Source organism: Pseudomonas bharatica CSV86 (genome assembly GCF_000319305.2).
In the GTDB taxonomy this organism is placed as follows: Bacteria; Pseudomonadota; Gammaproteobacteria; order Pseudomonadales; family Pseudomonadaceae; genus Aquipseudomonas; species Aquipseudomonas bharatica.
This window is the reverse complement of the sequence record NZ_AMWJ02000001.1, coordinates 1-115,343: the sequence shown is the minus strand read 5'-3', so window position 1 is coordinate 115,343 and position 115,343 is coordinate 1. Positions and strand designations below refer to the sequence as shown.

At 62.6% G+C, this 115,343-nt stretch carries 96 protein-coding genes and 12 pseudogenes (1 of these 108 running past the window's edge); 48 read left to right on the top strand and 60 right to left on the bottom strand.

The features are described 5' to 3' along the window. On the bottom strand, positions 1–180 hold the 5' portion of the coding sequence (locus CSV86_RS00530) for an ArsR/SmtB family transcription factor (RefSeq protein WP_000349485.1). The gene continues 135 nt to the left of window position 1, outside the view; 180 of the gene's 315 nt are visible here — the first part of the coding sequence; the start codon lies at positions 178–180; its stop codon lies beyond the left edge, outside the window. 140 nt (positions 181–320) lie between these two features. Here CSV86_RS00530 and CSV86_RS00525 point away from each other — a divergent pair, with 140 nt between their 5' ends. From CSV86_RS00525 to CSV86_RS00505, 5 genes are all read left to right on the top strand, one after another. Continuing rightward, on the top strand, positions 321–1,325 hold the full coding sequence (locus tag CSV86_RS00525) for a permease (protein WP_040363373.1): 1,005 nt from the start codon (positions 321–323) through the stop codon (positions 1,323–1,325). A 12-nt stretch (positions 1,326–1,337) separates the two neighbouring features. Then, complete coding sequence (locus tag CSV86_RS00520; RefSeq protein ID WP_000610830.1) at positions 1,338–2,615, top strand: ISL3 family transposase; 1,278 nt, start codon at positions 1,338–1,340, stop codon at positions 2,613–2,615. Between the two features lie 75 nt (positions 2,616–2,690). Then, on the top strand, positions 2,691–3,437 hold the full coding sequence (locus tag CSV86_RS00515; protein WP_240160360.1) for a permease: 747 nt from the start codon (positions 2,691–2,693) through the stop codon (positions 3,435–3,437). A gap of 12 nt (positions 3,438–3,449) precedes the next feature. Beyond that, complete coding sequence (locus CSV86_RS00510) at positions 3,450–4,727, top strand: ISL3 family transposase (protein WP_000610830.1); 1,278 nt, start codon at positions 3,450–3,452, stop codon at positions 4,725–4,727. A 171-nt stretch (positions 4,728–4,898) separates the two neighbouring features. After that, positions 4,899–5,795 carry a GlxA family transcriptional regulator gene (locus CSV86_RS00505; RefSeq protein WP_167654031.1) on the top strand — a complete coding sequence of 299 codons (897 nt, stop codon included), beginning with the start codon at positions 4,899–4,901 and terminating at the stop codon, positions 5,793–5,795. A 134-nt stretch (positions 5,796–5,929) separates the two neighbouring features. Here CSV86_RS00505 and zapE read toward each other — a convergent pair whose 3' ends face one another. From zapE to CSV86_RS00485, 4 genes are all read right to left on the bottom strand, one after another. Next, positions 5,930–7,024, bottom strand: coding sequence for a cell division protein ZapE (zapE, locus tag CSV86_RS00500; protein ID WP_009408214.1), 1,095 nt, complete (start codon positions 7,022–7,024; stop codon positions 5,930–5,932). Positions 7,025–7,105: 81 nt separating this feature from the next. Further along, positions 7,106–8,455 carry a tryptophan--tRNA ligase gene (locus CSV86_RS00495; RefSeq protein ID WP_009408212.1) on the bottom strand — a complete coding sequence of 450 codons (1,350 nt, stop codon included), beginning with the start codon at positions 8,453–8,455 and terminating at the stop codon, positions 7,106–7,108. A 23-nt stretch (positions 8,456–8,478) separates the two neighbouring features. After that, positions 8,479–9,099 (bottom strand): alpha/beta hydrolase, encoded by a 621-nt coding sequence (locus tag CSV86_RS00490; protein WP_170394667.1) that lies wholly within the window; start codon positions 9,097–9,099, stop codon positions 8,479–8,481. Between the two features lie 429 nt (positions 9,100–9,528). Beyond that, complete coding sequence (locus CSV86_RS00485) at positions 9,529–9,843, bottom strand: ArsR/SmtB family transcription factor (RefSeq protein WP_000349485.1); 315 nt, start codon at positions 9,841–9,843, stop codon at positions 9,529–9,531. Between the two features lie 141 nt (positions 9,844–9,984). On the opposite strand from CSV86_RS00485, the gene CSV86_RS00480 reads away from it, so the two are divergent. Continuing rightward, positions 9,985–10,989, top strand: coding sequence for a permease (locus CSV86_RS00480; protein ID WP_040363373.1), 1,005 nt, complete (start codon positions 9,985–9,987; stop codon positions 10,987–10,989). A 12-nt stretch (positions 10,990–11,001) separates the two neighbouring features. Continuing rightward, complete coding sequence (locus CSV86_RS00475) at positions 11,002–12,279, top strand: ISL3 family transposase (protein ID WP_000610830.1); 1,278 nt, start codon at positions 11,002–11,004, stop codon at positions 12,277–12,279. A gap of 59 nt (positions 12,280–12,338) precedes the next feature. Here CSV86_RS00475 and CSV86_RS00470 read toward each other — a convergent pair. From CSV86_RS00470 to CSV86_RS00460, 3 genes and pseudogenes are all read right to left on the bottom strand, one after another. After that, positions 12,339–13,523, bottom strand: a pseudogene (locus CSV86_RS00470) (ISL3-like element ISPpu12 family transposase); the annotation flags it as partial. Between the two features lie 21 nt (positions 13,524–13,544). Beyond that, positions 13,545–14,057: a signal peptidase II gene (gene lspA / locus CSV86_RS00465; protein ID WP_003821921.1), complete on the bottom strand. Its 513-nt coding sequence runs from the start codon at positions 14,055–14,057 to the stop codon at positions 13,545–13,547. 3 nt (positions 14,058–14,060) lie between these two features. Beyond that, positions 14,061–14,956, bottom strand: a pseudogene (locus CSV86_RS00460) (cation efflux transmembrane domain-containing protein). Positions 14,957–15,051: 95 nt separating this feature from the next. Here CSV86_RS00460 and cadR point away from each other — a divergent pair. Further along, a complete protein-coding gene (gene cadR / locus CSV86_RS00455) occupies positions 15,052–15,459 on the top strand; it encodes a Cd(II)/Pb(II)-responsive transcriptional regulator (protein WP_009403731.1) in 408 nt (135 codons plus the stop codon). Between the two features lie 166 nt (positions 15,460–15,625). Beyond that, complete coding sequence (locus CSV86_RS00450; RefSeq protein ID WP_037062463.1) at positions 15,626–16,063, top strand: Z-ring associated ZapG family protein; 438 nt, start codon at positions 15,626–15,628, stop codon at positions 16,061–16,063. A 48-nt stretch (positions 16,064–16,111) separates the two neighbouring features. On the opposite strand, the gene CSV86_RS32960 is transcribed toward CSV86_RS00450, so the two are convergent. The 6 genes and pseudogenes from CSV86_RS32960 to CSV86_RS00425 all read right to left on the bottom strand — a co-directional run bounded on the left by CSV86_RS32960 (position 16,112) and on the right by CSV86_RS00425 (position 27,224). Further along, the gene (locus CSV86_RS32960) at positions 16,112–16,702 is read right to left on the bottom strand and encodes a hypothetical protein (RefSeq protein WP_311985779.1); all 591 of its coding nucleotides are present in this window, start codon (positions 16,700–16,702) and stop codon (positions 16,112–16,114) included. A 2-nt stretch (positions 16,703–16,704) separates the two neighbouring features. Beyond that, entirely contained in the window at positions 16,705–21,285 is a 4,581-nt protein-coding gene (locus CSV86_RS00445; protein WP_311985778.1) for an SPM autocatalytic domain-containing protein, read from the bottom strand. A gap of 230 nt (positions 21,286–21,515) precedes the next feature. Next, positions 21,516–22,304 (bottom strand): hypothetical protein, encoded by a 789-nt coding sequence (locus CSV86_RS00440; RefSeq protein WP_009408204.1) that lies wholly within the window; start codon positions 22,302–22,304, stop codon positions 21,516–21,518. A gap of 3 nt (positions 22,305–22,307) precedes the next feature. Beyond that, positions 22,308–23,722 (bottom strand): annotated as a pseudogene (locus CSV86_RS00435) (HlyD family type I secretion periplasmic adaptor subunit). Beyond that, the gene (locus tag CSV86_RS00430; protein WP_009408201.1) at positions 23,719–25,863 is read right to left on the bottom strand and encodes a type I secretion system permease/ATPase; all 2,145 of its coding nucleotides are present in this window, start codon (positions 25,861–25,863) and stop codon (positions 23,719–23,721) included. Before CSV86_RS00430 ends, CSV86_RS00435 begins: the two are co-directional and overlap by 4 nt. Positions 25,864–26,022: 159 nt before the next feature. Beyond that, a pseudogene (locus tag CSV86_RS00425) lies at positions 26,023–27,224 on the bottom strand (methionine gamma-lyase). A 128-nt stretch (positions 27,225–27,352) separates the two neighbouring features. Here CSV86_RS00425 and CSV86_RS00420 point away from each other — a divergent pair. Further along, a complete protein-coding gene (locus CSV86_RS00420) occupies positions 27,353–27,832 on the top strand; it encodes an Lrp/AsnC family transcriptional regulator (RefSeq protein WP_037062465.1) in 480 nt (159 codons plus the stop codon). 160 nt (positions 27,833–27,992) lie between these two features. Here the strand turns inward: CSV86_RS00420 and cysN are convergent, their stop codons facing one another. The 3 genes from cysN to CSV86_RS00405 form a co-directional block, all read right to left on the bottom strand. Further along, a complete protein-coding gene (gene cysN / locus CSV86_RS00415) occupies positions 27,993–29,894 on the bottom strand; it encodes a sulfate adenylyltransferase subunit CysN (protein ID WP_009408195.1) in 1,902 nt (633 codons plus the stop codon). Between the two features lie 15 nt (positions 29,895–29,909). After that, the gene (gene cysD / locus CSV86_RS00410; protein WP_009408193.1) at positions 29,910–30,827 is read right to left on the bottom strand and encodes a sulfate adenylyltransferase subunit CysD; all 918 of its coding nucleotides are present in this window, start codon (positions 30,825–30,827) and stop codon (positions 29,910–29,912) included. 137 nt (positions 30,828–30,964) lie between these two features. Then, positions 30,965–31,723 (bottom strand): Nif3-like dinuclear metal center hexameric protein, encoded by a 759-nt coding sequence (locus CSV86_RS00405; protein ID WP_009408191.1) that lies wholly within the window; start codon positions 31,721–31,723, stop codon positions 30,965–30,967. 241 nt (positions 31,724–31,964) lie between these two features. Between CSV86_RS00405 and algW the strand changes: the two genes are divergently transcribed. Next, a complete protein-coding gene (algW, locus tag CSV86_RS00400) occupies positions 31,965–33,125 on the top strand; it encodes a Do family serine endopeptidase AlgW (protein ID WP_009408189.1) in 1,161 nt (386 codons plus the stop codon). Between the two features lie 150 nt (positions 33,126–33,275). Here the strand turns inward: algW and CSV86_RS00395 are convergent, their stop codons facing one another. The 4 genes from CSV86_RS00395 to CSV86_RS00380 all read right to left on the bottom strand — a co-directional run bounded on the left by CSV86_RS00395 (position 33,276) and on the right by CSV86_RS00380 (position 37,422). Next, on the bottom strand, positions 33,276–34,040 hold the full coding sequence (locus CSV86_RS00395) for an amino acid ABC transporter ATP-binding protein (protein WP_009408188.1): 765 nt from the start codon (positions 34,038–34,040) through the stop codon (positions 33,276–33,278). A gap of 11 nt (positions 34,041–34,051) precedes the next feature. Beyond that, positions 34,052–35,146 (bottom strand): amino acid ABC transporter permease, encoded by a 1,095-nt coding sequence (locus CSV86_RS00390; protein WP_009408186.1) that lies wholly within the window; start codon positions 35,144–35,146, stop codon positions 34,052–34,054. Between the two features lie 10 nt (positions 35,147–35,156). Further along, the gene (locus tag CSV86_RS00385) at positions 35,157–36,326 is read right to left on the bottom strand and encodes an amino acid ABC transporter permease (RefSeq protein ID WP_037062460.1); all 1,170 of its coding nucleotides are present in this window, start codon (positions 36,324–36,326) and stop codon (positions 35,157–35,159) included. A gap of 67 nt (positions 36,327–36,393) precedes the next feature. Further along, positions 36,394–37,422 (bottom strand): amino acid ABC transporter substrate-binding protein, encoded by a 1,029-nt coding sequence (locus CSV86_RS00380; protein WP_009408182.1) that lies wholly within the window; start codon positions 37,420–37,422, stop codon positions 36,394–36,396. Between the two features lie 335 nt (positions 37,423–37,757). Here CSV86_RS00380 and CSV86_RS00375 point away from each other — a divergent pair, with 335 nt between their 5' ends. From CSV86_RS00375 to CSV86_RS00355, 5 genes are all read left to right on the top strand, one after another. Further along, complete coding sequence (locus CSV86_RS00375; protein ID WP_009408180.1) at positions 37,758–38,414, top strand: alpha/beta hydrolase; 657 nt, start codon at positions 37,758–37,760, stop codon at positions 38,412–38,414. Between the two features lie 102 nt (positions 38,415–38,516). Further along, complete coding sequence (rhlB, locus tag CSV86_RS00370) at positions 38,517–39,971, top strand: ATP-dependent RNA helicase RhlB (RefSeq protein WP_009408178.1); 1,455 nt, start codon at positions 38,517–38,519, stop codon at positions 39,969–39,971. A gap of 232 nt (positions 39,972–40,203) precedes the next feature. Continuing rightward, positions 40,204–41,154, top strand: a complete 951-nt coding sequence (locus CSV86_RS00365) for an ornithine cyclodeaminase family protein (RefSeq protein ID WP_009408176.1) — start codon at positions 40,204–40,206, stop codon at positions 41,152–41,154. A gap of 15 nt (positions 41,155–41,169) precedes the next feature. Further along, on the top strand, positions 41,170–42,300 hold the full coding sequence (locus tag CSV86_RS00360) for an NAD(P)/FAD-dependent oxidoreductase (RefSeq protein ID WP_009408174.1): 1,131 nt from the start codon (positions 41,170–41,172) through the stop codon (positions 42,298–42,300). Between the two features lie 74 nt (positions 42,301–42,374). Beyond that, entirely contained in the window at positions 42,375–42,995 is a 621-nt protein-coding gene (locus tag CSV86_RS00355; RefSeq protein ID WP_009408172.1) for a helix-turn-helix transcriptional regulator, read from the top strand. 31 nt (positions 42,996–43,026) lie between these two features. On the opposite strand, the gene aotJ is transcribed toward CSV86_RS00355, so the two are convergent. The 6 genes from aotJ to CSV86_RS00325 all read right to left on the bottom strand — a co-directional run bounded on the left by aotJ (position 43,027) and on the right by CSV86_RS00325 (position 48,110). Then, positions 43,027–43,806 (bottom strand): L-arginine-binding protein AotJ, encoded by a 780-nt coding sequence (gene aotJ, locus CSV86_RS00350; RefSeq protein WP_009408170.1) that lies wholly within the window; start codon positions 43,804–43,806, stop codon positions 43,027–43,029. Positions 43,807–44,018: 212 nt separating this feature from the next. Next, a complete protein-coding gene (moaE, locus tag CSV86_RS00345) occupies positions 44,019–44,465 on the bottom strand; it encodes a molybdopterin synthase catalytic subunit MoaE (protein WP_009408169.1) in 447 nt (148 codons plus the stop codon). A 1-nt stretch (position 44,466) separates the two neighbouring features. Further along, complete coding sequence (locus CSV86_RS00340) at positions 44,467–44,712, bottom strand: MoaD/ThiS family protein (RefSeq protein WP_009408167.1); 246 nt, start codon at positions 44,710–44,712, stop codon at positions 44,467–44,469. Then, positions 44,709–45,182 (bottom strand): cyclic pyranopterin monophosphate synthase MoaC, encoded by a 474-nt coding sequence (moaC, locus tag CSV86_RS00335; protein WP_009408165.1) that lies wholly within the window; start codon positions 45,180–45,182, stop codon positions 44,709–44,711. Before moaC ends, CSV86_RS00340 begins: the two co-directional genes overlap by 4 nt. 99 nt (positions 45,183–45,281) lie before the next feature. Continuing rightward, the gene (locus CSV86_RS00330) at positions 45,282–46,676 is read right to left on the bottom strand and encodes a PhoH family protein (protein WP_009408163.1); all 1,395 of its coding nucleotides are present in this window, start codon (positions 46,674–46,676) and stop codon (positions 45,282–45,284) included. A 309-nt stretch (positions 46,677–46,985) separates the two neighbouring features. Next, positions 46,986–48,110 carry a polysaccharide deacetylase family protein gene (locus CSV86_RS00325; RefSeq protein WP_037058667.1) on the bottom strand — a complete coding sequence of 375 codons (1,125 nt, stop codon included), beginning with the start codon at positions 48,108–48,110 and terminating at the stop codon, positions 46,986–46,988. A 121-nt stretch (positions 48,111–48,231) separates the two neighbouring features. Here CSV86_RS00325 and yaaA point away from each other — a divergent pair, with 121 nt between their 5' ends. From yaaA to CSV86_RS00245, 17 genes and pseudogenes are all read left to right on the top strand, one after another. Beyond that, positions 48,232–49,011: a peroxide stress protein YaaA gene (gene yaaA, locus CSV86_RS00320; RefSeq protein ID WP_009395029.1), complete on the top strand. Its 780-nt coding sequence runs from the start codon at positions 48,232–48,234 to the stop codon at positions 49,009–49,011. An 820-nt stretch (positions 49,012–49,831) separates the two neighbouring features. Then, positions 49,832–51,147, top strand: a pseudogene (locus tag CSV86_RS00315) (nucleotide sugar dehydrogenase). A 69-nt stretch (positions 51,148–51,216) separates the two neighbouring features. Beyond that, the gene (gene alg8 / locus CSV86_RS00310) at positions 51,217–52,698 is read left to right on the top strand and encodes a mannuronan synthase (protein WP_009395031.1); all 1,482 of its coding nucleotides are present in this window, start codon (positions 51,217–51,219) and stop codon (positions 52,696–52,698) included. Between the two features lie 39 nt (positions 52,699–52,737). Continuing rightward, the gene (locus CSV86_RS00305) at positions 52,738–53,904 is read left to right on the top strand and encodes an alginate biosynthesis protein Alg44 (protein ID WP_009395032.1); all 1,167 of its coding nucleotides are present in this window, start codon (positions 52,738–52,740) and stop codon (positions 53,902–53,904) included. A 127-nt stretch (positions 53,905–54,031) separates the two neighbouring features. Further along, positions 54,032–55,447, top strand: coding sequence for an alginate biosynthesis TPR repeat lipoprotein AlgK (algK, locus tag CSV86_RS00300; protein ID WP_009395033.1), 1,416 nt, complete (start codon positions 54,032–54,034; stop codon positions 55,445–55,447). Then, positions 55,444–56,931, top strand: a complete 1,488-nt coding sequence (locus tag CSV86_RS00295; protein WP_009395034.1) for an alginate export family protein — start codon at positions 55,444–55,446, stop codon at positions 56,929–56,931. Before algK ends, CSV86_RS00295 begins: the two co-directional genes overlap by 4 nt. Before the next feature lie 18 nt (positions 56,932–56,949). After that, on the top strand, positions 56,950–58,518 hold the full coding sequence (gene algG / locus CSV86_RS00290) for a mannuronan 5-epimerase AlgG (RefSeq protein WP_009395035.1): 1,569 nt from the start codon (positions 56,950–56,952) through the stop codon (positions 58,516–58,518). 12 nt (positions 58,519–58,530) lie between these two features. Next, a pseudogene (locus CSV86_RS33170) lies at positions 58,531–59,453 on the top strand (alginate O-acetyltransferase AlgX-related protein); the annotation flags it as partial. Further along, positions 59,445–59,972: an alginate biosynthesis protein AlgX gene (locus CSV86_RS33165; protein ID WP_376699739.1), complete on the top strand. Its 528-nt coding sequence runs from the start codon at positions 59,445–59,447 to the stop codon at positions 59,970–59,972. The pseudogene CSV86_RS33170 and the gene CSV86_RS33165, both read left to right, overlap by 9 nt. 7 nt (positions 59,973–59,979) lie before the next feature. Continuing rightward, the gene (locus CSV86_RS00280) at positions 59,980–61,071 is read left to right on the top strand and encodes a mannuronate-specific alginate lyase (protein ID WP_037058663.1); all 1,092 of its coding nucleotides are present in this window, start codon (positions 59,980–59,982) and stop codon (positions 61,069–61,071) included. 204 nt (positions 61,072–61,275) lie between these two features. Then, positions 61,276–62,733 carry an MBOAT family O-acyltransferase gene (locus CSV86_RS00275; RefSeq protein WP_009395039.1) on the top strand — a complete coding sequence of 486 codons (1,458 nt, stop codon included), beginning with the start codon at positions 61,276–61,278 and terminating at the stop codon, positions 62,731–62,733. 11 nt (positions 62,734–62,744) lie between these two features. Continuing rightward, a complete protein-coding gene (locus CSV86_RS00270) occupies positions 62,745–63,896 on the top strand; it encodes an alginate O-acetyltransferase (protein ID WP_009395040.1) in 1,152 nt (383 codons plus the stop codon). Positions 63,897–63,908: 12 nt separating this feature from the next. Next, positions 63,909–64,565, top strand: a complete 657-nt coding sequence (locus CSV86_RS00265) for an alginate O-acetyltransferase AlgF (protein ID WP_009395042.1) — start codon at positions 63,909–63,911, stop codon at positions 64,563–64,565. 36 nt (positions 64,566–64,601) lie between these two features. Then, positions 64,602–66,053: a mannose-1-phosphate guanylyltransferase/mannose-6-phosphate isomerase gene (locus tag CSV86_RS00260; protein WP_009395044.1), complete on the top strand. Its 1,452-nt coding sequence runs from the start codon at positions 64,602–64,604 to the stop codon at positions 66,051–66,053. A 93-nt stretch (positions 66,054–66,146) separates the two neighbouring features. Beyond that, positions 66,147–66,611, top strand: coding sequence for a hypothetical protein (locus CSV86_RS00255; protein ID WP_009395045.1), 465 nt, complete (start codon positions 66,147–66,149; stop codon positions 66,609–66,611). Between the two features lie 76 nt (positions 66,612–66,687). Beyond that, positions 66,688–67,041 carry a hypothetical protein gene (locus CSV86_RS00250; RefSeq protein WP_009395046.1) on the top strand — a complete coding sequence of 118 codons (354 nt, stop codon included), beginning with the start codon at positions 66,688–66,690 and terminating at the stop codon, positions 67,039–67,041. 64 nt (positions 67,042–67,105) lie between these two features. Next, complete coding sequence (locus CSV86_RS00245; protein ID WP_009395048.1) at positions 67,106–67,930, top strand: SDR family oxidoreductase; 825 nt, start codon at positions 67,106–67,108, stop codon at positions 67,928–67,930. Between the two features lie 100 nt (positions 67,931–68,030). On the opposite strand, the pseudogene CSV86_RS00240 reads toward CSV86_RS00245, so the two are convergent. The 5 genes and pseudogenes from CSV86_RS00240 to CSV86_RS00220 all read right to left on the bottom strand — a co-directional run bounded on the left by CSV86_RS00240 (position 68,031) and on the right by CSV86_RS00220 (position 74,016). Beyond that, positions 68,031–68,824 (bottom strand): annotated as a pseudogene (locus CSV86_RS00240) (SDR family NAD(P)-dependent oxidoreductase). Positions 68,825–68,916: 92 nt separating this feature from the next. Beyond that, complete coding sequence (locus CSV86_RS00235; RefSeq protein ID WP_009395050.1) at positions 68,917–70,380, bottom strand: efflux transporter outer membrane subunit; 1,464 nt, start codon at positions 70,378–70,380, stop codon at positions 68,917–68,919. Next, positions 70,377–71,459: an HlyD family secretion protein gene (locus CSV86_RS00230; protein WP_376699729.1), complete on the bottom strand. Its 1,083-nt coding sequence runs from the start codon at positions 71,457–71,459 to the stop codon at positions 70,377–70,379. Before CSV86_RS00230 ends, CSV86_RS00235 begins: the two co-directional genes overlap by 4 nt. A gap of 6 nt (positions 71,460–71,465) precedes the next feature. Further along, positions 71,466–73,004 carry an MFS transporter gene (locus CSV86_RS00225; protein ID WP_009395052.1) on the bottom strand — a complete coding sequence of 513 codons (1,539 nt, stop codon included), beginning with the start codon at positions 73,002–73,004 and terminating at the stop codon, positions 71,466–71,468. Positions 73,005–73,110: 106 nt separating this feature from the next. Further along, a complete protein-coding gene (locus CSV86_RS00220) occupies positions 73,111–74,016 on the bottom strand; it encodes a LysR family transcriptional regulator (protein ID WP_009395053.1) in 906 nt (301 codons plus the stop codon). A gap of 148 nt (positions 74,017–74,164) precedes the next feature. Between CSV86_RS00220 and CSV86_RS00215 the strand changes: the two genes are divergently transcribed. Continuing rightward, on the top strand, positions 74,165–74,620 hold the full coding sequence (locus CSV86_RS00215; RefSeq protein WP_009395057.1) for a universal stress protein: 456 nt from the start codon (positions 74,165–74,167) through the stop codon (positions 74,618–74,620). 87 nt (positions 74,621–74,707) lie between these two features. On the opposite strand, the gene CSV86_RS00210 is transcribed toward CSV86_RS00215, so the two are convergent. Beyond that, positions 74,708–76,074, bottom strand: a protein-coding gene (locus tag CSV86_RS00210; protein WP_085982835.1) for an IS3 family transposase whose coding sequence is annotated in 2 segments (ribosomal slippage) — positions 74,708–75,609 and positions 75,609–76,074 — 1,368 coding nt in all. Because the reading frame shifts where the segments join, the coding sequence is not laid out codon by codon here. Between the two features lie 165 nt (positions 76,075–76,239). Here CSV86_RS00210 and CSV86_RS00205 point away from each other — a divergent pair. Next, complete coding sequence (locus CSV86_RS00205; RefSeq protein WP_009395143.1) at positions 76,240–76,563, top strand: DUF3509 domain-containing protein; 324 nt, start codon at positions 76,240–76,242, stop codon at positions 76,561–76,563. A gap of 49 nt (positions 76,564–76,612) precedes the next feature. Here the strand turns inward: CSV86_RS00205 and CSV86_RS00200 are convergent, their stop codons facing one another. From CSV86_RS00200 to CSV86_RS00160, 9 genes are all read right to left on the bottom strand, one after another. Next, positions 76,613–78,022 carry an HAL/PAL/TAL family ammonia-lyase gene (locus CSV86_RS00200; protein WP_009395141.1) on the bottom strand — a complete coding sequence of 470 codons (1,410 nt, stop codon included), beginning with the start codon at positions 78,020–78,022 and terminating at the stop codon, positions 76,613–76,615. Beyond that, positions 78,019–79,035 (bottom strand): ornithine cyclodeaminase family protein, encoded by a 1,017-nt coding sequence (locus tag CSV86_RS00195; RefSeq protein ID WP_009395140.1) that lies wholly within the window; start codon positions 79,033–79,035, stop codon positions 78,019–78,021. Before CSV86_RS00195 ends, CSV86_RS00200 begins: the two co-directional genes overlap by 4 nt. Continuing rightward, positions 79,035–80,039: an ABC transporter substrate-binding protein gene (locus CSV86_RS00190; protein ID WP_009395138.1), complete on the bottom strand. Its 1,005-nt coding sequence runs from the start codon at positions 80,037–80,039 to the stop codon at positions 79,035–79,037. Before CSV86_RS00190 ends, CSV86_RS00195 begins: the two co-directional genes overlap by 1 nt. Positions 80,040–80,149: 110 nt before the next feature. Next, entirely contained in the window at positions 80,150–82,810 is a 2,661-nt protein-coding gene (locus tag CSV86_RS00185) for a TonB-dependent receptor domain-containing protein (RefSeq protein WP_311985777.1), read from the bottom strand. A gap of 105 nt (positions 82,811–82,915) precedes the next feature. Continuing rightward, positions 82,916–83,857, bottom strand: a complete 942-nt coding sequence (locus CSV86_RS00180) for a DUF4880 domain-containing protein (RefSeq protein ID WP_009395136.1) — start codon at positions 83,855–83,857, stop codon at positions 82,916–82,918. Between the two features lies 1 nt (position 83,858). Then, positions 83,859–84,365: a sigma-70 family RNA polymerase sigma factor gene (locus tag CSV86_RS00175; protein ID WP_009395135.1), complete on the bottom strand. Its 507-nt coding sequence runs from the start codon at positions 84,363–84,365 to the stop codon at positions 83,859–83,861. Positions 84,366–84,465: 100 nt separating this feature from the next. Continuing rightward, positions 84,466–85,233: a phosphate/phosphite/phosphonate ABC transporter substrate-binding protein gene (locus tag CSV86_RS00170; RefSeq protein WP_009395133.1), complete on the bottom strand. Its 768-nt coding sequence runs from the start codon at positions 85,231–85,233 to the stop codon at positions 84,466–84,468. 12 nt (positions 85,234–85,245) lie between these two features. Continuing rightward, positions 85,246–86,187: a fatty acid desaturase gene (locus tag CSV86_RS00165; RefSeq protein WP_009395131.1), complete on the bottom strand. Its 942-nt coding sequence runs from the start codon at positions 86,185–86,187 to the stop codon at positions 85,246–85,248. A gap of 214 nt (positions 86,188–86,401) precedes the next feature. Then, positions 86,402–86,872 carry a phosphate-starvation-inducible protein PsiE gene (locus tag CSV86_RS00160; RefSeq protein ID WP_009395129.1) on the bottom strand — a complete coding sequence of 157 codons (471 nt, stop codon included), beginning with the start codon at positions 86,870–86,872 and terminating at the stop codon, positions 86,402–86,404. A 246-nt stretch (positions 86,873–87,118) separates the two neighbouring features. Between CSV86_RS00160 and CSV86_RS00155 the strand changes: the two genes are divergently transcribed. Next, positions 87,119–87,385, top strand: a complete 267-nt coding sequence (locus CSV86_RS00155; protein WP_009395127.1) for a YebG family protein — start codon at positions 87,119–87,121, stop codon at positions 87,383–87,385. A gap of 3 nt (positions 87,386–87,388) precedes the next feature. Here CSV86_RS00155 and CSV86_RS00150 read toward each other — a convergent pair whose 3' ends face one another. Beyond that, entirely contained in the window at positions 87,389–88,414 is a 1,026-nt protein-coding gene (locus CSV86_RS00150) for a Leu/Phe/Val dehydrogenase (RefSeq protein ID WP_009395126.1), read from the bottom strand. Positions 88,415–88,530: 116 nt separating this feature from the next. Here CSV86_RS00150 and CSV86_RS00145 point away from each other — a divergent pair, with 116 nt between their 5' ends. After that, entirely contained in the window at positions 88,531–89,337 is an 807-nt protein-coding gene (locus CSV86_RS00145; RefSeq protein ID WP_009395125.1) for a transglutaminase family protein, read from the top strand. Between the two features lie 107 nt (positions 89,338–89,444). Here the strand turns inward: CSV86_RS00145 and maiA are convergent, their stop codons facing one another. From maiA to hmgA, 3 genes are read right to left on the bottom strand one after another with little or no spacing between them, the layout of a single operon-like run. Further along, entirely contained in the window at positions 89,445–90,080 is a 636-nt protein-coding gene (gene maiA, locus CSV86_RS00140) for a maleylacetoacetate isomerase (RefSeq protein ID WP_009395124.1), read from the bottom strand. A gap of 16 nt (positions 90,081–90,096) precedes the next feature. After that, positions 90,097–91,389, bottom strand: coding sequence for a fumarylacetoacetase (gene fahA / locus CSV86_RS00135; protein ID WP_009395123.1), 1,293 nt, complete (start codon positions 91,387–91,389; stop codon positions 90,097–90,099). 2 nt (positions 91,390–91,391) lie between these two features. Further along, positions 91,392–92,693, bottom strand: a complete 1,302-nt coding sequence (hmgA, locus tag CSV86_RS00130; protein ID WP_009395121.1) for a homogentisate 1,2-dioxygenase — start codon at positions 92,691–92,693, stop codon at positions 91,392–91,394. Between the two features lie 204 nt (positions 92,694–92,897). On the opposite strand from hmgA, the gene CSV86_RS00125 reads away from it, so the two are divergent. Then, positions 92,898–93,683, top strand: a complete 786-nt coding sequence (locus CSV86_RS00125) for an IclR family transcriptional regulator (RefSeq protein ID WP_009395116.1) — start codon at positions 92,898–92,900, stop codon at positions 93,681–93,683. Positions 93,684–94,058: 375 nt separating this feature from the next. On the opposite strand, the gene CSV86_RS00120 is transcribed toward CSV86_RS00125, so the two are convergent. From CSV86_RS00120 to CSV86_RS00100, 5 genes and pseudogenes are all read right to left on the bottom strand, one after another. Further along, positions 94,059–94,397, bottom strand: a complete 339-nt coding sequence (locus CSV86_RS00120) for a superinfection exclusion B family protein (RefSeq protein ID WP_009395113.1) — start codon at positions 94,395–94,397, stop codon at positions 94,059–94,061. Between the two features lie 66 nt (positions 94,398–94,463). Then, positions 94,464–95,377 (bottom strand): annotated as a pseudogene (locus CSV86_RS00115) (SDR family oxidoreductase). A 109-nt stretch (positions 95,378–95,486) separates the two neighbouring features. Continuing rightward, positions 95,487–96,392 (bottom strand): alpha/beta fold hydrolase, encoded by a 906-nt coding sequence (locus tag CSV86_RS00110; protein WP_037058698.1) that lies wholly within the window; start codon positions 96,390–96,392, stop codon positions 95,487–95,489. Between the two features lie 146 nt (positions 96,393–96,538). After that, positions 96,539–97,225, bottom strand: coding sequence for an LrgB family protein (locus tag CSV86_RS00105; RefSeq protein ID WP_037058696.1), 687 nt, complete (start codon positions 97,223–97,225; stop codon positions 96,539–96,541). Next, entirely contained in the window at positions 97,215–97,601 is a 387-nt protein-coding gene (locus CSV86_RS00100) for a CidA/LrgA family protein (RefSeq protein ID WP_009395108.1), read from the bottom strand. Before CSV86_RS00100 ends, CSV86_RS00105 begins: the two co-directional genes overlap by 11 nt. A gap of 99 nt (positions 97,602–97,700) precedes the next feature. Here CSV86_RS00100 and CSV86_RS00095 point away from each other — a divergent pair, with 99 nt between their 5' ends. Next, positions 97,701–98,588 carry a LysR family transcriptional regulator gene (locus tag CSV86_RS00095; RefSeq protein ID WP_037058705.1) on the top strand — a complete coding sequence of 296 codons (888 nt, stop codon included), beginning with the start codon at positions 97,701–97,703 and terminating at the stop codon, positions 98,586–98,588. Position 98,589: 1 nt separating this feature from the next. Here the strand turns inward: CSV86_RS00095 and CSV86_RS00090 are convergent, their stop codons facing one another. Then, a complete protein-coding gene (locus CSV86_RS00090; RefSeq protein WP_009395104.1) occupies positions 98,590–99,045 on the bottom strand; it encodes a flavodoxin in 456 nt (151 codons plus the stop codon). A 170-nt stretch (positions 99,046–99,215) separates the two neighbouring features. On the opposite strand from CSV86_RS00090, the gene CSV86_RS00085 reads away from it, so the two are divergent. Both CSV86_RS00085 and CSV86_RS00080 read left to right on the top strand, forming a co-directional pair. Next, entirely contained in the window at positions 99,216–99,677 is a 462-nt protein-coding gene (locus CSV86_RS00085; RefSeq protein ID WP_009395102.1) for a PAS domain S-box protein, read from the top strand. A gap of 57 nt (positions 99,678–99,734) precedes the next feature. Then, positions 99,735–100,342: pseudogene (locus CSV86_RS00080) on the top strand (hypothetical protein). Here the strand turns inward: CSV86_RS00080 and CSV86_RS00075 are convergent. Beyond that, positions 100,339–101,286 (bottom strand): MerR family transcriptional regulator, encoded by a 948-nt coding sequence (locus CSV86_RS00075; protein ID WP_009395100.1) that lies wholly within the window; start codon positions 101,284–101,286, stop codon positions 100,339–100,341. The pseudogene CSV86_RS00080 and the gene CSV86_RS00075 overlap by 4 nt on opposite strands. Before the next feature lie 215 nt (positions 101,287–101,501). Between CSV86_RS00075 and CSV86_RS00070 the strand changes: the two are divergent. From CSV86_RS00070 to CSV86_RS00055, 4 genes and pseudogenes are all read left to right on the top strand, one after another. Then, positions 101,502–102,082 (top strand): annotated as a pseudogene (locus CSV86_RS00070) (antibiotic biosynthesis monooxygenase). 82 nt (positions 102,083–102,164) lie between these two features. Continuing rightward, on the top strand, positions 102,165–102,854 hold the full coding sequence (gene folM / locus CSV86_RS00065; protein ID WP_009395096.1) for a dihydromonapterin reductase: 690 nt from the start codon (positions 102,165–102,167) through the stop codon (positions 102,852–102,854). A 14-nt stretch (positions 102,855–102,868) separates the two neighbouring features. Beyond that, positions 102,869–103,156 (top strand): annotated as a pseudogene (locus tag CSV86_RS00060) (DUF1244 domain-containing protein); the annotation flags it as partial. Further along, positions 103,157–103,498: a HopJ type III effector protein gene (locus CSV86_RS00055; RefSeq protein WP_009395092.1), complete on the top strand. Its 342-nt coding sequence runs from the start codon at positions 103,157–103,159 to the stop codon at positions 103,496–103,498. Positions 103,499–103,577: 79 nt separating this feature from the next. Here the strand turns inward: CSV86_RS00055 and CSV86_RS00050 are convergent, their stop codons facing one another. Beyond that, positions 103,578–104,141 carry a hypothetical protein gene (locus tag CSV86_RS00050; RefSeq protein WP_009395090.1) on the bottom strand — a complete coding sequence of 188 codons (564 nt, stop codon included), beginning with the start codon at positions 104,139–104,141 and terminating at the stop codon, positions 103,578–103,580. A gap of 136 nt (positions 104,142–104,277) precedes the next feature. Between CSV86_RS00050 and CSV86_RS00045 the strand changes: the two genes are divergently transcribed. Continuing rightward, a complete protein-coding gene (locus tag CSV86_RS00045) occupies positions 104,278–104,751 on the top strand; it encodes an acyltransferase family protein (RefSeq protein ID WP_170394280.1) in 474 nt (157 codons plus the stop codon). A 35-nt stretch (positions 104,752–104,786) separates the two neighbouring features. Here the strand turns inward: CSV86_RS00045 and CSV86_RS00040 are convergent, their stop codons facing one another. Continuing rightward, the gene (locus CSV86_RS00040) at positions 104,787–106,064 is read right to left on the bottom strand and encodes an ISL3 family transposase (protein ID WP_000610830.1); all 1,278 of its coding nucleotides are present in this window, start codon (positions 106,062–106,064) and stop codon (positions 104,787–104,789) included. Between the two features lie 12 nt (positions 106,065–106,076). Then, positions 106,077–107,081 carry a permease gene (locus CSV86_RS00035; RefSeq protein WP_040363373.1) on the bottom strand — a complete coding sequence of 335 codons (1,005 nt, stop codon included), beginning with the start codon at positions 107,079–107,081 and terminating at the stop codon, positions 106,077–106,079. A gap of 141 nt (positions 107,082–107,222) precedes the next feature. Here CSV86_RS00035 and CSV86_RS00030 point away from each other — a divergent pair, with 141 nt between their 5' ends. Further along, the gene (locus CSV86_RS00030) at positions 107,223–107,537 is read left to right on the top strand and encodes an ArsR/SmtB family transcription factor (protein ID WP_000349485.1); all 315 of its coding nucleotides are present in this window, start codon (positions 107,223–107,225) and stop codon (positions 107,535–107,537) included. Between the two features lie 388 nt (positions 107,538–107,925). Beyond that, complete coding sequence (locus CSV86_RS00025) at positions 107,926–108,630, top strand: acyltransferase family protein (protein WP_311985820.1); 705 nt, start codon at positions 107,926–107,928, stop codon at positions 108,628–108,630. Positions 108,631–108,727: 97 nt separating this feature from the next. On the opposite strand, the pseudogene CSV86_RS33160 reads toward CSV86_RS00025, so the two are convergent. The 4 genes and pseudogenes from CSV86_RS33160 to CSV86_RS00005 form a co-directional block, all read right to left on the bottom strand. Next, a pseudogene (locus CSV86_RS33160) lies at positions 108,728–114,387 on the bottom strand (autotransporter domain-containing protein); the annotation flags it as partial. Positions 114,388–114,444: 57 nt separating this feature from the next. After that, on the bottom strand, positions 114,445–114,678 hold the full coding sequence (locus tag CSV86_RS00015; protein WP_170394276.1) for a hypothetical protein: 234 nt from the start codon (positions 114,676–114,678) through the stop codon (positions 114,445–114,447). Next, positions 114,657–114,986 carry a hypothetical protein gene (locus tag CSV86_RS00010; protein WP_170394273.1) on the bottom strand — a complete coding sequence of 110 codons (330 nt, stop codon included), beginning with the start codon at positions 114,984–114,986 and terminating at the stop codon, positions 114,657–114,659. The genes CSV86_RS00015 and CSV86_RS00010 overlap by 22 nt, the downstream gene beginning before the upstream one ends. A gap of 79 nt (positions 114,987–115,065) precedes the next feature. Beyond that, a partial coding sequence (locus CSV86_RS00005; protein ID WP_170394270.1) for a hypothetical protein occupies positions 115,066–115,343 on the bottom strand: 278 nt, incomplete at its 5' end.

Genomic DNA, 115,343 nt, shown 5'->3' with positions numbered 1-115,343 from the left:
CCCTACCTTGGCCATGCGCGCAAGGTGATGTGATAGCGTCGAAGCAGGAATACCCAGCCCCTTCTGGATATCTCCGACCGAAGCCCCATCATGGCCAGCTTTGACCAGAAAGCGGAACACGGACAGTCGGTGACTATTCCCTAGCTCAGCTAAGCTGGCTGCAACCTTTTCGTGATCCATAGCACGCCCAATAATTCGATGTTTCTAGAATTATAGTTGACAGGTCGGATAAACGCAAGTAGGCTGCGTACATCATTTCGACAATACTAGAAATATAGGAGTAATATTGAATGTCATCTCAACTCCAAGACGCTCTAGGCATGTTCGCCTTTCTCGCTATCGAGCTATCGGTTTTATTCATTGGCATTAGCTTGCTGGTCGGAGTTCTTCAACGTCACATCCCACCATCCAAGGTGGAAGCGTTACTGACTTCCAGTGGGAAGCGAGGCTATTTTCTTGCTGCTGGTTTAGGAGCTATAACGCCCTTCTGTAGTTGCTCGACTATCCCCATGTTGAAAGGGTTGATTCGGGCACGGGCCGGTTTTGGGCCGATGATGGTGTTTCTTTTCTCATCTCCGTTGCTGAATCCTATCGTCGTCGGCCTGCTGGTTGCCACGTTTGGATGGACACTTACTGCTATCTATGTGCTCGCCGCTTTGGTGGTCGCGGTAGGTGCCGGATGGCTGCTTCACACGCTTGGCTTCGAGCGTTATGTGCGCCGGACGGCGACACAAGAGAGCAGTGGATGTAGTTCATCAGCAAGCCCGTGCAGTGCTACATCGACCGCATCGAGTTGCGGCACCAACAGCTGCGACACCACTCCGAAGACGGCTTCTTGCGGGGCTGATAGGAAGACAACAGTCTCTACGTCTAGCGAATGCTGTGACAGTCAACCCACTGTCACGGTTAAGAAAGAAGGGAAGTACAGTGGTGTGTGGCGGGAAGCTTGGTCGGACTTTATCGATGTGTTGCCTTACCTGCTCATCGGTATTGCGATTGGCAGCGTGATCTATGGTTTCATGCCCACTGACTTATTGGAGCAGTATGCAGGCCCAGATAATCCCTTTGCCATTCCAGTTGCCGCTGTCATCGGCGTGCCGTTGTATATTCGCGCTGAAGCCGTCATACCTCTGGCAGCGGCTCTGATGGCCAAAGGCGTGGGTGCCGGGACGGTGCTAGCGTTGATCATCGGCAGTGCCGGAGCCAGCCTGACTGAGCTCATTCTGTTGCGCTCTTTGTTCACGCTGAAGCTTTTAGCGGCGTTTTTAGCAGTCATTTTTGCTATGGCGATGATTGCCGGTTACGCCACCTACCTGTTTTTCTGATCAAGGCGGGAGATGATTAATTCGTTAAGCCTTCCTGGGTACCAGTTGGTGGATTCTGATGAGCAGAATGAAGACATACATTTTCGGCTTGAAGCACCTACACCAGTAGCCTGCGAGGGGTGCGGCGTGCAGGGTGAGTTCGTGCGGTTCGGCAAGCGTGACGTTCCCTATCGTGATCTGCCCATCCACGGCAAGCGGGTCACTCTCTGGGTGGTCCGCCGCCGATACACCTGCCGGGCCTGCAAGACAACATTCAGGCCCCAGCTACCGGAGATGGTGGACGGATTCCGTATGACACTGCGGCTGCATGAGTACGTGGAGAAGGAATCCTTCAACCACCCCTACACCTTTGTGGCGGCACAGACCGGCCTGGACGAGAAGACGGTGCGCGACATCTTCAACGCCCGCGCCGAGTTCCTGGGGCGCTGGCACCGCTTCGAGACGCCCCGCATCCTGGGCATTGACGAGCTATACCTGAACAAGCGCTACCGCTGCATTCTGACCAACATTGAGGAGCGAACCCTGCTCGACCTGCTGGCCACCCGCCGCCAGGACGTGGTGACCAACTACCTGATGAAGCTGAAAGACCGGCAGAAGGTCGAGATCGTCAGCATGGACATGTGGAACCCCTACCGGGCAGCGGTCAAGGCTGTGCTGCCCCAGGCCCGTATCGTGGTCGATAAGTTCCATGTGGTGCGCATGGCCAACGATGCCCTAGAGAGAGTGCGCAAGGGCCTCAGAAAGGAGCTGAAACCGTCCCAGAGCCGGACTCTCAAGGGAGACCGGAAAATCCTGCTGAAACGCGCTCACGAAGTCTCAGACCGGGAGCGCCTCATCATGGAGACCTGGACAGGCGCGTTCCCGCAACTGCTGGCCGCCTACGAGCACAAGGAGCGCTTCTACGGCATCTGGGACGCCACCACACGGCTCCAGGCAGAAGCCGCCCTGGACGAGTGGATAGCCACCATCCCGAAGGGCCAAAAGGAAGTCTGGAGCGATCTGGTCAGGGCAGTGGGAAACTGGCGCGAAGAGACCATGACCTACTTCGAGACGGACATGCCCGTCACCAACGCTTACACGGAGTCCATCAACCGACTGGCCAAGGACAAGAACCGTGAAGGGCGCGGTTACTCCTTCGAGGTGATGCGGGCACGAATGCTCTACACCACGAAGCACAAGAAGAAGGCACCGACTGCGAAGGTCTCTCCTTTCTACAAGAAAACCATCGGTTACGGACTGCCGGACTTCGCAGAGGAACTCAACTACGGAGTCGATCTATCAACCATCTGATAATGGTATCAGGTTGGTGGGGTAAAGGTGCCCATCAACCATTAAATCCGTATACCCTTTCTTTTCTCATCTCCGTTGCTGAATCCTATCGTCGTCGGCCTGCTGGTTGCCACGTTTGGATGGACACTTACTGCTATCTATGTGCTCGCCGCTTTGGTGGTCGCGGTAGGTGCCGGATGGCTGCTTCACACGCTTGGCTTCGAGCGTTATGTGCGCCGGACGGCGACACAAGAGAGCAGTGGATGTAGTTCATCAGCAAGCCCGTGCAGTGCTACATCGACCGCATCGAGTTGCGGCACCAACAGCTGCGACACCACTCCGAAGACGGCTTCTTGCGGGGCTGATAGGAAGACAACAGTCTCTACGTCTAGCGAATGCTGTGACAGTCAACCCACTGTCACGGTTAAGAAAGAAGGGAAGTACAGTGGTGTGTGGCGGGAAGCTTGGTCGGACTTTATCGATGTGTTGCCTTACCTGCTCATCGGTATTGCGATTGGCAGCGTGATCTATGGTTTCATGCCCACTGACTTATTGGAGCAGTATGCAGGCCCAGATAATCCCTTTGCCATTCCAGTTGCCGCTGTCATCGGCGTGCCGTTGTATATTCGCGCTGAAGCCGTCATACCTCTGGCAGCGGCTCTGATGGCCAAAGGCGTGGGTGCCGGGACGGTGCTAGCGTTGATCATCGGCAGTGCCGGAGCCAGCCTGACTGAGCTCATTCTGTTGCGCTCTTTGTTCACGCTGAAGCTTTTAGCGGCGTTTTTAGCAGTCATTTTTGCTATGGCGATGATTGCCGGTTACGCCACCTACCTGTTTTTCTGATCAAGGCGGGAGATGATTAATTCGTTAAGCCTTCCTGGGTACCAGTTGGTGGATTCTGATGAGCAGAATGAAGACATACATTTTCGGCTTGAAGCACCTACACCAGTAGCCTGCGAGGGGTGCGGCGTGCAGGGTGAGTTCGTGCGGTTCGGCAAGCGTGACGTTCCCTATCGTGATCTGCCCATCCACGGCAAGCGGGTCACTCTCTGGGTGGTCCGCCGCCGATACACCTGCCGGGCCTGCAAGACAACATTCAGGCCCCAGCTACCGGAGATGGTGGACGGATTCCGTATGACACTGCGGCTGCATGAGTACGTGGAGAAGGAATCCTTCAACCACCCCTACACCTTTGTGGCGGCACAGACCGGCCTGGACGAGAAGACGGTGCGCGACATCTTCAACGCCCGCGCCGAGTTCCTGGGGCGCTGGCACCGCTTCGAGACGCCCCGCATCCTGGGCATTGACGAGCTATACCTGAACAAGCGCTACCGCTGCATTCTGACCAACATTGAGGAGCGAACCCTGCTCGACCTGCTGGCCACCCGCCGCCAGGACGTGGTGACCAACTACCTGATGAAGCTGAAAGACCGGCAGAAGGTCGAGATCGTCAGCATGGACATGTGGAACCCCTACCGGGCAGCGGTCAAGGCTGTGCTGCCCCAGGCCCGTATCGTGGTCGATAAGTTCCATGTGGTGCGCATGGCCAACGATGCCCTAGAGAGAGTGCGCAAGGGCCTCAGAAAGGAGCTGAAACCGTCCCAGAGCCGGACTCTCAAGGGAGACCGGAAAATCCTGCTGAAACGCGCTCACGAAGTCTCAGACCGGGAGCGCCTCATCATGGAGACCTGGACAGGCGCGTTCCCGCAACTGCTGGCCGCCTACGAGCACAAGGAGCGCTTCTACGGCATCTGGGACGCCACCACACGGCTCCAGGCAGAAGCCGCCCTGGACGAGTGGATAGCCACCATCCCGAAGGGCCAAAAGGAAGTCTGGAGCGATCTGGTCAGGGCAGTGGGAAACTGGCGCGAAGAGACCATGACCTACTTCGAGACGGACATGCCCGTCACCAACGCTTACACGGAGTCCATCAACCGACTGGCCAAGGACAAGAACCGTGAAGGGCGCGGTTACTCCTTCGAGGTGATGCGGGCACGAATGCTCTACACCACGAAGCACAAGAAGAAGGCACCGACTGCGAAGGTCTCTCCTTTCTACAAGAAAACCATCGGTTACGGACTGCCGGACTTCGCAGAGGAACTCAACTACGGAGTCGATCTATCAACCATCTGATAATGGTATCAGGTTGGTGGGGTAAAGGTGCCCCATCAACCATTAAATCCGTATACCCGAATAAAGAAAATGATGTTTACCCAACCCAACGTGCCCCTGCGGCGCGTCAGCATCCTCGCGATCGACAAGGTGTTCGCCTCGACCCTGATGCAGGCCAAGGACTTTTTCCACCTGGCCAGCCTGCGCTATGCCAAGCAACTGGGCCTGAGTCTGCAACCGATGTTCGAAACCCGCCTGGTCAGCCCCGACGGCCAGCCGGTGCGCAGTTTCAGCGATGTCCAGGTGCCGGTCGACAGTGGCCTGGAAGAGGCCGACGTCATCGTGCTCCCGGCGTTCTGGGATGATTTCTCGACCTTGTGCGAACGCTATCCGCAGGTCCTGCCCTGGTTGCGCCAGCAGCACGCCCGCGGCGCAGTGCTGTGCGGCGAGGCCAGTGGTGTGTTCTGGCTGGCCGAGGCCGGCTTGCTCGATGGCAAGGAGGCGACCACCTACTGGCGCTTCTTCAATCAGTTCGCCGAGCGTTTCCCCAAGGTCCAGCTGAACCAGGACAAGCACCTGACCGACGCCGACAACCTGTTCTGTGCCGCCGGTACCACATCGGCCTGCGACCTCTACATCTATCTGATCGAGCGCTTTTGTGGCGCCAACGTCGCCCAGGCGGTGGCCCGCGACATCCTCTACGAAGTCCAGCGCAACTACACGCCGGGGCGCATGGGATTCGGCGGGCAGAAACTGCACCAGGATGTGATCATCCTGCAGATCCAGCACTGGCTCGAAGAGCACTTCGCCGACAAGTTCCGTTTCGAGGACGTCGCGCGCAACCACGGCATGAGCATCCGCAACTTCATGCGGCGATTCCAGACCGCCACCGGCGACAAGCCCCTGCACTACCTGCAGCGGTTGCGCATCGAAACGGCAAAGGGATTGCTCTCGGGCACGCGCAAGAGCATCAAGACCATCAGCTACGAAGTCGGCTACGACGACGCCAGCTTCTTCGCACGGCTGTTCCGGCAGCATACGGCGCTGTCGCCGAACCAGTATCGGCAGCAGTTCATGCAGGAAGCCTGAGCCTCGAGCACAAATCTCCCTGCCGATAAAAAACCTGTGGGAGCTGGCTTGCCAGCGATAGCGATGGTGAATTCACCATAGTCATCGCTGGCAAGCCAGCTCCCACAGGGTCGGTGTTGTGCTTTCGAGAGTGGTTAAGGCTTGTGCGCCCGCGCCAGGAACTCGTGGGACTGCATTTCCAGCAGGCGGCTGAGGGTCCGCTGGAATTCGAAGGTCAGGCGACCACCGGTATACAGGTCCTTCAGCTCCACCTCGGCGGAGATGATCAGCTTCACGTTACGGTCGTAGAACTCGTCGACCATGTTGATGAAGCGCCGCGCGATGTCGTCGGTCGCCACGCCCATCTGCTCCACGCCGCTGAGCAGTACGGCATGGAAGATCTTGCCCAGTTCGATGTAGTCGTTCTGGCTGCGCGGCCCATCGCACAACTCGCGGAAGTCGAACCAGGCCACGTCGTCACAGGTACGCAGGGCACGGATCTCGCGGTTCTCGATGATCAGTACATCATTTTCCACTGCCTGGGTGCATTCAGGAGTCAGCGCCCGGAAGCTCTTGCGCAGGCTTTCGTGGGCGGCTTCGTTCAGCGGGAAGTGGAAGAGTTCGGCCTGCTCCAGGTGGCGCAGGCGATAGTCGACGCCGCTGTCGACGTTGACGATCTCGGTGTTCTGCTTGATCAGGGCAATGGCCGGCAGGAAGCGCGCCCGCTGCAGGCCATCCTTGTACAGCCCGTCCGGTACGATGTTGGAGGTCGCCACCAGGGTCACGCCGTTCTTGAACAGCTCTTCCATCAGGGTACCGAGGATCATCGCGTCGGTGATGTCGGACACGAAGAACTCGTCGAAGCAGATCACCCGCGCCTCTTCCGAAAAACGCTTGGCGATGATGGTCAGGGGGTTCTTCTCGCCCTTCAGGCCCTTCATCTCCTCGTGCACACGCTTCATGAAACGGTGGAAGTGCGTGCGGGATTTTTCCTTGAACGGCAGCGCCTCGAAGAAGGTATCGACCAGATAGGTCTTGCCCCGCCCTACCCCGCCCCAGAAATACAGGCCCTTGACCGGCGCCTGCTCCTTCTTGCCGAACAGTTTGCCGAACACGCCCGGCTTATTGTTCTGCGCCGCGATCAGATCGTCGTACAGGCGCTGCAGATGGCGCACCGCAGTTTCCTGCGCCGCATCATGGAAGAAGTCGGGACGTTTCAGATCTGCTTGATATCGTTCTAGGGGCGTCATAATTCGTTAGCAAGGCAACAAAAGCGGGCCGTCACTGTAGCGACGGCCCCGGGTAATGGCAATCAGACTTCCGATAAGCCGTCAGTCCTGTTGGGGTGCCAGGGCGGCACGCAGGGCCTCGATGGCGGCATCACGAGCAGCGGCGTCGGCAAACTGCGCACCTTCGGCCACGGCCTCGCCGTCCAGCCACAGGCTGAAGCCCAGGCCTTCGGCGCGCACGTCCAGTTCCTGGCCCTGCTGCAATTGCTTGGTCACCGCACCAGCGGCCTTGCCGTCGGCGAAGCTGCGCGACAGCAACAGTTGCTCGCCGTCGGCGCCCAGCAGGCGGAAGCGGAAGCTGCCGTCTTCATCGCGGAAGCTGACGAAGCGTGCGGCTTTCGCGGCCTTTTTCTTCGTCTCGACCGGACCTTGGGCGATGGAACGGAAGGAACGCAGCCCCACGGCCTCGCGCAGTTGCTCGAGGAACGGCGTGGCGACCTTGCGGGCTTTCTGCGCGCCAGCCAGGAGAATGTCTTCCAGATCGGCCGGACGGGCAATCAGTTGCTGATAGTGCTCACGGGATTCGCTCAGTTGCCCGTCCAGCAACTGGAACAGCTTCTGCTTGGCTTCGCCCCAGCCCAGGCCCTGCAGGAGTTCGTCACGGAAGCCTGCGGACTGCTCGGCAGTAGCGAACGCCTGGTACAGGGTGAACAGGTGCGAATTGTCCGGATCCTTCGCCTCGCCCGGCGCGCGGGAGTCGGTGACGATGCGCGAGATCGCGTCCTTCATGTCCTTGGCACTGCTGAACAGCGGGATGGTGTTGTCATAGCTCTTGGACATCTTGCGACCGTCCAGGCCCGGCAGGGTCGCCACGCTTTCCTCGATCACCGCTTCCGGCAGAACGAAGAATTCCTTGCCGTTGCCGAACAGGTGATTGAAGCGCTGGCCGATATCACGCGCCATTTCCACGTGCTGGATCTGGTCGCGACCGACCGGCACCTTGTGGGCGTTGAACATCAGGATGTCCGCGGCCATCAGCACCGGATAGCTGTACAGGCCCATGGTCACGCCGGCGTCCGGGTCCTCGCCGTTTTCCAGGTTCTTGTCCACCGAGGCCTTGTAGGCGTGGGCGCGGTTGAGCAGGCCCTTGGCGCTGACACAGGTCAGCAGCCAGGTCAGCTCGGGGATTTCAGGAATATCGGACTGGCGATAGAACGTCACCTTCTCCGCATCCAGGCCGCCGGCCAGCCAGGTGGCGGCGATCTCGAGGCGCGAGCGCTGGATACGCTGCGGGTCGTCGCATTTGATCAGGGCGTGGTAATCGGCGAGGAAATAGAAGGAGTCGGCACCGGGCTGGCGGCTGGCGAGGATCGCCGGGCGGATGGCACCGGCGTAGTTGCCCAGATGCGGGGTGCCGGTGGTGGTGATGCCGGTGAGGATGCGCGTAGTCATGGGTATTCGCTTATCAGCTTGGCTCAGTTCGAAAGACGCGGCAGTACCAGATCCTTGAGGTCGGTCAGCTTGCCATGAAAAAAGTGTCCGCATTCTGCCACTTTCAGCAGCTCATGGGGGCGCGGGAACGCAGCGGACCAGGCGTAGACGATCTGCGGCTCGATCACTTCGTCGGCGTCCGGCTGGACGATGGTCAGTTGCACGTTCTGCGGCGCGGCCTCGCTGCCGGTCAGGCGCATGACGGCAGGAGCGACCATGAACAGATGCTTCAGCGCCACACCTTGCGCCTCAAGACGCCCGCCAAGGGCGGCAGCGACGAAACCGCCGAAGGAGAATCCGAGCAGTGTCAGGGGCAGTTGCGGATGCCGTTCACGCAGCCAGGCGGCAGCCGCCTCGGCATCGTCCACTTCCCCGCTGCCCATATCGTGGCTCCCGGCACTGGCGCCGACGCCGCGATAATTGAAACGCAGCGTGGTCAGGCCGGCATCCCGGGCGGTGCGCTGCAGGGTCGACACCACCTTGTTGAGCATGGTCCCGCCCTGTACCGGGTTGGGATGGCAGATCAGCACCAGGCCATGGGCGTCAGGCACCTCCTGGTACAGGGCTTCCAGTTGACCGACCGGGCCGTCGATGAGAACGGGGATTCGCGGGTAAGCAAGGAATAAACTCCGTGACCCCGGCAAGGGTCGACTCGTCTAGCTGAATGATTCTGTTCTGAAATATTTGCGGGTATACGGATTTAATGGTTGATGGGGCACCTTCACCCCATCAATCTGATACCACCCTCAGATGGTTGATAGATCGACTCCGTAGTTGAGTTCCTCTGCGAAGTCCGGCAGTCCGTAACCGATGGTTTTCTTGTAGAAAGGAGAGACCTTCGCAGTCGGTGCCTTCTTCGGGTATCCGGAATTTCTGGTTGATAAAATGCCAAAGATGTAAAGAAGAAAATCTTTCTCAGCGGATTATCTGATTGATCCTCTTCAGCCTACTCTACTGCCAATTTTCTGTTTCCACCTTCGCCTGAGTCTTCATAGCGATGCTGACTAGGGAGGACAGCGAGAGCTGGGCAAGCGTCAAAGCGGTTCTGGTTCATGCGCAATCCGGACACCTGCACAACATTCCTCTTGTAAGAAACCGATCAAATTCTCTAGGTGCCCATACTCGGGTATACAGACAATCGTGCGGCTATGTTTCTCCTGCCGGATCAGCCCTACCTTGGCCATGCGCGCAAGGTGATGTGATAGCGTCGAAGCAGGAATACCCAGCCCCTTCTGGATATCTCCGACCGAAGCCCCATCATGGCCAGCTTTGACCAGAAAGCGGAACACGGACAGTCGGTGACTATTCCCTAGCTCAGCTAAGCTGGCTGCAACCTTTTCGTGATCCATAGCACGCCCCAATAATTCGATGTTTCTAGAATTATAGTTGACAGGTCGGATAAACGCAAGTAGGCTGCGTACATCATTTCGACAATACTAGAAATATAGGAGTAATATTGAATGTCATCTCAACTCCAAGACGCTCTAGGCATGTTCGCCTTTCTCGCTATCGAGCTATCGGTTTTATTCATTGGCATTAGCTTGCTGGTCGGAGTTCTTCAACGTCACATCCCACCATCCAAGGTGGAAGCGTTACTGACTTCCAGTGGGAAGCGAGGCTATTTTCTTGCTGCTGGTTTAGGAGCTATAACGCCCTTCTGTAGTTGCTCGACTATCCCCATGTTGAAAGGGTTGATTCGGGCACGGGCCGGTTTTGGGCCGATGATGGTGTTTCTTTTCTCATCTCCGTTGCTGAATCCTATCGTCGTCGGCCTGCTGGTTGCCACGTTTGGATGGACACTTACTGCTATCTATGTGCTCGCCGCTTTGGTGGTCGCGGTAGGTGCCGGATGGCTGCTTCACACGCTTGGCTTCGAGCGTTATGTGCGCCGGACGGCGACACAAGAGAGCAGTGGATGTAGTTCATCAGCAAGCCCGTGCAGTGCTACATCGACCGCATCGAGTTGCGGCACCAACAGCTGCGACACCACTCCGAAGACGGCTTCTTGCGGGGCTGATAGGAAGACAACAGTCTCTACGTCTAGCGAATGCTGTGACAGTCAACCCACTGTCACGGTTAAGAAAGAAGGGAAGTACAGTGGTGTGTGGCGGGAAGCTTGGTCGGACTTTATCGATGTGTTGCCTTACCTGCTCATCGGTATTGCGATTGGCAGCGTGATCTATGGTTTCATGCCCACTGACTTATTGGAGCAGTATGCAGGCCCAGATAATCCCTTTGCCATTCCAGTTGCCGCTGTCATCGGCGTGCCGTTGTATATTCGCGCTGAAGCCGTCATACCTCTGGCAGCGGCTCTGATGGCCAAAGGCGTGGGTGCCGGGACGGTGCTAGCGTTGATCATCGGCAGTGCCGGAGCCAGCCTGACTGAGCTCATTCTGTTGCGCTCTTTGTTCACGCTGAAGCTTTTAGCGGCGTTTTTAGCAGTCATTTTTGCTATGGCGATGATTGCCGGTTACGCCACCTACCTGTTTTTCTGATCAAGGCGGGAGATGATTAATTCGTTAAGCCTTCCTGGGTACCAGTTGGTGGATTCTGATGAGCAGAATGAAGACATACATTTTCGGCTTGAAGCACCTACACCAGTAGCCTGCGAGGGGTGCGGCGTGCAGGGTGAGTTCGTGCGGTTCGGCAAGCGTGACGTTCCCTATCGTGATCTGCCCATCCACGGCAAGCGGGTCACTCTCTGGGTGGTCCGCCGCCGATACACCTGCCGGGCCTGCAAGACAACATTCAGGCCCCAGCTACCGGAGATGGTGGACGGATTCCGTATGACACTGCGGCTGCATGAGTACGTGGAGAAGGAATCCTTCAACCACCCCTACACCTTTGTGGCGGCACAGACCGGCCTGGACGAGAAGACGGTGCGCGACATCTTCAACGCCCGCGCCGAGTTCCTGGGGCGCTGGCACCGCTTCGAGACGCCCCGCATCCTGGGCATTGACGAGCTATACCTGAACAAGCGCTACCGCTGCATTCTGACCAACATTGAGGAGCGAACCCTGCTCGACCTGCTGGCCACCCGCCGCCAGGACGTGGTGACCAACTACCTGATGAAGCTGAAAGACCGGCAGAAGGTCGAGATCGTCAGCATGGACATGTGGAACCCCTACCGGGCAGCGGTCAAGGCTGTGCTGCCCCAGGCCCGTATCGTGGTCGATAAGTTCCATGTGGTGCGCATGGCCAACGATGCCCTAGAGAGAGTGCGCAAGGGCCTCAGAAAGGAGCTGAAACCGTCCCAGAGCCGGACTCTCAAGGGAGACCGGAAAATCCTGCTGAAACGCGCTCACGAAGTCTCAGACCGGGAGCGCCTCATCATGGAGACCTGGACAGGCGCGTTCCCGCAACTGCTGGCCGCCTACGAGCACAAGGAGCGCTTCTACGGCATCTGGGACGCCACCACACGGCTCCAGGCAGAAGCCGCCCTGGACGAGTGGATAGCCACCATCCCGAAGGGCCAAAAGGAAGTCTGGAGCGATCTGGTCAGGGCAGTGGGAAACTGGCGCGAAGAGACCATGACCTACTTCGAGACGGACATGCCCGTCACCAACGCTTACACGGAGTCCATCAACCGACTGGCCAAGGACAAGAACCGTGAAGGGCGCGGTTACTCCTTCGAGGTGATGCGGGCACGAATGCTCTACACCACGAAGCACAAGAAGAAGGCACCGACTGCGAAGGTCTCTCCTTTCTACAAGAAAACCATCGGTTACGGACTGCCGGACTTCGCAGAGGAACTCAACTACGGAGTCGATCTATCAACCATCTGATAATGGTATCAGGTTGGTGGGGTAAAGGTGCCCCATCAACCATTAAATCCGTATACCCCTTCCTTCTTGTGCTTCGTGGTGTAGAGCATTCGTGCCCGCATCACCTCGAAGGAGTAACCGCGCCCTTCACGGTTCTTGTCCTTGGCCAGTCGGTTGATGGACTCCGTGTAAGCGTTGGTGACGGGCATGTCCGTCTCGAAGTAGGTCATGGTCTCTTCGCGCCAGTTTCCCACTGCCCTGACCAGATCGCTCCAGACTTCCTTTTGGCCCTTCGGGATGGTGGCTATCCACTCGTCCAGGGCGGCTTCTGCCTGGAGCCGTGTGGTGGCGTCCCAGATGCCGTAGAAGCGCTCCTTGTGCTCGTAGGCGGCCAGCAGTTGCGGGAACGCGCCTGTCCAGGTCTCCATGATGAGGCGCTCCCGGTCTGAGACTTCGTGAGCGCGTTTCAGCAGGATTTTCCGGTCTCCCTTGAGAGTCCGGCTCTGGGACGGTTTCAGCTCCTTTCTGAGGCCCTTGCGCACTCTCTCTAGGGCATCGTTGGCCATGCGCACCACATGGAACTTATCGACCACGATACGGGCCTGGGGCAGCACAGCCTTGACCGCTGCCCGGTAGGGGTTCCACATGTCCATGCTGACGATCTCGACCTTCTGCCGGTCTTTCAGCTTCATCAGGTAGTTGGTCACCACGTCCTGGCGGCGGGTGGCCAGCAGGTCGAGCAGGGTTCGCTCCTCAATGTTGGTCAGAATGCAGCGGTAGCGCTTGTTCAGGTATAGCTCGTCAATGCCCAGGATGCGGGGCGTCTCGAAGCGGTGCCAGCGCCCCAGGAACTCGGCGCGGGCGTTGAAGATGTCGCGCACCGTCTTCTCGTCCAGGCCGGTCTGTGCCGCCACAAAGGTGTAGGGGTGGTTGAAGGATTCCTTCTCCACGTACTCATGCAGCCGCAGTGTCATACGGAATCCGTCCACCATCTCCGGTAGCTGGGGCCTGAATGTTGTCTTGCAGGCCCGGCAGGTGTATCGGCGGCGGACCACCCAGAGAGTGACCCGCTTGCCGTGGATGGGCAGATCACGATAGGGAACGTCACGCTTGCCGAACCGTACGAACTCACCCTGCACGCCGCATTCCTCGCAGGCGATGGGATCGGGCACGTCCACCTGGAAGTGCATTTCGTCGTCGGTTGATTTGCAGCCCAGTACTTGGTATTGCGGCAGGTGAAGGATGTTGTCGGGAAGTTCGGTCATGGTGTTGTATAGGCGTAGGTGTCAGTCAGATCCATCCGACTCGGCATTGGTGTTTGCTTTTTTACCCAACAAGCTGCTGGAAACGAAAAGTAAGGCACCGAGGACAATTGCAATATCAGCCAGGTTGAAGGCCGGCCAATGCCAGTCTCGCCAATAGAAATCAAAGGAATCCACAACATAGCCGCGAAAGACCCGGTCAATCAGGTTGCCCATGGCGCCACCGAGGATAAGACTGTAAGCGATGGCTTCTCCTTTATGACGATTTTCAAGGATCAGCTTGATCAGAAAAATCGAGACCACTACCGCGATTCCGATAAAAAAGTAGCGCTGCCAGCCTCCACCATTCGCAAAAAGACTGAATGCGGCACCGGTGTTCCATAGGTGCACCCAGTTAAAGAACGGGGTCACCGAAACATACTCGCCATAGGCCATTGATTGCTGCACCAGCCACTTTACAGCCTGATCAGACGCTGCCAGCAGGCCCGATATGGACAATAGGGCATACGGCGAGAGCTTTTTGCCAATAATGAGCATTATTTAACCCTTCAACGCCAAAATGCGTCTGGCACCGTTAAGTACAATGCCCCCGCGATGGTGCCGATAATCAGATCCGGATAATTGGAACCGGTCCACGCGACCAGGGCGCCGGCGGTGATGACCCCCAGGTTGATCACCACGTCGTTGGCCGAGAATATCCAGCTTGCCTTCATGTGCGCCCCGCCTTCCCGATGTTTGGATATGAGCAGCAGACAACTGGTATTGGCAATCAATGCGACGAATGCGATAGCCATCATCACCAGCGATTCAGGCTCACTACCGAATACAAAGCGTCTCACCACCTCTACGAGCACGCCCACAGCCAAGATCAGTTGCAGTACACCAGCAAGATGCGCGGCACGTACCTGCATTTTCACGCTATGTCCAACCGCATAAAGGGCAAGCCCGTACACCGCCGCATCGGCAAAATTGTCCAGGGATTCTCCAATCAGGCCGGTGGACCGGGCGATCAGACCGGCAGTCATTTCCACCACGAACAGAAGTGCATTGATGCCGAGCAACCAGCGCAGGGTCCCGGATTCTTGCTTAGCAGAAGCTGCCGAAAACTCGGCGGCCTTGATGGTCTCCGGATTTGCAGCGACGGTTTCCTGAAGCGAGGCGCCTAGCCCCAAGGTCTTCAGTTTCGAGGTGACGGGCTCGACCTCGCCGTCATGCACGACCTTCAGCCGGCGGTTCGACAAGTCGAAGGACAGCGCCCGAATCTCCTCAAAGCCGTTCAGGGCTAGGCGAATCATTCGTTCTTCTGATGGACAGTCCATCTTCGGCACGGCATAAACACTGACCCATCTCCCTGGCGCCTCGGAGGAGGCCTGTATATCGGTATCCGCTGCGGACGTTGCATCACCGCCACAGGCGCCACCACAGGATTTGCTCATGATACGACTCCACTTGAACAATGTTGTGGTACCATTTAAAACTATAAAGCTACTATAAGGTCAATAGAGTAAAGAATCCGTTGGGGAGGAGGCTGATGCGCATTGGTCAGTTGGCGCAGTTGGTAGGGGTCGAAACACAGACGATCCGCTTCTATGAACAGCAGGGCTTGTTGCCGCCGCCTGATCGGCAGGACAACGGTTACCGTGTCTATACCGAGAAGCATGGTGAGGGGCTGGCCTTCATCCGTCGCTGCAGAATCCTGGGCCTGTCACTGGCTGAGATTCACGAACTACAGAGCTATGAGGACGACCCTCATCAGCCTTGTACCGCCGTCAACGCCTTGCTCGATGATCACATCTCTCATGTGCGGTCGCAGATAACCGCTCTGCAAGCGCTTGAGAAACAACTCGTTTCACTGAGAGCGAGTTGCAACGATGACCGGGAAGTTGAGGCGTGTGGGGTTCTTGCTGGAATTAGCGAAGGAAACATGCACCAGCAGTAGGTGAAGCATCAACCAGATAATCCGATGAGATGCCGGTCTGTCTCACTCTCATGCAAAGGTAAGATCAACCATTTAATCCGCTTACCCATATTTGCGATGCTTCGCGGTATACAGCGCAGGTCCGAGCCGTTAACGTAAAGCAAAGCCGTTTATAGAGGAAGGACTCGTGGAACTCTCGCTCTTAGTTTGGTTGTTGCCGACCCTGGCCCTGGCAGTAGGCGTCGTCGTTGGTTTCCTGGTAGCCCGCCTCCTGCCCAATGCCGCACCGAGCAGCACCCAGCGGCAACTGGACGATATCCAGGAACGCTTCGACAGCTACCAGAACGAAGTGGTGACCCATTTCAACAGCACTGCGGCTCTGGTCAAGAAACTCACGCAAAGCTACCAGGAAGTACAGGATCATCTGGCCGATGGCGCCAACCGCCTGGCCCTGGACGAACTGACCCGCCAACGCTTGCTGGCTGCCCTGCACTCCGATGCAGCCCAAGGCCAGCGCGATCGCCTGACCCCGCCGCGCGACACCGAAGTGCCGCGGGACTACGCGCCAAAAGCACCGAACAGCCCGGGCATGCTCGATGAGAGCTACGGTCTGAAGCGCAACTGAGCCAGAAGCCCCGCTGATCGCGGGGCTTTTTATTGGGCCTGCATTCCCTTACGCACCCACCGCCATCATCGCCGCCATACCTCGGTGCCCGTCATCCATCGGCAGGAACCCAGGCTGCGCCTGGGGTGCGAAGGCCGCCATCGAATCGATCAGGCGACCGATATCAGGCACGGCAAGCGACGCCAGAAGCGTGGCTCCAGGCGCTTCGGGCTGCGTCGGGTCCGGAGTGACGGGCGATTGCCCCGCCTGGGCAAAGATGAAGTCCTCACGGGTAACCTGGGCAAGGTCCAGAGCATCCAGGTACAGCAACTCGACAGGCTTGCCGTCGCTGCCCAAGGTACTGGACTTCACCGAGACCCCATGGATCTGCGCCAGCCCGTTGATGGTTGCCCGCTGCACCTTGGACAGTTCCAGCGCTTCGAAGCTTTCGATACCCGTCTGGCTCAGGTCGATCTTGTCGATACCCTGTCGGAACCCGCGCAAGGCATTGCCGTAGTGGTCCACGCCCTCCTGCTTCACCACCACGAACACATCGGCCGCTGCACCGTCACGGCTGTATACCGTGCCGGTCAACGAGGCCACCAGTTGGCCTGAAGCATCACTGACGTAGCTGACGCCACCACCACCGCCCGCAAGCATGACTACTCCCATGCTCTTCGGGCCCTCATCGGGCTGATCGGGGACGCTGCCATCCAGGTACCTGGCCGGGATGTTGACGCGCTCCTCAAAGCGGAAATCGCCCGCCCCAGCGTAGCTGCCGAATGCCCCAGCACCATCAGGTATTGCTCGTTACCCAGGGCAAGTTCGACCCCGTCATCGCTTTCGTGCAATTGCAGGTCGCTGAACCGAGTGCCGGAAAAGCCGCCCAGGGCGATTACATCGCGACCCGCTTCGAAGCCCGCCACTGCATCCAGTCCGCCGGAGCGTCGATGCACCACGAACAGGTCGCGACCCGCACCTCCCGTCAGGACGTTGCGACCACGACCGCCATCCAGCAGCGCATCCGCCGGCCCCGCTGCGAGCTGGTCATTGCCGTCCCCGCTGATCAGGTTGTGGATGCCCTGATTGGCAATCACCAGCCCGGTGGCGCCGATACTGGCGATGCCTGTTCCCAGATCGACCACCACATCGCGACTCGTTGCGCCAGCATTCAGGGTGTTGCGCCCGCCAGCCTGGCCGTTGAGTGCATCGTCCAGCACGGCGCGCCCGGGCTGTGCCGCGACAAGTGCCTCGAACTCATCGGTATAGAAGTAGGTGTCGTCGGCAGTGGACCCCTTTCCGGAGATCCGCAATGCCCATTGGTGCAAGGCCAGGGGCAGCCCGCCGGCGACATTGCCGACCTCCAGCGTCCAGGTGCCCTCGCTGGCCTCGACCCGGTCATGAGTAGACATGAAGGTGTAGTTGAACGCGCCCTCGCGGGTGCTGCCCGGATCCCCATCAGCGCTTCCCGGCGCCTTGCCATGCCGGTCGAGCAACAGGCTGCGGGTTCCGGTCGGCGACACCAGGGTCAGGGTCATGTCGCCCAGCCGCCCCGTCACCGCCTCGATATCGATCTCGACATGCTCGGTCTGTACACCTGGCGCCATCTGCAACGCGAAACTCAGCACCTCACCAGGTGCCACGGCCTGTTCAAGCACGCCACTGGACGCACTGAGCACGGTTTCGTTCGCCGCCGTCGCCTGTCCCGTCCACGACTCGGCCAGCCGCACTGCCGCACGGGCATCCACCAGGCCGAAGCCGTAGTCGTCACTGACATGCATGCCGCCGCCGTTCCACTGACGGCTGCCGTTGGTACGCCATGCGGTCTGCGGATCATCGACCTGGCGGGCAGACAGGGCGAGTATGTGCTGCACATCCCGGTAGCCGAGATTGGGGTTGGCCTGGAGCATCAGCGCCACCACACCGGAAACGATCGGTGCGGCGAAACTGGTGCCCTGGGTCGCACTGTAGGTGTCACCCACCAGCGCACCACGTTCGGTTTCCAGTGAATGGCTGGTCGAGTAGACATGGCTGCCAGGTGCCGAAACCAGCAGGCTGGTGCCCGGGTTGGAGAAAGGTACCGAGGCGACCTGCAAGGTCGAGAGGTCGGTCCTGGCATTGATGGCACCGACTTCGATCGTGTAACGGTTGTTATTGGTCAGCGAGCCCTGGGCGCTGCCCCCTTTGGCCCGCTGGTTGCCACCCGCCGCCACGATGATGGTGCCCAACCCGCCGCGGCCGTTGCCGGCAGCATAACGGGCATTGGTCGCCAGCGCCGTCGCCGTGGTAATCAACCCGCCCTGCAGGCTGGTGAGGGCAAAGTCATTGCTGAACCCCCAACTGTTGTTGGCGATGTCGTAGTTGATCATCTGGCCGAGACTGGTCAGGTCCTCGCCGCTGTTGGCCAGATAGTGACCACCCAGGGTTGCCTCATAGGCAATGCCCACCCCGCCCTCGCCGTTTCGCGCAGCCACCATGACCCCGGCGACCTGGGTCGCATGATTCGATACCACTTCAGGCGGCCCGCCGTGGGCACGCTGCGTCTGCAGCCAGGCCTGATCGACGTTGGCCTGCAAATCCGGATGCCGGGTATCGAAGATCTCCGGGCTGACGGCAAAGCGCCCACCGGGCTCGAACTGGCCGATGCGCACCCCTTTGCCGGTGTAGTCGTCCCAGACCGGCAAGACATTGATGTCGTCCAGATACCACTGCCGTGCAACCAGTGGATCGGGTGGCGCGTCGGCAGCGCGGAGCGTCACCAGGGCCCGCAGTGGTGCTGACGCCCCGGTATCCAGATCGACCACGGTCGCCGACGGGTTGCCCTGGGCATCGACCAGGTCGTACTTGAAGCTGATCACCCCCGAGTGGTTCGCCTCCGGCACGACCTGTACATCGCCCTGTTCGGTAAGGCTGACCGTGGCACCACGGGCATCGCTGAGGTTGGCGATGCGCAGCGGGCCTATGCTGTTCAATGGCTGGTCGTTGCTCAGCAAGGTGGCTGCCGGGATGAGCTGGATACCGTCCTCGTGATCGCTGGCGGCCTCCACGATGTCGGCAATCGGTAGCGCGTTGGGGGCTGCCAGGTCGATGCCCGACAGGTCGGAAAAGCCGAGTTTCTGGATATTCGTCAGGGCCAACTTGCCATCCCGCCCGACCACACTGTCGACGACCTGGTAACCGGTCGCGGTCCGGGTGATCAGGTATTGGTCATGACCGCCGTGGAGCGAGACCAGGTTGACGCCACCCCCGCCATCGATCTGCGCATCGCCGCGGCCCGCCTCGATGACGTCATCCGCAGGACCGCCCTGGATCAGGTCAGCCCCGCCACCGGCATAAATGATGCTGCCGCCATCGGAAGCCAGGATGCTGTCGCCCTTCGGCCCGGCGTAGATCACCGACTTGCCGCTGCCGCCGATGATGGTATTGCGACCGCTGCCGCCGGACAGCACGTCGTTGCCCGCCCCGCCGATCAAGGTGCTGTCACCCGAGCCACCCTTGATGAATACGCCACGGGCACCGCCACTGGCGATGATGTCCTTGCCCCTGCCACCTTGAGCAATGGTCAGCCCGGACTCGGCCATGTTCAGCGCGACGCCCTTGTCGCCGACGATCAATGCCGTGTCCCGTCCACCATTGCCCTTGATATTGGTCGGGTCGTCAGTGGCGCTGATGACGAAGACATCGTCGCCTGCGCCGCCGACGTAGGTATTGCTGCCCTGCCCGCCCACTAGCCAACTGCCACCCGCAGCCGCCGTGAGTACATCGTCGCCGCTGCCACCGTACAGGTTGGTAACGCCCAGGGTTGCCGCGTCGAGCACCGCGTTTGTCGTGCTCTGGCTGGCGAACGCCCGGGTTGTCGTGCCTTCCGACGTCGACTCGATGATGTTGCCGCCCGGCTGGGGCGTGATGCGGTTACTGACGGAGTCGGAGAGGAAGTTGACCGCCAGGATCTCGCGCTCGACACCCTCCCGGGTAAAGGTCCCCCGCGCCAGCACCTGGTTGCCTTGGCGCTGTTCGGCCAGCGGGGTGACCTGGTCGACCCGGATCGCCGTGATGCCTAGTTCGTCGGGCGTTTTGAGCTCAGCGCCCTCGGCGCGGCCATCCTGATTGGCATCGACCCAGACACGCAACTGGCTCCAGATGCTGTCCTGCGCATTGATCGCACCATCCTGGTTGCCGTCCTCACTGGCAAGGGCGGCAAAACCGTCCTTGTGCGGCCGTTGTCCCGAGCCGCCGTCCACCCCGGCCTGACCGCCGTAGTACTCGGAGAACAGCTGGCTGATGTTGCGGATCCCGCTGCCGTCCTCGCGTACCAGCATCCCGGTGTGCGCATCGGCCCAGCCTGTGCGGCGCAGGGAGCCGCTGTTATCCACATCGAACAGCACGCCGTCGCTGATCGCCGTCATGCCCGCACCGTTGCCGGTGAGATCCAGCAACAGCGGGTCGACGAAGGTGTTGACCACGGTCTGGGCGGACAGCCCGCCGAGCACCACCGCGTTGCGCAAGCTGAAATCCGGGGAGCCGCTCTCGTTGCCATCGCGGTAGAACCGGGAGAGATGGGAAGAGGGCTGCACGTTGGGGTCGGGCTGCAATTCGCCGGGGCGGATGCCCCCTGTGGCAATACTGCCCATCTGCGCGGAGGTGAAATCGGTCTTGTCCAGGGTGCCGTCGCTGAACGCGATGCTGTGGGTTGCACGGTTCTGGATGAAGCCGTTGGAGACGTCGTCGCGGACGCGGTCTTCGTCGAGGATTTCCTGCCGGGGTGCAGGCGTGGTGTTGATCTGAAGCTGGAGATCGGCTTCAACAGGTGGTGTCTCGACATTGAAACTCGGCAACCAGTCGATAAGTGACTCAAACCATTTTGACGATGCGGTTCCAACCATACTCATCAAGCCGGAAGGTGAGTCGAATGTGTCGATGAACTCCCTCGCCAGTTGACGTTGAGGCTCCGGTGCCATCGCACTCGCAGAGGACATCATCATCGTGGTATCCACCGTCAACAGTCCTTCCTTGACCGGATCACCGGCGGCGTCCAGAACCTTTTCCCAGTAGGCCGCTCGTCCTTGTTTGGTTAGCACTTCGAGAACGGGATAGAGCGTCCAGGCTTCATCCGGCAAACCATGCCCCTTGAATGTCTCGCTATGAAAAGCGGCCGCCGCCAAATGATCTATTTCGCGATCAACCACGCCGTCTTTCAACCTCAACCCCGTGTCATCCAGGTAGTGTTTTGCCATGGTACGCATGATGCTTTCTACATCAGCTTTCGAAAGCTGCCTGCCTTCCCTTCCGGCAACGGAATGCATATAGCTGGACGCTGCAATACCTGATATGGATTTAAGCTCAACCACGCCGGCAGCCAACTTTGAATATCGATCACCTTTAGAACCAAGATACTCATACATTGATGCAGGCCCCTCATCCTCGAGCAATTTTTTGGCATGCCCCAGATCGGACTCAGTCAATTTACTCATCTTTAACTCCCTATCAACCCTTCGTTAAGAAAATCCACCGAAGCACGCACAATCTCTTGCCAGTGCTCCAGCTTTTCAAATTGAAATTCAATTTCGGAAAAGGCCCCTAACTCCGAAATAAAGAACCTGAAATTACATTCAGCAGTTCTTTTCTGAATAGGTAGCCATGGGCAATAGGCTACGTGTTTTATTTGCCCATCCTGCTCACTCCAATAGAAGTCAGACACGCCTTCCCTGCTCATCGGACCAAATCCACGAACATGAAAAAGCCCCAACTCATTGATATATTCAACTCCACGACGCTGCTCCGGAGTCAGGCCCTCAAGCGTTAATTTCAATAACCTTTGCATATCTGTAACCGCCCTCGAAGAGGGTTTCACCAATATGCTTACGCCTTCAAAATCGTACGTAAACCCGGTAGAGCGGTACGTGCTTACACCAGGCTTCATCTCTGGCCACGAGGCAATCAACTTAAGCGCATTCAGATTTGCATCGCACCCGCTCTTATTTTTGTGAAACCCTGGCTCCCACGAACTCAGCCCTTCATACTCCGGCCAATACAACACATACTCCCATGAAAACCTGAGCACATAGCCAGAGATCTGCCCACATACGTAAGGATCTTGAAAGTAACGAATTGGAGCAGGCCACCTGACGACCTCAACAATCTTCCACACACTCAAAGCTCCGAGCAGGACAATCAGCAACAGCGCAAGCAACCGCAGAGAATTCCAAAACCACACCATCATCACGAGTGCAGTTTTCAGCAGCAAACCCAGCGCAACATTCATAACTTATCTCTCCCCCAGACTTTCCCGAACATGCCGCTGCAACGGACTCAGGAAATAACTGATCACCTTGCGCCTGTCCGTTATCACTTCGGCCCGCACCGCCATACCCGCGGACAAAGGAATATCCCGTTCATTAACCCGAATATGCCGCTGCTCAAGTTTCACCCTGGCGCTATACATCAAGCCCCGCCGCTCATCTTCGATGGCATCACTGGAAATACTCTGGACAACGCCGGGAATAACTCCGTAGCGCGTGAACGTGAATGTCTCGACCTTTATTTCCACCGTCTGCCCGGGAAACACAAAGCCGATATCCTTGTTCTCGAACTGCACTTCGACTTCCACCGGTTGCTCGACCGGACGATCACCATCAACGTCTGCGCTTCGGTCACCACACCGCCACGGGTATGAATCGCCAGTTGCTGTACCGTGCCGTCGACCGGCGAGACCAGACGCTTGAGGCGATGCCGCTGTTCGGCCTTGCTCAACTCCAGGGTCAGGCCGACCGCCCGCTTGCTGGCCTCACCGTGCAGATCGAGCATGGCCCGGCGGGTCTGGGCGATGACGCTGGCATGGCGATGGCCAGCGGCATCCTTTGCCGCCGTCAGCTCTTCCACGCGCAGGCGCTGGGTAGCCAGCTCCTGCTCCTGGTCAAGACGCATCTGTTCCTTTTCCAGGTAGCGGTGCTTGGCCATGGCCGACTCCTGCCACAGTTGCCGGTAATCGGCGGCCAACTGACGGGTGATAACCAGCAGTTTCATCAGCGAATCGACCCGCGCTTCGGCAGAACGGGCTTCGGCACCGCGCTGATGGATTTCGGCCGTGGCCTGGTCCAGCGCCGCCCGCAACTCCTCGTACTGCCCCAGCAGCCAGCGCTGTGCTGCCTGTTGCTGCTGGGGCGAGGCCTGGGGAATGAGTGCGGCCAGGTGTTCCGGTTCGCGCTGACGCTCGATGGCCCGAAGCAAGGCCTGGGCTCGTGCCATGTCGATTTGCGCCGCCAGCAGCTCACCCCCCAGGCGCTCGACCTCTGCGGCGGCGATCCGGTCGTCAAGCTCCACCAGCAGGTCTCCGGCCCGGACCGCTTGTCCATCGCTGACATGAATCGCCCGAACCACCGCGCCTTCGCTGGCCTGGATGCGTTTGCTGCGCCCGCTGGGCACCACTTTCCCCGTAGCACTGGCGACCACATCCACCTCGCCGATACAGGCCCAGGCAACGGCCAGCGCGGTGAACAACAGCAAGCTCCACTGGAGCACGCGCGGCGCGGGATGCACCGGGGTTTCCTGAAGGGCCAAAGCAGCCGGCAGAAACTCCAGCTCGTTCTGCGTCCGGCGCGGCCCATCCATTACCCGGCGCCGACGCCAGGCTTCGATCCAGGCGTCGCGGTAACGCTCCAGCAACAGACGCCAGGCCGTCATTCGCCACCGCCTTGCTGCAACCGGTGCAAGTGGGCGTAGACCCCGTCAGGCCGTTGCAGCAGTTGTTCATGGCCGCCCTGCTCGACGATCTGTCCGCGCTCCATGACCAGGATCCGGTCGGCATGACGAACCGCGGACAACCGATGAGCAATGATGATCACCGTACGGTCGCGGCAGATCCGCGCCATGTTCTGCTGGATGATCCGCTCCGACTCGTAGTCGAGGGCGCTGGTGGCTTCGTCGAGGATAAGGATGCGCGGATTGCCCATCAGGGCGCGGGCGATGGCCAGGCGCTGGCGCTGCCCGCCCGAGAGCGAAGCGCCCTGCTCGCCCACCAGGGTGTCGTAGCCCTCGGGCAATTCGAGGATGAATTCATGGGCACCCGCCAGCTTCGCCGCTGCGATGATGTCCTCGATTGGCGCGCCAGGATCGGCAAGGGCGATGTTGTCGCGAACGCTGCGGCGAAACAGCATGTTTTCCTGCAGCACCACGCCGATCTGGCGGCGCAGGGACGAAACGTCCACCAGGGCGAGGTCCATCCCGTCGAGCAATACCCGGCCACGTTCGGGTGCATAGAGCCGCTGGACCAGGCGGGTCAGGGTGCTCTTGCCCGACCCGGAGCGCCCAACCACGCCTATGACCTCCCCCGGCGCGATCCGCAGGCTGACTCCGCGCAAAACCTCGCTGGCATCGGCGCGGTAACGGAAGCTCACTTGGTCAAGTTCGATCTGCCCACCCAGCCTCGGCAGCGTACTGGCGTTGCCGTGATTGGCTTCGGTACGAGTATTGAAGATGTCACCCAAGCGCTGGATGGACACCCCGATCTGCTGGAAGCTGCTCCACAGCTGCGCCAACCGCAGGATCGGCTGCGAAACCCGTCCCGCCAGCATATTGAAGGCGATCAACTGGCCGACGGTCAGCTCACCCTCGATCACCAGCCGCGCGCCCAGCCACAGGGTGACGACGGTGACCAGCTTGCCGATCAGCGCGGCGCTTTCATGGGCGAGTGCCGACAGGTTCTGGGTCTTGAAGCTGGCCGCGACATAGGCGGCCAGATGGTCATCCCAGCGCCGGGTGACCTGCGGCTCCACCGCCATCGACTTGAGGGTGTCGATGGCGGTGATGGTCTCGACCAGGAAGGCCTGGTTTTCCGCACCGCGGTTGAAACTCTGCTCCAGGCGCGCCCGCAGCGGCGGTGTGACCAGCAAGGAAACCAGCACGTAGAACGGCAGCGACAGCACGACGACCAGGGTCAACCAACCGCTGTAGGCAAACATCACGGCAATGAAGACCCCGGAAAACAGCACGTCCAGTACCACGGTGATGCTGTTGCCGGTAAGGAAGCTGCGGATGTTTTCCAGCTCTCTGGCCCGGGCGACCGAATCGCCCACTCTCCGTGCGCGAAAGTACGCCAGCGGCAGGTCCACCAGGTGTTGAAACAGCCGCTTGCCCAGTTCCACGTCCATGCGGCACGCGGTGTGACCGAAGACGTAGGTTCGCAGCAGGCCCAGCAGGCTTTCGAACAAGGTGATCACCAGCAGGCCGATCACGATGACATCCAGGGTGGTCAGCCCCCGGTGCACCAGGACCTTGTCCATCACCACCTGGAAAAACAGCGGCGTGAGCAAGGCGAACAGTTGCAGGACAAACGACACCAGCAAGGTTTCACCCAGCAAGTGCCGGTGCCTGACGACAGCAGGGATGAACCAGGACAGGTCGAAGCGCGCCACCGCTCCGGGCAGGTGCGCCCGGGACCGCACGAGAATGACCTCACCACTCCAGCGTCTGCTCACCGCGTCAAGCGTCGATACCTGCGGGCTCGTGAGTCGTGGGTCCTGAAGCAGAACCTGATCGCCATCCACCTTGGCGATGATGAAATACCCGCCCTCCCCGTCCAGGGCGATGGCCGGCAACGGCAGATGGCACAGGCGCTCGACCGGGCAGTTGGAAACCCGCGCCTTGAGCCCGAGCTGCTTGAACGCCTGGAGGATCAGGCTGGTGCAGAAACGGCCGTTGCCGACCGCGAAGCGATGGAGCAACTGTTCCGGGTTGACCGCCAGGTTGTGGTATCGCGCCAGCATGACCAGGCAGGCCAGCCCGGAATCGGGCATTTCGCCATGGTGTTGATTATCTGCCGCCATCCTGAGCGCTCCATGATCCGGGAAATCGTTGTCCCGGAAACTAGGCTCATTCAGCGGTGAGAAAAATCATGCGACTTCTTCAAATCGCGAAAGACACATCCGTGGCAAAACCGCGTTTTTGTAGGAGGACTACAGAAGATTAGAAAATGCTTGTGAGACCTATCCTGGGGAACAGGCCTTCAATGCCTGGCGCACATCCCCCAGCAAGTCATCGATATCCTCCAGCCCCACCGACAAACGCACCAAGCCCTCGGAAATCCCATGCTGCGCCCGCTCCTCCGACGTGTAGCTGGAATGGGTCATGCTCGCCGGATGCTGCGCCAGCGACTCGGCATCGCCCAGGCTGACCGCCCGCGAGAACAGTTGCAGCGCATTCATGAAGCGCCGCCCGGCAAGGATCCCACCCTTCAATTCGAATGCCAGCATGCCGCCCGGCAAGGCCATCTGCCGTTTCGCCAGCGCATGCTGCGGGAAAGACGGCAGCCCGGGGTAATGCAACACCTCCACTTCCGGCTGCTTCCTGAGAAACTCCGCCAGCGCCTGGGCATTGGCACAGTGCCGTTCCATACGAAGATTCAGGGTCTTCAGCCCACGCATCAGCAACGAGGCGTCATGGGGTGACAGCACCGCACCGGTCATGTCCTTCAGGCCTTCCAGACGAATCCGGTCCACCAGCGCCTTCGCGCCGATCACCAGCCCCGCGGTGATATCGCCATGCCCGCTGAGGTACTTGGTTGCCGAATGCACCACCAGGTCGGCACCCAGCTCCAGCGGACGTTGCAGGTACGGCGTGCAGTAAGTGTTGTCTACCACCAGCGTCGCGCCGTGTTGGCGGGCGATCTTCGCCACCCCGGCGATATCGGCCAGGTGCATGTTGGGGTTGGCCGGGGATTCGAAACAGATCACCCGCGTCGCCGGGGTGATCGCTGCCTCTACGGCTTTCAGGTCACCCATATCGACATGTTTCAGCCTGACCCGAATTCACCGATGCCGTGATGCAGGAAGGCAAAGGTACAGCCATACAAGGTGCTGCCGAGCAGAACTTCGTCACCGGGGCGCAATAGGGTCCACAGCGTTGCGGTGATGGCGCCCATGCCCGATGCCAGGGCCAACGCGGCCTCTCCGCCTTCCAGCGACGCCATGCGGTTTTCCAGAACCGCCAGGGTCGGGTTGGAGATCCGGCTGTAGAAATGCCCGGCCGCCTCGCCGGCAAAACAGGCCGCGCCGTACTCGACAGAGGGAAAGGCAAACGTGGCCGTCTGGTAGACCGGCGGCACCAGCGCCCCTCCGTGGGCCTGCGGATCGTAGCCATGGTGAATGGCACGGGTAGCAAATCCTTGCTGCTTGCTGGAGCCGCTCATGGCGATGCCCTCTTGTTGGCTTGCTATAAGCTTATGCCAGCGATGAACTAATATTTTTCCAAATATGACCACCACCACGGGGATCTCCGGGCATGAAACTCCACGATCCGCTGAAATCAGGGCAAATCCTGCCCAATGCGCTTGACCGCACCGATCGCGCCCTGCTCGGCGCCCTGCAGGACAACGCGCGCCTGACCATCTCCGAGCTGGCCGACAGCGTGGCCCTGACCACGTCGCCGTGTTGGCGGCGGGTCAAGCAACTGGAGGAAAGCGGGCATATCACCGGCTATCAGGCGATCCTTTCACCCAAGGCGCTGGGCTTCGGGGTGACCGCCTTCGTCAGCATCATGATGGATTCGCATACCAAGGACATGGCCCGGGCTTTCGAGCAACGGCTGATGGAGATTCCGGAGATTGTCGCCTGCCATAACATTTCAGGGCGTTACGACTTTCTGCTGGAGGTGCTGGCTCGGGATCTGGAGTCGTTCGGGGAGTTCGCTCGGGAAACCTTGCAGTCGCTGCCGGGGGTGAAGGAGATCTATTCGAGTTTTTCGTACAAGGCGGTGAAGGAGAAGCGGGTGATTCCGGTGTCGGAGAAACACATCTGAATGCTGTGGCGCTCATCCGTGCCTCATCGCTGGCAAGCCAGCTCCCACAGGGCCTGCGGCGCCGCTGAACCCTGTGGAAGCTGGCTTGCCAGCGATGAGGCCATCACGCCAGAAAACAGAAACCCCGCCGAAGCGGGGTTTCTGTTGTCAGCCGGGACGCTTAGATCGCACCACGCGTGCGCAGCACATCCAGCACCTGCTTCACGCCCTCTTCCACGCTGGTGGATTGGGTATCGATCACCAGGTCGGCATCCTGCGGCACATCGTACGGGAAGCTTTCGCCCGGGATGTTGTCGCCGCCGGCGGCGTACAGGCCTTGCGGGTCACGTTCGCGGCAGGCCAGCGGCGAGGCCTGGACGTAGACGGTGACCAGACGGTCCTTGCCGATCAGCGCCTTGGCCTGTTCGCGGCCTTCGGCATCCGGCGCGACGAACGCGGCCAGGGTCAGCAGGCCGGCTTCGTTGAACTGACGCGCCACATGCGCGGCACGACGCCAGTTCTCGGTACGACCGGCGCGGTCCTGCGGCAGGCCCTTGTTCAGGTCATGACGCAGGTTCTGGCCATCCAGTACGTAGACCGCACGGCCCATGTCGAACAGCTTGCGTTCGACGGCATAGGCCAGGGTGCTCTTGCCAGCGCCCGACAGGCCGCTGAACAGCACGGTGGCCGGTTGCTGGCCGAAGCGCAGGGCACGCTCCTCGGTGGAAACGTGGGCCTGCTTGCCATGCTGGCCGGTGCTGCCGTGCGGCAGGACTGGCGGGGCGATGATCATGCCGGCGCCGACGGTGCCGTTGGTCAGGCGGTCGATGACGATGAAGGCGCCGGTGGTGCGGTTGCTGTCGTAACCGTCCAGGGCGATCGAAGCGTCGAGGGCCACCTTGACCCGGCCGATCTCGTTCAGTTGCAGCGCGCTGGCAGCGCCCTGCTCGAGGGTGTTCACATCGACCTTGTGGGTGATGCTGGCAATCGAGCCCGGCACATAGCTGGTGGCGCGCTTGATGTCGTACTTCTTGCCCGGAAGCATCGGCTCCTCGGACATCCATACCAGCATGGCGTCGAACTGGTCGGTCACCGGCGGTACGTTGTCGGCATGGACCAACAGATCGCCGCGGGAGATGTCGATCTCGTCTTCCATGGTCAGGGTCACGGCCTGGCCAGGACCCGCGCTTTCCAGTTCGCCTTCGAAGGTGACGATGGACTTTACCCGGCTGCTCTTGCCCGACGGCAGGACCACCACTTCATCACCCTTGTGCACCAGACCGCTGGCGATGGTACCGGCGAAGCCGCGGAAGTTCAGGTTCGGACGGTTGACGTACTGCACCGGGAAACGCAGGTCGGTGAAGTTGCGGTCGGCGGCGACTTCGACGGTCTCGAGGATTTCCATCAGCGCAGGGCCGGTGTACCACGGCGAACGCTCGCTGCGGTTGACCACGTTGTCGCCCTTGAGCGCCGACATCGGCACGAAGTGCAGGCTGCTCGGCTTGAGCTGGATGCCTTCGGCGAACTTCAGGTAGTCGGCCTTGATCGACTCGAAGACCTGCTCGTCGAAGCCCTTCAGGTCCATCTTGTTGACGGCGACCACGATGTGCTTGATACCCAGCAGCGAGGCGATGTAGCTGTGCCGGCGGGTCTGGGTCTGCACACCATAGCGGGCGTCAACGAGGATGATCGCCAGGTCGCAGGTGGAGGCGCCGGTGGCCATGTTGCGGGTGTACTGCTCGTGGCCCGGGGTGTCGGCGATGATGAACTTGCGCTTGGCGGTGGAGAAGTAGCGGTAGGCGACATCGATGGTGATGCCCTGCTCGCGCTCGGCCTGCAGGCCGTCGACCAGCAGTGCCAGATCGACCTCTTCGCCGGTGGTGCCGACTTTCTTCGAGTCACGGGTGATGGCCTCGAGGTGGTCCTCGTAGATCATCTTCGAATCGTGCAGCAGGCGACCGATCAGGGTGCTCTTGCCGTCGTCGACGTTGCCGCAGGTGAGGAAACGCAGGAGTTCCTTGCGCTCGTGCTGGGCCAGGTAGGCGAGGATGTCCTCGCTGATCAGATCAGATTGGTGCGACATGGAGTAACCCTGAAATTAGAAGTAGCCTTGGCGTTTCTTGTCTTCCATGGAACCGGCGCCATCGTGGTCGATGACACGGCCCTGGCGTTCGGACGTACGGGTCAGGAGCATTTCCTGAATGATGTCCGTCAGGGTCTCGGCCTCCGACTCGACGGCACCCGTCAACGGGTAGCAGCCGAGGGTACGGAAACGCACCTTCTTCTTGACGATGCGGGCTTTTTCCTCGTCGCTCAGGTGCTCGAGGATACGATCGTCGTCGATCATGATCAGGGTGCCGTTCTTCTCGATGACTTCACGCTCGGCGGCGAAGTACAGCGGCACGATCGGGATGCCTTCGAGATAGATGTATTGCCAGATGTCCAGCTCGGTCCAGTTCGACAGGGGGAACACGCGAATCGACTCGCCCTTGTTGACCTTGCCGTTGTAGACGTTCCACAGCTCCGGACGCTGGTTCTTCGGGTCCCAGCGGTGCTTGCTGTCGCGGAAGGAATATACGCGTTCCTTGGCCCGCGACTTCTCTTCGTCGCGGCGCGCGCCACCGAAGGCGGCGTCGAAGCCGTGCTTGTCCAGCGCCTGCTTGAGGCCCTGGGTCTTCATGATGTCGGTGTGCTTGGAGCTGCCGTGGGTGAACGGGTTGATGCCCTGCGCCACACCTTCGGGGTTGACGTGGGTGATCAGCTCCAGGCCCATTTCCTCGACCATCTTGTCGCGGAAGCGGTACATCTCCTGGAATTTCCATTGGGTGTCGACGTGCATCACAGGAAACGGCAGCTTGCCAGGGAAGAAGGCCTTGCGTGCCAGATGCAGCATCACGGCCGAATCCTTGCCAATGGAGTAAAGCATCACCGGGTTGTCGAACTCGGCGGCCACCTCACGAATGATGTGGATGCTTTCCGCCTCCAGCTGTTTCAAATGCGTCAGTTTGTCGACCATGGCTACTCACGGGAAAAACGATCTTGTGGACGGCCAAACGGGCCGTGTTCGAGCGGGCCACTCTATCACAGCGCCCGCTTCTATTTAGGAGGGTGGCTAGAACGAAACAATCTATGGATATGCCCGACCGTTTGGGCTCACACAGGGTTGGGGCAGTCGATGAACAGATGCTCCAGGGCAAAACGCCGGGCCAGGTAATCGCCAAGCGCCTGGACGCCGTAGCGCTCGGTCGCGTGGTGGCCGGCAGCGATGAAGCTGATGCCGTTCTCCCGGGCGCTGTGGTAGGTCTGCTCGGACGCTTCGCCGCTGATGAACAGGTCCACACCCGCCTCGATCGCCTGGTCGATATAGCCCTGGCCGCCGCCGGTGCACCAGCCCACCCGGCGGATGACGTCCTCGCCCTCGACCAGCAGCGGCTCGCGCCCCATGACTTCACTGACCCGACGGGCGAAGTCACGGGCCGACACCGGCTCGGCCAGCGAACCGACCAGCCCCACCACGCGCGGGTTGGCCGGATCCAGCGGGCCTTCGACGGTGATGTCCAGTTGCCGGGCCAACTGCACGTTGTTGCCCACCTCCGGGTGCACGTCCAGCGGCAGGTGGTAGGCCAGCAGGCTGATGTCGTGCTTGAGCAGGGTTTTCAGGCGCCGCTGCTTCATCCCGGTGATGCACGGGTTCTCGCCTTTCCAGAAATAGCCGTGATGCACCAGCACCAGGTCCGCTCCCGCCTCAACCGCCGCGTCCAGCAGTGCCTGGCTGGCGGTAACGCCGCTGACGATGCGGGTCACCTGCGGGCGCCCCTCGACCTGCAGGCCGTTAGGGCAGTAATCCTGGATTTTTGCACTACCGAGATAACGGTCGGCTTCCTCGACCAGGGTAGTCAGGGCAACAGCCATGGAAAGACTCCTCAATTCAGCAGTTCAGCGCGGCGCAAGGCCCCGTATAATGCCGGCCATTATGGGCCGTCGACGGTTTCGGGGAAACCGCCGGCAATGCCCCGGGGCACTCGGTGGCAGGCATCGCTCGCCGAGTGATTTAGCGGTTCCTGCCGGGTGCTTGCCGAAGTATCATCGCGCGCTTCAAACCACTTTCCCCATAGCGTCACCGGCTCGGGCCAACTCCCCCAGGATGCGTTAAATGTTCAAGGCTCTGCGTTACTTCGGCTGGCCGCTGTTCACCGGCGTGCTGATCGCCATGCTGGTCATCCAGCGTTTTCCCGAGTGGGTCGGCCTGCCCAGCCAGGACGTCAACCTGCAACAGGCACCGCAGACCACCAATGTGGTCCAGGGCCCGGTGTCCTACGCCGACGCGGTGACCCACGCAGCGCCGGCCGTTGCCAACCTGTACACCACTAAGGTGGTCAACAAGTCCGCCCATCCATTGTTCGAGGATCCGCAGTTCCGCCGCTTCTTCGGCGACAACCTGCCCAAGCAGCGCCGCTGGGAGTCGAGCCTGGGTTCGGCGGTGATCATGAGCCCGGAAGGCTATCTGCTGACCAACAACCACGTGACCGCCGGCGCCGACCAGATCGTGGTGGCGCTCAAGGACGGTCGTGAAACCCTGGCCCGGGTCATCGGCAGCGACCCGGAAACCGACCTGGCGGTGCTGAAGATCGACCTGAAGAACCTGCCGGCGATCACCATCGGACGCTCCGACACCATCCGCATCGGCGATGTCGCCCTGGCCATCGGCAACCCCTTCGGCGTAGGCCAGACCGTGACCATGGGCATCATCAGCGCCACCGGCCGCAACCAGTTGGGCCTGAACAACTACGAGGACTTCATCCAGACCGACGCTGCGATCAACCCGGGCAACTCCGGCGGTGCGCTGGTGGACGCCAACGGCAACCTGACCGGGATCAATACGGCGATCTTCTCCAAATCGGGCGGCTCCCAGGGCATTGGTTTCGCGATCCCTACCAAGCTGGCGCTGGAGGTGATGAAGTCGATCATCGAGCATGGCCAGGTGATTCGCGGCTGGCTGGGCCTTGAAGTACAGCCGCTGAGCGAGGAACTGGCGGAGTCGTTCGGCATGAAGGGCCGCCCGGGTATCGTGGTCGCGGGGATTTTCCGCGACGGGCCGGCACAAAGGGCTGGCTTGCAACTGGGTGACGTGATCCTGAGTATCAACGGCGAACCGGCCGGGGACGGTCGGCGCTCGATGAACCAGGTGGCACGGATCAAGCCGAGCGAGAAGGTGGCCATCGAGGTCATGCGCAATGGCAAGCAGTTGAAGCTGGTAGCCGAGGTCGGGCTGCGGCCACCACCGGCGCCGGTGGTGAAGGAAGAAGAGAACTGATCCAGGAGTCTTATTGCTCTTGAGGGCCTAATCGCTGGCAAGCCAGCTCCCACAGGTTATGCGATACCTGTGGGAGCTGGCTTGCCAGCGATTAGGCCCTCAAAACAACACAAGAATGGCTGGCAAACCAGAGTCTGCCAGCCACTTCAATCAATGCAGGATCTGACTCAGGAACAACTTGGTCCGGTCATTCTGCGGCCGGTCGAAGAAGTCATCCGGTGCCGCCTGCTCGACGATCTCCCCCTTGTCCATGAAGATCACCCGGTTCGCCACGGTCCGGGCGAAGCCCATCTCGTGGGTCACGCAGAGCATGGTCATGCCGTCTTCCGCCAGGCTGACCATGGTATCCAGCACTTCCTTGACCATCTCCGGGTCGAGTGCCGAGGTCGGCTCGTCGAACAGCATGATCTTCGGTTTCATGCACAGCGCCCTGGCGATTGCCACGCGCTGCTGCTGGCCACCGGACAACTGCCCCGGGAATTTGTGCGCCTGCTCCGGAATCCGTACCCGCTCCAGATAGTGCATGGCGATTTCCTCGGCCTTGCGCTTGGGCATCTTGCGGACCCACATCGGGGCCAGGGTGCAGTTCTGCAGGATGGTCAGGTGCGGGAACAGGTTGAAGTGCTGGAACACCATGCCGACTTCACGGCGGATCGCCTCGATCTGCTTGAGGTCGTTGGTCAGTTCCACGCCATCCACCACGATGCGGCCCTGCTGGTGCTCTTCCAGACGGTTGAGGCAACGGATGGTGGTGGACTTGCCCGAGCCGGACGGCCCGCACAGGACGATACGCTCGCCCTGGCGCACATTCAGGTTGATGTCCTTGAGCACGTGGAACTGGCCGTACCACTTGTTCACGCCCTGCATCTGGATAATGCCTTCAGGGCCAACAGGCTGTTTGATCGCTTCGCTCATCAAAATCTCTCCTAACGCTTGTGGCCTGTATCCAGCTTGCGCTCCAGATGCATGGAGTAGCGGGACATACCGAAACAGAAAATCCAGAACACCAGGGCCGCGAACACGTAGCCCTCGGTCGCCATGCCCAGCCATTTGGGGTCGGCAGCCGCCTGCTTGACGCTGTTGAGCAGGTCGAACAGGCCGATGATGATCACCAGGCTGGTGTCCTTGAACAGGGCAATGAAGGTGTTGACGATGCCGGGAATCACCAGCTTCAGGGCCTGCGGCAGGATCACCAGGCCCATGGCGCGCCAGTAGCCCAGGCCCATGGCGGCGGCGGCTTCGTACTGGCCCTTGGGAATGGCCTGCAGGCCACCGCGCACCACCTCGGCGATATAGGCCGACTGGAACAGGATCACCCCGATCATGGCGCGCAGCAGCTTGTCGAAGCTCATGCCCTCGGGCAGGAACAGCGGAAGCATCACCGAGGACATGAACAGCACGGTGATCAACGGCACGCCGCGCCAGAACTCGATGAAGGTCACGCAGACCACCTTTACCGCCGGCATCTTCGAACGCCGGCCAAGCGCCAGCAGGATGCCCAGCGGCAAGGCGCCGACGATGCCCACGGTAGCGATCACCAGGGTCAGCATCAGGCCGCCCCACTGGCTGGTGGGTACCGTGGTCATGCCCAGGCCACCATGCAGCAGGGTGTAGGCGATGATCGGGTAGGCGACGAGGAAGCACAGGCCGTAGACCGCTTTGCGCGGGAAGCGCGAGATGAACAGCGGCGCCGCGCCGATCACTGCCAGCCACACCGTCAGGTCAACGCGCCAGCGCAGCTCGGTGGGGTAATAGCCATACATGAACTGGCCGAAGCGCTGCTGGACGAACACCCAGCAGGCGCCCTCCTTGGTACAGTCGGCGCGGGTCGTGCCGACCCAGTTGGCGTCGAAGATCGACCATTGCAGCAAGGGCGGCACGATCAGCCAGACCAGGTAGATGGCGAACAGGGTCAGCAGGGTGTTGAGCCAGCTGGAGAACAGGTTGGCCCGCAGCCAGGCGACGACACCGACGGTCTTCACCGGTGGCGGCATGTCGGGTTTGAAAACATGGGTACTCATGCGCGTCTCCTTACCGCTCGATCAGCGCAATGCGCTTGTTGTACCAGTTCATCAGCAGGGAAATGCTGATGCTGATGGCCAGGTACACGCTCATGGTGATGGCTATCACCTCGATGGCCTGCCCGGTCTGGTTGAGCACGGTGCCGGCGAACAGCGAAACCATTTCCGGGTAACCGATACCGGCAGCCAGCGAGGAGTTCTTCGCCAGGTTCAGGTATTGGCTGGTCAGCGGCGGAATGATCACCCGCATGGCCTGGGGAATGATCACCTTGCGCAGGGTCGGCCCTTCGCGCAGGCCCAGGGAGCGCGCCGCTTCGGTCTGGCCGTGGCTCACCGAGCGGATCCCGGAACGGACGATCTCGGCAATGAACGCCGCGGTGTAGATGGTCAGCGCCAGGGTCAGCGCCAGCAGCTCGGGAATCAGCACCCAGCCACCGGCGAAGTTGAAGCCTTTCAACTCCGGCAGTTCCCAGCTCAGCGGGTTGCCGAACAGCAGCACGCTCAGGCCCGGAATCAGCAGCAGCAGGCCTACGGCGGCCCAGAACTTGTGGAACGGCTCGCCGGTGGCCTCGAAGCGGCGATTGGCCCAGCGCACCATGGCGACCACGGCGACGATCGCCAGCAGCACCGCTACCGCGAACGGCCAGAAACCTTCGGCCAGCGAGGCCCCGGGCATGTTCAGCCCGCGGTTGCTGATGAAGAAGGTGTCGTTGATGTTGATGCTGCCCCGTGGCCCCGGCAGGGTCAGGAACACCGCGAAATACCAGAAGAGGATCTGCAGGAGCGGCGGAATGTTGCGGAAGGTCTCGACGTAGACGGTGGCCAGCTTGTTGATCATCCAGTTCGGCGACAGCCGCGCCACACCGATGATGAAGCCGAGCAAGGTCGCGAGGATGATACCGATGAAGGTCACCAGCAGCGTGTTGAGCAGGCCGATGACGAAGACCCGTGCATAGGAATCGGATTCGGTGTAGGGAATCAGATGCTGGGCGATGCCGAAGCCGGCGCTGCGCTCGAGGAAGTCGAAGCCCGAGGTGATGCCCCGGTGTTGCAGGTTGGTCTGGGTGTTGTGGAACAGATACCAGCCCAGACCGACCACGAAGACTATCGTGAGGATCTGGAACAGCCACGCGCGAACGCGTGGATCGCTAAGGGACAAGCCCCTGGGTGGATTGTGCATGAAAGGCCCCGAAGAGAAGAAACGCTACGGCCCGCGGTGACAGCAACGTCACCGCGGGCCGACCCGATCAGCGCACCGGAGGCGCGTACTGGATGCCGCCGTTGTTCCACAGGGCGTTCAGGCCGCGGTCGATCTGCAGCGGGGTGCTCTTGCCAAGGTTCTTCTCGAACACTTCGCCGTAGTTGCCCACTTGCTTGACGATCTGTACGACCCAGTCCTTCGGCAGTTTCAGGTCCTTGCCGTACTCACCGTCGGCGCCGAGCATACGGGCCACGTCCGGGTTCTTGGTCGACTTGGCTTCAGCCTCGACGTTCTTCGAGGTGACGCCCGCCTCTTCGGCGTTGAGCATGGCGAACAGGGTCCAGCGCACGATGGAGAACCACTCTTCGTCGCCTTTGCGCACGACGGGGCCCAGCGGTTCCTTGGAGATGGTTTCAGGCAGAACGACGTAGTCGGTCGGCGAGGCCAGCTTGGAGCGTTGTGCGTAGAGCTGCGACTTGTCCGAGGTCAGCACGTCGCAACGGCCGGATTCAAGCGACTTGGCGCTTTCGTCGGACGTGTCGAAGGTGATCGGGGTGTACTTCAGGCCGTTGGCACGGAAGTAGTCGGAGACGTTCAGTTCGGTGGTGGTACCGGCCTGGATGCAGATGGTTGCACCGTCCAGCTCCTTGGCGCTGGAAACGCCGAGCTTCTTGTTCACCAGGAAGCCGATGCCGTCGTAGTAGGTGACACCGGCGAACACCAGGCCCATGCCGGCATCGCGCGAGCTGGTCCAGGTGGTATTGCGCGACAGCACGTCGACTTCACCGGACTGCAGCGCGGTGAAACGCTCCTTGGCGTTCAGCTGGCTGAACTTGACCTTGGTCGCATCGCCGAACACTGCGGCGGCCACGGCGCGGCAGACGTCAGCGTCGATGCCGACGATGGTGCCCTTGGCGTCCGGCACCGAGAAGCCCGGCAGACCGTCACTGACCCCACACTGTACAAAGCCTTTCTTCTGCACCGCATCCAGGGTTGCACCCGCCTGGGCAAAGGAACTCAGGCCCAGCGCTGCGGCAGCCGTCATGACTGCCAGGGTGGACTTCAACATCTTCATTAAAACCTCCAGTTCGCTCTTATTGTGTTGAGCCGGCTTGCACCGCACCCTTATGAGGCGCATCCGACCCGTTTCGGCTTGTTATTGGGTCAATTGGCGCAATTCGCTGTTCTGTGACAGCCTTGGTTTTCCCATGAGGAGGTGTTACCGAGGAAACACGCCACATCATGTCGAAGGGGGTGTAGCAAAGCGCGTACCACATCGCTTGGCTAAAGCGGTTCAGCCTTTGGCAACTGGCAAAGTTATAGCAATGCGACATCTTTTTTCCCCGTGGCCCTCGCGTGCCTTTTTTTCATGCACCGCATTGAGATCGCGTGCACTACTTCGGAGCAGTCATGACCAACCCTTTGATTCTCGAACCCCAGAAGACCGCCGACGCCTGTGTGATCTGGTTGCACGGGCTGGGGGCCGATCGCTACGACTTCATGCCGGTTGCCGAGATGTTGCAGGAACATCTGCTCACCACCCGTTTCGTTATGCCCCAGGCACCAAGCCGCGCGGTGACGATCAACGGCGGCTATGAAATGCCCAGCTGGTACGACATCAAGGCCATGAGCCCGGCCCGGGCCATAGACGAGGCGCAACTGGAAGAGTCCGCCGAGCAGGTCATCGGTCTGATCGAAGGGCAGCGCGCCGCCGGCATCGACCCGAGCCGGATCTTCCTTGCCGGCTTCTCCCAGGGCGGCGCGGTGGTGCTGCATACCGCCTATATAAGGTGGCAAGGCGCGCTCGGAGGCGTGCTGGCACTGTCCACCTATGCGCCGACCTTCAAGGACGACACCCAGCTTACCGCCAGCCAGCAGCGCATCCCGGCGCTGTGCCTGCACGGCATAAATGACCCGGTGGTGCTCCCGGCCATGGGCAGAACCGCGTTCGAGTACCTCAAGCACTGGGGTGTCAGCGTCAACTGGCTGGAGTACCCGATGGAGCACGAAGTAGTACAGGACGAAATCCGCGACATCTTCGACTGGCTGAGCCAGCGTCTGCGCTGAAAGTCGCATTACCTGTAGTTGTCGGATCAATCCACTACGCCGAGCCCGAATCTTGCATTACACTGCCCGGCGTACATTCCTTAACCAATCGATGAGAAGATCGTGCTCAAAGCACTCAAGAAGATGTTCGGCAAAGGCGAGGTTGAGCAACTCGTCGCCGAAAGCGCTGCCCCCGTGATGCAGCCACCTGCCCCGACTCCCGCTCCCGCACCGCCCGCCGTCGACCAGCGCAAAGCCGAAACGCCAGCCCGCGCAGAGACCACGGAGGCGGCCAAGCCTGCACGCAGCCAGCCTGCCGCCAAGCCGCGCCGCGAACGCAAGCCGAAGCCCCAGGCCTCGACCTGGAAGCTGGAAGATTTCGTGGTCGAGCCGCAGGAAGGCAAGACCCGCTTCCATGATTTCAAGCTCTCGCCGGAGCTGATGCATGCCATCCACGACCTCGGCTTCCCCTATTGCACGCCGATCCAGGCCCAGGTGCTGGGGTTCACCCTGCGCGGCCAGGATGCAATCGGCCGGGCCCAGACCGGCACCGGCAAGACCGCGGCCTTCCTGATCTCGATCATCACCCAGCTGCAGCAGACCCCGCCGCCCAAGGAGCGCTACATGGGCGAGCCGCGGGCACTGATCATTGCCCCGACCCGCGAGCTGGTGGTGCAGATCGCCAAGGATGCCGCGGCGCTGACCAAGTACACCGGCCTCAACGTGATGACCTTCGTCGGGGGCATGGACTACGACAAGCAGCTCAAGGCCCTCGAAGCCCGCCACTGCGACATCCTCGTCGCCACCCCGGGCCGCCTGCTGGACTTCAACCAGCGTGGCGAAGTGCACCTGGACATGGTCGAGGTGATGGTGCTGGACGAAGCCGACCGCATGCTCGACATGGGCTTCATTCCGCAGGTGCGCCAGATCATTCGCCAGACCCCGCCCAAGAGCGAGCGCCAGACGCTTCTGTTCTCGGCCACCTTCACCGAAGACGTGATGAACCTGGCCAAGCAATGGACCACCAATCCGGCCATCGTCGAGATCGAGCCGGAGAACGTCGCCAGCGAAACCGTGGAGCAACATGTCTACGCCGTTGCCGGCAGCGACAAGTACAAACTGCTGTACAACCTGGTCACCGAGAACAAGTGGGAACGGGTCATCGTCTTCGCCAACCGCAAGGACGAAGTGCGACGGATCGAAGAGCGCCTGGTGCGCGACGGTGTCAACGCTGCGCAGCTGTCCGGTGACGTGCCGCAGCACAAGCGCATTCGCACCCTGGAGAACTTCCGCGAAGGCCGCATCACCGTGCTGGTCGCCACCGACGTCGCCGGTCGCGGCATTCACATCGATGGCATCAGCCACGTGATCAACTTCACCCTGCCGGAAGATCCGGACGACTACGTGCACCGCATCGGCCGCACCGGCCGGGCCGGGACCAGCGGGGTATCGATCAGCTTTGCCGGCGAGGACGATTCCTACCAATTGCCGGCGATCGAGGAACTGCTCGGGCGCAAGATCAGTTGCGAGATGCCACCGACCGAGTTGCTCAAGCCGGTGCCGAAGAAGCACGGGTGATTTCAAGGAACGCAGTCTTCGGACTGCGTTTTTTTATGCCTGGAGATTTGTGGTGATGCTGGTGGCCCTATCGCTGGCAAGCCAGCTCCCACGGGGGGGTCTGTGGGAGCTGGCTTGCCAGCGATAGGGCCACCAGCAACACCACAAATTTCAGCCCCTGGGGATGGAAAATACTTAAACTAAAAGTCCATAATGGAAAAATTAGTTTATAAACCAGACCCGGAGTTCCCCAATGGCCGCGCCTCTAGTCATCGATCAGCAGCAAGCCCGCCAACTGCTCGCCCGGGTGGATGTACCCCGGGTGCTGCGCGACCTGTTCCGCGACCTGGCCGCAGGCCAGGCGGTGCAACCGCCACAGCAACTGGTGGAGTTTCCCGCCGGCCAGGGCGATTTCATCAACTACGGCGGCGTGCTCGCCGAAGAACGGGTCTATGGCGTCAAGACGTCTCCCTACATCGTCCGCGACCAGGGGCCGCTGGTGACCGCCTGGACCTTGCTGATGTCGATGGACAGCGGCCAGCCCCTGCTGCTCTGCGACGCCGGCGAACTGACCACGGCGCGTACCGCCGCGACCACCGCCGTTGCGGTGGATACCCTGGCCCCGGCCGACGCCCGGCGCCTGGCCATCATCGGCAGCGGTCCGATCGCCCTCGCCCATTTGCATTACGTCAGCGAATTGCGCGAATGGCAGGACATCCGCCTGTACTCGCCCTCCTTGCGAGGCAAAAGCGCCGAGCAGCGCAACGCCTTTCTCGCCCTGGACAGCCGCCTGGACCTGCATGATGACCTCGATAGCGCGCTGCACGACGCCGATGTGATTCTGCTTTGCACCTCTTCGGCCAAGCCGGTGATCGACCCGGCCAAGCTGAGCAAACCGGCGCTGATCACCTCGATCAGCACCAACGCCGTACGCGCCCACGAAGTACCACCGGCCAGCCTGGCAGCGATGGACGTCTACTGCGACTACCGCAAGACCACCCCGGGCAACGCCGGCGAAATGCGCCTGGCCGCCGAACAGCATGGCTGGAACCAGGCCGCCATCGTCGGCGACCTGCCGGAGCTGGTCAGCGGCCATGCCGCCCGCCCCGAATACAAGCGCCACGCGTTCTTCCGTTCCATCGGCCTCGGCCTGGAAGACATCGCCCTGGCCAATGCCCTCTACCATCTGCAGTGCAGCCACTGAGTCGCGGAGACTGTCATGCAACAGGCCGACTACATCATCATCGGCGCCGGCATTGCCGGCGCGTCCACCGGTTACTGGCTGGCGCCCCACGGCAAGGTCCTGCTGCTGGAGCGCGAAACCCTGCCGGGCTATCACTCCACCGGTCGCTCGGCGGCGCTCTACACCGCTGCCTACGGCACGCCACAGGTACGCGCCCTGACCCTCGCCAGCCGGGCCTTCTTCGACCAGCCACCCACCGGCTTCGCCGACCACCCGCTACTGACCCCGCGCGGCGAGATGACCGTGGACTTCGAAGGCGATGCCGAAGAACTCCAGCGCCAGTTCGAAAGTGCCCGCGCCTGCGTGCCGGACATACAGTTGCTCGACGCCGATGAAGCCTGTGCGCGGATTCCGGTGCTCAAGCGGGAAAAGGTCCACGGCGCCCTTTACGACCCCAGCGCCAGCGATATCGATACCGACGGCCTGCACCAGGGCTACTTGCGCGGCATCCGCCGCCAGCAAGGCGAGATCCATGGCGATTGCGAAGTGCTGGGCCTGGGCAAGGATGCGCAGGGTCAGTGGCTTGTCGAAACCTCACGCGGCCAGTTCCGCGCCCCGGTGCTGATCAATGCCGCCGGGGGCTGGGCCGACAGGATCGGTGAACTGGCCGGCGCCAGGCCGCTGGGCCTGCAGCCAAAGCGCCGCGCCGCGTTCATCTTCGAAGCGCCGGCAGGCATCGACACCCACGCCTGGCCGATGCTGGTCAGCCTGGACGAGTCGTTCTACATGAAGCCCGACGCCGGCATGCTCCTGGGCTCGCCGTGCAACGCCGACCCGGTCGAGCCCCACGATGTACAGCCGGAAGAGCTGGACATCGCCCTGGGCATCTACCAGATCGAGGAAGCCACCACCCTGACGATCCGCCGCCCCTTCCGCACCTGGGCCGGGCTGCGCAGCTTCGTTGCCGACGGCGACCTGGTGGCCGGCTTCGATCCCTTGGTGAGCGGCCTGTTCTGGGTCGCCGCACAAGGTGGCTATGGCATCCAGACCTCGCCGGCCATGGGCCAGGCCAGCGCCGCCCTGGTGCGTGGGGAAGAATTGCCGGCCGAATTGCGTGGCTTCGGCCTGAGCGCCGCACAACTGTCACCCGCGCGCCTCGGCGGGTGACTCCTCCGGCCGTTTGCGGCAAACTCCCAGCGCCCTGCACCAAGGGCGCCGACCCCATCGCGGAGCCCGCCAGAATGTCCAGCCCCGATCCATTCCTGCAGAACTACCGGGCGATCGCCGATGCCATCGCCACCTTGTTCTTCCCCCACGCCGAAGTGGTCCTGCACGACCTGCGCACGCAGAAGATCGACTACATCGCCAACAACCTGTCCAAGCGCGAGATCGGCGACGACGCCGCGCTGGAAGACATGTTCGAGGAGGGCACCGAAGAAACCAATATCGGCCCTTATGAAAAGCTCAACTGGGACGGCCAGAAGATCCGCTCGCTGAGCACCGTACTGCGCGACCCGTCGGGCCAGCCGCTGGCGGTGCTGTGCATCAACCTGAACATTTCCCTGTTCGAGAACGTCAAGGCGGCACTGGACCTGTTCCTTTCGCCGGGCAAGCTGATTCCACAGCCGGAATCACTGTTCCGCGATGATTGGCAGGAACGCATCAACACCTTTCTCAACAGCTGGCTGCGCCAGCGTCAGCTCAGCCTCAACCTGCTCACCCGCGATCACAAGCGCGAGCTGGTCCTGGCCCTGCATGCCGAAGGCGCGTTCAAGGGCAAGAGTGCGGCCAACTATGTGGCCAATGTGCTGAACATGGGGCGGGCGACGGTGTACAAGCACCTGAAGGAGCTCAAGGCCTGAACAGCGTCAGGCCCTGGCTTGGGGCGACAGATCAGTCGCCGTAGATATCGGTCTTGAAGTACTTGGCCTGGATCTTCTGGTACTCGCCATTGGCGCGAATCGCATCGATGGCCTTGTTCAATTCCCCAACCAGCTCGGTATTGCCCTTGCGCACGGCGATACCGGCGCCTTCACCGACGAACTTGGGATCCTTCAGTTCCGGGCCGACGAACGCGAAGCCCTTGCCCTTGTCACTCTCGAGGAAGCCCAACTGCAGCGGGATGGTGTCGGCGAAAACGCCGTCGAGCCGGCCCGAGGCCATGTCCATGAAGATTTCTTCGTTGGTGGTGTAGCGCACCACTTCAACGCCCTTGGGTACCAGCACCGCAGTGACATAACGGTCGGTGGTGGTCGCCCGCTGCACGCCGATGCGCTTGCCTTTCAGGGCTTCGTACTGGTCATCGACCTGGCTGCCCTCCTTCATCGCCAGGCGCGCCCCGGTGAAGTAGTACTTGTGGGTGAAGTCCACGGATTTCTTGCGTTCCTCGGTGATGGTGATCGAAGACAGCGCGGCGTCGATCTTCTTCACCTTCAGCGATGGGATCAGGCCATCGTATTCCTGTTCGGTCCACTTGCACTCGACCTTCATCTCGGCGCACAGGGCGTTGCCGATGTCGTAGTCGAAGCCGGCGATATTACCGTCCGGGGTCTTGTAGGCGAACGGTGGATAGGCCGCCTCGATGCCGATGCGCAGGGTCTTTTCCGCGGCGAACAGCGGGCTGCTGGCCAGCAGGCCGAGGGCCAGGCCGGCGATCAGGTGGGTGGTCTTCATGATGGGGCTCTCTCGCTCGTTGTTGTGTTGGGGGTGACAAGACAGAGGAAAGGAGTCGGGCGCGACGGCCCGTGGTTATTTGTACTTGTTAATCCATACTGGACTTTATCGTATGGAAACACAACAACCTCAATTGCGAGAACAACACAAAACCCTGTGGGAGCTGGCTTGCCAGCTCCCACAGGGTTTTGCATGGTTTTCAGAAGTGCTGTCTACCAACGCCCCGCCGCGTCGGTATCGCTCTGCTTGCCCTCGACCCAGCGCTCCCCTTCGCTGGTCTGCTCCTTCTTCCAGAACGGTGCCCGGGTCTTGAGGTAGTCCATGATGAAATTGCAGGCGTCGAACGCCGCCTGGCGATGGGCGCTGGCGACGCCGACGAAGACGATCGGCTCGCCTGGCTGCAGAGCCCCGACCCGGTGCAGTACCTCGACCTTGAGCAACGGCCAGCGCTGCCCGGCCTCGGTCACGATCTTGCCCAGGGCCTTTTCGGTCATGCCCGGGTAGTGCTCGAGAAACATCCCGGCCACATCAAGCCCATCATTGAAATCGCGGACATAGCCGACAAACGCCACCACCGCGCCAACACCGACATTGGCCGCATGCATGGCATTGGTTTCCGCTCCCGGGTCGAAAGGCGCAGCCTGTACCCTGACGCTCATCTCAACCTCCGGTAACCGGCGGGAAGAAAGCCACTTCGTCGCCGTCTGCAAGGGTTTCGTCCGTCCTGCACAGATCCTGGTTGCGCGCGCACATCAGGTTCTGCCCGGCCAGCACCGCATAGGCCTCGCCCTTGCCGAGCAGGGCCTGGCGCACATCCTCGATACGGGCGAAATCGCCTTCCAGCGTTTCGCCATCGAGCCTCAGCACCTCGCGGTAGCGGGCGAAATACACGACATTGATCTTCATTGCGCATCAGCCTGGTAATGGCCGCTCTTGCCGCCGAGTTTCTCCAGCAGACGCACGCTCTCGATGGTCATGCCGCGGTCCACCGCCTTGCACATGTCATAGATAGTCAGCGCGGCGACGCTGGCCGCCGTCAGCGCCTCCATTTCCACCCCGGTCTGCCCGGACAGCTTGCAGCGCGCAACGATATGCACGCAGTCGCTGCCCTCGGCGCTCAGCTCGACCTTCACCCCGGTCAGCATCAGCGGATGGCACAGCGGAATGAGATCACTGGTTTTCTTCGCCGCCTGGATGCCGGCGATACGCGCCACGGCGAACACATCGCCCTTGGGATGGGCACCGTCGACGATCATGCTCAGGGTCTGCGGCAGCATGCGCACACGCGCTTCGGCCACGGCTTCGCGGAAGGTCACGGCCTTGTCGGTCACATCGACCATCGCGGCACGGCCCTGGGAATCGAGATGAGTCAGCACAGAGGGAACTCCTGATCGGGGGTAGGGATTGTAAACCCGCGAGTCAGGATCTGGCAGCGAAAAAAAGCCGGGCGGCGCTTGGCCGCCCGGTGCTGTCGTTTACAGATGCGACTCGGCGTATTCGGCCAGAATCGACCGCGGTACCCCTTGCAAGGTGATATGCACTCCGTTCGGGAAGTCCTTGAAGCGCTCGGTGAGGTAGGTCAGGCCCGAGCTGGTGGCCGAGAGGTAGGGGGTGTCGATCTGCGCCAGGTTGCCCAGGCAGATCACCTTGGAGCCTGCACCGGCACGGGTGATGATGGTTTTCATCTGGTGCGGGGTGAGGTTCTGGCATTCGTCGATGAGGATCAGGCTTTGCTGGAAGCTGCGCCCACGGATGTAGTTCAGGGATTTGAACTGCAACGGGACCCTTTCGAGAATGTATTCGACACTGCCGTGCGTGCTCTCGTCATCCATGTGCAAGGCTTCGAGGTTGTCGGTGATGGCGCCGAGCCACGGTTCCATCTTTTCCGCCTCGGTGCCGGGCAGGAAGCCGATTTCCTGGTCCAGGCCCTGCACGCTGCGGGTTGCGATGATGCGCCGGTAGCGCTTGCTGACCATGGTCTGCTCGATCGCCGCTGCCAGCGCCAGGATGGTCTTGCCGGAACCGGCGGCGCCGGTCAGGTTGACCAGGTGGATATCCGGGTCGAGCAAGGCGAACAGCGCCAGGCCCTGGTGGATGTCACGCGGCTTGAGGCCCCAGGCTTCCTGGTGCAGCAGCGGCTCCTGGTGCAGGTCGAGGAGCAGCAGCTCGCTGTCCTTGATGCCCTTGATCCAGCCAACGAAGCCCTGTTCATCGATGATGAACTCGTTGACATGAACCGCCGGCAGGTTGTCGATCAGTTGCACCCGATGCCAGGTACGGCCGCGCTCCTGACGGGTTTCGACCTTCGCAACGCGATCCCAGAAGGAGCCCGTCACCGAGTGATAGCCCTTGGATAGCAGGCTGACGTCATCGACCAGTTGGTCGGTGCTGTAGTCCTCGGCGGCGATCCCGCAGGCGCGGGCCTTGAGGCGCATGTTGATGTCTTTGGTCACCAGCACCACGTCGCGATGCTTGTGCTTGCTGCGCAGGTCCAGGACCTGGTTGATGATGATGTTGTCGTTGAGGTGTTCAGGGAGCAGGCGATTGGGTTCGGTGCGCTCGGTCATCAGGATCGACAGCGACCCCTTCGGACCGCTCTTGCCGCGCTGGATGGGGACACCCAGCTCGACATCGGACGGTGTGGCATCGCCCAGGGTCTGGTCGATAAGGCGGATGGCCTGGCGGCATTCGGCGGCGACTGTATGTTTGCCGGTCTTGAGCTTGTCGAGTTCTTCCAGCACCGTCATGGGAATGGCGACGTGGTGTTCTTCGAAATTGAGCAGGGCATTGGGGTCGTGAATCAGGACGTTGGTGTCCAACACATACAGGATTGGCTGGTCGGAGGAAGAAGTGCGTCCTTGGTCATCCATACTCGGTCACCTTATGTGGGGCTACACGATGCGCTACGGCTGCATCGCAGAGTGACGCCGTTCTTCCCGTATCCGCGTCGTTACGGGCGGGAAGTGCACCTGCATAAGGAAGGTCCCTGGAGACGCCACCTGGCTGCAGGATTCGGCCGTCTGACTCCTACATACCGCAAAAACCATTGCAGGAAAAAGCGTTTTTACCGGTTGGTGAAGTTTATTTTTCGCTTTGACGAATAGCCCTTGGCGAGCCGGGAAACCCCGACTACAGTCAGGAGTGGACTGCGTTGAATCCTTTCACCGCTCCCCGTCCGATCACTGCCCGGCGAAGTCGCGGCAGTCCTCCCAGCCGATCCCGCTTCGTGCCGTATTGGTCAGCAGCCAGGTCACTACTTCCAGGGCCTTGGGCTGGCTGTCGTTGAGCTGGATCAGGCCGCGACGCCATAGCAGCATCAAGGTCAGGGTGCGCTGCGCCGACTGCTCGGCGGTCAGTGCGCCGAGGTCCTGGGCGTCGATATCCCACAGGGCGACCCTGAGGTTCTGACTGGCGAAGAAGGCCGGGCTGTCGGCACGACGTTGCCCATAGGGCGGGCGGAACAGCGGCACGTACTGCTCCGGCAGATCGCTCTGCGCCCGCGCCACCCCGCGAATCACCGAGTCCTCCCAGTCCTTCCATTGCGCATGGGAACGGTACTGCCAGCCCTGGGTACCGACGCATTGCCCGCGATACATGTCCCGCAGCGCCTGCAGCGACTGCCGGTCGCGGCGGTTCTGCAGGTTCTGCCCGAGAACGAAGAACAGGCCATGCAGCTTCTGCTTGCGCAGGAAGGTGGCCAGCGCTTCGGTATTGCTGGGAATCACGCTGGGGCCGCCGTCGAAGCTGAGCAGGAACAGGCGGTCATTCAGGCGGTCCCCCGTCAGTTCCTGGGGCGAGAAGAGCGCCACTTCGCTGGCAGTCTGAGGGAACAGCGCCGCCTTGCGCAGTATTTCGTTCAGGTAGGCGATATGGAACTGCCGGCTCGGTTCGGCCCAACCGGCATAGAAGGAGTCGGCCTCGACGGCGAAGGTAGCAGCCGTACGGCGCAGGTCGCCGAGGTTTTCCACCACGTAGCAGAACGACGCATCCTGCTCGCAACTTTGCTGGGCCATGTCGTAGTTGCGCCACAGTGTGCGCCACAAGCGCTCACGCACTTCGCGGATCATCGGCATATTGGCCTGGCGCAGTTGCAGCCGGGCGGTAAGGGTCGCGTCGTCGAGGACTTCGCTTTCGCTCAGTACCCGCGCGAAGGAAAGGATCTCGGCCCGCGAGGCCACGTCGAAAAGCACCGGGGTATCCAGGGTCTCCGGCCAGGCAGCACGATCAAAAACGGCAACGGGCTGCACAGCGGCCTGGGCGCCGAAGGCCAGCAGGACGGTCAGGGCGACGAGGGCTTTACGCACGATGAACACTCTTGCATTGATCCGCCGGGCACTATAGCAGCGCTTGTGCCTATCGCCGCGATAGCTGGAGAACATTAGTCGCGCCCCGTAGAATCGCCCGACGATCCAAGGAGCCGACCTTATGCTGACGGTGATTTCCCCCGCCAAGACCCTCGACTACGACACCCCGCCGGTGACCTCGCGCTTCACCCTGCCGCAGTACCTGGACGACTCCCAGGAGCTGATCCTGCAACTGCGCGAGCTGTCTCCGGCGCAGATCAGCGAGCTGATGCACCTTTCCGACAAGCTCGCCGGCCTCAATGCCGCGCGCTTCGGCAGCTGGACCCCGCAGTTCACCCCGGCCAACGCCAAGCAGGCGCTGCTGGCCTTCAAGGGCGACGTCTATACCGGGCTGGATGCCGAAAGCCTGGAAGAGGACGACTTCAGCTACGCCCAGGAACACCTGCGCATGCTCTCCGGCCTCTATGGCCTGCTGCGCCCGCTGGACCTGATGCAGCCCTACCGCCTGGAGATGGGCACCAAGCTGGCCAACGCCCGCGGCAAGGACCTGTACGCCTTCTGGGGCACGCGGATAAGCGAATGGTTGAACCAGGCGCTGGCCGAGCAAGGCGACGACCTGCTGCTCAACCTGGCCAGCAACGAGTATTTCAGCGCGGTGAAACGCAGTGCGCTCAAGGCCCGGGTGATCAATACCGAATTTCGCGACCAGAAGAACGGGCAATACAAGATCATCAGCTTCTACGCCAAGAAAGCCCGGGGCCTGATGAGCCGTTTCGTGATCCAGGAGCGGATCAACGACCCGGAGCAGCTCAAGCAGTTCGACGTGCAGGGGTACTACTACAGTGCCGAGCAGTCGAAACCGGACAATCTGGTGTTCCTGCGGGATCATCCTGACGATTGATCTGCCGTATGGCCGATGGCCTCATCGCTGGCAAGCCAGCTCCCACACCCTGTGGGAGCTGGCTTGCCAGCGATGAGGCCATCATGAACAAAACAAATCCCCCTGACCCACCTCGAAATCGCCAACATCCCGGCGCCAAAAAACCACCCTTCTTGCGTTATCGCAAAACGCCATAAGACCGTTCGTAGTTTTTTGACGAAAAATCCTGAAAAAATTTTTCGTAATGGCACAAAACCATCCCACCCCAAGTTCGTCCCGTATATATCGGGGTGAAACTCCCGCGTGCTATCAGATTGAAAGTATTCCACCATTAAAAAATATTAAAAAATCTTTCACCACGCCTCCCGCACCTCAGGAACTATCCCTCGGATAGCCGCTCATACCACCGGTAACGATTTTCCAGAGCAGCATGTGAGAAATGACTTACATAACAAATATTCCAGTGTGGAAGTTGTACGGACCCAGTCGAGCCTATGCCCGGAACCCGTCCGGAGCACCGCTCAGGCCCAGGAGAAGACGCACTCAAAATTCGTCCTAGTGGTTGATTTCAAAGGATTTAATCCAGTTGAAAGAACAAGCACTGCAGTATTGAAACAGCGGTACTGCAATAAAGACGGCTAGCGTTTGGGGCATGCCCCGTTTTATGGCCATTGGCTGCCTTATTTGAGTGCATGTATTTAAGCGCTCACAACTTACTTATGCCTGCGTGCGAACCCCGGAACTTTCGCTTCGGTTTCGCGCGCCCGAAAAACGGCTGGTAATCAACCCGGTCCGGTTCTTTGAATGGAATCGGCGTAGCTAACTACATGAGGTGAATGCGATGCGTATCAGCATCTTTGGTTTGGGTTATGTGGGTGCAGTCTGTGCCGGTTGCCTGTCTGCCCGGGGCCACGAGGTCATCGGCGTGGATGTTTCCGCAACCAAGATCGACCTGATCAACCAGGGCAAGTCCCCGATCGTCGAACCCGGCCTGGAAACCCTGTTGCAACAGGGTATCGCCAACGGTCGCCTGCGTGGCACCACCGATTTCTCCCAGGCCATCCGCGACAGCGACCTGTCGATGATCTGCGTCGGCACCCCGAGCAAGAAGAACGGCGACCTTGGCCTGGAGTACATCGAGTCGGTGTGCCGCGAGATCGGCTTCGTCCTGCGCGAGAAAGCCAGCCGTCACACCATCGTGGTGCGCAGCACCGTACTGCCGGGCACCGTGAAGAACGTGGTGATCCCGATCCTCGAAGACTGCTCGGGCAAGAAGGCCGGCGTCGATTTCGGCGTGGCGGTCAACCCCGAGTTCCTGCGTGAAAGCACCGCGATCAAGGACTACGACCACCCGCCGATGACCGTCATCGGTGAACTGGACAAGGCCAGCGGCGACGTGCTCCAGGCCCTCTACGAGGAACTCGATGCGCCGATCATCCGCAAGGACATCGAAGTCGCCGAGATGATCAAGTACACCTGCAACGTCTGGCACGCGACCAAGGTCACCTTCGCCAACGAGATCGGCAACATCGCCAAGGCCGTCGGCGTCGATGGCCGCGAGGTGATGGACGTGGTCTGCCAGGACAAGGCCCTCAACCTGTCCCAGTACTACATGCGCCCGGGCTTCGCCTTCGGCGGCTCGTGCCTGCCCAAGGACGTGCGCGCCCTCACCTACCGCGCCAGCAGCCTCGACGTGAAGGCACCGCTGCTCGACTCGCTGATGCGCAGCAACGAATCCCAGGTGCAGAACGCCTTCGACATCATCGAGAGCCATGACAAGCGCAAGGTCGCCCTGCTCGGCCTGAGCTTCAAGGCCGGCACCGACGACCTGCGCGAAAGCCCGCTGGTGGAACTGGCCGAACGCCTGATCGGCAAGGGCTACCAGTTGAACATCTACGACCAGAACGTGCAGTACGCCCGGGTCCATGGCGCCAACAAGGACTACATCGAGTCGAAGATCCCCCACGTCTCCTCGCTGCTCAACGACGACTTCCAGAAGGTCATCGACGACGCCGAGATCATCGTCCTGGGCAACCGCGACGAGCAGTTCCGTGCCCTGGCCCAGCAGGCCCGGCCGGCAAGCAGGTGATCGACCTGGTTGGCTTCATGAGCAAGACCACCTGCCCGGCCAGCCGTACCGAAGGTATCTGCTGGTAAGCAGGCTGCGCGGGCCGTGCGGCCCCGCGCGCTTTTTCGAACGTCCCGTCACCGATACGGATGCTGAACATGCAAAGCCTCAAGCACGGCCTGCTGCAGGCCGCCGGTTGGCTGTTCTACGTGAGCCTGCTCATGCTGATCGCCCTGGCCCTGCCCAATACCCTGTTCGACCCCGATTCCAAGGACTTCCTGTTCCTGATCGGCGCCGTCGGCATCTGGCGCTATTCCATGGGCGCGACCCATTTCGTGCGCGGCATGCTGTTCCTCTACGTGGTCTACCCACGGCTGCGGCGCCAGGTGCGCAAGCTGGGCAAGGCGGCCGATCCGTCCCACGTGTACCTGATGGTCACCAGTTTCCGCATCGACGCCCTGACCACCGCCCAAGTGTACAGCTCGGTCATCCGCGAAGCGATCCAGTGCGGCTACCCGACCACCGTGGTCTGCTCGCTGGTGGAAATGTCCGACGAGCTGCTGATCAAGAGCCTGTGGGCCAAGTACAACCCGCCGGAACACGTCAGCCTGGACTTCGTGCGCATCGCCGGGACCGGCAAGCGCGACGGCCTGGCCTTCGGTTTCCGCGCCATCTCCCGCCACCTGCCGGACGAGAATGCCGTGGTTGCGGTGATCGACGGCGACACCGTGCTCGGCGAAGGCGTGGTACGCAAGACCGTGCCCTGGTTCAAGCTGTTCGGCAATGTCGGCGGCCTGACCACCAATGAATTCTGCGAAGTGCGCGGCGGCTACGTGATGAGCGAATGGCACAAGTTGCGTTTCGCCCAACGCCACATCAACATGTGCTCCATGGCCCTGTCCAAGCGCGTGCTGACCATGACCGGGCGCATGTCGATGTTCCGCGCCACGGTAGTGACCAACCCCGAATTCATCGCCGACGTCGAAAGCGACTCGCTGTACCACTGGCGCCTCGGCCGCTTCAAATTCCTCACCGGCGACGACAAGTCCAGCTGGTTCAGCCTGATGCGCCTGGGCTACGACACCTTCTACGTGCCCGACGCCGACATCAACACCGTCGAGCACCCGCCGGAAAAGAGCTTCTTCAAGGCCAGCCGCAAGCTGATGTACCGCTGGTACGGCAACAACCTGCGGCAGAACTCCCGCGCCCTGGGCCTGGGGATGCGCCGCCTCGGCCTGTTCACCAGCGTGGTGCTGTTCGACCAGCGCGTCTCGATGTGGACCAGCCTGCTCGGCCTGACCGTGGCGCTGATCGCCAGCTTCAAGTTCGGCGGCAAGTTCATCCTCGCCTACCTGCTGTGGATCGGCATCACCCGCCTGATCCTCACGATCATGCTGCTGTGCTCCGGACACAAGATCGGCCCGGCCTACCCGCTGATCCTCTATTACAACCAGATCGTCGGCGCGCTGATGAAGATCTACGTGTTCTTCCGCCTCGACCGCCAGTCCTGGACCCGCCAGCCCACCGCACTCAAACGCGACCTCGCCAGCTTCCAGCAATGGTTCAACACCTGGTCCTCCCGGACCATGACCTTCTCGGCGGCCAGCATCTTCGTTGCTGTGCTGTTCGTGGTCGTGTGAGTCGCCGCAACCCTACGGATCCAACAGGAAAACATCGCCATGAATACCGCCGTGAATGTCAATGTCGTGCATGAGTCCGAAACCCAGCGCCAGCATGCCCGGGTCAAGATCCCGGCCAGGCTGCGCTACCTGAACGCGAACCGCGAGACCGTCGAGGTCAAGGTCGAAGACCTTTCCGCAGGCGGCCTGAGCTTCCACGCCAAACAGCCGCTGCCAGTGGGCGAAGTGATGCGCGGACGCCTGCAATTCACCGTCGACAACCTGGGCCTGTCGATGGATATCGAGTTCCAGGTGCGCTCGCACAACGCGGCCGACGGCCGGACCGGCGTGCAGTTCCAGAATCTCGAGCCACGCGACATCGCCACCTTGCGCCACCTGATCACCTCGCACCTGTCCGGCGAGCTGATCAGCATCGGCGACGTGCTCAGTACCCTGCAGCGCGACAACTTCACCAAGGCACGCAAGCAGAAGAACGACGGCGGCGGCCTCAGCCCGTTGGGCCGCCTGCGCGCCGTGACGTTCAGCCTCGGCGTGTTCGTGGTCGGCGTCGCCGCCTTCGCCTTCATCGCCAAGTCGGTGTACGGCGTGTACTTCGTCAGCCATGCCGAAGCCGGCGTGGTCAGCGTGCCCACCACCCAAGTCACCATGCCGCGCGACGGCACCCTGCAGGCCCTGGTGGAAAACGGTGCCGAGGTCGTCAAGGGGGCGCCGCTGGCTTCGTTCAGCACCAGCATGCTCGACCTGCTCAAGGGCCACCTGGACAACGAGCAACTGGAACCGGCCAAGGTCGAGGAACTGTTCGGCAAGCAGATGAGCGGCACCCTTACCAGCCCGTGCGACTGCACCGTCGCCCGCCAACTGGTGGATGACGGCCAGTACGCGGCCAAGGGCGCGGTGATCTTCCAACTGATCCCGCGCACCAGCACCCCGACCATCGACGCACGCTTCAGCTATCGCCAGTTCGACGACGTCAAGCCAGGCACCCGGGTCAACTTCCAGATCGCCGGCGACGGCGAAGAGCGCACCGGGCGCATCGTCAGCAGCGCCAACCTCAACAGCGACGACCTGTCATCGGACATCCGCGTGCAGATCAAGCCGGATGCACCGCTGCCGAGCCAGATGGTCGGCCTGCCGGCGAGCGTCAACGCCAAGCGCGGCCCGTCGCTGGACTGGCTGATCGACAGCGCCATGGCGCATGGGCTCTGAAGAGGGTTCCTCGATGAACAGTTATTCCGCAGTGCTCCCAATCGCTGGCAAGCCAGCTCCCACAGGACCTGAGTCGGACTCGGTGTCGTGGGCAGCCTCGAACCCTGTGGGAGCTGGCTTGCCAGCGATGAGGCCCTCATCCACACCACTGCTCTGTGCCCTGGCCCTGGCGATCAGCCTCACCGGCTGCGCCGGCCTGCCCGACCAGCGCCTGGCCAACGAGGCCCTGAAGAACGGCGACACCGCCACCGCCGAACGCAACTACCGGCAGCTCGCCGACCTCGGCTACAGCGAAGCGCAGGTCGGCCTCGCCGATATCCAGGTGGCAACCGGCGACCCGGCCGAACTCAAGCAGGCCGAGGCCACCTACCGCGCTGCCGCTCAAACCTCGTCCCGCGCCCAGGCCCGTCTTGGCCGCCTGCTGGTGGCCAAGCCGGACAGCAGCGAAGCCGAACGCCACGAAGCCGAAACCCTGCTGAAACAGGCCTTCGCCAGTGGCGAAAGCAACACCCTGATTCCCCTGGCGATGCTCTACCTGCAATACCCGCAGAGCTTCCCCAAGGTGAACGCCCAGCAGCAGATCGACCAGTGGCGCAGCGCCGGCTACCCGGAGGCCGGCCTGGCCCAGGTCCTGCTCTACCGCACCCAAGGCACCTACGACCAGCATCTGGACGAGGTCGAACGGATCTGCAAGGCGGCCCTGAACAGCACCGATATCTGCTACGTCGAACTGGCCACCGTGTACCAGAAACGCGCCCAGCCGGAACAGCAGGCAGCGCTGCTGGAGCAGCTCAAGAGCGCTTACCAGCGCGGCACCGTTCCGGCCAGCCGGGTCGACAGCGTAGCCCGCGTGCTCGCCGACCGTAGCCTCGGCCAGACCGACGAGAAAACCGCCCAGGCCCTGCTCGAAGACATCGCGCCACAGAATCCGGCGTCGTGGGTCAGCCTGGCGCAACTGCTGTACGACTTCCCCGAACTGGGCGACAGCGACAAGCTGATGGAATACATCGACAAGGGCCGCGACGCCGAACAGCCGCGCGCCGAACTGCTGCTCGGTCGCCTCTATTACGAAGGCAAGAGCATCCCCGCCGATGCCAAGCTGGCCGAGACCCATCTGCTGGCCGCTGCCGCAGCCGGCGAGGTCAGCGCCCATTACTACCTCGGCCAGCTCTATCGCCGCGGCTACCTGGGCATCGTCGAACCGCAGAAAGCGGTCGACCATCTGCTCCAGGCCGCCCGAGGCGGCCAGCTCAGCGCCGACTACGCCCTGGCCCAGCTGTACAGCGAAGGCCACGGCATCCGCCAGAACCCGGTCAATGCGTGGGTCTTCGCGCAACTGGCGCAGGCCAACCCGAGCGAACAGTCCACCGCCCTGGCCGGCGAGCTGGACAGCCAACTGAATCCGCAACAGAAAGCCGCCGCCCAGCGCCTGCTGGAACAGGAGCGCGCCGCCCGTGGCGCCCTCGGTCCAGGCCCGGGTGCGCTGGCGCTGCAAGCCGTGAAAGGCGATGAAGAAGAACAAGGTGAGGACTCTTCCCTATGATGCTCAACCCGTGGATGAAAGCCGGTCTCGGCCTGAGTTTCGCGTTGTTCTGGGCGTGCCCGACCCTGGCCGCCGAAACCGCTGAAAAGAACTTCGGCCTGGAAGTGAAGATCACCGGCCAGTCCGAGGACGACCGCGACCTCGGCACCCGCGACGGTGGCGACGTCAACGGCCTCGGTATCGACCTGCGCCCCTGGGTGTACTTCGAGCGCGGCGACTGGAGCGCCTACGCCATGGGCCAGGCGGTGGCGGCCACCGATATCATCGAGACCGACACCAGCCGCCAGTCCGCCGACGGCAGCGAGATCCAGGATTCCAACAGCAGCAACGACGACCGCGAAGCCAAGAAGAACTACCTGGCGATGCGCGAGTTCTGGGTCGGCTACAAGGGCTTCACCGCCTACCCCGGCGAAGAGCTGCGCTTCGGCCGCCAGCGCCTGCGCAACGACGACGGCATGTGGCGCGACACCAATATCGAAGCGCTGAACTGGACCTTCGACACCACCCTGCTGCGCGCCAACCTGGGCGTGGCCGAGCGCTTCAGCGAATACCGCACCGACCTCACCGAACTGGCAGCCGAAGACAAGGACCGCCTGCACGTCTACGGCGATATCGCCGCACAGTGGACGCCGGGCCATTGGGTCGGCCTGCGCGCCCACCACACCCATGACGACGGCAAGCTCAAGAGCCCGGGCGAAACCCTCGACGCCCTCGACAAGACCCGCACCGGCGACCTCACCTGGCTGGGCCTGGAAGCCAACAGCGACGCCTACAACTGGCGCAACCAGAACACCCTCAACTACTGGGGCAGCGTGACCTGGCTGACCGGCGACCGCGACACCCTGAGCAGCACCAGCGTGGGCGGCGAACAGGTCGCCACCGGCAAGCAAAGCGGCGACGTCAACGCCTGGGCCACCGACCTCGGCATTCGCCTGCGCCTCGACCCCAACTGGCAGGTCGGTGCGGCTTACGCCCGTGGCAGCGGCGGCGGTGGCGACGACGGCTCCAGCAACTACGAGCAGACCGGCCTGGAATCCAACCGCTCCAACTGGACCGGCACCCGCTCGCGCGTGCACCGCTTCGGCGAGGCGTTCCGTGGCGAACTGGGCAACCTGCAGGCGGCCACCCTGTTCACCTCCTGGCAACTGCGCGACGACTACGACGCCAGCCTGATCTACCACAAGTTCTGGCGCGTCGACGGCGACCAGAACATCGGCGGCAGCGGCATCAACGCGGTGGTCGACGATGGCGGCATCAACCGTCCGCTGGTCCAGGGCGAGAAGGATGTCGGGCAGGAGATGGACCTGGTGGTCACCAAGTACTTCAAGCAGGGCCTGCTGCCGGCGGCCCTGAGCAAATCCATCGACGAACCCTCGGCACTGGTGCGTTTTCGCGGCGGCGTGTTCAAGCCGGGCGACGCCTACGGCAAAGAGGCCGACTCGTACATGCACCGCGCCTTCATCGACGTGGTCTGGCGCTTCTGATGAGCGGAGAGCACTGACATGACCCTTCACCCGAACAGGCTTCATACCCTGCTGGCCGGCGCCTTGCTGCTGGCCACCAGCGTCGCCCAGGCCAGCAACGGCCAGGCACCGGCGCCAGTGGCCAAGGAGCTGCAACAGGCCAAGACCTACACCGTCAGCACCGCGCCGGTGGAGCCGCTGCACCTCGACCCGCCGAAGCTGCCGGACCTTTCCGGCTACACCGCCGAGGCCGTGCAGAAGAAGATCGACCGGCGCAAGCCGGGCAAGGTCTCGGTGCGGCGCATGCTCCAGGAAGACGTGCTCAAGGAGTTCATCGGTGGTGACAACAAGGGCGCCGAATGGGTGGCCCGCCAGCGCGGCATTCCCCAGGCGATCTTCATCGACGGCGGCCACGTGAACTTCACCGAGCTGGCGACGAAGGTTCCCGAGCGCTTCCTCCGGCAGACCTCGCCAGGCGTCTACCTGGCCCGCCTGCCAATCGTGGTCGGCAACGGCGCAACCCTGGAAATCGACGGCAAGGTCAAGGAGCTGCGCCTGTCCCAGGAGGGCGGTTCGTTCCTGGTCAACGACGGCAAGCTGTTCGTCAGCGACACCCGGGTGATCGGCTGGCGCGAGAAGGACAACGGCCCGGCGACCTTCCGCAAGCCCGACGAATTCCGGCCGTTCCTGCTGTCCTGGGGCGGCACCGAGACCTACATCGTCAACAGCACCATGGCCAGCTTCGGCTATGCGAAAAGCAAGTCCTATGGCGTGAGCATCTCGCAGTACACGCCGAACATGGCCAAGCAGATGGGCCGCGCCGAACCCACCGGCTGGATCATCGGCTCGACCTTCAGTGACATGTGGTACGGCTTCTACTGCTATGAAACCAGCGACTTCGTGGTCAAGGACAACACCTACAGCGACAACATCGTCTACGGCATCGACCCCCACGACCGTTCGCACCGCCTGATCATCGCTGGCAACACGGTGTACGGCACCAAGAAGAAGCACGGGATCATCATTTCCCGGGAGGTCAACGACAGCTGGATCATCAACAACAAGAGCTATGACAACAAGCTCTCCGGCGTGGTGATCGACCGCAACAGCGTCAACAACCTGATCGCCTACAACGAGATCTACCGCAACCACACCGACGGCATCACCCTGTATGAAAGCGGCGACAACCTGATCTGGGGCAACAAGCTGATCAGCAACCGCCGCCACGGCATCCGCGTGCGCAACAGCGTGAACATCCGCCTGTACGAAAACCTCGCCATGGCCAACGGCCTGGTCGGTGTCTACGGCCACATCAAGGACCTCTCCGACACCGACCGCAACATCGCCCTCGACCCCTTCGACACCAAGGTCTCGCTGATCGTGGTCGGCGGCGAGCTGGCGGCCAACGGCAGCGGCCCGCTGTCCATCGACTCGCCGCTGAGCGTGGAGCTGTACCGCGTGTCGATGCTGGCGCCGAGCAAGGCCAGCGGTATCAGTTTGTCCGGCGTGCTGGGCGAACGGCAGAACGAGATCCTCGACCTGATGGTGCGCCAGCAGAAGGCCGTGCTGATCGATCCGGTCGAACGCCAGACCGAAATGGCAGACTGAGGAAACCCGAACATGACTCCACACCTGATCAAACTCCTGGGCCTCAGCGCCGCCCTGCTGGCGATCGCCAACGGCGTGCGCGCCGACGAGGTCACCGCGCCGAGCTTCACCGCCGAGCCGTGCTGCCAGCTGTGCCCCGAGGCCCACGACGCCAGCCGCTACACCACCCGCTACCAGCAGAACTTCACCACCCTGGTCCAGGCCAAGGGCGACTGGCTGTTCCGCACCCGGGAAGACCTGCGTACCGAATTCGACACCACGCCCGCCGGCTACAAGCGCCTGCAACAACTGCATGACGCCTTCAAGGCCCGCGGCATCGAGCTGGTGGTGGTCTACCAGCCGACCCGCGGCCTGGTGAACCGCAACATGCTCACCCCGAGGAAAAGGCGAAGTTCGATTACCAGAAGGCCCTGGGCAACTACCAGGCCATGCTCAAGCGCTTCCGCGCCATGGGCTACAACGTTCCCGACCTGTCGCCGCTGACCAACGAGCAACTGGCCGCCGCCGACCAGGGCAAGGACTTCTACTTCCGCGGCGACCAGCACTGGACCCCGTACGGCGCCGAGCGCGCAGCGAAGATCGTGGCCCAGACCGTGCACGCCATGCCGGCCTTCGAAGGCATCCCGCGCAAGGAGTTCGAGACGAAGAAGTCCGGGCGCATGGGCAAGACCGGCACCCTGCACAACGTCGCCGGCCAACTGTGCGGCACCAGCTATGCGGTGCAGTACATGGACCAGTTCGCCACCGAGCCGAAGGGCTCCAGCGGCGGCAGCGACGACCTGTTCGGTGATTCCGGCAACGCGCAGATCACCCTGGTCGGTACCAGCCACAGCGGCAAGAACTACAACTTCTCGGGCTTTCTGGAACAGTACATCGGCGCCGACGTGCTCAATGTCGCCTTCCCTGGCGGCGGCCTGGAAGGCTCGATGATCCAGTACCTGGGCAGCGAGGAATTCAAGAAGAACCCGCCGAAGATCCTGATCTGGGAATTCTCCCCGCTGTACCCGCTGAACCAGGAAACCATCTGGCGGCAGATGCTTGCCCTGCTCGACAACGGCTGCGAAGGCAAGCCGGCGCAGATGAGCGCCAGCACCGCGATCAAGCCAGGCAAGAACGAGCTGATGGTCAACGGCCGTGACGGCGTGATCAAGGACCTGACCAACCGCAACCACCAGCTGGACATCCGCTTCGAAGACACCTCGGTCAAGGTCATGCAGGCCACCCTCTGGTACCTCAACGGCCGCCACGAGGACATCAAGATCGAGAAGCCGACCACTTCCGACACCGATGGCCGCTTCGCCTTCCAGTTGCGTGAAGACGAGGACTGGGCCGGGCAGACCCTGCTTGCCGTCGAGCTGCAGGGGCCGGAGAGCGGTACCCAGAAAGTCCAGGCCACCCTGTGCAAACGCGGCCCTGTCGGCGGTGCCCCGCGCAACGCCCAGGCCGGACTGTGAGGACCCCATGAACAGACTCAGCATGATCGCCAGCGCGGTATTGCTCGCGGCCTCCAGCCAGGCATTCGCCGGGCTGGTACCGCCCCAGGGCTACTACGCCGGCATCGAGAAACAGAAGACCGGCGACGGCAACTTCCAGTGCGAAGCGGTGCCGACGCCCTACACCGGCAGCCTGCAATTTCGCAGCAAGTACGAGGGCTCGGACTCGGCGCGCTCGACCCTGAACGCAGTGTCGGAGAAAGCCTTCCGCGACTCGACCAAGGACATCACCACCCTGGAGCGCGGCGTGGCCAAGCTGGTCACCCAGTACATGCGCGACGGCCGCCCGGCGCAGCTCGACTGCGCCCTGACCTGGCTGGGCACCTGGGCCCGCGCCGACGCCTTGCTGTCGAAGGACTTCAACCACACCGGCAAGTCCATGCGCAAATGGGCGCTGGGCAGCCTCAGCGGCTCGTGGTTGCGCCTGAAGTTTTCCAACGCCAAGCCGCTGGCGGCGCACCAGGCCCAGGCCGAGGAGATCGAGAAATGGTTCGGCCGCGTCGCCGACCAGGTGGTCAGCGACTGGAGCGACCTGCCGCTGGCGAAGATCAACAACCACAGCTATTGGGCGGCCTGGTCGGTGATGGCCACCGCCGTGGCCACCGACCGCCGCGACCTGTTCGACTGGTCGGTGAAGGAGTACCGCGTCGCCGCCAACCAGGTGGATGACCAGGGCTTCCTGCCCAACGAGCTCAAGCGCAGGCAGCGTGCACTGGCCTACCACAACTACGCACTGCCGCCACTGGCGATGATCGCCAGCTTCGCCCAGGTCAACGGCGTGGACCTGAAGGATGAAAACCACCAGGCGCTGAAACGGCTGGGCGAGCGAGTGCTGGGTGGGTCGAAGGATCCTTCGGCGTTCAAGAGCAAGAACGGTGAGAAACAGGATATGGACGACCTCAAGGTCGACAGCAAGTACGCCTGGCTGGAGCCGTGGTGCAGCCTCTACCAGTGCAGTGGCGATGTGCAGCAGCGTCGGCACGGGATGCAGCCGTTCAACAGCTTCCGCCTCGGCGGGGATGTGACGCGGGTGTATGACCCGGGGGCCGAGCGCAAATAGGCGGCTTGACACGGCCCCTGTGGGAGCTGGCTTGCCAGCGATAGGGCCACACCTGACACAGATGCTGAACCTGCTGGCCTCATCGCTGGCAAGCCAGCTCCCACAGGGACCGCAGCGACACTGATTCATCGGTTTCCCCCAGCCAGACAGCCGGGGGGTTTGGGGGCGCTGTTGCCCCGTAGCTGACCACCAAGGAGAACCGGGATGGTCTTCTCGTCCAATGTGTTCCTGTTCCTGTTCCTGCCGATCTTCCTCGGCCTGTACTACCTGAGCGGGCAACGCTATCGAAACCTGCTACTGCTGCTGGCCAGCTACCTGTTCTACGCCTGGTGGCGGGTGGACTTCCTGGCCCTGTTCGCCGGGGTCACCCTGTGGAACTACTGGATCGGCCTGAAAGTCGGCGCCGCCGGCGTACGGACCAAACCGGCCCAGCGCTGGTTGCTGCTCGGCGTGGCCGTGGACCTGTGCATCCTCGGCTACTTCAAGTACGCCAACTTCGGTGTCGAGAGCATCAACGCGATCATGGCCTCGTTCGGCCTCGAGCCGTTCATCCTGACCCACGTGCTGCTGCCGATCGGTATCTCGTTCTACATCTTCGAGTCCATCAGCTACATCATCGACGTGTACCGCGGCGACACCCCGGCAACCCGCAACCTGATCGACTTCGCCGCCTTCGTCGCGATCTTCCCGCACCTGATCGCCGGCCCCGTGCTGCGCTTCAAGGACCTCGCCGACCAGTTCAACCACCGCACCCACACCGTCGACAAGTTCGCCGAGGGCTGCACCCGCTTCATGCAGGGCTTCATCAAGAAGGTATTCATCGCCGACACCCTGGCGGTGGTCGCCGACCATTGCTTCGCCCTGGAAAACCCCAGCACCGGCGACGCCTGGCTCGGCGCCCTGGCCTATACCGCGCAGCTGTACTTCGACTTCTCCGGCTACAGCGACATGGCCATCGGCCTGGGCCTGATGATGGGCTTCCGCTTCATGGAGAACTTCAAGCAGCCGTACATCAGCCAGTCGATCACCGAGTTCTGGCGGCGCTGGCACATCAGCCTGTCCACCTGGCTGCGCGACTACCTGTACATCACCCTGGGCGGCAACCGCGGCGGCACCTTCGCCACCTACCGCAACCTGTTCCTGACCATGCTCCTGGGCGGCCTGTGGCACGGTGCCAACTTCACCTACATCATCTGGGGCGCCTGGCACGGCATGTGGCTGGCGATCGAGCGGGCCCTGGGCATCGACACCAACCCGCAGCGCTTCAACCCGGTCAAGTGGGCCTTCACCTTCCTGCTGGTAGTGATCGGCTGGGTGATCTTCCGCGCCGAGAACCTGCACGTGGCCGGCCGCATGTACGCCGCGATGTTCAGCCTGGGCGACTGGAACCTGTCGGAGCTTAACCGCGCCAGCCTCACCGGCCTGCAGGTGGCGACCCTGGTCCTGGCCTACATCACCCTGGCCTGGTTCGGCCTGCGCGACTTCTACCGCAATGCCAGGCCGACCGCGAAAGCCAGCCCGGTGGTGGTGCACCACGACGGCAGCGTCGGCCTCGACTGGAGCCTGTACGCCACCCGCGTGCTGGTTCTGCTGCTGTTCGTCGCGTCGATCCTCAAGCTCTCGGCGCAGAGCTACTCGCCCTTCCTCTACTTCCAGTTCTGAGCGAGCCGACCATGACCCGATCACTTCGCATCCTTTACTCGCTGCTGTTCCTCGCCCTGCTCACCGCCCTGGGGCTGTGGTCCCTCGGCGGGCTCGCCGGCTTCCAGCGCACGGCGCAGATGAGCCTGCTCGACGGCAAGCTGGCCAAGGCCGCCGAAACCCACTACGACGAGCAGTTCCCGCTCAAGCGCATCGGCACCAACCTGTGGGCGGCGCTGGACTTCAAGCTGTTCAACGAAGGCCGCCCCGGCGTGGTGCTGGGCCGCGACCAGTGGCTGTTCAGCGACGAGGAGTTCAAGCCGGCAGCCGACGGTGAACTGAGCCGCAACGAGAACCTGGCCCTGCTGCGTGGCGTGCGCGACACCCTGCGTCAGCACGGCGTGGAACTGGTACTGGCGATCATCCCGGCCAAGGCCCGGGTCTATCCCGAGTACCTCGGCGAAAAGACCCCGGCCAGCGTCCACCATGACCTGTACAACGCGTTCCACGCCCAGGCGCGCCAGGCCAACATCTTCGCCCCCGACCTGTTCGGTCCGCTGGAAGCGGCCAAGGCCCGCGGCCAGGTGTTCCTGCGCACCGACAGCCACTGGACGCCGATGGGCGCGGAGGTCGCCGCCCAGCAACTGGCCGAGGCCGTGGCCCGGCAGACCCTGCTCAACGGCCAGCCGCAGACTTTCATCACCGAGAACCAGGAACAGACGCCGTACAAGGGCGACCTGACCAACTTCCTGCCGCTGGACCCGCTGTTCACCGAGCTGCTGCCCAAGCCGGACCAGTTGCAGAAGCGCAGCACCCGTGCCGCCGAAGACGGCGGTGACGATGCGCTGTTCGCCGACAAGCAGATCCCCGTGGCACTGGTCGGCACCAGCTACAGCGCCAACCCCAACTGGAACTTCCTCGGCGCGCTGCAGCAGGCCCTGCGCAGCGACGTGGCGAACTACGCCGAGGACGGCCACGGGCCGATCCTGCCGATGCTCAAGTACCTGCAAAGCGATGAATTCAAGAACAGCCCGCCGCAACTCGTGGTCTGGGAGTTCCCCGAGCGTTATCTGCCAATCAAGAACGACCTCAGCGGCTTCGACCCGCAATGGATCGCGCAACTGAAGAAAACCCGCAACGCCAATCAAGAGCTGGCCCTGACGTCCAACCGGACCGAACACTAAGAGGAAATGCACATGACCTTGCACACGTCCAAGCACCGTATCGCCAAAGCCTGCGCCCTCGCTGCCGGCCTCACCCTCGCCTCGCTGCAAGCCTGGGCCGGCGGCGACGCCGCACTCTACGGCCCGAGCGCGCCGAAAGGCTCGACCTTCGTGCGTTTGTACAACGCCTCCAGCCAGCCGGTCGCTGCCAGCGTCGGCAACACCCCGATCAACCAGGTGGGGGCCCAGGCCAGCAGCGACTTCAGCTTCATGCCGCAAGGCGACTACAGCGCCAAGGTGGGTAACGCCACCCTGCCGGTGAAGCTGGCGGCCGACCATTACTACACCCTGGTCAACCACGCCAACGGCAAGCCGCAGCTGGTTGAAGAACCGCCATTCCGCAACAAGCAAAAATCCCTGGTGCGGGTGCAGAACCTCAGTGACCAGGCCCTGACCCTGAAGACCGCCGACGGCAAGACCGAAGTGGTCAAGCCGGTGGCCGCCGCCAGCCGTGGCGAGCGCGAGATCAACCCGGTCAAGGTCAACCTGGCCCTGTACGAAGGCGACAAGAAAGTCAGCGACCTGAAACCGGTCGCCCTCGAGCGCGGTGAAGCCGCCGTGCTCTACGTCACCGGCTCGGGCAGCAACCTGTCCCCGGTCTGGGTCAAGCGCCCGGTAGCGACCCGCTAATCCACTGCCCAACTTTTAGATTCGGAGAGCAAAACCATGATTCCAGTCATCCTGTCCGGCGGTAACGGTTCGCGCCTGTGGCCCCTGTCGCGCAAGCAGTTCCCCAAGCAGTTCCTCGCCCTGACCGGTGAGCACACGCTGTTCCAGCAAACCCTCTCGCGCCTGGTCTTCGAAGGCATGGACGCACCCATAGTGGTATGCAACAAGGACCACCGTTTCATCGTCAACGAACAACTGCAAAGCCTGAACCTGCAGACCCAGGCCATCCTCATGGAGCCCTTCGGCCGCAACACCGCGCCAGCGGTGGCCCTGAGCGCCATGAAGCTGGTCAATGAAGGCCGTGACGAACTGATGCTGGTGCTGCCGGCCGACCATGTGATCGATGACCAGAAAGCCCTGCAACGCGCCCTGGCCCTGGCCACCGTGGCCGCCGAGCGTGGCGAGATGGTGCTGTTCGGCATCCCTGCGACCAAGCCGGAAACCGGCTACGGCTACATCCGTTCCAGCCAGGACGCGCTGCTGCCCGAGGGCATCAGCCGGGTCGCCCAGTTCGTCGAGAAACCCGATGAAAAGCGCGCCCGCGAATTCGTCCAGAGCGGCGGCTACTTCTGGAACAGCGGCATGTTCCTGTTCCGCGCCAGCCGCTTCCTCGAAGAGCTGAAAAAGCACGATCCGGACATCTACGACACCTGCCTGCTGACCCTCGAGCGCAGCCAGGAAGACGGCGACAGCCTGAGCATCGACGAAGCCACCTTCGCCTGCTGCCCGGACAACTCCATCGACTACGCGGTGATGGAAAAAACCCAGCGCGCCTGTGTGGTGCCGCTGACCGCCGGCTGGAGCGATGTCGGCTGCTGGTCGTCCCTGTGGGACGTGCACCCCAAGGACGACAACGGCAACGTCACCAAGGGCGACGTGGTGGTGCAGGACAGCCACAACTGCATGATCCACGGCAACGGCAAGCTGGTCTCGGTGATCGGCCTGGAGAACATCGTGGTGGTCGAAACCAAGGACGCCATGATGATCGCCCACAAGGACAAGGTTCAGGGGGTCAAGCAACTGGTCAACACCCTGGATGCCCAGGGCCGCAGCGAAACCCAGACCCACTGCGAGGTATATCGGCCGTGGGGTTCCTACGACTCGGTGGACATGGGCGGGCGCTTCCAGGTAAAGCACATCACGGTCAAGCCCGGCGCCAGCCTCTCGCTACAGATGCACCACCACCGTGCCGAGCACTGGATCGTGGTGTCCGGCACCGCCGAAGTGACCTGTGACGAAAACGTCTTCCTGCTCACCGAAAACCAGTCCACCTACATCCCCATCGCCTCCGTCCACCGCCTGCGAAACCCGGGCAAGATCCCGCTGGAGATCATCGAGGTGCAGTCCGGCAGCTACCTGGGCGAAGACGATATCGAACGCTTCGAGGACATCTACGGGCGCTCCACGCCGATCGAGCGTGGGGTTTCGATCAAGACCATCGCGCAGTAAGCGGTAAACGAAAGGGGCCGGCCCGCTCATTCATATGACAGGCCGGCCCCTTGTCGTTAGGATCGAAGGATCGTCTTTCCCGGGGCATCCATCATGTTCGTCGGCATCCTGCTTATCCTGACCTGGCTGGTCCTGCTGCTGCGTTATCCGGCCAAGGCACTGCCGGTGTCGCTGGCGGCGCTGCTCGGGCTGGTGATGGTCGGCGGCTGGGTGGCGTGGCTGGATACCCGCGAGGCTCGCCAGTTGGCACGCCTGGAACTGCGCCTGGACTACCTGCCGCAGGAATGCCCCGCCGGACGCCCGCTGCGGGTACGCATGAACAATGGCAATGATGTGCCACTTACCGAACTGCGCTGGCGCGTCGCCGCCTATGCGCCCGGCGACAGCGTCAATCTCGCCGAGAACACCTACGCCGCCCCGCGCTACCGCGGCCCCGGCGAACTCCAGGCCGGCGCCGACTGGAGCGACTGCCTGCCATTGCCGCCGCTGCGCTCCGGCTATCGCCCGCAAACCCTCGAATTCCGCGCCGAACACCTGCAAGGCAGCTTTGCCAACTAGCATTTTTGTCAGTTTCGCAATGTGCGCGTCGGGTCTTCAATTAGCTCAGGAAGACTCACCATGAAGGAGAAAGCCCATGGACGTCCGCCATTTGAAGGGAGTCGATGCCTTGACGCGCTTGCTGGAAACCGACGAACGCGACGCCCCCGGCATGATCCTGGTCGGTTCGGCAAGCGACCGCCTCAGTCGCGACCTCCTGGAAGAGGTTCGCCGCGATTCGCCGATCTATCCGCAATTCGTCTTCTATCAGTTCGATCTCGACGACTACGGCTCCCCTGAACAGAACCGGACGCTAAGTCGTCTGCTGGACGACATCGGCATTGAAAAACTGCCGGCGCAGATTCTGCTGCCAAGCCGGGGTTGCCGGCCCAGCGTGATCAACGCGGTAAGCATGATGGCGATCAGGAAAGCCCTGCATTTGCTCTACTGAGGTGCATGATGCGGATGAACCGGTATGATCGGGCTCTTCTCCCTGTCACGAAGGACCGCCCACCATGCCTGTCGCCCTGATCACCGGTTGCTCCAGCGGCATCGGCCGCGCCCTCGCCGACACGTTCCGCGATGCTGGCTACACGGTCTGGGCCACCGCGCGCAAGGCCGGGGATGTGGAAAAACTCGCCGCCGCCGGTTTCCGCGCCTGGCCGCTGGATGTCAATGATGCCCGCGCGCTGCATCAACTGGCCGAAGCCATCGACACCGAGCATGACGGCCTTGACCTGCTGATCAACAACGCCGGCTATGGCGCCATGGGCCCGTTGCTGGATGGCGGGGTCGAAGCGATGCAGCGGCAGTTCGAGACCAATGTCTTCGCCGTGGTCGGGGTGACCCGCGCGCTGTTTCCGGCGCTGCGTCGCGCGCGCGGGTTGGTGGTGAATATCGGCAGCGTCTCCGGAGTACTGGTAACGCCCTTCGCCGGCGCCTATTGCGCATCCAAGGCCGCGGTACATGCCCTGAGCGATGCCCTGCGCCTGGAACTGGCGCCATTCGGCGTCCGGGTGATGGAAGTGCAACCGGGGGCGATCCAGTCGAGTTTCGCCAGCAATGCCGGGCATGAGGCAGAGCAGGTGCTGACACCGGAATCGGCCTGGTGGCCATTGCGCGAGAATATTCGGGCACGGGCGCGTGCCTCGCAGGACCGGCCGACACCGGCCAGCGAGTTCGCTGCCGGTGTACTGGCGGCGGTGCGCAAGACACCGGTGCCGGGGCTGGTCAGGCTGGGCAATGGCAGCCGGGCGTTGCCGCTGATGGCGAACCTGTTGCCTTCGCGGTTGTTGCAGGGAGTACTGAAGAAGAAGTTTGGGCTCAACAGAACCTTGTGACCTCCAGGGCCTCATCGCTGGCAAGCCAGCTCCCACAGGTTACGCGATCCCTGTGGGAGCTGGCTTGCCAGCGATGAGGCCCGCAAGAACACCGCAAAAATCAGGCTATCGACCGCACCACCCCGCCATCCACCCGCATCGCCGCGCCGGTGGTCGCACTGGCCTGCTTCGAGGCCAGGTACACCACCAGGTTCGCCACCTCCTCCACCGTCGCCAGGCGCTGGATGATCGAGCTGGGCCGGTGCTCGGCGATAAAGCTGGCTTCCAGTTCCGCCGTCGACACGCCTTGGTCCTTGGCCATCTGTCCGAAGAAATCCCCCACACCTTCCGAACGGGTCGGCCCCGGCAGCACGGCATTCACCGTAACCCCGGTGCCCGCCAGGGTTTCAGCCAGGCCGCGGGACACCGCCAGCAAGGCGGTCTTGGTGGTGCCGTAATGCACCATCTCGGTCGGGATCTGCAGCGCCGATTCGCTGGAAAGGAACAGCACACGCCCCAATTGCGCGCCTTCATGCCTGGGGCGTAATGCCGTGACAGGCGCACCGCGCTGAGCACGTTGACCTCGAAGAAGCGCTGCCACTCTTCATCGCTGGTCTCGAAGAACCCCTTGGGCTCGAAGATGCCGAGGTTGTTGACCAGGATATCGGTCTGCGGCACCTGCTCGAACAGCAGGCGGGCGCCTTCGGCCGTGCCGAGGTCGGCGGCGACGCCGATGATGCGGGCTGCCGGAACCTTGTCGCGGACCTGCTTCAGGGCCTGGTCGACCCGGGCCTGGCTGCGCCCGTTGAGCACCACCTCGGCACCCGCCTCGGCCAGGCCGATGGCGATGGCCAGGCCGATGCCGGCAGTGGAGCCGCTGACGATGGCGCGCTTGCCGTTGAGGGAGATTTGCATGTGTGCCTCCTGGAGTTAAATAAACCTAAAGAGCAACTCGGTCACTGTGGGAGCTGCGGTTCGGCGGCCCGACAAGCCAGCTCCCACAGGGTTCAGGGGTGTTTGGTCAATTGGGGTGTTTCCGCCAGATCGAACGCCTGCCAGCCACCACCCAACGCCTTGTACAACCCCACCAGCGCCTGCGACACCGCCGCCGAGCTGTCGATCCACTGCTCCTCGCTGGCGAGCAATGCCCCTTGCACGGTCAGCACATTGAGGAAATCCACCGCGCCTTCGACATACTGCCGCTGTGCCGTGTCCAGCGCGATGCGGTTCTGCCTGACCGCCTCGGCGAGATGGTCGCGACGCAACTGACTGGCGTTGTAAAGGCGTAGCACATCGTCGATTTCATGCCAGGCGCCGAGCACCACCTTGCGGTAGTTCAGCGCCGCTTCCTGCTGCTGCGCCTCGCGCAGTTCGAGCACACCGCTCAGGCGCCCGCCTTCGAAGAGCGGCAGGGAAATCTGCGGACCGATGGCGAAGCGCCGTGAGTCCCAGGCGCCGAAATCACTCAGTTGCATGGCCTGGAAACCGAAACTCCCGGACAAGCGAATACTCGGGTAGAAGTCCGCCTTGGCCACGCCGATGCTGGCCGTGGCGGCATGCAGGCGGGCCTCGGCCTGGCGGATATCCGGCCGGCGCTCGGCCAGTTGCGACGGCACGCCGATCGCGAAGCGCTGCTGCGGCGCGGGCAGTTCGGCGTTTTCCAGCAGCTCGCCTTGCAGGGTGCGCGGGGGTTCGGCGGCGAGCAGGCCGATGGCGTTGATCAGGTCGGCCTGGCGCGCTTCAAGCGTCGGCAAGCGCGCCTCGATGGAAGCCACCTGGGCACTGGCCTGGGCCACATCGAGACGGGTAGCGACCCCTTGGGCCTGACGGTCATTGGACAGCTTGAGGCTGTGCCGGGCGACCTTCAGGTTGTCGCGAGTCACCGCCAGGGTATGCTGCACCGCGCGCAGCTGGATGTAGTCGCCCGCAGTCTCCGCCAGCAACGCCAGCAACACGCCGCGACGGTCGTTCTCGGCCACCTCCACGCCAGCATCGGCCGCCTCGACCTGACGTCGTACCCGGCCCCACAGATCCAGCTCCCAACCAGCGACCAGGTCGCCCTGCCAAAGGTTGTAGGCGGCCTTGCCTGAATTCCCGGACGGATCGTTCAGCCCCTCGGCACTATTGCGCGCCCGGCTGTAGCCGCCGCTGAAGCCCAGCGATGGTGTTTCATCGGCGGCGATGCTGCTGCGCAAGGCACGGCTTTGCAGCAGGCGCGCGCTGGCCATGCGCAGGTCGAGGTTGTTGGCCGCGACCTTCTCGATCAAGGCACTGAGGCGGGCATCGTGAAAATTCTCCCACCAGCGCAGCTCCAACGGCTCGGCAGTCGGCCGGCTGGCCGCCGCCTCGCCTTGCAAGGGCGTCCACTGCTGTGGTGCCTGGCTGTCGGGACGCTGGAAATCCGGGCCCAAGGTGCAGCCGGCGAGCAGTACGCCGAACACGATCGGAGTCAAGCGAAACAGGTGGCTCATCGCGCGCTGACCTCCTTGCCACCCAGGGTATCGCCCCGGGTGTCGATCACCGCCTCGACCGACATGCCTACCCGCAGGCGCTCCAGCAGCGGCTGGTCTGCGTCGAAGACGATCTTCACCGGAATGCGCTGGACCACCTTGGTGAAATTGCCCGTGGCGTTGTCAGGCTTGACCGCGGCGAAGGTCACCCCGGTGGCCGGTGCGATGCTGTGCACATGGCCGCGCAGGGTTTCGCCGGCAAAGGTATCGACACTGATGCTCACCGGCTGGCCGGGCTGGACATGGGTCAGCTGGGTTTCCTGGAAGTTGCCGACGACATAGGCGCGGTCCAGCGGCACCACCGAGAGCAGGCGCGCTCCCGGGTTGACGTAGGCACCGACGCGCAATGCACGCTCGCCGACCATGCCGTCCACCGGAGCGACGATGCGGGTGTAGGACAGGTCCAGGTTGGCCTTTTCCACACCTGCTTCGGCCCGCTTGAGCTGGCCGTCGGCGCTGGCTACCTGGGCTTCGAGGATATCCACCTGCTTGCGGGTCGCCAGCAAGGCGGCCTGGGCGTTGGCCAGGCGGGCACGGGCCTGGTCCACGCGGCTGCGCGCCTGCTGGGCATTCTGCACGGTACCGGCGCCCTGCTCGGCCAGACGGCTGTAGCGGGTGGTTTCATGATCGGCGAAGGCCGCTTCCGCCTGCGCCGCCTTGACCGCCGCTTCGGCCTGGGCAATCAGCGAAGCCTGGCGCTCGAGCGTGGCACGGGCATCGGCGCTTTGCGCCCGGGCCACCAGCAACTGCGCCTGGGCCGCATCGAGCGCAGCCTGGTAATCGCGGTCGTCGAGGGTCGCCAGCAGTTGCCCGGCCTGGACCTGCTGGTTGTCTTCGACCAGCACCTGCTTGATGAAACCGGCCACCTTGGGCGCGACCACGGTGTAGTCGGCACTGACATAGGCATCGTTGGTGCTCTGCCGCTGGTCGCTGCCCAACAGGTGCGGGCCGCCGAGGGCTACGAGGACGGCGATGGCGAGCACCGAGCCGATAAGGATGTTCTTGCGGGTAGGGGTCATGTCGGCAAATCTCGAATTCATCTGGGCTCAGGCCACCGCGCGCGGTGGGTAGACCCGTGTAGGCACGAAAGGAATCAGGCAGATCAGGGTCACGGCGATGCAGGCCATGACCAGGTACAGGTCGGCCGAGGTCAGTACCAGGGCCTGTTCATGAATGCGCCCGGCAAGGCCGGCGGCGCTGTCGTCGAGCAAGGGCGCGTTGCCCAGGCTGTCGCTGAGGTGGGTGGAGTGGAAATGCCGGCGCAGGGTGCCGAGGGCATCCAGAAGGCCACCGGCGACCACTGCCGCCAGGCCCTTCACCGTGTTGAACCAGGCCGAGGCGAACGGCCCTTCCTGCGGGCTCATGCCGTTGGTGGAGAGCATCAGCAGCGGCAGCACGGCCATCGGCTGGCCGAACACGTGGAGCAGTTGCAGGACATAGAAGTTGTCGCGGATCCACGCCGACGTCAGCTGGGTGCCACCGAGGCAGGCCAGGGCCAGCAGCCCCAGGCCGCACGCCAGAACCCAGCGGCAATCCACTGCGCGGATATTGCACAGCGCCGCCACCAGCGGCAGCGAGATCAGCTGCGGCATGGCCACCAGCAGCATCAGCGGGCTGGTCTGGGCCGGGCGATAACCCTGGACCTGGGCCAGGTAGGCCGAGGGAATGCTGATCGCCGCCGAGAGCACGATCAGCACCCCGGCCAGGGTCACCAGGGCGAAGCTGAGGTTGCGCCGGCCCAGCATGCGCAACTGGAAGAACGGCAGCGGCTCGGACCATTCGTTGAACATGAACAGCACCAGCAGCACCAGGCCGCCGCCGAGCAGCCAGCAGATCAGCGGCGAATCGAACCAGCCCCAGCGGTCGCCCAGGCTCAGGCCAAGGACCAGCGAGCTGATGGCCGGCAGGCCGAGCAGCACGCCGCGCCAGTCCAGTTGGCGGAAGCGTTCCAGGCGCAGCGGGTCCTGGGGCAGGCCCCAGCCGACACAGAACATCGCCAGCAACGACGGCACGATGATCTGCCAGAACGACCACTGCCAGCCGACATATTCGGTCCACAGTCCGGCCAACGGCGTACCAAGGTTGGGGCCGAAGGTGGCGGTGAGGGCATAGCAGGCCAGGCCATAGACCTTGATCCCCGGCGGCAGGAAGCGCAGGGCCACGCTCATCAGCATCGGCGGCAGCGCTCCCGAGGCCAGGCCCTGGACGATGCGCAGCAGCATCAGGCTGTACAGGTCCGGGGCGTAGGGCTGGAGCAAACCGAGGACGGCGAACGCACCGATGGCCGACATCGTGAAACGGCGCAGAGAGAAGGTAGTCGCCAGCCAGGGCGCAAAGGCCATGGCCGACACCGAGGCAGCGGCATATACCGCCACCAGCCAGGCGCCTTCGTCGGCACCGATGCCCATGGCACCACGAATATCCGCGAGGGAGCTCTTGGTCACCATCTCGTTGAGCCCGGCGCATAGCACCGCCAGCAACACGCCGAACAGCCCGACCACGACCCGCAGGCCGAACGCCGGCTGCGCGGGTGCGGCCGCCTGGGGGGCGACTGGCGCAGCAAGGGGCGCGGACAGGGACGTCATCAGAAATCTCCAGCAACAAATTGGCTGGAGGGAGTTTAAAAACCCTGACTACTGACGAAAACTGACTTATGGGCAGTTTACGATTGCACTAAACGCAATCCGAGGCTCATGGGTCCACTTCACAGCAGGTTTTCAGAGTCTGGCGCAGCCAGCGGTGGGCGGGGTCGTTATGAAAGCGTGGATGCCAGGCCTGCATCACTGTCACCCGCTCCATCGGCAGCGGAATCTCGAAGGAGCGCAGCGGCAAGCCAAGCCGGTGCACGCTGTTGAGGATATTGGCCGGCATCGGCAGGATCAGGTCCGAAGCCGGCAAGGAGAACATCGCCGAGTGGAAGCTCGGGGTAATCAGCGCCACCCGCCGCTGCACCTTGTAATTGGCCAGTTCGACATCGATCGGCCCGTTGGCCCGGCCACGGCGCGACACGCTGATCTGCGGATAGGCAGCGAAGGTCTCGGGCGTGATCTCCTTGTCGAAGATCGGGTGGTCACGTCGCGCCAGGCCGACGTAGATGGTGTTGAACAGGCTCTGCACCTTGATCTCCGGCCCAAGCTCGATGCTTGAACTGATAAGCAGGTCGGTGCGCCCGTCACGCAGCACCGCGTCGTCGTCGCCGCCGCTTTCCGGAACGAAGCGCAGCACGGTGCGCGGTGCCTGTTCGTGCATGGCGCGCAGCAGTTGTGCGCCATAGAGGGCGATGAACAGGTCGTTGGTGCGGATATTGAAGGCGCGGTCGAGGTTGGGCAGGTCCACCTCGTCGCCGCCACGGAAGACCTGGCCGGCCTGCTCCACCAGGCCCCGTACCTGCTCCTGGAGCGCGAGCGCTCGTGGAGTCGGCACCAGGCCGCGACCGGCACGGACCAGGATCGGATCACCCAGGGCTTCGCGAATACGCCCCAGGGTACGGCTCATGGCCGCCGGGCTCAGGTTCATGCGCTGGGCGGCGCCAACCACGCTGCCCTCGTCGAGCAGGGCGTCGAGGGCGACCAGCAGGTTCATGTCCGGGAGTTGCATGCCGGCTTCCGTTTGTCGTGATGAAAACGCGATCTTAACAGCTCGCTGGATTGCGCCGGACGCAACATTCCAGTGCATGGCAGGCCATTTATCGGAGCGCGGCGATGGGCGGAGAATGCCGTTTCCTGCTCCTTTCCAAGGAATCCGCATGTCCAGTCCGGTACTGATCGCCATTGATGCCTCCCCCGCCTGCAGCACCCTGCTTGACCTGGCGCGCCACTACTGCCGCCCTGAACTGCACCGTCTGCATGTGCTGCTGGCGATCGACAGCACCTTTGCGGTGCATGATCATCCCGCGCCTTACACCCGGGGCGAGCTGGAGGAATACCCGGCGGCCTGCGATGAACAGCAATTGGCCGAGCGGGCGGTCGGCGAGGCGGTCAAGGCGCTGCGCGAGGCTGGGTTCGACGATTGCACCGGCAGCCTGGTGACCGGCGAGCCGGTGGCGGCGATCGTTGGTACCGCGCGGGAGCTAGGTGTGGAGTTGATCGTCATGGGCCACCGGCACCTGTCGCGGCTGGGGCGGTTGCTGGATCCGTCGGTGAGCGGGAAGGTGATCGATCAGGTGGGGTGCCCGGTGCTGGTGGGGGCTACCGGGCATTGATGGCGATCTTTCGGGCCTCATCGCTGGCAAGCCAGCTCCCACAAGTGTGTGAGCTGCGCCCCGGATGTTGGACACTTTTGTCTAAAGCTATGCGGCTTGTGCTCTGTACGCTACAGGGCTCAGGCCGCCGAGCTTCATCTTGATACGTTCGTGGTTGTAGTAGCGGATGTAATCATCAATCCCAGCGCGTAATTGCTCGATGCTCTCAAATTTCTCGCGGTAGAAATACTCCGACTTCAGCGTGCCGAAAAAGCTTTCCATCGCCGCATTGTCCAGGCAGTTGCCCTTGCGCGACATGCTCTGTTCCAAGCCCGCTTCTTTCAAGCGCTGGCGGTAATCCGGATAGCGATAATGCCATCCCTGATCTGAGTGCAGCATCGGCTTACTGTCAGCCGGCAGCTTCTCCAGCGCTCGTTCAAGCATCGTTCCCACCAGGGTGTAACGCGGCCGAGTATCCGTTTGATAGGCCACGATCTCCCCGTTGTACAAGTCCAGAACTGGCGACAGATAAAGCTTTTCTCCAGCCACCTTGAACTCGGTAACGTCTGTCACCCATTTCTGATTCGGCTGATCAGCAGCGAACTCCCGGTTCATGGTGTTCGGCGATGCTTCGTCCATCAGCCCTCTGTACGACTTGTATTTCTTCGGTCGTACCGTGCACTTGAGGTCCAACTCGCCCATGAGGCGGCGCACTTTCTTGCCGTTGATCACGTGCCCTTTCTGGCGCAGCGCAGCGGTCATGCGACGATAACCATACCGGCCCCTGTGGTGCTCCTGAATGCCCCGCATCGCCTGTTTCAGTGGAGCGTACTTATCCTCGGCGCCCTCGTCCCCGAAGTAGGTGTAGTAAGTGCTACGAGGCAAACCAGCAGCGATCAGCAGGTATTTCAGCCTGAACTGTCGGCGCAGCGCGGTAATCAGCTGGGCTTTTTCCTTGCTGCCCGGATCTGCCTGAGCTTCGCCTCCTCTAACTCCTCGAGCTTTTTTAGGTAGGCGTTCTCCGCTTCAAGCATGCGAACTTTCTCTAGTAACTCTTTGGGCGAGAGGTCCTCGTTACGCACGGCTGCAGGCTTGGAGGACTTGGCGGAAGGCTTAGGCATGGTGCGGGTTGAACTCTTTTCTACAGAAAGCTGGTTTGCGAGCCCGTCACTGTAATACTGGCGCAGCCATCTGCCCAGCTGACTAGAGTTACCTAGGTTGAACAACGCTGCGGCGGCGCGCTGAGAAAGACGGTCATTTAGCATGCGGTGAAGCACCGTAATCTTGAATTCGGCGCTGTGGCGCTGATGGCGACGCTCAAGGCTGGACCTGCCGTGTTGCTGATAGGCCACGACCCAACGGCGAAGCAAGGTGGGATCTATCTGGAACTGGTTCGCCACATGACGGAAACCTCGGCCTCGCTTGAGGAAGGCTTCGATGGCGGACAACTTGAACTGCTTTGAATACTTGGTCATGCAAAACACCCCGGTGTTGGATTTTTTGTCCAACATCCGGGGCGCAGCTCAGTGCACCGAAAGATCTGTGAACTGACATGACCACTCGGCCCGGGCCTTGCAACCCTTTGGAACTACCCATCGAGCGCTTAGTCAATCGATGCATGTCCTTGTCAGGTGAGCACCATGCACAATCCCTTTCAGCAGATCAGCGATGCCTTCTCGGACGAGTACCGGGTCAACCTCAGCATCGAACGCCTGGACGGCAGCATCATGCTGACCCTGTCCAATGAACACGGGCGCGTGGTCGCCAAGCGCTTGATCAACCGGGAGCAACGAGATTGCCCGAAACGGCTGGAGCGGTTGATCGACAGCATCAGGTTCGGGATTGCCATCGAGCAGGGGCATAGCGCGGTGGATATCCTGGCGGCGATGACCGAGCGCCATGGCGGTGGCCGTTGGGGCCTCATCGCTGGCAAGCGGGCTCCCACAGGGTCCGCGCAGATCTGAAGCCCTACATCAAACCTGTGGGAGCTGGCTTGCCAGCGATTGGGCCGCGCTAGCGGCCCCAGAATTCCCCGGTCACATCGATGGCCCTGTCCTCCTCCACGAACGCCACCACCCGCCTGACTTGCCGGTAGATCCCGGCCGCCTCCGAACCCAGCGTGATCCCCTCCCGCAAATCCACCGCCTGCGCCGCCACCACCGCTTCGATCCTGACCAGCCACTCCACCCGTTGCACCAGCCGCGCGGTCTTCTCCACCACAGCCAGCCCCTGCCCCGCGTAATCCTCGACCCGGTCCGCCACCGGCACGCTGAGCGCCGGCAATGGATTGGCCAGGTGCACGATCTCCGCCACCAGCGCCGCAGCCGTGCGCTGCAAGGCCGCCAGCCCGACACTGCCCGGACGCGGACTCAAGGAGTGCGGCAACTCGCTGGACCCAGGCGACAAGAGCTTCGCCATCCGCTCGGCACTGGCGACCGCCAGCCGGCTCAAGGCCAGCCCCAAACCTTCGAATGCCAGCGCCAGATGGGTACTGTCGAAGTTCGCCGTCACCAGCACCTCACGGCTTTCCACTACCAGCGCCGGGTTATCCGCCCCGCTCTGCAGCTCGATCACGACGATGTCCCGGGCCCGCGCCAGTGCATCACGTACCGCCCCCAGCACCACCGTGGAACAGCGAAAGCTCAACGGATCCTGCAATCGCCGCGCCTGCCGCTCACCGCCTTCGAGCAAGGCCAACAAGGCTTTCGATTCCTCCACCAGCCCCGGCGCGGGCCGCAAGTGCGCCGCCTGAAACGGTGCCACGCCAGCGCGATAGCCTTCGCAGGACAACGCCAGCACACCCCGCTGCCGATCCAGCAACCGCTGCGTCTCGCTGACCAGCAAGGCTCCCAGCCCGATACTTGCCGAGTTGGCCGAAACCAGCGCCAGACCGTCCTTGTCCCGTGGCACCAACGGCGTCAGCCCGGCCCGCTGCAAGGCTTCAGCCGCCAGCAAGCGCTCGCCGTGATACTCGACCCAGCCCTGCCCCTGCAAAGCCAGGGTCACATGGGCCAGGGGCGCCAGGTCACTTGCCCCAAGCGAGCCGAGCAACGGCACCTCGGGGTGAATGCCGTGATCCAGGAAATCCCCGAGCGCCAAGGCACTGGCGAGAGAAATGCCCGATCGCCCCAGGGCCAGCCCGGCCAGCCGCGCCGCCATAATGGCCCGTACCTCCCGCCGCGACGCCAGCCGCCCCACACCCACCGCCCGGCCGGCAGCAATGCGCTGCTGGAACCCGGCATCGCCCTGCGCGTGATCCACCGCAGCCCCCAGCCCGGTAGTCACACCATAGATGGGCGCACCCGCTGCGATCAGTTCCAGCAACAAGGCATGCCCGGCGTCAATGCGCCCTCGCATACCTTCATCCAGTCGCGCCGACACCTCGCCATCCACCACCGCCAGCAAACGCTCGATGGGCCTCATGCCCAACGCAACCGCTGGCCGATCCCCAAGTGCCGGGCCTTGTCCAGCAAGGCATGGCCGAGGGCGATATCGCTCAGGCTCAGGCCGCGATGCCAGAACAGGATGGTTTCACCCGGATGCTCGCGCCCCGGCCTAAGCCCGGCGACGATCTGCCCGAGTTCGGCATGCAGCGTCTGCGCGCTCAGCCGCCCTGCCTCGACATGGGCACGCAGCGAGCCGAACTGCCCACCCTTGCACTGCCCCCAATCGTCCACCACCAGCTTGTCCATGATGTCGGTCAGCGACAGCTCCACCGCGCTCATGGTGCCGTAGGGCACGACAAAGGCGCCCGGCTCGATCCACTCGGTGCGCAACAACGGCTCGGGCCGTTCCAGCCGCGATGCTTCGACCACGATATCGGCGCCGCGCACGGTGCTCTTCCAGTCCTCGGTCACCACCACCGGTTTGCCTAGGTCGCGACGCAGGCGCTCGGCGAAGGCTTCGCGGCTCTCGACCCGACGCGAATGCACGCGGATCTCGTCGAAATCGAACAGGTGATCCAGCAGGCGCACATTCCAGTACGCCGTGCCCCGCGCGCCGATGTGCCCCAGCACCTTGCTGCCGGGCCTGGCCAGGTGCCGGGCACCGATGGCGGTCAGTGCACCGGTGCGCATATCGGTGATAGCCGAGGCATCGAGGATCGCCTTCGGCACCCCGGTGGCCGGGTCCAGCAGGTTGAGAATCGCCAGCTCCGACGGCAGGCCCTGGCGATAGTTGTCGACGAAATCACCGACCACCTTGACCCCGGCCCGGCCGATCTCACCGCCGAGCACGCCGCGCAGCACATTGAAATGGCCATTGATCCCGGCACCGGGAATCAGGTGGGTACGTGGCTCGATCACCGCCTCGCCCTGCCCCTGCAAGGCCAGCCCGGCTTCGACGGCGGCAAGGATTTCGTCGTTGTCGAGGTTCAGTTCGGCGACGTCGAGACCATTCAGAAAATCGATGTAGATCGGTTCATGCACGCTGCTCATCACAGGCTCCCACTGACTTTCGCGGCGACGTCGGCTGGCACCCAGGCGCTCCAGACCTGTGGATGGTCACGCAGGAAATCCTCGGCAACAGCGCGAGGTTGCAGGCGTTTTTCGCTCATGCGGGCGAGGGTCTGGTTGAGCAGGTCGATGGGCAGATCGACCTTGCCGAACAGGTCCACCAGCTCCGGATATTGGGCATGGAAAGGTGCGGACACGCCAATTGCCAGGCGTGCCGGCATCGAGCGGCTGCCGCGTGGATTGGGGTGATTGGCGTTGGACAGGGTTTTCCAGGCTTCGGCGTCGAATGGCGGCTCTTCCAGCTTCACCAGCTTGTAGCGGCCCAGCAGCGGGGTGGGCGACCAGTAGTAGAACAGCACCGGCTTGCCGCGGCGGATCGACGAGGCCACTTCGGCATCCAGCGCCGCGCCGGAGCCGGTGCGGAAGTTGACGAAGCTGTCGTTCAGGCCATAGGCCTTGAGCTTCTGGCTGTTGACGATTTCCGAGGTCCAGCCGGTAGGGCTGTTAAGGAAGCGGCCCTTGCCCGGGGCTTCCGGATCCTGAAAGAGCTTGGTGTAGCGCGGCAGATCGGCAACCGATTTCAGGTCCGGCGCCAGGGCCGGGAGATTGCGCTCAGGGTCGCCCTTGATGACGAATTCCGGCACCCACCAGCCTTCGGTGGCGCCCTTCACCGTATCGCCGAGGCCGAATACCTTGCCCTCGGCTTCGGCCTTGACCCAGGCCGGACTACGGCCGGCCCATTCTTCACCGATCACCTGGATATCGTTTTTCGCCAACCCCGCTTCGAGGCTGACGGTACTGCCGGGCAGGGTGTCGGTGGTGTAGCCGTAGCCCTTTTCCACCAGCAGACGCAGGACCTCGGTGATGAAGCTGCCGCTTTCCCAGGTGATGTCGCCGAAGTGGATGGGCTGGGGTTTGTCGGCGCCATGGGTGAGCAACGAGAGGGTGACGAGGGTGGTGCCCAACAGGGTTTTCAGGAGTTTCATGCTAATGCCTCGGGTTCGGCTGTGTCCCTCAGGGCCTCATCGCTGGCAAGCCAGCTCCCACAGTGTGGGAGCTGGCTTGCCAGCGATGAGGCCCTGAAGGGCACTGAAGATCAGAAGTCGTAGGTGAGCTTGGTGTAATAGAACGCCCCCTCGGGCGCCGAAGGCGCGAGGTAGCTGTACTGCTGCCCCGGGGTCTGGCGCAGGCGCAGGTTGAAGTCGTCCGGCTTGCTGTCGAACAGGTTGTTGGCGCCCACCGACAGCTTCAGTTGCTTGCTGAACGCGTAGTTCACGTCCAGGTCGGTGTTCCATTGCGCCGAGAAGGTCTGGTCGTACTGCGCGTTGGCCGCCGAGGCCGCGTATTTGCGGTACTCGCCATAACGGGTCTGGGCCAGGCTGACGGTCCACGGCCCATAGCGGTGCACCGCACCCAGCACCAGCTTGTCTTCCGGGTAACCGTGTTCGAGGAAGCCGCGTGCCTCGCGGGTCAGCACATCGAAACCGTAGGGGTTGGCGTTCACCGATTCGATGGTGGTACGCGCCTTGGTATAACCCGCCGACAACGCCAGGTTGCCGAAGCGCTGCAGATCCAGGTTGTACTTGCCGACGATATCGACGCCCCGGGTGCGGGTATTGGCCGCGTTGGTCATGAACTGCGCCCAGCTGTACTGGCCGTAACCGGCGGCGGCGAGAATGCGCTCCGCGTCCGGGCCGGAAATCCCGCCACTGTAGAGCAGGCGATCACGGATGGTGATCTGGTAGGCGTCGATGGTCAGCGACGCCTGCTCGCTCGGCCGGAACACCACGCCAAGGGAGTAGTTGGTGGACTTCTCCGGCTTCAGCGCCTCGGCCCCCAGGGCCTGGGCCGCCGGGTGATCGACCGGAAGGATGCGCGTCAGCACCGGGTTGCCGTTGACATCGACGTTGGTGGTGGTGGTCCAGGAGGTGCCGATCTGGCCCAGGGTCGGCGCGCGATAGGCGCTGTTGACCGTGGCCCGCAGGCCCACCTGCGGCGTCAGCTCGTAGCGCGCCGAGAGCTTGCCGGTGGTGGCCGAACTGAAGTCCGAGTAATGCTCGGTACGCCCGGCGATGCCCACCTGGAATTTCTCGGTGACCTGGTTCTCCAGGCCGAAATACACCCCGCCAACATCGCGCTTGTAGGTCCCGGCATCGTCGGGCATCAGGCCGGAAGCCTGCACCGCACCCACCTGCACGCCATCGATGCCGCCATAGGAATAGGAGTCGTAGTCGCCATCTTCGAGGCGGTATTGCTCGTGGCGATAGGCGATGCCGGCGGAGACGGTCAGCGGGTTGTCCGACCAGGCCACGGCCAGGTCCCTGGCGTAGTCGATGCCCAGGTTGGTCTGTTCGTTGACCAGGGTCGCGACATCGAACTTGGTCGGGCTGTTGGCGCCGTAACTCGGGTTGACCGTATCGAAGGCCAGTTCGTCATGCTTGTCGCGGCCATAGGTGGCACTGAAATCGAAGCGCCCGATGGCCTCGTCTTCGAAGCGCGAGCCGACGGTGAACGAAGCATCTTCGTAGCGGTAGCGATACTTGGGAATGGTGCCGCCGGGATACAGCGCGGCGACGTTGTTCGGGTTGGACGCCAGCAACGGCGGCGTGTTGTTGATCGACTTGTCCTGGCCGAAGGTGGCGAAGCTGTAAAGCCGCCACTGGTCATCCAGGCCGACCTCGGCGTTGGCAGCGAGGTTGTACTTGTCGCGAGACGCACCGCCCCAGCGCGGATCCTGCCAGGCGCCCCCGGCCTGGTACTGGTCGCCGATATCGGTGGGCTTGGTATTGACCCCGTTGAAGCTCAGGGTGAGGAAGCCGTCCCCCGGCAGGCCCAGGCCGTACCAGCCATCGGCGCTTTTGCTGAAGCCGTCGCCCTGGGCGTACTTGCCCAGCTGGGTATTGAGCTGGCCGCCGCTGTCGCGCTCCTTGAGCACGATGTTGACCACACCGGCCACCGCGTCGGAACCGTACTGGGCGGACGCGCCGTCACGCAGCACCTCGACATGGTCGATGGCGCTGATCGGGATCATGTCCAGGTCGACCGGCTGTGCGCCAATGAACGGCACGCCGCCGGAAATGTTCACCACCGCCGAGGCATGCCGGCGTTTGCCATTGACCAGCACCAGGGTCTGGTCCGGGGCCAGGCCGCGCAGCGAGGCGCCCTTGGGGTTCTGCCCGCGGGTTGCACTCTGGTTCTGCGGGAAGTTGAACGAGGGCAGCAGTTGGAACAGCGCCTGGTTAAGTGTGGTGGCGCCGGTCTGCACCAGTTCCTCGCTGTTGATCACGTCTACCGGCGCGGCGCTGGTCAGAGCGGTGGCGTCGCTGCGGCGGGTGCCGAGGGCGACCACGCGATCCAGGGTCGGCACGCTGGCGGCGGAGGTTTCGCGGTTGGCGATCCGGCTGGCACTGGCAGTGCCGGTCGCCGACGACGATTCGGCCTTGTCCTTGATGATGAAGGCTCCGGTCGGGCTGACTTCCAAGGCCAGCCCGGTTCCCTGCAGCGCCGCCTCGATGGCCTGGGCCGCAGACAGGTTGCCGTCGACCCGCGCCGAGGAATAACGGCCCAGCTCCGGCGTGAAGGAAATCACCTGGCCGCTCTGCCGGCTGATGTTCAGCAGCACCTCGTCCAGCGGGCCGGATTCGAGATGCCAGGCCTGGCGTACTTCGTCGGCGAAGGCCGCACCGCCCAGCAGCAGGCTGAAGGCGATGGCCACGGATGTCTTGTTGCGTTGCGTGTTGTATTGATTCTTGCGCACAACGATTCCCCCCACGGAATCCAAACCGCGCTGCTCCCTCGGCAACGCTTGCGGGAAGGGTGTGGCGCGGGCCGGGGAAATCTTGCAGATCGTTTGGTTATGGGCTTATGCCGCCGTCAGCGTGACCCAGTAATCGCTGCGCCGATTGATACGGATCGGCAAGGTACGGCTGAGGGCTTCGAGGACTACATCGCTCTGGTCGAGGCGGTACAGGCCGCTGACCCGCAGATCGGCGATGGCCGGGTCGAGGCGCAGCACCCCATGGCGATAAGGGCGCAGGGCCTCGATCACTTCGCTCAGCGGGCTGCCGCGTACCTCCAGCAGGCCATTGACCCAGGCGCTGTCGCCGCTGCGCAGGGCCTGGACCCTGCCGAAACGCAAGCGGTCGAAAGTGACCTCCTGGCCGGGCTGCAACTGCAGGCGGTCGCCACCACGGGTGACGATCTGCAGCGGCGCCTGCATGGCGCCGACCCGGCACTGGCTGTCGCGATCACGCAGGAGAATCCGCGCATCACGGCCATACACCTCGCCACCACTGGTTTGCAGGATGAAGGGACGGCGGTCGGCGGCCACCTGCAGCAACCCTTCCCCACCCCGCCATTTCAACAAGCGGCGCTGGCTGTCGAATTGCACATCGGCGGCGCTTTGCGCGTTGAGCACCAGTTCGCTGCCGTCGTCCAGCTGCACGGTCTGGCGCTGGCCGATGCCTGTGGAAAAATCAGCACTCAGCGAGTCGAATGTCGGCGTCAGGCTCCAGCTTCCGCCGATCATCAGGCCGGCTCCGAGCAAGGCCCGCTGCAACACCTTGCGCCGGCTCGACGGCGCATCCAGCGCCCGTTGCAGGACACCGCCATCGATACCTTGGGCAATCGGCACCTGGAACACGCCGAGGGTGCGTTCCAGGCGCAGGCAGAGTTCTTCATGGCGTGGATCACGGGCACGCCAGGCCAGGAAAGCCTGGCGCTCCGCATCGCTGGCCTGGCCTGAACGCAGCAGGACGATCCAGCGGGTGGCCTGTTCGAGCAGGCGTTCCTGTTCGACGCTCATATCACTCCAGGCTGGCCTTGAGACAACGGTGGATGGCCTTGGCCATGTAGTCGCTCACCGAGCGTTGCGAGATGCCCAGTTGCGCGGCGATTTCCGGGTAGGTCAGGCCGTTGACCTGGGACAGCAGGAAGGTCGCCTTGACCTTGGCCGGAAGGCCGTCGAGCAGCTCGTCGATGATCTGCAGGGCTTCGAGCATCTGCGCCAATTCTTCCGGCGAAGGTGCCTGCGCCTCGTCGTCCAGGTGCAGAGCATCGAGATAGGCGCGCTCCAGGTCGCGACGACGCCAGAGCTGGTACATCAGGCGCTGGGCAATGGTGGTCAACAGCGCCCGTGGCTGGCGGATCGGCTCGGCGACCGGAGCACTGAGCAACTGCACGAAGGTGTCGGCGGCGATATCTTCCGCGCCACCATCGCCCAGGTGCCGGCGCAGGCGCAGGCACAGCCACTGGTAATGGTTGCGGAACAGCGAGCCCACGTATTCGCGGTGGGCGTGGTCGAGACCGGACATGAATGACTCCAGAAGGAGGATTGCTTGAGATGTCCGGTGGTCCGGTGACGCCATGCTAGAGGGAGGGCTTATGCTTTAAAAATATTTAAAAAGCATTCGATTATTCGAATTTGAAATTAGCGGCATCGCGCTCGTAATCGAGCAGGATCTGATAGTCGGCTTCGCTGGCAGGCAGGACTTCACGGATCGCCAAGGTTTCGGCGAACGCGGGCAGCGTCTGGTTCAGCGCTTGGCGGATGCGTTCGGCGCCTTGCTCGTCGAGGTGGGCCGGGCCGATGAAGGGCAAGGTCGGGCTCGGCGCACTGACATCGAGGATACGCAGGCCGCTGACTTCTTCACTGTGGTCGCGGGCAAGGTAATCCCAAGTGATGCTGTCGATCGCCGCCAGATCGCCCTGCCCCGTCTTCAAAGCCCTGAGGCTGTCGCGGTGGCCGCCGGTGTACTGGATGGCGGAGAAGAAGCGGTTGTCTCGCTGCAAGGGCGCGAGGCGATGGCGCAACAGGTTCATGCCGGAATTGGAATCGGGGCTGTTGAGCAGGCCGCGGCTGTCGAAGAAGTCGGCCAGCGCGCAACGCGGATCGTCTCCGCGCACCACCAGCAGGCTGCAATGGTTGCCGGCGCTGGCATGGGGCAGCTCGTAGACCGGGCGGCCAATGACCCGGACCTTGCCCCGCAGTAGGGTCATCAGCGGGTAGCCGCAGGTCTGGGCGAACAGCAGGTTCGGTGATTGCCACAGGGTGGGCAGGTCGAGGGCAATGGCGTCCTCACGTACCGCACCAAGCAGGTCCAGCGTGTGTTGCAGCCAGGATTCGCTGGCCACGCGAACCCGCGAGGGGGCCACGTACATCAGCAGTTCGGCGTAGGCCATGGGCACTCCGGGTCAGGCGAAAGGATGTTCGGGGCTGTCGATGGGACGCAGGCTGTGCGCGCGGATCAGCTCGCCATAGCCGTGCACCAGATAGCCGCCACTGCGCGCCAGCCATTGCTCGCGACGCTGGCGGTAGACGGTTGGCAGGAAATACCACGGCAGGCCTGGCAGGTCGTGGTGCACCAGGTGCAGGTTGAGGTGCAGGAACAGCCAGGTCCAGGGCCAGCCGGCTTCGTTGAGGACAGTGCGTTGCTCCGGGCGTTCGGCGGGACGGTGCTCGTAGAAGGATCGCAGCATGGCCACGGACAACGCCGGCACGCTGGCCAGGAATACATACTGGGCAATGGACAGGGCGCTGTATTTGGCGATGAAGGCAAACATCAGCAGTGTGCAGAAACCGTGCGTCAGCCACATGCGCCAGGCCTGGCGGTCACCCTGTTTCAGGCGGGTGAGTTGTTCCCGGGCAAGGCCGAACAGGGCTTGCGGAGCGCCGGTCAGCAGGCGCCCGGGAACGGTCTTGTCGAGCCAGCGCAGGGCCCGGTCGGTCTTCCGGGTGCGTTGCCAGGCCTGCTGGCCGAGGTAGCGGCTTTCGGGGTCGCGGCCCGGCAGGGTGAGATCTTCGTCACGGTGATGGAGCAGATGGCTGTCGCGATACAGGGTATAGGGATACCAGACGGCGAACGGCGCGTAGCCGAGCAGCTTGTTCAGCCAGAGGAAGCGGGTCGGATGGCCGTGGAGCAGCTCATGTTGCAAAGACAGCCAGAGCACCAGCAGCGGGATCAGCAGCACCGTGGTGAGCCCGGCGCCGAGCAACGAACTGCCCAGCAACAGGGCGAACCAGCCGGCGTAGGCCCCTGTCAGCAGCAGCCAGGTCGGCCACTCGCTGCGCCCGAGGAAGCTGGCATGCAGGCGCAGCACTTCATCGCGCTGGGCGTCGTCGAGGTAATGGGGCATGAAGGGGGTCCTGAAATGGCGGATACCCCCTTTGTGGAATGAGGCGGGAAAATCTTGCAGATCGATTGGTTATAAAGGGCAGGATTCTCTGTTGTTTTCGCGGGCCTCATCGCTGGCAAGCCAGCTCCCACAGGTACTGCACAAATCTCAAGATCTGTGCTGAACCTGTGGGAGCTGGCTTGCCAGCGATAGGGCCCTCAAGAACAAAGCAAAACTACCTGCCTTCCTCCACATCCTTGCCGCTGGCATCGATCGCCCGGCTCGACGGGTAGCGCGACGATGCATAACGCACCACCAGGATCGAGAACGACAGCAGCAAGATACCGCCGCACAGGTACAGCAGCCCTTCGTCGGGTGCCTTGTGGTGCGAGACGTCACCGATCAGCAGGCGGGTCAGCGCGGTGATCGCCACATAGAGCAGGAAACGGATCGGCATGTGGTTGGTCTTGAAATAGATCCCCACCATCGCGCCCAGCTCCAGGTAGATGAACAGCAGCAGGATGTCGTCGACGCTGACCCCGCCCTTGCCGATCATGTCGATGAAGGTGGCGACCGCCGCATAGGCGGTGATGGCACCGATCCCGAACAGGGCCAGGTAGTGGAACGCCTCGACGCACAGGTTGCCCAGCGAGTCGGCCCCGCCATGCAGGCCCTTGCGCAATTTTTCAGCCCATTTGATGTTCACGATGCGAATTCCCCGATACGGCTTGGAAGAAGGATGCTGCCGGCATATGACGGCTATGCCTGCATGCAGTAAAAAGGCCAGCGGCCTCGCTTGAGAAGGCGACCGATTGCCGCAAGGCACGCCCGCACACCCTCCGCCTGCAAAAATCTGGGCTATAAAAAGGCCACTATCCAATGCCGGGCGATTACTGTATAAATACCCAGTATTCCGTATTCCTTCAATTTCGAAAAAGGCGTGAGGTGATGAATGGCCGTCGAAGTGGTGTACCGCAGCAGCCGCGACCTGGAGCGTTTGTTCATGGATAAAGCCGAAGCAGACCGTCACGACAAGATGCTCGAGCTGGCCGAGATGCTGGCTGAAGTCCTGAAGAAGGCCGTGCCGTCGCTGGACGAACAGCAGGTCGATGACATCGGTATCTACATGGCGAAGAACCGCGACGTGTTCGCCAAGGCCTTCAAGAGCCAGCCGGATGCCCTGTCCGAACTGCTCGAGGCACCTGCGGACGCGGAGTGAGCCCTAGGCGTTACCGTATACCAGGCGCTCCGCCAATTGCTCCGCCACCCGCGCCGGCGAGCGTTTTTCCGCCTGGGCGTGGGCGAACACCTCGGTCAACCGGCTGGGGATCCGCGCCAGGTGTGCGGTGATGTCGGGCAGTGGCTGGCCCTGATGGGTCAGCGCCACGTAGATCAGGCCGCCGGAATTGATGATGTAGTCCGGCGCATAAAGGATGCCGCGGCTTTCCAGTTGGTCGGCCACCTGCAGGCTGGTCAGCTGGTTGTTGGCCGAGCCGGCCACCGCCGCACAGCGCAGTTGCATCACGCTTTGCCCGGTGAGGATCGAGCCCAGGCCGCACGGCGCGAAGATATCGCAAGGGGTGCCTACCATCGCTTCGGCAGCCACGGGCTGGGCGTCGAATTGTTCCATCGCCAGTTGCACCCTGCCCTGGTCGTGGTCGCTGACCAGCAGCTCGGCGCCCGCCGCATGCAGCTGTTCGGCCAGCGCATAGCCGACATTGCCCAGCCCTTGCACGGCCACTCGCAAGCCCTCCAGGTTGTCGCTGCCCAGGCGTGCCATGGACGTGGCGCGAATGCCGGCGAACACGCCCATCGCCGAATGCGGCGAGGGGTCGCCGGCGCGGGTGGTGCTGGTGACGTGCCGGGTGGACTGGGCGATGCAGTCCATGTCGAGGGTCGAGGTGCCGCTGTCGATGGCGGTGATATAGCGGCCTTCGAGGGACTCGATGAAACGGCCGAAGGCTTCGAACAGCGCGGCGCGATTTTCCACATGGGGATTGCGGATGATCACCGCCTTGCCCCCGCCCAGCGGCAAGCCGGCCAGGGCGGCCTTGTAGGTCATGCCCTGGGCCAGGCGGATGGCATCGCTCATGGCGCTGTTGTCGTCCGGGTAGGCCAGGTAGCGACAACCACCCAGGGCCGGGCCCAGTTGCTCGTTGTGGATGGCGATCACCGCCTTGAGGCCGGTGGCCGGGTCGGTGCACAGGTGCAGTGATCGAGTGCGGGTGCTTTGCATGAGAGCGAACATCAGCGGCCCCTCTTGAACAGTGCTGCATCCAGTATAGGTGTGCCCTCGATGGCTGCCGCAGCACTGGACGAAACGCCGTGCCAGGGCTAAAACAGAAGCTCTCGACGGAGATCGCCATGAACCCACGCCACGCCTGCCTGGCCTGTCTGGAACGCATACCCCCGGCCTTGTTCGAAGCCGGATTGTGGGTGGCTGCCGAGCATGACGCCAAGGTCGATCCGGCGCAGGTGATGCGCGGGCTGCGCGAGCTGCAGCATGAGGTCAGCAATGACCTGCCGCTGCTGCCGCTGAACGAGCTGGCCCAGCCACTGCTGCGCAAGCTGTGCTCGATGGGTTTCCAGGAAGACGAATACCACCCCTTGCGGCCCCAGGCGGCACTGCTCGATCAACTCATGCAACGTCGTCGCGGCCAGCCGCTGGCCCTGGCCCTGCTCAGCCTGGAGCTGGCGCGGGGGTTGTCGATTCCGTTGGAAGGGGTGAATTTCCCGGGACATTTTCTTTTGCGTGTACCGGGCGCGGACCATCTGCTCGATCCCTGTGGCGGCCGGCGCTTGTATCCGGCCGATTGCCGGGAATTGCTGGGGCGCCAGTTCGGCCCGCAAGTGCCGTTGACCGCCGAGCATCTGAAAACGGCCAGTGCACGGGAGATGATCCAGCGGCTATCGCGCAATCTGCGGCAGTTGCATTCGACCCACGGCGACGATATCGCAGCGCTGAGGGATGCCGAGCGGGTAATGGAGCTCGGAGCGCCACTGGCCAGCGATTACCTGGCCCGGGCCACGCTCTACCAGCATCTGGATTGCCCGCAGGCCGAGCGTCATGACCTGGAGCATGCATTGCTGCTGACCGATGACCCGATCCAGCGACTGCGGCTGACGGAGCGGTTGGGGCATTTGCCTTCGGGGAAAAGGTCAGTGCATTGATGTTGTTCTTCAGGGCGTCATCGCTGGCAAGCCAGCTCCCACAGGGATTTGAGTGGCCTGTGGGAGCTGGCTTGCCAGCGATGAGGCCCGAGAGAACAACAAAAAAATCAGCCTGCAGCCGGCGTATCCGGCTGCCGCGAAGGATGCGCCAGCACGAACGCCGGATGCTCCTCCGCCAGCCTCACCACCCGCAGGATCCGCGGGTACCCGCCCAGATCGACATTGAAGCGCCTGGCCGCATACACCTGCGGAATCAGGTAGACATCCGCCAGCCCCGGCTGCGCGCCGAAGCAGAAGCCTTCGTCACCGATCAACCGTTCCACCGCTTCCAGCCCCTGGCTGATCCAGTGCGCGATCCAGCGATTCACCGCATCCTCGTCCTGCCCCGTCTCGCGCAGTAGGTTCAGGACGCTGACGTTGTGCAGCGGATGGATATCGCAACCGATCAAGGCCGCCACTCCCCGCGCCCGGGCCCGTTGCACCGGATCGTGCGGCAGCAGTGCCGGCTGTGGATAAACCTCTTCCAGGTACTCGATGATCGCTGGCGATTGCACCAGCAATTCCCCGGAATCGGCCTTGAGCATCGGCACCCGGCCCTGGGGATTGAGCGCAAGGTAGTGTTCCGCGCGCTGCTCGCCCTTGAGCAGGTTGACCGGCAGCGACTGGAACTCCAGCTGCTTCAGCGCCAGGGCAATGCGAACCCGGTACGACGAGGTGGAGCGGTAGTAAGTGAAGAGTTCCATTGGGTTCAGGGCCCTTTCAGTTCGCCGCAACGACTTTCCCACGGCATTCGCCGAAGCCGATGCTGGCCACGCCGTCGCGTCTGGCGCGGGCGCGCAGGATGATTTCATCGCCGTCCTCGAGGAACTTGCGTACCTCGCCCGACGCCAGTTCCACCGGGTGCTTGCCGCCCTCGGTGATCTCCAGCAGGCTGCCGTACTGCCCGGGCTCGGCACCGGACAACGTGCCGGAACCGAACAGGTCGCCCGGCTGCAGCTGGCAACCGTTGACACTGTGGTGCGCCACCAACTGCGCCACGGTCCAGTACATGCTCAGGGTGTTGCTCAGGCCCAGGCGATGCGCAGGCAGGTTCTGCTCGCGCATGCGCTCGGTGATCAGCAGCACTTCCAGTTCGATATCGAAGGCACCGGCCGCCTGGTCACGCGTGTCCAGAAGGTACGACAGCGGTTGCGGGTCGCCGTTCGGACGGGCTGGCTGGGCGCAACGGAACGGCTCCAGGGCTTCGGCGGTAACCACCCAGGGCGAAATGGTGGAAATGAAGCTCTTGGACAGGAACGGCCCCAGCGGCTGGTATTCCCAGGCCTGGATATCCCGCGCCGACCAGTCGTTGAGCAGGCAGAAGCCGGCGATGTGCTCGGCGGCGTCGCCAATCGGTATGGCCTGGCCCATGTCGTTGCCCTGGCCGATCCAGATGCCCAGTTCCAGCTCGTAGTCCAGGCGCGCGCAAGGGCCAAAGCTTGGCTCGCTCTGCCCGGCCGGCAGGGTCTGGCCTTTCGGCCGCCGTACTTCGGTACCGGACGGGCGAATCGTCGAGGCCCGGCCGTGGTAGCCGATCGGTACGTATTTGTAGTTGGGCAGCAGCGGGTTGTCCGGGCGGAACAGCTTGCCGACATTCATGGCGTGCTGGATGCCGACGTAGAAGTCGGTGTAGTCGCCGATCCTGGCCGGCACGTGCAGCTCGCATTCGCTGGCCGGGTACAGCGCGGCCTTGAGCGTGGCCTGGTGCTCGCTGCCCTCGCCGAGCAGCGCCAGCAGGCGCTCGCGCAGGGCTACGCGGGCACTGCGACCCAGGGCGAAGAAGGCGTTCAACGCGCCGCCGCGAGTGGCTTCCACCGCCGTCCTGGCTTCGCCTTCGAACAGACCGGCAGCCAGTACCGCTTCGAGGTCAAGGATGGCGTCGCCGATGGCAACGCCGCTGCGGCGCTCGCCGCCGGCGCGGCTGAAGATGCCCAGCGGCAGGTTCTGCAACGGGAAGTCGCTATGCCCATTGGCGTGTTCGACCCAACTACGGGCAATGGCGGTCTGGTTCATGCTTATCTCCGATTCGGGGTGAAGGTGCTCGGCAGCGTGGCCCAGCACCTATCGTAGTCGTTCTGCAACTGCGGGCAGTCCAGGGCATGGCGGGTCGGACGCAGCACCTGGCCGGTCTCGAACATGAAGGCCATGGTGTTGTCGATCTTGCTCGGCGCCAGCTCCGCGGCGATGGCCTTGGCGCAGGTTTCGGCATCAGGACCGTGGGCGCTCATGCAACCGTGCAGCGAGGCGCCACCAGGTAGGAAGCCTTCGGCCTTGGCGTCGTATTCGCCCTTGATCAGGCCCATGAACTCGTTCATCAGGTTGCGGTGGAACCACGGCGGACGGAAGGTGTTCTCGGCCACCATCCAGCGCGGCGGGAAGATCACGAAATCGATATTGGCCATGCCCGGCACGCTGGTCGGCGAGGTCAATACCGTGAAGATCGACGGATCGGGATGGTCGAAGCTGACCGTGCCGATGGTGTTGAAACGTCGCAGGTCATATTTGTACGGCACGTTGTTGCCGTGCCAGGCGACCACGTCCAGCGGTGAATGCTGCAACTGGCAGCCCCACAGCTCGCCAAGGAACTTCTGCACCAAAGGCACCGGCCCCCGGGCTTCCTCGTAGTGCGCCACCGGCGCGAGGAAATCTCGCGGATTGGCCAGGCCGTTGCTGCCGATCGGGCCCAGGTCCGGGATGCGCAGCGGTGCGCCGTGGTTCTCGGCGATATAGCCGCGGGCTTCGCCATCCGGCATCTCGACGCGGAACTTCATGCCGCGCGGGATCACCGCGATCTCCAGCGGCTCAACCTCCAGCACGCCCAGTTCGGTGACCAGGCGCAAACGGCCCAGTTGCGGCACCAGCAGCAGTTCACCGTCGGCGTTGAAGAACACCCGCTCCATGGAACGGTTGGCACGGTAGATATGGATACTGACGCCGGCCGGTTTGTCGCCGGCCGAGTTGGCAGCCATGGTCACCCAGCCATCAATGAAGTCGGTGGGCTCGCCGGGCATGTCCAGCGGGCTCCAGCGCAGGCGATTGGGGGTAACCGCGCCCAGCGGGCCACCGGCCAGTTGCCGCTCCAGGCGCACGAATGCCGGGTGCAGCGCCGAAGGACGGATGCGGTACAGCCAGGTGCGCCGCTGTTCATGGCGGCTCATGGTGAAGGCGGTACCGGAGAGCAGTTCGGCGTACAGGCCGTAGGGCGCTTGTTGCGGGGAGTTCTGGCCGACCGGCAGGGCACCGGGCAGGGCTTCGCTGGCGAACTCATTGCCGAAACCGCTTTGGTAAGCGAGGTCGGACGGGTTGTCGATGTTCATCGAGCCTCCATGGGGTGGCAGATTGTCAACCCTGTCGCCCAAGCAAAAGGGAAGTGCTTCTGCATTGTTTTAATTTCGTAAACGGATTACGCATAACGTAATTTGCTCGCACCATGACGTCAAGCTATAAAGATCGCCGTCCATTCCGGGACCGCCGTGCGGTCCTTCGCGAGCAAGCTCGCTCCCACAGAGAAAACAGCGCCCATGAGTAAAGCTCCGTCCAGCACCGATAGCGGTAAACAGAAGGTTCGTTCGGCGGAGGTCGGTACCGACATTCTCAAGGCGCTGGCGGAGCTTTCCCCCGCTACCTCGCTGTCGCGCCTGGCCGAGCATGTGGACATGCCGGCGAGCAAGGTGCACCGTTATCTGCAGGCATTGATCGCCAGCGGCTTCGCCGAGCAGGACCCGGCCACCAACCATTACGGCCTGGGACGCGAGGCGTTGCGCGTGGGCCTGGCGGCGCTGGGCGGGATGGACGTTCTGAAAGTGGCGGCGCTGCCCCTGTCGCAATTGCGCGACGAACTGAATGAAAGTTGCTTTATCGCGGTATGGGGCAACCAGGGCGCGACCGTGGTGAATATCGAACCGGCAGTGCGCGCGGTGACGGTGGTGACCCAGATCGGCTCGGTGCTGCCGCTGCTGAGTTCGTCCACCGGGCTGGTGTTCGGCGCCTATCTGCCGGAACGGGAAACCGTGGAACTGCGGGATCGGGAACTGGCGCAGAGCGGACACGACATCGCCCATTACGATGCCCTGTTCGCCACCATCCGCGAACACGGCCTGCATCATGTCCACGGCCTGCTGATGCCCGGTGTCGACGCCCTGTCGGCCCCGGTGTTCAACGCCATGGGCCAGATCGCCGCGGTAATCACCGTGGTCGGGCCAACCTCGATCTTCCATGCCGATGAACAAGGCCCGGCAGCGCAGCGCCTGGTTGCCACGGCAAACGCCATCAGCTGGCGGATGGGCTATCAGGCGTCAGTGAACTGAATTGGTGCACTGTTGCCGAGGATGCAACAGTGAATGTCAGAAAGGGCTATTTTTCCTTGGGTTGCGCCTGACTATCCTTGCCTTGCCCTGACGATCCGGTGTTCGCCAGGGCGCGAAGTTGACGCTTTGGACCCCTTAATGGTCGGTTAATGCTTTTCCCCTAGAGTGCTCCCGATTGTTGCTCCGAAGCGTCCCCTTCAGTTCACCGACGTCGATTTTGAAGCTCCTTGATCTGCGTCTTTCATTGGCCGCTGCAGTTGCAGCGGCCTTTTTTATTTGTGTTGTTGCTGATGGCCCCATCGCTGGCAAGCCAGCTCCCACAAGATCCCTGTGGGAGCTGGCTTGCCAGCGATAGGGCCCGAAAGACCACCATCATCAATCGCAATGAAACCGGTGCAGCAACCGATGCGCCACCGGCGCCAGGATCAGGCCGATACTGGCGACGAATACCAGCCCCACATATAGCCCGTACACCGCGAAGAACAACTTCCCGCCCTGGGTTTCCGGCAGCGCCACCGGCCCCATGCCACTCAGCAGCAGGGTGGCGTTGAACGCCGCGTCGTACCACTTCACCCCTTCCTCGAAGTGCAGGTGCCCGGCCACGCCGATCAGGATCGAGCCCAGCAGCAACAGCAGCGCACCCAGCGCATGAAGCAACAGCCGGCTGCGGAACTGTTCTGCCGAGATGACTTCTTCGTTCTTCGATTCATACATGTGCGCGCTCCTTGTCGCGATGACGGGCTAGCCAGCTTAGGAAAGATCCGCCAATCGCGACAGAAATCAGCGCCGGGCAAATCGTTGCAAATTGCTCATCATCTGCTCGAGGGCTTGCAGGCTGTCCTTCGGATGCACGGCGTTCTCGAAATCGCCGATTTGCCCCAACTGGCCGCCACGTCTTCGACGCTGAAGCCTTCATGGGGATCGAAGCCGGCCCCGAGGCTGCGCTCCCAACGCACCTGGCCGATCCAGCCACCGCCGACTTCATAGAGGTTGCCGCTGTCCTGGCAGCGGTCGCTGCCCAGGTAGACCACCAACGGGCTGATCAGCTCGGGCTTGAGTTGCTCGAACACCTGAGGCGGGATCAGGCCTTCGGTCATGCGCGTGCCACCGGTCGGGGCGATGGCGTTGACCAGCACGCCGTTCTTGCGCCCTTCCAGCGCCAGGGTGCGGGTCAGGCCGTAGAGGCCGAGCTTGGCCATGCCGTAGTTGGCCTGGCCGAAGTTGCCATAGATGCCCGACGTGGACGAGGTGAAGATCACCCGGCCCCAATTCTGCTCGCGCAGGTGCGGCCAGGCGGCGCGGGTCACTTTCCAGGCACCTTCGACGTGCACCTTGTAGACCAGGTCCCAGTCGGCGTCTTCCATCTTGTGGAAGGTCTTGTCACGCAGGATCCCGGCGTTGTTCACCACGACATCGACCCGGCCGAAGCTGTCCAGGGCCTGTTCGACGATGCGCTGGCCGTCGGTCACCGAGTCATGGTTGGCCACCGCCTCGCCGCCGGCCTCGCGGATCTGCGCCACCACCCGGTCGGCCGCCGAGGCGTTCGCCCCTTCGCCGTGGGTCGAACCGCCCAGATCGTTGACCACCACCTTCGCCCCGTGCCGGGCGAACAGCAGGGCATGGGCGCGGCCAAGGCCACCGCCGGCCCCCGTGACGATCACCACTCTATCTTCCAGGCGTACCGAATCGGTCATGGCTCAACTCCAACTGAACAGGGAACGGAGCCGCCAGTGTCAGCCAGCACCCGTGCCCGGACAACGAACCGGGCGGGCGCTGAATGGCGGATGATAAGTGACGCTTGGGTCAGGACCAGGCCACCTTCTGCAGGCTCCAGGCCAGCGGCTGGTGACGGAAATCCAGGTAATGGCGCAGCACCTGGGCCGGCGACTCGGTGTGCGGGTAGTGCCCGATGCCATGGAGCAGAACGGTATCGGGCTCGGGAATCAGTTCCTCGTAGCGCTCGACCATATGCGCGCCCGACAGCGGGTCTGCCGCTCCGTTGATGAAGCGCAGCGGCAGGCTCGCGTTCTGCAAGGCCCCGACCCAGCGCTGGCGATGTGCCTGGTGTTCGATCAGGTACTCCGAAAGCCGATGCAGGATGCGATTGCCGCGATTGGCCACGATCAGGCTCCAGCAGTCGTCCAGCGCGCTTTCGCTGGGCTGGGTACCCGGTCCGTAGATCTGCCCGGCATTGCGCACCAGGTCGTCACGATCGAAGACCCGCGCCACCAACCAGCCGAGCCGGCTGATCAGCAGGCGCTGAAGCAGCAACGGGCGATGGCATTCGGGAAACAACCCGGCATTGAGAAACGCGCAACTGGCGATCCGGCCCTGCCCTTCGTGATGCCGCGCCAGCAGTTCCTGGGCGACGCTGCCGCCATAGTCATGGGCCAGCACATGCACGGGCTCATGGATATGCAAATGCTCCAGCAACGCCTGCTGCAGATCGGCCTGCTCCAGCAGGCTGTAGCGATGCCCCGGCGGTTTGGCCGAATCGCCGAACCCCAGCATGTCGCAGGCGACTACCCGAAAGCGCTGGGCCAGGGGTTGCCAGAGGTAGTGCCAGTCCCAGCTGGCGGTAGGAAATCCGTGAATAAGTAGCAGTGGCTCTCCCTGCCCTGCCGTCCAGTAGCGAATGCTCTGGCCGCGGAACGTGTATCCCAGGCTCCGTGTCCGCCAGACGCACAAAGGTATCTCTGCCAAAGGCATAGCGAGATCTCGGCTGGTGGTTGTTATCAGTGTTGGTCACGGCGGCACATGATTGTGCTCTGTCGCTGAGCATAGTCAGCCGCCGCCAGGGCGGGAGTTGCCTTGGCAGCCAGCTTGCTGACCTTGCGGGTCACGCGCCGAACGGCTTATAGCGCCATCGTCAGCAACGGCGCGGCGAACAGGTTGAGCAGGCCGGTCAGGACCATCACCAGCCCCGCCACCGAGCCTTCTTCGCCGCCCACCTCCCGCGCCCGGCTGACACCGGCGCCGTGGGCACCGACACCGAACAGCGCGCCCCGGGCCAGCGGCGTGCGCAGCGGCAGGTAGCGCAGCAGCACGCCACCGAACACCGCACCGAGCACCCCGGTAAACATCACGAACACCGCCGTCAGTTCCGGCACACCGCCCAGTTGCTGCGCCAGCGGCATGGCGAACGGCGTGGTGATGGAGCGCGGCAGCAACGACAGGCTCACCGAACTGTCCAGCGCCAGCAACCGTGCCAGCACCCAGGAACTGGCGATGGACGCCGTACTGCCCATCAGCATCCCCAGGCACAGGGCCTTCCAATGCCTGGCCAGCAGGCGCCGCTGCTGCCAGATCGGTATCGCGAAGGCAACGGTCACCGGGCCGAGCACTGCCATCAGCCAGTGGGTGTCGCGGGAATATTCGGCGTAGGCGGTATGCAGGGGCACGGCAATGGCCAGCAGCACCGCCGGCACCAGGATCAGCGGCGACAACAGGTAACGCCCGGTGCGCCGGTACAGCCAGCGGCTGCCCAGGTAGGCCAGCAGGGTCAGGGCCAGCCAGAACAGCGGCATCGGTTCAAGACTCATGACGCAGGCTCCGGCGGCACACCCATTCCACGGTGAAGGCGGTGACCACCATCACCAGCAAGGTACTGACCGCTATCACCAGCAGGATGCGCCAGCCGTCGTTGCGCAATAGCGCGCCGTAGTCCAGCAGGCTCATCAGCGCCGGGATGAAGAACAGCAGCATCTCGGCCATGAGCATCCCGGCCCCGCGCTGCAGGGCGGCAGGCTGGAGCCAGCCGAGGGCGAACAGCACCAGCAGCAGCGCCAGGCCCATCACTCCGCCGGGGATGGGCCAGCCGAACCAGGCCACCAGTTGCCCGCCGAGCAGGTACAGCCCCAGCAGCACGCCCAGCTCGGCAAGCAGGCGCGCAAGGTATTTGAAATTGGCGAACGTCATCGAAGGGGTTCCTCTGGAGACCCCATTTTAAAATCGTGCTCGCCCATGCAAAAAGCGAATTGTTAGACTGCACTGCATTCCAGAATGGAATTCAAGGCCATGGACTTCAAGCAACTGCGCAGCTTTATCGAAGTGATACACCGCGGCGGCTTCACCCAGGCCGCGCAGACCCTGCATATCAGCCAGTCGGCAGTGAGCAAGCAGGTGGCCCAGCTGGAGCAGGACCTCGGTGTAACGCTCCTCGAACGGCACGCCTCGCGCCTGCACCTGACGGCCGCCGGCAAGGTGGTGCTGGAACGTGGCGAAGCCATCCTGCACCTGAGCCAGGCCTTGCATAACGAACTGGACGACCTCAGCCAGTTGGCCCGCGGCGAACTCAGCCTCGGCCTGCCGTTGCTGGGCAGCGACGCGCTGTTCGCCGGGCTGTTCGCCGAATACCGGCGGCGCTATCCGAATATCAAGGTGCAAATACTCGAAGGCGGCAGCCGCACCATCGAACAGGCGGTCCTCAGTGGCGAACTGGAACTGGGCGGCAGCCTGACGCCGAACGATCCGGCCTTCGACTGGCAGCCGTTCTGCAACGAACCGCTGGACGCCCTGCTGCCGCTGGACCATGCACTGGCCGGCAATGCCAGCGTGCACCTGGGAGAATTGGCGGACACGCCCTTCCTGCTCTATCAGCGCAGTTTCGTGCTTAACGACCGGCTGTTGAGTGCCTGCCAGGCCCTGGGTTTCACGCCCAGGGAAGGCGGACGCAGCGGACAGGCGGATTTCCTCGCCGCGCTGGTGGCAGCCGGCCAGGGCGTGGTGCTGTTGCCGCGGATCGTGGCGAGGGCGCTGGAACGGCCCGGCGTAGTGCGCCTGGCCCTGCGCGAACCGCAGGACCTGCGCTGGGACATCGCCTTCATCTGGCGCCGGGGCGCCTACCTGTCGGCGGCGGCCCGGGCCTGGCTGGACCTATTGAAAGAGTATCCGCAGGCGCAATGAATCAGACGCGCAGCCTGTCGGCGAACCCGGCGAGCCACGGCTCGGCGTCGACTTCAGGGGTCACGGTTTCGCTGGCATCCAGGCGCAGCATTGGCTGGATCTCGTTGACGCCCAGCTCGGCGAACAGCTCGCGCAATTGCTCGCCGCCGCCGCAGTAGGTATCGCCGTAGCTGGAATCACCCAGGGCGATCACCCCGCCGGGCAAGCCGCGCCAGGCGGCAGGCAGGATGTCGCGGATTTCGCTGTACAGCGGCAGCAGTGCATCGGGCAGTTCGCCCATGCCGGTGGTGGAAGTCACGGCAAGCAGCGCCTCGGGCTCGAATGCCTGGATATCGGCAAGGGTCGCCCGGGCCGCGTGCCAGGCTTCGAAACCGGCGGCCTTGAGCAGCGATTGGGCGTGACGGGCGACTTCTTCGGCGGTGCCATAGACCGAACCGGACAGGATGACCACTTTCATAAGGGATTCCATTGCTTGAGCGAAAGCGCAGGATACTAGGTTCTGTACGAAAAGCCTTGAGACGAAGGCTTTTCGTACAGCGCCTGGCACCCCTGGCTGGCACAAGGCCTTATCCCCTGCTCGCACATGCACTAGAATCGCTCATCCGAAGCCCTGTACCGGTCCCGCCGATGATCAACGCCAAACTGCTGCAACGCATGATCGATGCCTCCAACGACGGCATCGTGGTCGCCGAACAGGAAGGCGACGAAGACACCATCCTGATCTACGTGAATCCGGCCTTCGAGCGCTTGAGCGGTTACCAGGCCAGCGACATTCTCTATCGCGACTGCCGCTTCCTCCAGGGCGAGGAGCGCGACCAGCCGGCCCGGACGCGTATCCGACAGGCCCTGGACAGCCGCCAGCCGTGCCGGGAGATCCTGCGCAACTACCGCAAGGACGGCAGCGCCTTCTGGAACGAGCTGTCGATCACCCCGCTGTTCAACGAAGCCGACCAGCTCACCTATTTCATCGGTGTGCAGAAGGATGTCACCGTTCAGGTCGAAGCCGAGCAGCGGATCGCCGAGCTGGAACGCGAACTGGCCGAGGCACGGGCGCGGATCCGGGCGCTGGAAAGCGACCAACGGTCTTAACAAAGGCACTTATTCGCTGTCCATTCAACACCCCGTAGACTCGCAGTATTCACGACCATGCAAGCCGACGCCCTTTTGACCCAGGATGAGCTGGACTATATCCAGAGCGTGCACCGCTCGCCCCAGCTCAACCGCGTGGACCCGAACTCCAGCCTGCGCCTCAATGGCCGCAGCGATGTCCAGCAATTGCTGACCCGGCTGGTGGCCAACGAGCAGGTCACGGTGCAGGCGAAGGTGGACAACCAGCACATGAGCTTTCCGCTGTTGCTGGTGGAAGACGAGTTCCATGCCCTGCACCTGCAACTGGGGGCGCCGAGCATCTATGAGGAAGGTGCTGTGGTCCGGCCCTGGCGCCTGAGCCTCGACCAGCCGGTGATGCTGGAAGACCAGCTGGGGCTGAGCAGTGGCCTGAAGGTGCGGGAGATTTCCTTCAAGGGCGTGCTGGTGGAACTACCGCAAGGCAAGAAGCCGCCGAAGTCCTTCAACCTCTGGTTCGCCCCCGACGGCATCGCCCCATCGCCCTGCGCGGCACCTTGCAACGCATCACCGCCGAGGGCCTGGCCGCCTACCGGCTGAGCCAGCGGCCGGCTGAAGAAATCGAACGGCTGCGCCAGTACATTTTGCAGCAGCACCGGCGCGCTCATCCCGAGCTGCATGCCGGTTAACTGTCGAGATGCCCGTCGAGGCACTGCTGCAGGCGTCGACGCATGAGGCGCCCTTCCCCGCCGAGACACACCACCTGTGACCCGACCAGGCTGTCCTGGGCCATTTCCGACGCCTCGCCGGCGAACAGCAGCGGGCAGTCCAGACCGAGACAGAGGCGCGCCAGGCGCCTGGACAGGTCCGCCGCCGGGGCGTGATTGGAGAACAGCACCACGGCATCCGGCGCCATGCGCTCGCAGATCAGGCTCAACTCTTCCAGGGGGTGTCCGGGTGCCAGCAGCGATACCGACACCTCGCTGCTGCCGAGCATCAGGGCGCACACCAGCAATTCAAGCTCCCGACACTGCTCCGGCAGCCCGGCGAGGAGCACCCGCGTAGGCTGTTCGTCCCGGGTCAGTTGCAGGCGCTGCCAGGCCCGGGCACGGAGGAAGGTGTCGAGGAACAGCCATTCGCTGAGGCGGCCGAAGCCGTCATGGGCGATACGCAGCTCCTGCCACAGCGGCATGACGATCTCCTGGAACACCACTTCCAGCGGGTAGCTGGCGAAGACCTGGCCATAGATACGCTCGAGCCGCGCTTCATCGAAACCCTGCGCGGCCTGGCGCAGCAGGTTCTGCCAGTGCTGGTGGTCCTTCGCAGGCGGTTGCGCGGCCTGCTCGGGCCGGGCTTGCGTGGCCCTGTTGCGAGCGAGGATCTTGCCGACCTTGCTCACGGCCACGCCCCGCTCGATCCAGCCGAGGATCGTACGGACCTCGTCGATATCGGCGCGGGAATACAAACGGTGCCCACTTTCGGTGCGAGTCGGCTGTACCAGCCCGTAGCGGCGCTCCCAGGCGCGCAGGGTCACCGGGTTGATACCGGTCAGCCGCGCGACTTCCCGGATGGGAAACAGCTCCTCGTGATCCAGGGTACGTTCGCCGGGTGACGGCGGGGGAAATTCGATCATCGCCTTGTACGCTGCGGATTATAGGAAAAAGACCCGCATTCTACCCCGCTCGTCCACGGCGGGAACAAACCCTTGGTCAACTTGAGAGAAAACTGACACTGACGGGTCACATTATTTACGGAATAATCCTTGCTTGAATTGGGACGCCACCCAACACCCGGGTGGTATCCAGGATCGAGGCTATCCGCCGCGACCCGTTTGCCCGGAGATACACGATGTCTACCTCACCCGTCACCTTGATGGTCGCACGGCGCGTTGCCGAAGGCCGTTACCAGGACATGATCGCCTGGCTCCACGAAGGCGAGCAGCTCGCCACCGACTTCCCCGGCTACCTCGGTTCCGGCGTACTGCCCCGCCGCCCCAGGGCGACGAGTTCCAGATCATCTTCCGCTTCGTCGACGAAAAGACCCTGCACGCCTGGGAGTTCTCCGCCTCGCGCAGTGCCTGGCTGGCACGCGGCAACGGTCTGTTCAAGCAACCCACCGAGCAGCGGGTCAGCGGTATAGAGGGCTGGTTCGGCAACAGTGCCGCGCAGCGTCCACCCCGCTGGAAGCAGGCGGTGGCGATCTGGCTCGCGTTCTTTCCCGTGTCGCTGGTCTTCAACCTGCTGTTCGGCCATTGGCTGGCGCAACTGGACCTGCTGCCGCGCGTGCTGCTCAGTACCCTCGGCCTGACGCCGCTGATGGTGTACCTGTTCATCCCGCTATCGACCCGCTGCCTCGCCAGTTGGCTCGATGCCCGGCCCGCGCCCGCTACGGCACGGGAGAACCGCGGCGAATCCCTGGAAAGCCGCTGACGCTCCGGGGGCGGTCAATACGGGCGAGTTCGGGTATGCTGGCACCTGACCGCGAACCTGAAAAAGTTGACCGTCCCCGCATATGAACAGCCCAATCCTAGTTACCGGTGGCAGCCAGCGAGTCGGGCTGGCGCTGGCCACGCAACTGGCGCAGGCCGGCCACACGGTGGTCAGCGCCAGCCGCAGCAAGATCCCCCCGGCGCACCCGAACATCATCCCGTTCCAGGCCGACCTATGCAGCGAACGTGATCGCGAAGCACTGATCGACCACCTGCGCACCCAGTACGACGGCCTGCGCGCCATCGTCCACAATGCCTCGCTGTGGCTGGACGACGACCTCGACAACCTGAACACCATGTTCAAGCTTCACGTCGAGGCGCCCTACCACCTCAACCTGGCCCTGGGCGAGCAACTGCTGAAGCTCGACAAGTCGGACATCATCCACATCTGCGACGAAACCTCCTCCCGCGGCAGCAAGAGCCATATCGGCTATGCCGCGACCAAGGCCGCGCTGCAGAACATGGTGCTGTCGTTCGCCGAAAAGTACGCGCCCAGGGTGCGGGTCAACGGTATCCTGCCAGGCCTGCTGATCCTCAAGGAGGGCGGCGACGAACAGTATCGCCAGCAGACCCTGAAGAAGGCCCTGCTGGAATTCGAACCCGGCGCCCAGCCGCTGATCGAAGCGGTGCTGTTCCTTCTCGAAAGCCAGTACAGCACCGGCAGCAACGTGGTCATCAACGGTGGCCGCCACCTGAAGAACCGAATCGCCTGATCAACGAGACAGCCATGACCCCACAAGAGCAACTCGAACTCGAAGCAGCGGCGTTCCGTCGCCTGGTCGAACATCTGCGCAACCGTACCGACGTGCAGAACATCGACCTGATGAACCTGTCCGGCTTCTGCCGCAACTGCCTGTCCAAGTGGTACAAGGCCGCCGCGGACGAACGCCAGATCGAGGTAAGCCTGGATGACGCCCGCGAGGTGGTCTACGGCATGCCTTACGACCAGTGGAAAAGCCAATACCAGAAAGAAGCCAGCGCCGAGCAGAAAGCCGCGTTCGCCAAAGGAAAACCCATGACTGACCTGATTCAACTGCGTGCCAGCCTGGCCACCGGCGAACACCAGTTCGCCGATACGCTGGCCTTCGTTGCCGAGCACTACGACTACCAGCAGACCGCCTTCGACAATGGCGGCCTGGCCAGCGCCGCCGGACAGAACGAAGGTTCGTGCAAGACCCTGGGCCTGGCCCTGCTGGAAGGCCTGAGCGACCAGGAAACCCTGCTGGCGTTCGGCGAGCACTACCGCTCGGTGCTGGCAACGCCGGAAGGCACCGACCACGGCAACATCCGCGCCCTGATCGCCCATGGCCTGGCCGGGGTGAAATTCGAGGGTGAGCCGCTCAAGCGCAAGGCTTGAGCCTTGTGATGCGGCTGATGGCCTGATCGCTGGCAAGCCAGCTCCCACAGGGTTCGCGTAATCTGTGGAAGCTGGCTCATCAGATCGACTCGTCCCGGGCCGGCGGCGGCATTTCCCAGACTGACGGCGGTATATCGAACAGCTTGTCGAGATCGAAGCGCAGGTTTTCATCGCGCAGGCCGATCATCATCACCACCAGCAGCAACAGCGCCAGCGCGCCTTCCGGCAGGCTCCAGCGCGGCACCTCGGCATTGCGCCCGCGGCTGCACCACCAGGCCTGGCCGATGCAGAAGGCAGCAATGGCCAGGACCCAGAGGTAATAGCCCGGAGCGAAGCCGATGACGTCATGGAAGCTGTAGTTGATGTTGTCCGGCAAGCGCTCGATGCCGTGGCTCATGACCGCCAGGTAGAGGGCCCAGGCACCAAGGAACAGCGCCAGCCAGCGCAGCCGCCGGCGCAGCAGCAGGGCGAGACCGAACAGCGGATTGGCGAACCAGCCGAACAGACCGAAGACCACGCCCCAGGGTCCCTGGAACAGCGCCTGAAGGCCGCTGACGTGATTGCCGTCGACAAGCTGCACCGCATCGAAACACAAGGCCAGAAGATAAAGGAGCAGGGAGAACGTTACGTACAAACGCGCCATTTAGCGACCTCTTTGCCTGGAAACTCGCGGCAACAACACAAGCGCGACGCAAGAATATCCACATGCATTGTGAGAAGCAGCACCCTGAAGTATGCTGCCATAATTTTTCCTTTTCAGCCCCTTCCAGAGTCCATATATGCGAGCGCCATTACCTGCTCTGACGTCGCTGCGATTCTTTGCCGCGCTATTTGTATTTTTCAGTCATCTGCACTTTCTGAAAACAACCCCAAACGCGGGAGTATCGACACTCTACAGCAATGTTTTATATGAAGGATACTTGGGGGTTACCTTCTTTTTTGTATTATCCGGCTTCATACTTTCCTACGCCCATGCCGGAAAGAAGATTAACCGTTCGAACTACGCCGGCTATCTTTCTTCCCGTATCGCCAGGATTTATCCGGCACATATTCTGGTCCTCATACTGTATGTCATGTTCCTTATCCGCCCGGAGCCGGACGGCACCTTGGCCTATTTCGTAAACCTGCTGTTCAACGTAACCCTGACCCAGGCCTTCTCGCCCGAAGCCAAGACCTACTTCTCCTTCAACGCTCCAACCTGGAGCCTATCGGTGGAGATGTTCTTTTATCGGGTATACGGATTTAATGGTTGATGGGGCACCTTTACCCCACCAACCTGATACCATTATCAGATGGTTGATAGATCGACTCCGTAGTTGAGTTCCTCTGCGAAGTCCGGCAGTCCGTAACCGATGGTTTTCTTGTAGAAAGGAGAGACCTTCGCAGTCGGTGCCTTCTTCTTGTGCTTCGTGGTGTAGAGCATTCGTGCCCGCATCACCTCGAAGGAGTAACCGCGCCCTTCACGGTTCTTGTCCTTGGCCAGTCGGTTGATGGACTCCGTGTAAGCGTTGGTGACGGGCATGTCCGTCTCGAAGTAGGTCATGGTCTCTTCGCGCCAGTTTCCCACTGCCCTGACCAGATCGCTCCAGACTTCCTTTTGGCCCTTCGGGATGGTGGCTATCCACTCGTCCAGGGCGGCTTCTGCCTGGAGCCGTGTGGTGGCGTCCCAGATGCCGTAGAAGCGCTCCTTGTGCTCGTAGGCGGCCAGCAGTTGCGGGAACGCGCCTGTCCAGGTCTCCATGATGAGGCGCTCCCGGTCTGAGACTTCGTGAGCGCGTTTCAGCAGGATTTTCCGGTCTCCCTTGAGAGTCCGGCTCTGGGACGGTTTCAGCTCCTTTCTGAGGCCCTTGCGCACTCTCTCTAGGGCATCGTTGGCCATGCGCACCACATGGAACTTATCGACCACGATACGGGCCTGGGGCAGCACAGCCTTGACCGCTGCCCGGTAGGGGTTCCACATGTCCATGCTGACGATCTCGACCTTCTGCCGGTCTTTCAGCTTCATCAGGTAGTTGGTCACCACGTCCTGGCGGCGGGTGGCCAGCAGGTCGAGCAGGGTTCGCTCCTCAATGTTGGTCAGAATGCAGCGGTAGCGCTTGTTCAGGTATAGCTCGTCAATGCCCAGGATGCGGGGCGTCTCGAAGCGGTGCCAGCGCCCCAGGAACTCGGCGCGGGCGTTGAAGATGTCGCGCACCGTCTTCTCGTCCAGGCCGGTCTGTGCCGCCACAAAGGTGTAGGGGTGGTTGAAGGATTCCTTCTCCACGTACTCATGCAGCCGCAGTGTCATACGGAATCCGTCCACCATCTCCGGTAGCTGGGGCCTGAATGTTGTCTTGCAGGCCCGGCAGGTGTATCGGCGGCGGACCACCCAGAGAGTGACCCGCTTGCCGTGGATGGGCAGATCACGATAGGGAACGTCACGCTTGCCGAACCGCACGAACTCACCCTGCACGCCGCACCCCTCGCAGGCTACTGGTGTAGGTGCTTCAAGCCGAAAATGTATGTCTTCATTCTGCTCATCAGAATCCACCAACTGGTACCCAGGAAGGCTTAACGAATTAATCATCTCCCGCCTTGATCAGAAAAACAGGTAGGTGGCGTAACCGGCAATCATCGCCATAGCAAAAATGACTGCTAAAAACGCCGCTAAAAGCTTCAGCGTGAACAAAGAGCGCAACAGAATGAGCTCAGTCAGGCTGGCTCCGGCACTGCCGATGATCAACGCTAGCACCGTCCCGGCACCCACGCCTTTGGCCATCAGAGCCGCTGCCAGAGGTATGACGGCTTCAGCGCGAATATACAACGGCACGCCGATGACAGCGGCAACTGGAATGGCAAAGGGATTATCTGGGCCTGCATACTGCTCCAATAAGTCAGTGGGCATGAAACCATAGATCACGCTGCCAATCGCAATACCGATGAGCAGGTAAGGCAACACATCGATAAAGTCCGACCAAGCTTCCCGCCACACACCACTGTACTTCCCTTCTTTCTTAACCGTGACAGTGGGTTGACTGTCACAGCATTCGCTAGACGTAGAGACTGTTGTCTTCCTATCAGCCCCGCAAGAAGCCGTCTTCGGAGTGGTGTCGCAGCTGTTGGTGCCGCAACTCGATGCGGTCGATGTAGCACTGCACGGGCTTGCTGATGAACTACATCCACTGCTCTCTTGTGTCGCCGTCCGGCGCACATAACGCTCGAAGCCAAGCGTGTGAAGCAGCCATCCGGCACCTACCGCGACCACCAAAGCGGCGAGCACATAGATAGCAGTAAGTGTCCATCCAAACGTGGCAACCAGCAGGCCGACGACGATAGGATTCAGCAACGGAGATGAGAAAAGAAACACCATCATCGGCCCAAAACCGGCCCGTGCCCGAATCAACCCTTTCAACATGGGGATAGTCGAGCAACTACAGAAGGGCGTTATAGCTCCTAAACCAGCAGCAAGAAAATAGCCTCGCTTCCCACTGGAAGTCAGTAACGCTTCCACCTTGGATGGTGGGATGTGACGTTGAAGAACTCCGACCAGCAAGCTAATGCCAATGAATAAAACCGATAGCTCGATAGCGAGAAAGGCGAACATGCCTAGAGCGTCTTGGAGTTGAGATGACATTCAATATTACTCCTATATTTCTAGTATTGTCGAAATGATGTACGCAGCCTACTTGCGTTTATCCGACCTGTCAACTATAATTCTAGAAACATCGAATTATTGGGGCGTGCTATGGATCACGAAAAGGTTGCAGCCAGCTTAGCTGAGCTAGGGAATAGTCACCGACTGTCCGTGTTCCGCTTTCTGGTCAAAGCTGGCCATGATGGGGCTTCGGTCGGAGATATCCAGAAGGGGCTGGGTATTCCTGCTTCGACGCTATCACATCACCTTGCGCGCATGGCCAAGGTAGGGCTGATCCGGCAGGAGAAACATAGCCGCACGATTGTCTGTATACCCGAGTATGGGCACCTAGAGAATTTGATCGGTTTCTTACAAGAGGAATGTTGTGCAGGTGTCCGGATTGCGCATGAACCAGAACCGCTTTGACGCTTGCCCAGCTCTCGCTGTCCTCCCTAGTCAGCATCGCTATGAAGACTCAGGCGAAGGTGGAAACAGAAAATTGGCAGTAGAGTAGGCTGAAGAGGATCAATCAGATAATCCGCTGAGAAAGATTTTCTTCTTTACATCTTTGGCATTTTATCAACCAGAAATTCCGGATACCCAGAATTTGATCGGTTTCTTACAAGAGGAATGTTGTGCAGGTGTCCGGATTGCGCATGAACCAGAACCGCTTTGACGCTTGCCCAGCTCTCGCTGTCCTCCCTAGTCAGCATCGCTATGAAGACTCAGGCGAAGGTGGAAACAGAAAATTGGCAGTAGAGTAGGCTGAAGAGGATCAATCAGATAATCCGCTGAGAAAGATTTTCTTCTTTACATCTTTGGCATTTTATCAACCAGAAATTCCGGATACCCCTTTTATCTACTGTTCCCCCTCTTCACATTGTTGCGCAGCCGCGTCCTGGTGCTCGTCGCGGGCGTGGTAATCCTCGGTAAACTGGTGCTTGCCGAGGTACTCCCCGAGCCTCTTCACCACTTCACCATGTACATCTTTGCACCGCTGCGCCTGGCTGATTTTCTCGCTGGCATTCTTCTATACCGTCTGTTCAACGGGCTGAAACCGCTGTCGGCTGGCCAGGCAACGGCCCTGCAGGCGTTGTCGCTGGCTTTGTTGGCAGGTTTTATCGCGCTGTCGCCGGGCGTCAGCGCAGCCCATCGTTTCGACCTTTACTACCTCCCCCCCCTGGCGCTAATCATCTTTGCCTTTGCGTACCAGAAGGGCTCTCTGGCACGGGCCATCAGTACCCGTCCGCTGATTTATCTTGGCAAGGCCAGCTTCGCCTTCTATCTGGTCCATCAAAGTTCGATCATGATCGGCCAGTTTATTCGTTTCAAATCCGAAGTACCGCAAACCCTGGTCGATGATGTCAACTACAGTCTGCTTTATTTCTGCCTATCCTTGGTCCTCAGCGCGCTGATATTCAATTATTTCGAAAGCCCAGCGAAGCAGCTGACCCTGCGTCTGCTCGGAAAACTGCGCAGGCACGGCCGACAAGGTGTCCACCACGGGCTGAACGACTAAACCCGAACAAAAAGAAATCCGCACCAGGCGGATTTCTTTTTGTTCGGGGTAGACCACTCCGCCCGAGAAAACATCGCTCCCGGGCGAGATGGATGGATCAGAACTCCATGCTGAAGCTCACGGTCACCGCGTTGTCGCGGCTTTCGCTGGCCAACTGGCCGGAGTAACCCAGGCCCACCTTGCTCATCGGGCCGACGTTCATGTCGACACCCAGCTCGACCACCGCTGCATCCTTGGCGATCGGTACTCCGGAGTTGCTGAACCCTGCACCGCCTTCGATGAAGCGCAGGTCCGCATCCGGCTTGGTGTCGCCGAAGGCATGCCGCCAGCCGAGGCTGCCGCGTGGAGTGACGGTCGCGCCGTTATCCAGGGTGAACGACTTGCCAACCCGCAGGCCGACGGTGGAGAACACGTTGTCCTGCTGGGTATCGCCCTCCAGGCGCCCTGCCCCGCCTTTCTCGCGGGCCTTGTCGCTGTCGTAGTTGACGTAGGCCAGGCCGGCGAACGGTTCCAGCGCCACGCCGTTGCCTGCATCGATGGCATAGCCCACTTCACCGAACACCTGGGCAGTGCGCGCCTTGTAGCTCGATTTCAGGCGTTCGCTGTAGCTGCCGGCCTCGACGTAGCGCTTGCTGTCGATGTCGTGCCAGGTGTAGCCGGCGCCCAGGCGTGCGGCGAGGGCGTCCATCTGGTAGCTCAGGTAGGCCGCCAGGTGGTAGCTGTCCACCGAGGCGTCCTGCGGCTTGCCCTTGGCGCTGATGCTGCTGTTGGTGTAACCGGCAGCGATACCGGCGCGCAGCTGGTCGTTGAGGTCGTTGTCGAAACCGATCAGGAAGCCCGACAGGTCGCGCTTGACGTTGGCCGCATTGTGGCCGCCATCGTAGTCACCCCAGCCGCCCACGGCACGGATCCAGCCTACCCCTTCACCGCCGCAACCACGACCGGTGGTCTGCTGGTTGCTGTTGGGTGCCAGGGTGCGGCGCGGGTCCTGCTCGTCGCTGCAACCGCCATCGCGCATACGGTCATTGACCGCGTCGCGGATGTAGCGCGAGTCCTCGATCAGCACGGTCGCGGTGCTGGCGTAAATCTCGCCGGACAAGCTTTCGAAGGCCGCCACGGCGTCGCTGGCATTGGACGTGATGATGGCGCTGCGCAGGCTGGCCGGCGCCGACGCGCTGTCCAGGGCCTGGGCCACTTCACGCTGGTTGTCAGTCTGCGCCACGCTGGCGAAGGCGGTGCCGTTGCGCGCCACGTTCAGGGTCACGGCGTTGGCGCCGTAGTTGAGCGTGCTGTCAACGAACGTCAGGCTGTCGAGATTGCTGCTGGCGAAGGTACCGTTGACCCCACCGGTAGCAGAGACCAGGGTGTACTGGGTATCGCCGGTGTATCCACCGAGGTTGCCCACCTGCAGGCTGCCGCCCAGGTTCGCCGTGCCACCCACGTTGAGGTAGTTGGTGGTCGCCGGCGACAGGGTCACGGCCAGGGTGCCGTCGGTGGCGTTGGTGAAGTTGCCGGCCACACTCAGGTTGGCGCCATTGGCCCCGGTGGCGACGGTGCCGTGGTTATCCACCGAGCCGACGCTACCGGTGCCGGTCAGGCCGGCGCCATTGGCGACGGTGACCTGGGCGCCGAACACGGTGCCCGGGTTGGCCGCATTGCCCACGGTCAGGCTGCCCTGGTTGACCGCAAAGGCCCCGTTGAACGGCTGGCTGCCCACGATCAGCAGGTCGCCGGTACCTTGCTTGACGATGCTGCCGTTGCCGCTGAGGATGCCGCGGAACTGGCCTGCGGTGGCCTGCTCGAACACCAGGTTTGCGTTGTTGGCGATGTTGCCTTGCAGGCTGCTGGTATTACCCATCAGCGTGCCGCCACTGACGGTGGTGCCGCCGGTGTAGGTGTTGGTGCCGGTGAGGTACAGGGTGCCGGCATCCAGCTTCTCGATGCCGCCGGTGCCGACCAGGGCCGTGGAAATCTGCGCCGTGCCGGTGCCGACGCGAACGGCCGCGAGGGTGCCATCGGCGGCATTGATCGCCGCCAGGCTGCCGCCGCTGAGTTGGTAGCCATCGGTGAGGAACTGCAGGCCGGTGAAGGACTGCTGGCCGTCCACGGTGACGGTGCCGGCGCTGCCGCCGAACACCGCGAACTGGTTGGCCCAGGCGTTGCTGGTGGTGCCAGTGGTATTGGTCCAGTTGGTGCTTGCCGAGTTCCAGGTACCGCTGCCACCGCTGATGGTGCCGTCGGCCGCCGTCTTGCTGCCGTTCCAGAACTGCAGGGCGGTGTCGCTGCCCACCACCAGGTTGATCTGGTTGGCAATGGCCGTCTGCAGGGTCAGGTCGGCCGGCAAGGTGGTGCCCGGCAGGCTGCCGTACACCAGGCCGTTGTCGGTAACGCTGCCGCCGTAGGTGAACAGCTGGTACACGCCAAGGCCGAAGCCGCCGGCATTGCTGATGTTCAGCGTACCATCGAGCACCAGGTTGCCCGCCACCGATACCAGGGTGGTGGAGCCACCAGGCGCACCGAGGTCGAAGTTCAGGTTGCTGCCCGAAGACAGGTTGAGGTTGCCCACGCTCAGCGGTGCGGTCGCGCTGCCGGCGTTCAGGTTGGCGCCATCGGCGATGGTGACGGTGCCGCTGTAGGTGCCGCTGCCGCCCAGGCTGGCGCCGCTGGCGACCTGCACGTTGGCGCTGGCCAGGGTGCCGTTGTTGACCAGGCTGCCGGCGCTGACCAGGGTATTGCCGGTAAAGCCGCTGTTGCCGGTGAGCAGCAGCCGGCCAGCGCCGAACTTGGTCAGGGTGCCCGAACCGGTGAGGCTGCCGCCGTAGGTGCCATCGGTGTTCTGCGCGAAGGTCAGCGCACCGTTGTTGAGGATCGCGCCCTGCAGGCTGGTGGTGTCGCCGGTCACGCTGCCCGCGTTGATGGTGGTGCCGCCACTGTAATTGTTGGCACCGGCCAGGGTCAGCGAACCGTTGCCGTTCTTGACCAGGCTGCCGGTGCCGCTGATGACGCCATTGAGGCTGGTGTCCTGGTTGCCGGCGAGGGTCAGCTGCGAGGTCAGGTTGATTGCATTGGCCAGTTGCAGCGCGCCAGTGCTGTCCAGCACGGAGGCGCCGGTCACGCTGAGGCCGCCGCTGCCCAGGGCGCCATCGTTGCCCAAGGTCAGGCTGCCGCCGTTGAGCACGGTGCCGCCGCCGTAGGTGTTGATGCCGTTCAGGGTCAGGTTGGCGTTGCCGTTCTTGGTCAGGCTGCCGCTGCCGCTGACCACGCCATCGAGGGTCAGGGCATGGCTGCCGCCGATGCTCAGGCCGCCGTTGAGCACGGTGTTGTTGGCCAGGACCACTGCGGTGTTGCTGTCCAGGGTGGTGCCGGCTGCCGCGGTCAGGTCGCCGCTGCCAAGGGCCGCATTATTGCCGACCACCAGGGTGCCGCCGTTGAGTGCGGTGCCGCCGGTGTAGCCATTGGCGCCGGTGAGTACCAGGGTGCCGCCATCCACTTTGGTCAGGGTGCCTGCGCCGTTGATCGCTACGCCAGGGTTGCGGTATTGCCGGTATCGACCCGCACGTTGGTGGCGCCGGCGCTGGTAAGCAGTTCACCGCCGATGCCGCCGTTGAGGGTGTAGCCGTTGCCGGCGAACTGCAGGCCGGTGATGGCATGGCTGCCGTTGACAGTAACGGTACCGCCAGTGCCTGGAACACCGCGAAGGTGTTGTTCCAGGCCCGGTTGAGGTGCCGTCGGCGCTGGTCCAGTTGCTGTTGGTGCTGTCCCAGACGCCGAAGCCGCCTTGCACCACACCGTTGCCGACCGTCTCGCTGCCATCCCAGAACAGCACGTTGCTGGCGCCGCCGACCACCAGGTTGACCTGGTTGCTCACAGCGGTCTGTACCAGCACGTCACCTGGATTGACGGTGCCCGGCAGGCTGTTGATGGTCAGGCCGTTGTTGGTCAGGGTGCCGCCGTAGCCGGCCAGGTGGTAGACACCGGCGCCGAAGCCGCCGAAATCGGTAACGTTGAGGTTGCCGCCAACGTCAGGTTGCCGGCGACGCTGATCAGCGCCGGATCACCTGCGAGCGCTGCGCCCAGGGCAGTGTTGAGGTTGGAGCCGCTGTCCAGCACCAGCGAGCCGACGTTCAGGGTGTTGCCGCTCTGCAGGTTCAGGTTGCCGCCGCTGGTCACGGTTACCGCGCCGGCGAGGTCGCCGCTGCCGCCGAGGTTGGCCGTGTTGCCGACCGAGACCGTGGCGCTGTCGAGGCTGCCGTCCACCACCAGGCTGCCACCGCTGATGGTGGTCGCGCCCTGTGGCTGTTGCTGCGGTCAGGGTCAGGGTGTCGATGCCAACCTTGTCGATAAGGCCCGCGCCGCTCAACGAACCGGCGAAGGCACCACCGCTGAGGGTCAGGGTGTTGCCGGCGGCCACGTTCACGTCACCGCTGCCTTGCAGGGAGCCGAGGTTGGTGTTGCCGTTGAGGTTGAGCAAGGCCCCGCTGCCGAGGTTGATCTGCGCCGGGTTGCCCAGGCGCCGCCGTTGGTGGCGGTCAGGCTGCCGGAAAGGATGTTGAGAATACCGGCGAAGGTATTGGTACCGCCCAGGGTCAGGTTGGCCAGGCCGTTCTTGTTCAGGGTGCCGTTGCCGCTGAGCACACCGTTGAGGGTCAGGTCGTTGTTGCCGGCGACCGACAGCGTGCTGTCGACCTCGACATCGTTGGCCAGCACCAGGGCGCTGGTGTTGTCCAGCAGCGTGGTGCCGGTGATGCGCAACGCGCCGCTGCCCAGCGCCGAGGCATTGCCCAGGGTCAGGTCGCCGCTGTTGACGGTCAGGCCGCCGACGAAGTTGTTTGCGCCGTTGAGGGTCAGCTTGCCGAGACCGTTCTTCAGCAGGCGGCCGTTGCCGAGATCACGCCGTTGAGGGTCAGGTCATTGCTGCCATCCAGGGTCAGGTCGGAAGCGCCGGAAGCCAGCAGTACATTGTTGGCCACGGCCATTGGGCTGCTGTTATCCAGTTGGGACGGCCCGGTGACGGACAGGGTACCGCTGCCAGTGCCCCGCATTGCCCAGCCTGAGTTGGCCGGCTGCCAGGTTCAGGCCTCCGGTAAAGGCGTTCAGACCGTTGAGGGTCAGGTGTTAGGCGCCCAGCTTTGTCAGGCTGCCGGTGCCGTTGACCGGGCCGCTCAGGGTCAGGTCGTTGTTGCCCAGTACCTGGAGGTTGCCAGCCAGGCTGACGGTATTGCCCAGGGTGACCGCACCGAGGGTGTCCAGCGTAGTGCCGTTGGCCGCGGTCAAGGCGCCAGCGCCCAGCGCACCATCGGTGCGAGGACCAGGCCACCGGCATTGAGGGTGGTGCCGCCCAGGAAGGTATTCACATTGCCCAGGGTCAGCACCCCGGCGCCGTTCTTCACCAGGCTGCCGTTGCCGCTGACCACGCCATTGAGGGTCAGGTCGTTGCTGCCGGCCAGGTTGAGCGCGCCGGTGACGGCCACGGCGTTGCCGAGCGCGACCGTCTTGTTGCTGTCCAGCGTGGTGCCGGCGGCAGTGCTCAGCGTACCCGAGCCCAGGCACTGTCGCTGCCAAGCACCAGGGTGCCGCCGCTCAGGGTGGTACCGCCGCTGTAGCTGTTTTCACCGTTGAGAACCAGGTACCGACATCCAGCTTGTTCAAGGTGCCAGTGCCGGTCAGCGCAGGTCCAGGGTCGCCGTGCGCCAGCGTCGGTACGAACGGCGAAGTAGGTGCCGTTACGTTGTTGATGTCCAGCAAGCCATTGGTACCCGCCACCAGTTGTAGCCGTCGGTCATGAACTGCATGCCGTTGACCGACTGCGGGCCATCAACGGTGACGGTGCCGGTGGCGCCCATGAACACCGCGAACTGATTCAGCCAGGTATCGTTGCTGAAAACCATCGCTGAGCGCCCAGTTGCTGGTGGTGGCGTCCCATACGCCGCTGCCCGCCTCGATCAGGCCGTTGTTGGTGGTATCGACACCGTCCCAGAACTGCATGATCAGGTTCGGCGAGTTCACCAGCAGGTTGACCTGGCCGGCTAGGCCGGTCTGCAGGGACAAATCGGTAACGTCCACTCCATTGGGTCGGTTACCGAAACCGATGCCTGGTCGGTCAGGCTGCCGCCGTAGTCGAACAGGCGATAGACGCCGTTGCCCAGGGCGCCGGCGTCGGTGATGTTGATCGAGCCGCCCAGGGTCAGCGCGCTGCTGACATTGAAACAGCGAGGTGCGCCGGTAACCGGCGAGCCCAGGTTGAGTCGAGGTTTGCTGTTCTGCGAGAGCACCAGCGAACCGAAGCTCAGGGTCTGGCCGCTGTTGCCCACCAGGGTACCGCCATCGGCGATGTGGTAGTGCCGGCGATGCTGCACTACCGGAGGCTCGCACCGGCATCGACGTTCAGGCCGCCGGTACCGTTCAGCGCGCCGGTCACCTTCAGGGTGCCCGCCTTCACGTTGTTGACGCGGAGTTGGTGCTGGTACCGGACAGTTCCAGTACACCGGCGCCAAACTTGTCCAGGCCGCCGTTGCCGGCCAGCGAGCCGGCGAACAGGCTATCCAGGTTGTTGCCAGCCACGCTCAGGCGTCCAGCATTGGACAGGTTGAGCTGGCCGGCACCGGTCAGGCTGCCGATGGTGAAGTCGCCGGCAGTGGTCAGGCCGCCGCCGGCCGCCAGGTTGGCAGACGCCAGGGTGTCCAGCGAATTGGCGGCGATCGCCGTGATATAGC

What these genes read in the sequence shown, in the direction of transcription:
- CSV86_RS00525 (WP_040363373.1), top strand. Translation starts at nt 321, where the DNA reads ATGTTCGCCTTTCTCGCTATCGAGCTATCGGTTTTATTCATTGGCATT.
- CSV86_RS00520 (WP_000610830.1), top strand. Translation starts at nt 1,338, where the DNA reads ATGATTAATTCGTTAAGCCTTCCTGGGTACCAGTTGGTGGATTCTGAT.
- CSV86_RS00510 (WP_000610830.1), top strand. Translation starts at nt 3,450, where the DNA reads ATGATTAATTCGTTAAGCCTTCCTGGGTACCAGTTGGTGGATTCTGAT.
- zapE (WP_009408214.1), bottom strand. Translation starts at nt 7,024, where the DNA reads ATGACGCCCCTAGAACGATATCAAGCAGATCTGAAACGTCCCGACTTC.
- CSV86_RS00495 (WP_009408212.1), bottom strand. Translation starts at nt 8,455, where the DNA reads ATGACTACGCGCATCCTCACCGGCATCACCACCACCGGCACCCCGCAT.
- CSV86_RS00485 (WP_000349485.1), bottom strand. Translation starts at nt 9,843, where the DNA reads ATGGATCACGAAAAGGTTGCAGCCAGCTTAGCTGAGCTAGGGAATAGT.
- CSV86_RS00480 (WP_040363373.1), top strand. Translation starts at nt 9,985, where the DNA reads ATGTTCGCCTTTCTCGCTATCGAGCTATCGGTTTTATTCATTGGCATT.
- CSV86_RS00475 (WP_000610830.1), top strand. Translation starts at nt 11,002, where the DNA reads ATGATTAATTCGTTAAGCCTTCCTGGGTACCAGTTGGTGGATTCTGAT.
- lspA (WP_003821921.1), bottom strand. Translation starts at nt 14,057, where the DNA reads ATGCTCATTATTGGCAAAAAGCTCTCGCCGTATGCCCTATTGTCCATA.
- cadR (WP_009403731.1), top strand. Translation starts at nt 15,052, where the DNA reads ATGCGCATTGGTCAGTTGGCGCAGTTGGTAGGGGTCGAAACACAGACG.
- CSV86_RS32960 (WP_311985779.1), bottom strand. Translation starts at nt 16,702, where the DNA reads ATGCTTGCGGGCGGTGGTGGTGGCGTCAGCTACGTCAGTGATGCTTCA.
- CSV86_RS00445 (WP_311985778.1), bottom strand. Translation starts at nt 21,285, where the DNA reads ATGCGTACCATGGCAAAACACTACCTGGATGACACGGGGTTGAGGTTG.
- CSV86_RS00440 (WP_009408204.1), bottom strand. Translation starts at nt 22,304, where the DNA reads ATGAATGTTGCGCTGGGTTTGCTGCTGAAAACTGCACTCGTGATGATG.
- CSV86_RS00430 (WP_009408201.1), bottom strand. Translation starts at nt 25,863, where the DNA reads ATGGCGGCAGATAATCAACACCATGGCGAAATGCCCGATTCCGGGCTG.
- cysN (WP_009408195.1), bottom strand. Translation starts at nt 29,894, where the DNA reads ATGTCGCACCAATCTGATCTGATCAGCGAGGACATCCTCGCCTACCTG.
- cysD (WP_009408193.1), bottom strand. Translation starts at nt 30,827, where the DNA reads ATGGTCGACAAACTGACGCATTTGAAACAGCTGGAGGCGGAAAGCATC.
- CSV86_RS00405 (WP_009408191.1), bottom strand. Translation starts at nt 31,723, where the DNA reads ATGGCTGTTGCCCTGACTACCCTGGTCGAGGAAGCCGACCGTTATCTC.
- algW (WP_009408189.1), top strand. Translation starts at nt 31,965, where the DNA reads ATGTTCAAGGCTCTGCGTTACTTCGGCTGGCCGCTGTTCACCGGCGTG.
- CSV86_RS00395 (WP_009408188.1), bottom strand. Translation starts at nt 34,040, where the DNA reads ATGAGCGAAGCGATCAAACAGCCTGTTGGCCCTGAAGGCATTATCCAG.
- CSV86_RS00390 (WP_009408186.1), bottom strand. Translation starts at nt 35,146, where the DNA reads ATGAGTACCCATGTTTTCAAACCCGACATGCCGCCACCGGTGAAGACC.
- CSV86_RS00385 (WP_037062460.1), bottom strand. Translation starts at nt 36,326, where the DNA reads ATGCACAATCCACCCAGGGGCTTGTCCCTTAGCGATCCACGCGTTCGC.
- CSV86_RS00380 (WP_009408182.1), bottom strand. Translation starts at nt 37,422, where the DNA reads ATGAAGATGTTGAAGTCCACCCTGGCAGTCATGACGGCTGCCGCAGCG.
- CSV86_RS00375 (WP_009408180.1), top strand. Translation starts at nt 37,758, where the DNA reads ATGACCAACCCTTTGATTCTCGAACCCCAGAAGACCGCCGACGCCTGT.
- CSV86_RS00365 (WP_009408176.1), top strand. Translation starts at nt 40,204, where the DNA reads ATGGCCGCGCCTCTAGTCATCGATCAGCAGCAAGCCCGCCAACTGCTC.
- CSV86_RS00360 (WP_009408174.1), top strand. Translation starts at nt 41,170, where the DNA reads ATGCAACAGGCCGACTACATCATCATCGGCGCCGGCATTGCCGGCGCG.
- CSV86_RS00355 (WP_009408172.1), top strand. Translation starts at nt 42,375, where the DNA reads ATGTCCAGCCCCGATCCATTCCTGCAGAACTACCGGGCGATCGCCGAT.
- aotJ (WP_009408170.1), bottom strand. Translation starts at nt 43,806, where the DNA reads ATGAAGACCACCCACCTGATCGCCGGCCTGGCCCTCGGCCTGCTGGCC.
- moaE (WP_009408169.1), bottom strand. Translation starts at nt 44,465, where the DNA reads ATGAGCGTCAGGGTACAGGCTGCGCCTTTCGACCCGGGAGCGGAAACC.
- CSV86_RS00340 (WP_009408167.1), bottom strand. Translation starts at nt 44,712, where the DNA reads ATGAAGATCAATGTCGTGTATTTCGCCCGCTACCGCGAGGTGCTGAGG.
- CSV86_RS00330 (WP_009408163.1), bottom strand. Translation starts at nt 46,676, where the DNA reads ATGGATGACCAAGGACGCACTTCTTCCTCCGACCAGCCAATCCTGTAT.
- yaaA (WP_009395029.1), top strand. Translation starts at nt 48,232, where the DNA reads ATGCTGACGGTGATTTCCCCCGCCAAGACCCTCGACTACGACACCCCG.
- alg8 (WP_009395031.1), top strand. Translation starts at nt 51,217, where the DNA reads ATGCAAAGCCTCAAGCACGGCCTGCTGCAGGCCGCCGGTTGGCTGTTC.
- CSV86_RS00305 (WP_009395032.1), top strand. Translation starts at nt 52,738, where the DNA reads ATGAATACCGCCGTGAATGTCAATGTCGTGCATGAGTCCGAAACCCAG.
- algK (WP_009395033.1), top strand. Translation starts at nt 54,032, where the DNA reads ATGAGGCCCTCATCCACACCACTGCTCTGTGCCCTGGCCCTGGCGATC.
- CSV86_RS00295 (WP_009395034.1), top strand. Translation starts at nt 55,444, where the DNA reads ATGATGCTCAACCCGTGGATGAAAGCCGGTCTCGGCCTGAGTTTCGCG.
- algG (WP_009395035.1), top strand. Translation starts at nt 56,950, where the DNA reads ATGACCCTTCACCCGAACAGGCTTCATACCCTGCTGGCCGGCGCCTTG.
- CSV86_RS33165 (WP_376699739.1), top strand. Translation starts at nt 59,445, where the DNA reads ATGATCCAGTACCTGGGCAGCGAGGAATTCAAGAAGAACCCGCCGAAG.
- CSV86_RS00280 (WP_037058663.1), top strand. Translation starts at nt 59,980, where the DNA reads ATGAACAGACTCAGCATGATCGCCAGCGCGGTATTGCTCGCGGCCTCC.
- CSV86_RS00275 (WP_009395039.1), top strand. Translation starts at nt 61,276, where the DNA reads ATGGTCTTCTCGTCCAATGTGTTCCTGTTCCTGTTCCTGCCGATCTTC.
- CSV86_RS00270 (WP_009395040.1), top strand. Translation starts at nt 62,745, where the DNA reads ATGACCCGATCACTTCGCATCCTTTACTCGCTGCTGTTCCTCGCCCTG.
- CSV86_RS00265 (WP_009395042.1), top strand. Translation starts at nt 63,909, where the DNA reads ATGACCTTGCACACGTCCAAGCACCGTATCGCCAAAGCCTGCGCCCTC.
- CSV86_RS00260 (WP_009395044.1), top strand. Translation starts at nt 64,602, where the DNA reads ATGATTCCAGTCATCCTGTCCGGCGGTAACGGTTCGCGCCTGTGGCCC.
- CSV86_RS00255 (WP_009395045.1), top strand. Translation starts at nt 66,147, where the DNA reads ATGTTCGTCGGCATCCTGCTTATCCTGACCTGGCTGGTCCTGCTGCTG.
- CSV86_RS00250 (WP_009395046.1), top strand. Translation starts at nt 66,688, where the DNA reads ATGGACGTCCGCCATTTGAAGGGAGTCGATGCCTTGACGCGCTTGCTG.
- CSV86_RS00245 (WP_009395048.1), top strand. Translation starts at nt 67,106, where the DNA reads ATGCCTGTCGCCCTGATCACCGGTTGCTCCAGCGGCATCGGCCGCGCC.
- CSV86_RS00235 (WP_009395050.1), bottom strand. Translation starts at nt 70,380, where the DNA reads ATGAGCCACCTGTTTCGCTTGACTCCGATCGTGTTCGGCGTACTGCTC.
- CSV86_RS00230 (WP_376699729.1), bottom strand. Translation starts at nt 71,459, where the DNA reads ATGAATTCGAGATTTGCCGACATGACCCCTACCCGCAAGAACATCCTT.
- CSV86_RS00225 (WP_009395052.1), bottom strand. Translation starts at nt 73,004, where the DNA reads ATGACGTCCCTGTCCGCGCCCCTTGCTGCGCCAGTCGCCCCCCAGGCG.
- CSV86_RS00220 (WP_009395053.1), bottom strand. Translation starts at nt 74,016, where the DNA reads ATGCAACTCCCGGACATGAACCTGCTGGTCGCCCTCGACGCCCTGCTC.
- CSV86_RS00215 (WP_009395057.1), top strand. Translation starts at nt 74,165, where the DNA reads ATGTCCAGTCCGGTACTGATCGCCATTGATGCCTCCCCCGCCTGCAGC.
- CSV86_RS00205 (WP_009395143.1), top strand. Translation starts at nt 76,240, where the DNA reads ATGCACAATCCCTTTCAGCAGATCAGCGATGCCTTCTCGGACGAGTAC.
- CSV86_RS00200 (WP_009395141.1), bottom strand. Translation starts at nt 78,022, where the DNA reads ATGAGGCCCATCGAGCGTTTGCTGGCGGTGGTGGATGGCGAGGTGTCG.
- CSV86_RS00195 (WP_009395140.1), bottom strand. Translation starts at nt 79,035, where the DNA reads ATGAGCAGCGTGCATGAACCGATCTACATCGATTTTCTGAATGGTCTC.
- CSV86_RS00190 (WP_009395138.1), bottom strand. Translation starts at nt 80,039, where the DNA reads ATGAAACTCCTGAAAACCCTGTTGGGCACCACCCTCGTCACCCTCTCG.
- CSV86_RS00180 (WP_009395136.1), bottom strand. Translation starts at nt 83,857, where the DNA reads ATGAGCGTCGAACAGGAACGCCTGCTCGAACAGGCCACCCGCTGGATC.
- CSV86_RS00175 (WP_009395135.1), bottom strand. Translation starts at nt 84,365, where the DNA reads ATGTCCGGTCTCGACCACGCCCACCGCGAATACGTGGGCTCGCTGTTC.
- CSV86_RS00170 (WP_009395133.1), bottom strand. Translation starts at nt 85,233, where the DNA reads ATGGCCTACGCCGAACTGCTGATGTACGTGGCCCCCTCGCGGGTTCGC.
- CSV86_RS00165 (WP_009395131.1), bottom strand. Translation starts at nt 86,187, where the DNA reads ATGCCCCATTACCTCGACGACGCCCAGCGCGATGAAGTGCTGCGCCTG.
- CSV86_RS00155 (WP_009395127.1), top strand. Translation starts at nt 87,119, where the DNA reads ATGGCCGTCGAAGTGGTGTACCGCAGCAGCCGCGACCTGGAGCGTTTG.
- CSV86_RS00150 (WP_009395126.1), bottom strand. Translation starts at nt 88,414, where the DNA reads ATGTTCGCTCTCATGCAAAGCACCCGCACTCGATCACTGCACCTGTGC.
- CSV86_RS00145 (WP_009395125.1), top strand. Translation starts at nt 88,531, where the DNA reads ATGAACCCACGCCACGCCTGCCTGGCCTGTCTGGAACGCATACCCCCG.
- maiA (WP_009395124.1), bottom strand. Translation starts at nt 90,080, where the DNA reads ATGGAACTCTTCACTTACTACCGCTCCACCTCGTCGTACCGGGTTCGC.
- fahA (WP_009395123.1), bottom strand. Translation starts at nt 91,389, where the DNA reads ATGAACCAGACCGCCATTGCCCGTAGTTGGGTCGAACACGCCAATGGG.
- hmgA (WP_009395121.1), bottom strand. Translation starts at nt 92,693, where the DNA reads ATGAACATCGACAACCCGTCCGACCTCGCTTACCAAAGCGGTTTCGGC.
- CSV86_RS00125 (WP_009395116.1), top strand. Translation starts at nt 92,898, where the DNA reads ATGAGTAAAGCTCCGTCCAGCACCGATAGCGGTAAACAGAAGGTTCGT.
- CSV86_RS00120 (WP_009395113.1), bottom strand. Translation starts at nt 94,397, where the DNA reads ATGTATGAATCGAAGAACGAAGAAGTCATCTCGGCAGAACAGTTCCGC.
- CSV86_RS00110 (WP_037058698.1), bottom strand. Translation starts at nt 96,392, where the DNA reads ATGCCTTTGGCAGAGATACCTTTGTGCGTCTGGCGGACACGGAGCCTG.
- CSV86_RS00105 (WP_037058696.1), bottom strand. Translation starts at nt 97,225, where the DNA reads ATGAGTCTTGAACCGATGCCGCTGTTCTGGCTGGCCCTGACCCTGCTG.
- CSV86_RS00100 (WP_009395108.1), bottom strand. Translation starts at nt 97,601, where the DNA reads ATGACGTTCGCCAATTTCAAATACCTTGCGCGCCTGCTTGCCGAGCTG.
- CSV86_RS00095 (WP_037058705.1), top strand. Translation starts at nt 97,701, where the DNA reads ATGGACTTCAAGCAACTGCGCAGCTTTATCGAAGTGATACACCGCGGC.
- CSV86_RS00090 (WP_009395104.1), bottom strand. Translation starts at nt 99,045, where the DNA reads ATGAAAGTGGTCATCCTGTCCGGTTCGGTCTATGGCACCGCCGAAGAA.
- CSV86_RS00085 (WP_009395102.1), top strand. Translation starts at nt 99,216, where the DNA reads ATGATCAACGCCAAACTGCTGCAACGCATGATCGATGCCTCCAACGAC.
- CSV86_RS00075 (WP_009395100.1), bottom strand. Translation starts at nt 101,286, where the DNA reads ATGATCGAATTTCCCCCGCCGTCACCCGGCGAACGTACCCTGGATCAC.
- folM (WP_009395096.1), top strand. Translation starts at nt 102,165, where the DNA reads ATGAACAGCCCAATCCTAGTTACCGGTGGCAGCCAGCGAGTCGGGCTG.
- CSV86_RS00055 (WP_009395092.1), top strand. Translation starts at nt 103,157, where the DNA reads ATGACTGACCTGATTCAACTGCGTGCCAGCCTGGCCACCGGCGAACAC.
- CSV86_RS00050 (WP_009395090.1), bottom strand. Translation starts at nt 104,141, where the DNA reads ATGGCGCGTTTGTACGTAACGTTCTCCCTGCTCCTTTATCTTCTGGCC.
- CSV86_RS00045 (WP_170394280.1), top strand. Translation starts at nt 104,278, where the DNA reads ATGCGAGCGCCATTACCTGCTCTGACGTCGCTGCGATTCTTTGCCGCG.
- CSV86_RS00040 (WP_000610830.1), bottom strand. Translation starts at nt 106,064, where the DNA reads ATGATTAATTCGTTAAGCCTTCCTGGGTACCAGTTGGTGGATTCTGAT.
- CSV86_RS00035 (WP_040363373.1), bottom strand. Translation starts at nt 107,081, where the DNA reads ATGTTCGCCTTTCTCGCTATCGAGCTATCGGTTTTATTCATTGGCATT.
- CSV86_RS00030 (WP_000349485.1), top strand. Translation starts at nt 107,223, where the DNA reads ATGGATCACGAAAAGGTTGCAGCCAGCTTAGCTGAGCTAGGGAATAGT.